At 59.7% G+C, this 115,343-nt stretch carries 106 protein-coding genes and 1 tRNA gene (2 of these 107 cut by a window edge); 46 read left to right on the top strand and 61 right to left on the bottom strand.

Annotated features, from left to right (window positions below; all coding sequences use genetic code 11):
- The 11 genes from murA to NET03_RS00950 form a co-directional block, all read left to right on the top strand.
- Positions 1–701 carry the 3' portion of a UDP-N-acetylglucosamine 1-carboxyvinyltransferase gene (murA, locus tag NET03_RS01000; RefSeq protein ID WP_252127025.1) on the top strand. Its footprint begins 574 nt before the window's first position, so the window shows 701 of its 1,275 coding nt (coding positions 575–1,275); its start codon lies off the left edge, out of view; its stop codon occupies positions 699–701.
- Between the two features lie 117 nt (positions 702–818).
- The gene (locus NET03_RS00995; RefSeq protein WP_252127024.1) at positions 819–1,496 is read left to right on the top strand and encodes a TlpA family protein disulfide reductase; all 678 of its coding nucleotides are present in this window, start codon (positions 819–821) and stop codon (positions 1,494–1,496) included.
- Positions 1,448–1,930: a hypothetical protein gene (locus tag NET03_RS00990; RefSeq protein ID WP_252127023.1), complete on the top strand. Its 483-nt coding sequence runs from the start codon at positions 1,448–1,450 to the stop codon at positions 1,928–1,930. The genes NET03_RS00995 and NET03_RS00990 overlap by 49 nt, the downstream gene beginning before the upstream one ends.
- Positions 1,927–2,406: a cytochrome c maturation protein CcmE gene (locus tag NET03_RS00985; protein WP_252127022.1), complete on the top strand. Its 480-nt coding sequence runs from the start codon at positions 1,927–1,929 to the stop codon at positions 2,404–2,406. The genes NET03_RS00990 and NET03_RS00985 overlap by 4 nt, the downstream gene beginning before the upstream one ends.
- A 15-nt stretch (positions 2,407–2,421) precedes the next feature.
- Positions 2,422–4,407: a heme lyase CcmF/NrfE family subunit gene (locus NET03_RS00980; protein ID WP_252127021.1), complete on the top strand. Its 1,986-nt coding sequence runs from the start codon at positions 2,422–2,424 to the stop codon at positions 4,405–4,407.
- A gap of 1 nt (position 4,408) precedes the next feature.
- Entirely contained in the window at positions 4,409–4,930 is a 522-nt protein-coding gene (locus NET03_RS00975) for a cytochrome c-type biogenesis protein (protein ID WP_252127020.1), read from the top strand.
- Positions 4,930–5,307, top strand: a complete 378-nt coding sequence (locus tag NET03_RS00970) for a hypothetical protein (protein ID WP_252127019.1) — start codon at positions 4,930–4,932, stop codon at positions 5,305–5,307. Before NET03_RS00975 ends, NET03_RS00970 begins: the two co-directional genes overlap by 1 nt.
- Complete coding sequence (gene ccmA / locus NET03_RS00965) at positions 5,304–6,056, top strand: heme ABC exporter ATP-binding protein CcmA (protein WP_252127018.1); 753 nt, start codon at positions 5,304–5,306, stop codon at positions 6,054–6,056. Before NET03_RS00970 ends, ccmA begins: the two co-directional genes overlap by 4 nt.
- Positions 6,053–6,721 (top strand): heme exporter protein CcmB, encoded by a 669-nt coding sequence (locus NET03_RS00960; RefSeq protein ID WP_252127017.1) that lies wholly within the window; start codon positions 6,053–6,055, stop codon positions 6,719–6,721. Before ccmA ends, NET03_RS00960 begins: the two co-directional genes overlap by 4 nt.
- A 28-nt stretch (positions 6,722–6,749) precedes the next feature.
- Positions 6,750–7,463: a heme ABC transporter permease CcmC gene (ccmC, locus tag NET03_RS00955; RefSeq protein ID WP_252127016.1), complete on the top strand. Its 714-nt coding sequence runs from the start codon at positions 6,750–6,752 to the stop codon at positions 7,461–7,463.
- Positions 7,464–7,476: 13 nt separating this feature from the next.
- Entirely contained in the window at positions 7,477–7,668 is a 192-nt protein-coding gene (locus NET03_RS00950) for a CcmD family protein (RefSeq protein ID WP_252127015.1), read from the top strand.
- 54 nt (positions 7,669–7,722) lie between these two features.
- On the opposite strand, the gene NET03_RS00945 is transcribed toward NET03_RS00950, so the two are convergent.
- The 12 genes from NET03_RS00945 to NET03_RS00890 all read right to left on the bottom strand — a co-directional run bounded on the left by NET03_RS00945 (position 7,723) and on the right by NET03_RS00890 (position 20,557).
- Positions 7,723–10,035, bottom strand: coding sequence for a xanthine dehydrogenase family protein molybdopterin-binding subunit (locus tag NET03_RS00945; protein ID WP_252127014.1), 2,313 nt, complete (start codon positions 10,033–10,035; stop codon positions 7,723–7,725).
- Positions 10,036–10,528: 493 nt separating this feature from the next.
- Positions 10,529–11,038: an NUDIX hydrolase gene (locus NET03_RS00940; RefSeq protein ID WP_252127013.1), complete on the bottom strand. Its 510-nt coding sequence runs from the start codon at positions 11,036–11,038 to the stop codon at positions 10,529–10,531.
- Entirely contained in the window at positions 11,035–11,646 is a 612-nt protein-coding gene (locus NET03_RS00935) for a nucleotidyltransferase family protein (RefSeq protein WP_252127012.1), read from the bottom strand. The genes NET03_RS00940 and NET03_RS00935 overlap by 4 nt, the downstream gene beginning before the upstream one ends.
- A 23-nt stretch (positions 11,647–11,669) precedes the next feature.
- A complete protein-coding gene (locus NET03_RS00930) occupies positions 11,670–12,461 on the bottom strand; it encodes an XdhC family protein (RefSeq protein WP_252127011.1) in 792 nt (263 codons plus the stop codon).
- The gene (locus NET03_RS00925; protein ID WP_252127010.1) at positions 12,458–12,778 is read right to left on the bottom strand and encodes an XdhC family protein; all 321 of its coding nucleotides are present in this window, start codon (positions 12,776–12,778) and stop codon (positions 12,458–12,460) included. Before NET03_RS00925 ends, NET03_RS00930 begins: the two co-directional genes overlap by 4 nt.
- Before the next feature lie 18 nt (positions 12,779–12,796).
- Positions 12,797–14,050, bottom strand: a complete 1,254-nt coding sequence (locus NET03_RS00920) for a vWA domain-containing protein (protein ID WP_252127009.1) — start codon at positions 14,048–14,050, stop codon at positions 12,797–12,799.
- A gap of 42 nt (positions 14,051–14,092) precedes the next feature.
- Complete coding sequence (locus NET03_RS00915; RefSeq protein ID WP_252127008.1) at positions 14,093–14,989, bottom strand: AAA family ATPase; 897 nt, start codon at positions 14,987–14,989, stop codon at positions 14,093–14,095.
- 126 nt (positions 14,990–15,115) lie between these two features.
- Positions 15,116–15,982, bottom strand: a complete 867-nt coding sequence (locus NET03_RS00910) for an FAD binding domain-containing protein (protein ID WP_252127007.1) — start codon at positions 15,980–15,982, stop codon at positions 15,116–15,118.
- Positions 15,983–16,039: 57 nt separating this feature from the next.
- Positions 16,040–18,391, bottom strand: a complete 2,352-nt coding sequence (locus tag NET03_RS00905) for a xanthine dehydrogenase family protein molybdopterin-binding subunit (RefSeq protein ID WP_252127006.1) — start codon at positions 18,389–18,391, stop codon at positions 16,040–16,042.
- A gap of 57 nt (positions 18,392–18,448) precedes the next feature.
- Positions 18,449–18,919, bottom strand: a complete 471-nt coding sequence (locus tag NET03_RS00900) for a (2Fe-2S)-binding protein (protein WP_252127005.1) — start codon at positions 18,917–18,919, stop codon at positions 18,449–18,451.
- Between the two features lie 45 nt (positions 18,920–18,964).
- Positions 18,965–19,549: an SRPBCC family protein gene (locus tag NET03_RS00895; RefSeq protein ID WP_252127004.1), complete on the bottom strand. Its 585-nt coding sequence runs from the start codon at positions 19,547–19,549 to the stop codon at positions 18,965–18,967.
- A gap of 249 nt (positions 19,550–19,798) precedes the next feature.
- Entirely contained in the window at positions 19,799–20,557 is a 759-nt protein-coding gene (locus NET03_RS00890; protein WP_252127003.1) for an SCO1664 family protein, read from the bottom strand.
- A gap of 204 nt (positions 20,558–20,761) precedes the next feature.
- Between NET03_RS00890 and tig the strand changes: the two genes are divergently transcribed.
- From tig to clpX, 3 genes are read left to right on the top strand one after another with little or no spacing between them, the layout of a single operon-like run.
- Positions 20,762–22,270 carry a trigger factor gene (gene tig / locus NET03_RS00885; protein WP_252127002.1) on the top strand — a complete coding sequence of 503 codons (1,509 nt, stop codon included), beginning with the start codon at positions 20,762–20,764 and terminating at the stop codon, positions 22,268–22,270.
- A 17-nt stretch (positions 22,271–22,287) separates the two neighbouring features.
- The gene (locus NET03_RS00880) at positions 22,288–22,905 is read left to right on the top strand and encodes an ATP-dependent Clp protease proteolytic subunit (RefSeq protein ID WP_286207012.1); all 618 of its coding nucleotides are present in this window, start codon (positions 22,288–22,290) and stop codon (positions 22,903–22,905) included.
- A gap of 29 nt (positions 22,906–22,934) precedes the next feature.
- Complete coding sequence (gene clpX, locus NET03_RS00875) at positions 22,935–24,206, top strand: ATP-dependent Clp protease ATP-binding subunit ClpX (RefSeq protein WP_252127001.1); 1,272 nt, start codon at positions 22,935–22,937, stop codon at positions 24,204–24,206.
- Positions 24,207–24,292: 86 nt separating this feature from the next.
- Here clpX and NET03_RS00870 read toward each other — a convergent pair whose 3' ends face one another.
- The gene (locus NET03_RS00870) at positions 24,293–24,757 is read right to left on the bottom strand and encodes a DinB family protein (RefSeq protein ID WP_252127000.1); all 465 of its coding nucleotides are present in this window, start codon (positions 24,755–24,757) and stop codon (positions 24,293–24,295) included.
- Between the two features lie 134 nt (positions 24,758–24,891).
- Positions 24,892–25,587 carry a zinc metallopeptidase gene (locus NET03_RS00865; protein WP_252126999.1) on the bottom strand — a complete coding sequence of 232 codons (696 nt, stop codon included), beginning with the start codon at positions 25,585–25,587 and terminating at the stop codon, positions 24,892–24,894.
- A gap of 155 nt (positions 25,588–25,742) precedes the next feature.
- Here NET03_RS00865 and NET03_RS00860 point away from each other — a divergent pair, with 155 nt between their 5' ends.
- The gene (locus tag NET03_RS00860; RefSeq protein ID WP_252126998.1) at positions 25,743–26,777 is read left to right on the top strand and encodes a polyprenyl synthetase family protein; all 1,035 of its coding nucleotides are present in this window, start codon (positions 25,743–25,745) and stop codon (positions 26,775–26,777) included.
- Here the strand turns inward: NET03_RS00860 and NET03_RS00855 are convergent.
- On the bottom strand, positions 26,774–27,862 hold the full coding sequence (locus NET03_RS00855) for a DUF1786 domain-containing protein (RefSeq protein WP_252126997.1): 1,089 nt from the start codon (positions 27,860–27,862) through the stop codon (positions 26,774–26,776). The two genes, NET03_RS00860 and NET03_RS00855, sit on opposite strands and share 4 nt — an antisense overlap.
- Positions 27,863–27,890: 28 nt before the next feature.
- On the bottom strand, positions 27,891–28,823 hold the full coding sequence (locus tag NET03_RS00850; RefSeq protein ID WP_252126996.1) for a metallophosphoesterase: 933 nt from the start codon (positions 28,821–28,823) through the stop codon (positions 27,891–27,893).
- Positions 28,824–28,913: 90 nt separating this feature from the next.
- On the opposite strand from NET03_RS00850, the gene NET03_RS00845 reads away from it, so the two are divergent.
- Both NET03_RS00845 and recJ read left to right on the top strand, forming a co-directional pair.
- Positions 28,914–29,642, top strand: a complete 729-nt coding sequence (locus NET03_RS00845) for a metal-dependent transcriptional regulator (protein WP_252126995.1) — start codon at positions 28,914–28,916, stop codon at positions 29,640–29,642.
- Positions 29,643–29,754: 112 nt separating this feature from the next.
- Positions 29,755–31,440, top strand: coding sequence for a single-stranded-DNA-specific exonuclease RecJ (gene recJ / locus NET03_RS00840; RefSeq protein ID WP_252126994.1), 1,686 nt, complete (start codon positions 29,755–29,757; stop codon positions 31,438–31,440).
- A gap of 150 nt (positions 31,441–31,590) precedes the next feature.
- On the opposite strand, the gene NET03_RS00835 is transcribed toward recJ, so the two are convergent.
- Positions 31,591–32,415, bottom strand: coding sequence for a BtpA/SgcQ family protein (locus NET03_RS00835; RefSeq protein WP_252126993.1), 825 nt, complete (start codon positions 32,413–32,415; stop codon positions 31,591–31,593).
- 77 nt (positions 32,416–32,492) lie between these two features.
- On the opposite strand from NET03_RS00835, the gene NET03_RS00830 reads away from it, so the two are divergent.
- From NET03_RS00830 to NET03_RS00805, 6 genes are all read left to right on the top strand, one after another.
- Positions 32,493–32,906 (top strand): helix-turn-helix domain-containing protein, encoded by a 414-nt coding sequence (locus tag NET03_RS00830; RefSeq protein WP_252126992.1) that lies wholly within the window; start codon positions 32,493–32,495, stop codon positions 32,904–32,906.
- Positions 32,893–33,366, top strand: a complete 474-nt coding sequence (locus NET03_RS00825) for a hypothetical protein (protein ID WP_252126991.1) — start codon at positions 32,893–32,895, stop codon at positions 33,364–33,366. The genes NET03_RS00830 and NET03_RS00825 overlap by 14 nt, the downstream gene beginning before the upstream one ends.
- 13 nt (positions 33,367–33,379) lie before the next feature.
- Entirely contained in the window at positions 33,380–35,089 is a 1,710-nt protein-coding gene (ade, locus tag NET03_RS00820) for an adenine deaminase (RefSeq protein ID WP_252126990.1), read from the top strand.
- A 435-nt stretch (positions 35,090–35,524) separates the two neighbouring features.
- Positions 35,525–35,598: transfer RNA gene (locus tag NET03_RS00815), tRNA-Cys, on the top strand.
- Between the two features lie 519 nt (positions 35,599–36,117).
- Positions 36,118–36,648 (top strand): NUDIX hydrolase, encoded by a 531-nt coding sequence (locus NET03_RS00810; protein WP_252126989.1) that lies wholly within the window; start codon positions 36,118–36,120, stop codon positions 36,646–36,648.
- A 148-nt stretch (positions 36,649–36,796) separates the two neighbouring features.
- Positions 36,797–37,531, top strand: a complete 735-nt coding sequence (locus tag NET03_RS00805) for a response regulator (protein WP_252126988.1) — start codon at positions 36,797–36,799, stop codon at positions 37,529–37,531.
- Here NET03_RS00805 and purD read toward each other — a convergent pair.
- Both purD and guaA read right to left on the bottom strand, forming a co-directional pair.
- Positions 37,494–38,816: a phosphoribosylamine--glycine ligase gene (gene purD, locus NET03_RS00800; protein ID WP_252126987.1), complete on the bottom strand. Its 1,323-nt coding sequence runs from the start codon at positions 38,814–38,816 to the stop codon at positions 37,494–37,496. The genes NET03_RS00805 and purD overlap by 38 nt on opposite strands.
- Before the next feature lie 3 nt (positions 38,817–38,819).
- A complete protein-coding gene (guaA, locus tag NET03_RS00795) occupies positions 38,820–40,406 on the bottom strand; it encodes a glutamine-hydrolyzing GMP synthase (protein ID WP_252126986.1) in 1,587 nt (528 codons plus the stop codon).
- 154 nt (positions 40,407–40,560) lie between these two features.
- Between guaA and purN the strand changes: the two genes are divergently transcribed.
- Positions 40,561–41,211 carry a phosphoribosylglycinamide formyltransferase gene (gene purN / locus NET03_RS00790; protein ID WP_252126985.1) on the top strand — a complete coding sequence of 217 codons (651 nt, stop codon included), beginning with the start codon at positions 40,561–40,563 and terminating at the stop codon, positions 41,209–41,211.
- Positions 41,208–42,320, top strand: a complete 1,113-nt coding sequence (locus tag NET03_RS00785; RefSeq protein ID WP_252126984.1) for an alanine racemase — start codon at positions 41,208–41,210, stop codon at positions 42,318–42,320. The genes purN and NET03_RS00785 overlap by 4 nt, the downstream gene beginning before the upstream one ends.
- Positions 42,321–42,327: 7 nt before the next feature.
- On the opposite strand, the gene NET03_RS00780 is transcribed toward NET03_RS00785, so the two are convergent.
- The 5 genes from NET03_RS00780 to NET03_RS00760 are packed head-to-tail and all read right to left on the bottom strand — an operon-like array spanning position 42,328 to position 45,990.
- A complete protein-coding gene (locus tag NET03_RS00780) occupies positions 42,328–42,543 on the bottom strand; it encodes a hypothetical protein (RefSeq protein ID WP_252126983.1) in 216 nt (71 codons plus the stop codon).
- A 19-nt stretch (positions 42,544–42,562) separates the two neighbouring features.
- Positions 42,563–43,279: a helix-turn-helix domain-containing protein gene (locus tag NET03_RS00775; protein WP_252126982.1), complete on the bottom strand. Its 717-nt coding sequence runs from the start codon at positions 43,277–43,279 to the stop codon at positions 42,563–42,565.
- 45 nt (positions 43,280–43,324) lie between these two features.
- Positions 43,325–43,846 carry a ribonuclease FAU-1 family protein gene (locus NET03_RS00770; RefSeq protein WP_252126981.1) on the bottom strand — a complete coding sequence of 174 codons (522 nt, stop codon included), beginning with the start codon at positions 43,844–43,846 and terminating at the stop codon, positions 43,325–43,327.
- 1 nt (position 43,847) lies between these two features.
- Entirely contained in the window at positions 43,848–45,209 is a 1,362-nt protein-coding gene (glmM, locus tag NET03_RS00765) for a phosphoglucosamine mutase (protein WP_252126980.1), read from the bottom strand.
- 22 nt (positions 45,210–45,231) lie between these two features.
- The gene (locus NET03_RS00760) at positions 45,232–45,990 is read right to left on the bottom strand and encodes a Nif3-like dinuclear metal center hexameric protein (protein WP_252126979.1); all 759 of its coding nucleotides are present in this window, start codon (positions 45,988–45,990) and stop codon (positions 45,232–45,234) included.
- Between the two features lie 79 nt (positions 45,991–46,069).
- On the opposite strand from NET03_RS00760, the gene NET03_RS00755 reads away from it, so the two are divergent.
- Entirely contained in the window at positions 46,070–46,990 is a 921-nt protein-coding gene (locus tag NET03_RS00755) for a PHP domain-containing protein (RefSeq protein WP_252126978.1), read from the top strand.
- Here NET03_RS00755 and NET03_RS00750 read toward each other — a convergent pair.
- From NET03_RS00750 to NET03_RS00720, 7 genes are all read right to left on the bottom strand, one after another.
- Positions 46,953–47,627 carry a hypothetical protein gene (locus NET03_RS00750; protein ID WP_252126977.1) on the bottom strand — a complete coding sequence of 225 codons (675 nt, stop codon included), beginning with the start codon at positions 47,625–47,627 and terminating at the stop codon, positions 46,953–46,955. The two genes, NET03_RS00755 and NET03_RS00750, sit on opposite strands and share 38 nt — an antisense overlap.
- Positions 47,628–47,706: 79 nt before the next feature.
- Complete coding sequence (locus NET03_RS00745) at positions 47,707–49,098, bottom strand: selenium-binding protein SBP56-related protein (RefSeq protein ID WP_252126976.1); 1,392 nt, start codon at positions 49,096–49,098, stop codon at positions 47,707–47,709.
- A 61-nt stretch (positions 49,099–49,159) separates the two neighbouring features.
- On the bottom strand, positions 49,160–49,591 hold the full coding sequence (locus NET03_RS00740; protein WP_252126975.1) for an iron-sulfur cluster assembly scaffold protein: 432 nt from the start codon (positions 49,589–49,591) through the stop codon (positions 49,160–49,162).
- A 561-nt stretch (positions 49,592–50,152) separates the two neighbouring features.
- The gene (locus tag NET03_RS00735; protein WP_252126974.1) at positions 50,153–51,052 is read right to left on the bottom strand and encodes a sulfurtransferase; all 900 of its coding nucleotides are present in this window, start codon (positions 51,050–51,052) and stop codon (positions 50,153–50,155) included.
- Positions 51,053–51,101: 49 nt separating this feature from the next.
- Positions 51,102–51,671: an OsmC family protein gene (locus NET03_RS00730; RefSeq protein WP_252126973.1), complete on the bottom strand. Its 570-nt coding sequence runs from the start codon at positions 51,669–51,671 to the stop codon at positions 51,102–51,104.
- Between the two features lie 755 nt (positions 51,672–52,426).
- On the bottom strand, positions 52,427–54,043 hold the full coding sequence (locus NET03_RS00725; protein WP_252126972.1) for an MDR family MFS transporter: 1,617 nt from the start codon (positions 54,041–54,043) through the stop codon (positions 52,427–52,429).
- Positions 54,044–54,071: 28 nt separating this feature from the next.
- Entirely contained in the window at positions 54,072–54,521 is a 450-nt protein-coding gene (locus NET03_RS00720; RefSeq protein WP_252126971.1) for a MarR family winged helix-turn-helix transcriptional regulator, read from the bottom strand.
- A 325-nt stretch (positions 54,522–54,846) separates the two neighbouring features.
- On the opposite strand from NET03_RS00720, the gene dnaA reads away from it, so the two are divergent.
- Positions 54,847–56,241, top strand: a complete 1,395-nt coding sequence (gene dnaA, locus NET03_RS00715; protein WP_252126970.1) for a chromosomal replication initiator protein DnaA — start codon at positions 54,847–54,849, stop codon at positions 56,239–56,241.
- On the opposite strand, the gene NET03_RS00710 is transcribed toward dnaA, so the two are convergent.
- The 10 genes from NET03_RS00710 to NET03_RS00665 form a co-directional block, all read right to left on the bottom strand.
- Entirely contained in the window at positions 56,238–56,660 is a 423-nt protein-coding gene (locus NET03_RS00710; protein WP_252126969.1) for a hypothetical protein, read from the bottom strand. The genes dnaA and NET03_RS00710 overlap by 4 nt on opposite strands.
- A 23-nt stretch (positions 56,661–56,683) precedes the next feature.
- Positions 56,684–59,590, bottom strand: a complete 2,907-nt coding sequence (locus NET03_RS00705) for an FAD-binding and (Fe-S)-binding domain-containing protein (protein WP_252126968.1) — start codon at positions 59,588–59,590, stop codon at positions 56,684–56,686.
- Between the two features lie 138 nt (positions 59,591–59,728).
- Complete coding sequence (gene ispH / locus NET03_RS00700) at positions 59,729–60,712, bottom strand: 4-hydroxy-3-methylbut-2-enyl diphosphate reductase (RefSeq protein WP_252126967.1); 984 nt, start codon at positions 60,710–60,712, stop codon at positions 59,729–59,731.
- On the bottom strand, positions 60,709–61,269 hold the full coding sequence (locus NET03_RS00695; protein ID WP_252126966.1) for an FAD-dependent oxidoreductase: 561 nt from the start codon (positions 61,267–61,269) through the stop codon (positions 60,709–60,711). Before NET03_RS00695 ends, ispH begins: the two co-directional genes overlap by 4 nt.
- Positions 61,229–62,242 carry a phytoene desaturase family protein gene (gene crtI, locus NET03_RS00690; RefSeq protein WP_252126965.1) on the bottom strand — a complete coding sequence of 338 codons (1,014 nt, stop codon included), beginning with the start codon at positions 62,240–62,242 and terminating at the stop codon, positions 61,229–61,231. Before crtI ends, NET03_RS00695 begins: the two co-directional genes overlap by 41 nt.
- Positions 62,239–63,822, bottom strand: a complete 1,584-nt coding sequence (locus NET03_RS00685; RefSeq protein ID WP_252126964.1) for a carotenoid biosynthesis protein — start codon at positions 63,820–63,822, stop codon at positions 62,239–62,241. The genes crtI and NET03_RS00685 overlap by 4 nt, the downstream gene beginning before the upstream one ends.
- A complete protein-coding gene (locus tag NET03_RS00680; RefSeq protein WP_252126963.1) occupies positions 63,819–64,973 on the bottom strand; it encodes a glycosyltransferase family 2 protein in 1,155 nt (384 codons plus the stop codon). The genes NET03_RS00685 and NET03_RS00680 overlap by 4 nt, the downstream gene beginning before the upstream one ends.
- Positions 64,970–65,845, bottom strand: a complete 876-nt coding sequence (locus NET03_RS00675) for an alpha/beta hydrolase (protein ID WP_353655762.1) — start codon at positions 65,843–65,845, stop codon at positions 64,970–64,972. The genes NET03_RS00680 and NET03_RS00675 overlap by 4 nt, the downstream gene beginning before the upstream one ends.
- Before the next feature lie 173 nt (positions 65,846–66,018).
- Complete coding sequence (locus NET03_RS00670) at positions 66,019–66,732, bottom strand: phytoene/squalene synthase family protein (RefSeq protein ID WP_252126961.1); 714 nt, start codon at positions 66,730–66,732, stop codon at positions 66,019–66,021.
- A gap of 607 nt (positions 66,733–67,339) precedes the next feature.
- Positions 67,340–67,906: a TetR/AcrR family transcriptional regulator gene (locus tag NET03_RS00665; protein ID WP_252127471.1), complete on the bottom strand. Its 567-nt coding sequence runs from the start codon at positions 67,904–67,906 to the stop codon at positions 67,340–67,342.
- 247 nt (positions 67,907–68,153) lie between these two features.
- Between NET03_RS00665 and NET03_RS00660 the strand changes: the two genes are divergently transcribed.
- Positions 68,154–69,377, top strand: coding sequence for an MFS transporter (locus NET03_RS00660; RefSeq protein ID WP_252126960.1), 1,224 nt, complete (start codon positions 68,154–68,156; stop codon positions 69,375–69,377).
- Here NET03_RS00660 and NET03_RS00655 read toward each other — a convergent pair.
- A complete protein-coding gene (locus tag NET03_RS00655) occupies positions 69,374–69,841 on the bottom strand; it encodes a MarR family transcriptional regulator (RefSeq protein ID WP_252126959.1) in 468 nt (155 codons plus the stop codon). The two genes, NET03_RS00660 and NET03_RS00655, sit on opposite strands and share 4 nt — an antisense overlap.
- A 490-nt stretch (positions 69,842–70,331) precedes the next feature.
- Between NET03_RS00655 and NET03_RS00650 the strand changes: the two genes are divergently transcribed.
- Complete coding sequence (locus NET03_RS00650) at positions 70,332–71,033, top strand: 50S ribosomal protein L25 (protein WP_252126958.1); 702 nt, start codon at positions 70,332–70,334, stop codon at positions 71,031–71,033.
- A 37-nt stretch (positions 71,034–71,070) separates the two neighbouring features.
- Here the strand turns inward: NET03_RS00650 and NET03_RS00645 are convergent, their stop codons facing one another.
- A complete protein-coding gene (locus NET03_RS00645; RefSeq protein ID WP_252126957.1) occupies positions 71,071–71,454 on the bottom strand; it encodes a hypothetical protein in 384 nt (127 codons plus the stop codon).
- Positions 71,451–71,927, bottom strand: a complete 477-nt coding sequence (locus NET03_RS00640; protein ID WP_252126956.1) for a CpXC domain-containing protein — start codon at positions 71,925–71,927, stop codon at positions 71,451–71,453. The genes NET03_RS00645 and NET03_RS00640 overlap by 4 nt, the downstream gene beginning before the upstream one ends.
- A gap of 295 nt (positions 71,928–72,222) precedes the next feature.
- Here NET03_RS00640 and NET03_RS00635 point away from each other — a divergent pair, with 295 nt between their 5' ends.
- From NET03_RS00635 to tsaA, 3 genes are read left to right on the top strand one after another with little or no spacing between them, the layout of a single operon-like run.
- Positions 72,223–72,444, top strand: a complete 222-nt coding sequence (locus tag NET03_RS00635) for a hypothetical protein (protein WP_252126955.1) — start codon at positions 72,223–72,225, stop codon at positions 72,442–72,444.
- A gap of 17 nt (positions 72,445–72,461) precedes the next feature.
- Positions 72,462–73,928 carry a molybdopterin-dependent oxidoreductase gene (locus NET03_RS00630; protein ID WP_252126954.1) on the top strand — a complete coding sequence of 489 codons (1,467 nt, stop codon included), beginning with the start codon at positions 72,462–72,464 and terminating at the stop codon, positions 73,926–73,928.
- A 22-nt stretch (positions 73,929–73,950) separates the two neighbouring features.
- On the top strand, positions 73,951–74,766 hold the full coding sequence (gene tsaA / locus NET03_RS00625; protein WP_252126953.1) for a tRNA (N6-threonylcarbamoyladenosine(37)-N6)-methyltransferase TrmO: 816 nt from the start codon (positions 73,951–73,953) through the stop codon (positions 74,764–74,766).
- A gap of 3 nt (positions 74,767–74,769) precedes the next feature.
- Here the strand turns inward: tsaA and NET03_RS00620 are convergent, their stop codons facing one another.
- From NET03_RS00620 to NET03_RS00605, 4 genes are read right to left on the bottom strand one after another with little or no spacing between them, the layout of a single operon-like run.
- A complete protein-coding gene (locus NET03_RS00620; protein ID WP_252126952.1) occupies positions 74,770–75,492 on the bottom strand; it encodes an ABC transporter permease in 723 nt (240 codons plus the stop codon).
- A gap of 6 nt (positions 75,493–75,498) precedes the next feature.
- On the bottom strand, positions 75,499–76,458 hold the full coding sequence (locus tag NET03_RS00615) for an ABC transporter ATP-binding protein (RefSeq protein ID WP_252126951.1): 960 nt from the start codon (positions 76,456–76,458) through the stop codon (positions 75,499–75,501).
- Positions 76,455–77,567: an alkaline phosphatase family protein gene (locus NET03_RS00610; RefSeq protein ID WP_252126950.1), complete on the bottom strand. Its 1,113-nt coding sequence runs from the start codon at positions 77,565–77,567 to the stop codon at positions 76,455–76,457. Before NET03_RS00610 ends, NET03_RS00615 begins: the two co-directional genes overlap by 4 nt.
- A gap of 2 nt (positions 77,568–77,569) precedes the next feature.
- Positions 77,570–77,980: a DUF420 domain-containing protein gene (locus tag NET03_RS00605; protein ID WP_252126949.1), complete on the bottom strand. Its 411-nt coding sequence runs from the start codon at positions 77,978–77,980 to the stop codon at positions 77,570–77,572.
- A gap of 114 nt (positions 77,981–78,094) precedes the next feature.
- Between NET03_RS00605 and NET03_RS00600 the strand changes: the two genes are divergently transcribed.
- Entirely contained in the window at positions 78,095–79,282 is a 1,188-nt protein-coding gene (locus tag NET03_RS00600) for a polyamine ABC transporter substrate-binding protein (RefSeq protein WP_252126948.1), read from the top strand.
- A gap of 12 nt (positions 79,283–79,294) precedes the next feature.
- On the opposite strand, the gene pgl is transcribed toward NET03_RS00600, so the two are convergent.
- The 7 genes from pgl to NET03_RS00565 form a co-directional block, all read right to left on the bottom strand.
- Positions 79,295–80,062, bottom strand: a complete 768-nt coding sequence (gene pgl, locus NET03_RS00595) for a 6-phosphogluconolactonase (RefSeq protein ID WP_252126947.1) — start codon at positions 80,060–80,062, stop codon at positions 79,295–79,297.
- Between the two features lie 4 nt (positions 80,063–80,066).
- Positions 80,067–81,227 (bottom strand): glucose-6-phosphate dehydrogenase assembly protein OpcA, encoded by a 1,161-nt coding sequence (locus NET03_RS00590; RefSeq protein WP_252126946.1) that lies wholly within the window; start codon positions 81,225–81,227, stop codon positions 80,067–80,069.
- 25 nt (positions 81,228–81,252) lie between these two features.
- The gene (zwf, locus tag NET03_RS00585) at positions 81,253–82,797 is read right to left on the bottom strand and encodes a glucose-6-phosphate dehydrogenase (protein WP_252126945.1); all 1,545 of its coding nucleotides are present in this window, start codon (positions 82,795–82,797) and stop codon (positions 81,253–81,255) included.
- Entirely contained in the window at positions 82,794–83,717 is a 924-nt protein-coding gene (gnd, locus tag NET03_RS00580) for a phosphogluconate dehydrogenase (NAD(+)-dependent, decarboxylating) (RefSeq protein WP_252126944.1), read from the bottom strand. Before gnd ends, zwf begins: the two co-directional genes overlap by 4 nt.
- A 20-nt stretch (positions 83,718–83,737) precedes the next feature.
- A complete protein-coding gene (locus NET03_RS00575; protein WP_252126943.1) occupies positions 83,738–86,566 on the bottom strand; it encodes a bifunctional transaldolase/phosoglucose isomerase in 2,829 nt (942 codons plus the stop codon).
- Positions 86,567–86,671: 105 nt separating this feature from the next.
- A complete protein-coding gene (locus tag NET03_RS00570) occupies positions 86,672–87,196 on the bottom strand; it encodes a nitroreductase family deazaflavin-dependent oxidoreductase (protein ID WP_252126942.1) in 525 nt (174 codons plus the stop codon).
- Entirely contained in the window at positions 87,193–89,172 is a 1,980-nt protein-coding gene (locus tag NET03_RS00565) for an AMP-binding protein (RefSeq protein WP_252126941.1), read from the bottom strand. The genes NET03_RS00570 and NET03_RS00565 overlap by 4 nt, the downstream gene beginning before the upstream one ends.
- A 259-nt stretch (positions 89,173–89,431) precedes the next feature.
- Between NET03_RS00565 and NET03_RS00560 the strand changes: the two genes are divergently transcribed.
- From NET03_RS00560 to NET03_RS00545, 4 genes are all read left to right on the top strand, one after another.
- Complete coding sequence (locus tag NET03_RS00560) at positions 89,432–90,880, top strand: ABC transporter substrate-binding protein (protein WP_252126940.1); 1,449 nt, start codon at positions 89,432–89,434, stop codon at positions 90,878–90,880.
- An 80-nt stretch (positions 90,881–90,960) separates the two neighbouring features.
- On the top strand, positions 90,961–91,905 hold the full coding sequence (locus NET03_RS00555) for a carbohydrate ABC transporter permease (protein WP_252126939.1): 945 nt from the start codon (positions 90,961–90,963) through the stop codon (positions 91,903–91,905).
- A gap of 1 nt (position 91,906) precedes the next feature.
- On the top strand, positions 91,907–92,752 hold the full coding sequence (locus NET03_RS00550; RefSeq protein WP_252126938.1) for a carbohydrate ABC transporter permease: 846 nt from the start codon (positions 91,907–91,909) through the stop codon (positions 92,750–92,752).
- A gap of 94 nt (positions 92,753–92,846) precedes the next feature.
- Complete coding sequence (locus NET03_RS00545) at positions 92,847–93,941, top strand: ABC transporter ATP-binding protein (RefSeq protein ID WP_252126937.1); 1,095 nt, start codon at positions 92,847–92,849, stop codon at positions 93,939–93,941.
- A 375-nt stretch (positions 93,942–94,316) separates the two neighbouring features.
- On the opposite strand, the gene NET03_RS00540 is transcribed toward NET03_RS00545, so the two are convergent.
- From NET03_RS00540 to NET03_RS00530, 3 genes are all read right to left on the bottom strand, one after another.
- Positions 94,317–94,781: a DUF421 domain-containing protein gene (locus NET03_RS00540; protein ID WP_252126936.1), complete on the bottom strand. Its 465-nt coding sequence runs from the start codon at positions 94,779–94,781 to the stop codon at positions 94,317–94,319.
- A 444-nt stretch (positions 94,782–95,225) separates the two neighbouring features.
- Positions 95,226–95,972: a YebC/PmpR family DNA-binding transcriptional regulator gene (locus tag NET03_RS00535; protein WP_252126935.1), complete on the bottom strand. Its 747-nt coding sequence runs from the start codon at positions 95,970–95,972 to the stop codon at positions 95,226–95,228.
- Positions 95,973–96,206: 234 nt separating this feature from the next.
- The gene (locus tag NET03_RS00530; protein ID WP_252126934.1) at positions 96,207–97,814 is read right to left on the bottom strand and encodes a DEAD/DEAH box helicase; all 1,608 of its coding nucleotides are present in this window, start codon (positions 97,812–97,814) and stop codon (positions 96,207–96,209) included.
- A 982-nt stretch (positions 97,815–98,796) separates the two neighbouring features.
- Here NET03_RS00530 and NET03_RS00525 point away from each other — a divergent pair.
- The 3 genes from NET03_RS00525 (at position 98,797) to folE (ending at position 101,454) form a co-directional block, all read left to right on the top strand.
- Entirely contained in the window at positions 98,797–99,582 is a 786-nt protein-coding gene (locus tag NET03_RS00525; protein ID WP_252126933.1) for an HpcH/HpaI aldolase family protein, read from the top strand.
- A 22-nt stretch (positions 99,583–99,604) separates the two neighbouring features.
- Positions 99,605–100,444 carry a CDP-alcohol phosphatidyltransferase family protein gene (locus NET03_RS00520; protein WP_252126932.1) on the top strand — a complete coding sequence of 280 codons (840 nt, stop codon included), beginning with the start codon at positions 99,605–99,607 and terminating at the stop codon, positions 100,442–100,444.
- 386 nt (positions 100,445–100,830) lie between these two features.
- Positions 100,831–101,454 carry a GTP cyclohydrolase I FolE gene (gene folE / locus NET03_RS00515; protein WP_252126931.1) on the top strand — a complete coding sequence of 208 codons (624 nt, stop codon included), beginning with the start codon at positions 100,831–100,833 and terminating at the stop codon, positions 101,452–101,454.
- A 21-nt stretch (positions 101,455–101,475) separates the two neighbouring features.
- Here folE and NET03_RS00510 read toward each other — a convergent pair whose 3' ends face one another.
- Complete coding sequence (locus tag NET03_RS00510; protein WP_252126930.1) at positions 101,476–102,645, bottom strand: NAD(P)/FAD-dependent oxidoreductase; 1,170 nt, start codon at positions 102,643–102,645, stop codon at positions 101,476–101,478.
- A gap of 212 nt (positions 102,646–102,857) precedes the next feature.
- Between NET03_RS00510 and hemC the strand changes: the two genes are divergently transcribed.
- The 6 genes from hemC (at position 102,858) to NET03_RS00480 (ending at position 111,618) form a co-directional block, all read left to right on the top strand.
- A complete protein-coding gene (gene hemC / locus NET03_RS13675) occupies positions 102,858–104,549 on the top strand; it encodes a hydroxymethylbilane synthase (protein WP_252126929.1) in 1,692 nt (563 codons plus the stop codon).
- On the top strand, positions 104,546–105,568 hold the full coding sequence (gene hemB / locus NET03_RS00500) for a porphobilinogen synthase (protein WP_252126928.1): 1,023 nt from the start codon (positions 104,546–104,548) through the stop codon (positions 105,566–105,568). The genes hemC and hemB overlap by 4 nt, the downstream gene beginning before the upstream one ends.
- A gap of 16 nt (positions 105,569–105,584) precedes the next feature.
- Positions 105,585–106,871 (top strand): glutamate-1-semialdehyde 2,1-aminomutase, encoded by a 1,287-nt coding sequence (gene hemL / locus NET03_RS00495; RefSeq protein ID WP_252126927.1) that lies wholly within the window; start codon positions 105,585–105,587, stop codon positions 106,869–106,871.
- 2 nt (positions 106,872–106,873) lie between these two features.
- On the top strand, positions 106,874–108,091 hold the full coding sequence (gene hemA / locus NET03_RS00490; protein ID WP_252126926.1) for a glutamyl-tRNA reductase: 1,218 nt from the start codon (positions 106,874–106,876) through the stop codon (positions 108,089–108,091).
- Between the two features lie 163 nt (positions 108,092–108,254).
- Positions 108,255–110,162 (top strand): glycosyltransferase family 2 protein, encoded by a 1,908-nt coding sequence (locus tag NET03_RS00485; protein WP_252126925.1) that lies wholly within the window; start codon positions 108,255–108,257, stop codon positions 110,160–110,162.
- Positions 110,107–111,618, top strand: coding sequence for a hypothetical protein (locus NET03_RS00480; protein WP_252126924.1), 1,512 nt, complete (start codon positions 110,107–110,109; stop codon positions 111,616–111,618). The genes NET03_RS00485 and NET03_RS00480 overlap by 56 nt, the downstream gene beginning before the upstream one ends.
- 49 nt (positions 111,619–111,667) lie before the next feature.
- Here NET03_RS00480 and NET03_RS00475 read toward each other — a convergent pair whose 3' ends face one another.
- Together NET03_RS00475 and NET03_RS00470 are read right to left on the bottom strand one after the other, a co-directional pair.
- Complete coding sequence (locus NET03_RS00475; RefSeq protein WP_252126923.1) at positions 111,668–114,028, bottom strand: penicillin acylase family protein; 2,361 nt, start codon at positions 114,026–114,028, stop codon at positions 111,668–111,670.
- A 555-nt stretch (positions 114,029–114,583) separates the two neighbouring features.
- Positions 114,584–115,343 carry the final stretch of an acetate--CoA ligase gene (locus tag NET03_RS00470; protein ID WP_252126922.1) on the bottom strand. It continues 1,202 nt past the right edge of the window, so 760 of the gene's 1,962 nt are visible here — the last part of the coding sequence; the start codon falls outside the window, past its right edge; it ends in the stop codon at positions 114,584–114,586.

The following is a 115,343-nucleotide window of genomic DNA, read 5'->3' as shown; positions in this document are numbered from 1 at the left end:
ACGCAGCAGCTGAACCAGAGATCGTCCATCTCGGTGAAATCTTGCAAGATATGGGTGCGCGAATCAGCGGCCTAGGAACGTCACGGATTGTTGTGCATGGTCTTGATCGGCTCCGGGGATATCGTGCCTCTGTATTGCCGGATCGCCTCGAGGCGGGAACGCTCGCTATTGCAGCGGCAATAACACATGGGGAAGTAATTTTGGATCATGTACGTGAGCCGGACATGGCACCCTTGACACACAAGCTGCGCGAAGCGGGCGCTGAGGTCTGGTGGAGTGAGTCCTCGATGCTGGTACGAGCTCCCCACCCGCTCTGTGCGACAGAGATTCAAGCACTCCCCTTCCCAGGTTTCCCGACGGATCTGCAAGCGGCATTTGCTGTCTTGATGACTCAAGCTCATGGCCGGAGTCGTATCTTTGAGCGCGTTTTTAACGACCGACTCCGTTACACGAGCGAGCTCCGCAAGATGGGAGCACGGATCGAACTCGTTGATCGTCAGCAGGCATGGATCGACGGCCCGGCTCGTCTGCGGGGGACCGAAGTGCGCGCATTAGATATCCGCAGCGGCGCGTGTTTAGTGCTCGCTGGACTCGTCGCCGAGGGCGAGACGGTCATCCTCGATGCACAGCATCTGCGGCGTGGCTACGAAGACCTCGTCGGGAAGCTCGCCGCATTAGGAGCGAACGTTCGTTATGCGTGACGGGCCAAGTCAGATGTACTTGCGCAGCGAACTCTGTTTCTGGGTACGGGTGACGCGCGGAGCGAGGAGCGACGAGAAGGCAGAATTTCCCGGCTTCGCACAAGGGACGATACCCTGATGGCAACGAGAGAATCCACGTCGACCTTGCGTGTCCGCCTCCCCGCACTGATCGTTGGGATAATCGTCCTCATTTTTATCGGTTTCGTCGCCTATGCGCTGCAACGATCGCAGAGTGCCAGCGAACTCGGTGTGGGCGGTCGAATCAATACGGCTGGCAGTTTGATGCGTTTCACTGATCGGACAGCGACGGATTTTGTCCTTCCAGATCTCCGGGGTGGTCCCGCAATCCGACTCGCCGATCACCGCGGAAAGATCGTCATTTTGAACTTTTGGGCCTCCTGGTGTCCTCCGTGTCGTGAGGAGGCGCCGGTTTTCCGTGAGTTTGCCCGACGATACGAGGAGACTGGGGTCGTCATTATCGGGATCGATATCTGGGAGAAGAACTGGAACGACGGGCGTGCCTTTCTTGACGAATTCGGAGTGCCATATCCGAACGCGTACGATACCGAAGGTCGGGTGACAATCGACTATGGCGTTTCGGGTGTCCCGGAGACATTCTTCGTCAGCCCGGACGGACGACTCCTTGGCAAGTACACCGGGCCGGTCAAGTCTGTGGAACAGCTGGTTGGACTCCTGAACGAGCTTGGGGTCGCTCCGGCAACGCAGTTAGAACCGGCGGAAGGCGGATGGAAGGTACGGACGTCGCAGCGCTCGCACGTATTGTCCTGCGGGTAGCCCATGCCCTGGCTGCAGCTATCTGGTTAGGGAGCGGTACCTATCTCGTTATCGCGCTCCTGCCCCAACGGCGCGTGAGTGCCGCAGCGAGCGAGACGTTGCGAATCGCCCAAGAACGATTCCGCCGTTGGTGGATCGCATCGAGTGCAATCCTGCTTGGCAGCGGTGTGGCCCTCATGTTTGACCGGGTCGCCGATGGTAAGGGGACGGCAACCTATGTCGGGCTACTCGTTATCAAGGTGGTGGCGGGGGTCGTAGCGCTGGGGGCAAGTGGAGGGCTTCTCCCGCGCCCCGTGCAAGCGTCCATGCGTCCAGTACGGAGTTTATGGCGCATACCCGACCGTCTGGTGTTAGTTCTTGGGGCGCTGGCCTACCTGCTCGGTGTACTCTTATCGGTGATCTATCCGCCCGACCCCACGGCGGGTTGGCGGTGAGTGAGCGGCGCGAAGCGAGCGGGGGCGAGATGAGCAGTGCGCTCGTGACACGGACATCAGCGCGTGGGCTGCGTGTCGATGTTCGGCTCTTCGGTATCGCCGTGATCATTGCAGCGGCGGTCGGCTACCTCATGTACACCGGGCTTCAAGGAACGGCTGCATCCTATTTCGTCACGGTCAGTGAACTCCAGGCGAAAGCCACGAGTGTGGATGGTCGACGCGTGCGCGTTGGGGGCGATGTTGTTGCTGGAAGTATCGTCCGGGGTGGACCGGGTGAACCAATTCATTTCCGCATTAGTGATGGAGTAAGTGAACTCGAAGTTGTCTACGCTGGTGTCCTGCCGGACATCTTCGCTGAGGGACGACACGTGATCGTCGAAGGCCTCTACCGGACCGGTCAGCCGATTCAAGCCGATAGCGTTCTTACCCAATGCCCCTCGCGTTTTGAATCTGTGCCGACGACCGCAACGAGCTGAGCGAGGGAGTGCTCCATGGCTCACCTTGGATCTGGCGCGCTGATCCTTGCGCTGATTTTGGCGATTTACGGCATTGTGGCTACCCTTTTTGGAGCGCGGCGGCGAATCCCGGAGCTTCTCCTGAGTGGGTATCGGGCAACATACGCGGTGGCATTCCTCGTTGCGATTGCGCTCATTGCGCTGGTGGTCTCGTTTCTCCGGCACGATTTCCGGCTAGCGTATGTGGCTGGCCGTTCCAGCCGGGACATGCCGCTGCACTACGTGATTGCGGCCTTTTACGGTGGCCAAGAAGGAAGTCTCCTCTACTGGACACTCGTCGCAAGTGGTCTAGGAGCGCTGGCTCTCTACCTCCACCGCCGCTCGGATCGTGCGCTTCTTCCGTACATGAACGCCACGCTCCTTTCGGTCCTCACTTTTCTTCTGCTTGTTCTCACCGTCGTGTCGAGTCCGTTCCGGCTCCTACCGGTCACGCCACCCGATGGAGCAGGACTCAATCCGCTGTTGCGTGATCCGGGGATGATGGCCCACCCGCCGTTTCTCCTCTCGGGATATGCCAGTTTTACCGTTCCTTTTGCCTTTGGGATGGCTGCGCTGATCACCGGCCGGCTGGGCAGCGACTGGTTGCGAGCGATCCGCCGCTGGACACTTCTGGCCTGGGCGCTCCTTGGCCTTGGCCTTCTCATCGGTGCGTGGTGGGCCTATCACGTCCTTGGGTGGGGCGGTTATTGGGGCTGGGATCCAGTTGAGAATCTCGCCCTTCTTCCCTGGTTAACCTCGACGGCGTTTCTTCACTCGGTGATTGTGCAGGAACGCCGCGGAATGTTGAAAGTGTGGAATCTTGCACTCCTTCTCGCCACGTTCGCCTTATGCATCTTCGGTACCTTCATTGTTCGCAGCGGGATGCTTTCGTCGGTTCACGCCTTTGCTGTTTCGGCAATTGGGCATTGGTTCCTTGCGTTTCTCGCGCTTGTGCTCGTGGTAGGCATTGGCCTGTTGATTTATCGCTTGCCAGGTCTTCAGAGTGAGCGGCAGATTGAGTCAGTGAGCTCCCGAGAAGCCGGATTTCTCCTTAACAATCTGCTACTGACAGCGATAGCGTTCGCAGTCTTCTGGGGAACAACCTTCCCGCTGTTCAGCGAGCTGTTCTGGGATACCCGTATTACAGTCGGACCACCGTTTTACAATCGTGTTATAGGACCGCTGTTATTGGTCTTGTTCCTCCTTATGGCGATTGGGCCGCTCCTTGCGTGGCGGCGCACCGATGTGCGGCTTCTCCTGCGGAACGTTGGTTGGCCAGCGGCAGCCGGGATCATCGTCGGGCTGGTTGGTTTAGTCCTGTTGAGCCGACCGTGGGCTGCAATAGCCTATGCGGTCACGGTGTTCGCCGTGGGAGTCACGCTGCAAGAGTTTTGGCGTGGTACAGTCGCTCGTCGACGCAACGCCCGAGAAAATGTGTTGGTGGCAGCATGGGAGTTGCTCCGGCGGAATAACCGACGGTACGGTGGGTACCTCGTCCATCTTGCCATACTTCTCATGGCGGTCGGAATCATTGCCTCAAACGCCTTTCAGCTTGAGCGGCAGTTCGTTTTACGACCCGGTGAGCAGGGAACAATTGGCCCGTACACGGTCATTTACCGTGGACTTGAGGATCGGCGGACGGCAGACGCTGAAATCGTCGCTGCGCAGGTAGACATCTACCGCGGGCAGCGGTATGCAGGTACGGTCGAGAGCTTCCGGTTCTTCTACCGAAACTATGAGGATCAGCCGACCGCCCGAATGGGTATCACACTTGTTGGCATGGACGATGTCTACGTGGTGCTGGACCGGTGGGAAGATGACGGGACAGCGAGTCTGCGCGTGTACGTCAACCCATTAGTGATTTGGATCTGGATCGGTGGTGTCGTGTTCGTGCTTGGGACGGTGACGCTGTTCTGGCCGCAGCCGGTACCAGCCTTGGCGCGTGTCCCACAGAGCGTTGCCGGAGCAACGAGCGAGGCCTGACATGCGGGCGCATCAGTTCGTGAGCCGACAGAGCAGTGCAGGCTTCACAGTGTTCGTCTGGCGAGCATGCCTGTTGCTCGCGATAGTGACGATGATAATCGCTGTGCTCGGGGTATCGGCCGTGCGAGCGGAAGAACCGCTGTCTCCAGAAGCTTTGGACATCGCGAATCAGTTGAACTGCCCCGTTTGCCAAGGGCAGAGCGTGCGCGACTCGAACTCGGAGCTGGCACGCCAGATGCGGCAGCTCATTCAGCAGAAGCTTGATGCAGGCGAGTCACGTGACGAGATCCTCCAATACTTCGTGGAGCGATACGGGGTCGGCGTCTTGCGCGAGCCTCCACGGCAGGGACATCTCTGGCTGCTTTGGTGGGGACCGGTGGCAGGACTTGTGATTGGCATCGTCCTCGTCGCGGTGTACCTGCGACGTCGTGGCGAACCCTCGAGTGATGTGGTACTGCCTGTGAAACTCGAGGATCTCAAGCGGGTCGAACGTCTGCTCGGCGCGGAAGGAGACGCGCGCTAATGCTTGCGGGAATTGTTGTCTTGCTCGTGCTTGCGATCGGCGTCCTGGCATTTGTCTTGTATCCACTCTGGGTGGCGAGTCGACGCTCGGTAAGTCCGTCGCCGTTCCCCCCTCGTCTCCTCGATCTCCTGGCCGAACGCGATGCAATTTTCGCAGCGTTGCGAGATCTCCAATTAGACCATGAGACGGGGAAGGTGGCAGCAGACGAGTATCAGACGTTACGTCTGGCCCTGCTGGCTGAGGCTGCGCGCGTTCTCCGTGCGACCGAGGAGATCGAGCGAGAGCTCGAGTTGAGTATCGAGCAGGAGATCGCGCAGCTGCGTGAATTGGCTCGTCAAGGAGATCGAAATGCATCAACGGCGGGTGTTCCGACATGAATCTCACTGCCACTCCGCCTAACCCGGATACGCTTCTGCCCAGTGAACCAGTCCTCGTCGTGCAGGACCTCACGAAACGGTATGGCTGGAAATCAGCACTTGCGGGAGTGAGTTTTGTCGTCTACCCGAGAGAATGTTTTGTGGTTTTCGGTCCAAATGGGGCCGGCAAGACGACCCTACTCCGGATTCTGGCCGGACTGACCAGACCAAGCAGAGGAACAATCTCATGGTTTGGTTACGCGTTCGCGGCCGGTGCTTCTGCCATTCGTGCTCAGCTTGGCGTGGTCATGCATCGCACGATGCTCGATCCGGAACTCACGGTAGAGGAGAATCTCGACTACTATGCAAAGCTCTATGGGGTCTTGAATCGCCGCGAGCGCATTTACCGCGTCGCTGCTGAGCTCGATCTTGACGATCGCCTAAGGGATCGTGTGCGGCAACTCTCGAGAGGTCTCCAGCAACGAGTAGCTCTGGCGCGGGCCTTGCTCCATGAGCCACCGGTGCTCCTCCTCGATGAACCGGACACCGGGTTGGATCGGGCAAGCCGCGAGCGGTTAATCGGTCTGATCACGGGGCACTGCGCGCAAGGCGGGACCGTGCTGATGACGACACATGCACAGGAGCTCGGTACCCGACTTGCCACTCGAGCGATCTTTCTGGATCGGGGGAGGATCGCTTGGTCAGCATCGAGCTCCGAGGAGATCGAGCGACGTCTCCAGCCGACGACTTACGGACAGGTTCTCGGATGAGTGGGTGGCTCCGGCTCCTGGCAATCATCCAACGAGATCTCCTCGCTGAATGGCGAGCACGCGAGATCGTTGTCGGCATGCTTGTCATGGCGCTCTTGACGCTGCTTGTGTTCAATTTTGCGTTCGACCTGACCGGAGCACAACGGGCAGCAAGCGGAGCAGGGGCTTTTTGGGTAGCGGTCGTCTTCGCGACATTGCTCGGTTTGACTCGTGCTGTTGCTCTGGAACGGCAAGAAGGAGCCTGGGAGGGCTTACTGCTGGCGCCGGTGGATCGCTCTGTTATTTTCCTCGCCAAACTCCTGAGTATGCTGCTCTTCGTCTCGCTGGTTGAACTTGTCGCGCTCCTCGTCATGGCGACACTCTTCACCCTGCCCGTTTTCCGTCCGGGAGTACTGTTGGTCACTTTTCTCGGGACAGTTGGGCTCTGCACCTTGGGAACGTTGTTTGCCGTGATGACGGCGAGCGCACGGGCACGCGAAGTGCTGCTTCCAGCGCTACTGTTCCCGCTGAGTGTACCGGTGGTGATCGGAGGGGTGCGAGCAACAACGCTGGAGCTGAACGGGATTGGGTATGAAGCAGGGCCGTGGAAGAGCCTGCTCGCGGGATTCGCCGTGCTGTTCTTTGGTATTGGCGTGCTGACTTTCGGTGTGACGGTCGAGGAGTGACGACCGGTAAGAGCGGAGGGAGGAACTCGTGGCACAGGGAGATTTTCCGGCGCGAGGTTGGCTGAACTGGCTGTCGCTTCTCTGGGTAGCATCATTTGCCCTTGTGGCGTTTTCGGTGGCCATGATCTTCTTGTACGCGCCGAGTGATGCGACCCAAGGTGAGGTCCAGCGACTCTTCTATCTCCACCTCCCGGCGGCCTGGCTGGCCTATGCCTCATTCTTCATCATCTTTGTAAGCAGCATCCTGTACCTGTTGCGAGGTACCGCGCGGTGGGATCGGCTTGCGCGCTCGGCCGCTGAACTGGGATTTATCTTCACAACCTTGGTACTCCTCACGGGCTCGATCTGGGGTCGACCAATCTGGGGAACTTGGTGGACTTGGGACGCGCGTCTCACCACGACGCTGATCCTGTGGTTCATTTATCTCGGATACTTTTTGCTGCGCGCCTATGTCTCGGATCCCGAACGGGGAGCTCGCTATGCTGCGGTCCTGGGAATTGTCGGCTTCGTCGATATCCCAATTATTCATATGTCTGTGCGCTGGTGGCGAACACTCCACCCGCAACCGATTGTCGTGCGGAGTGAAGGGCCAAACATGCCGCCAGAGATGCTGGCCACGATGCTGGTCACCTTAGTGGCTTTTTGTCTGCTCTACATCTTTCTCCTGATGATCAAGTATCGGATTGAGACGACGCGTGACGAGGTGATGACGCTTCGTACGGCGCTCTATGGTGCGGAGTGAAGGGGACTGAGAGATGGACGCGTTGTGGTACCTTTTCGCAGGCTTCTTCGTAACCTGGTTGATCTTGGGAATCTATCTTTTCTCGCTCCGACGACAGATCGAAGTGCTGCGCAGCGAGCTCGCTGCACTGCGTGGAGAGCGTGGAACTCTCGAAGAGGAACAGATGCCAGAAGCGAAGGCGGTACGGGATACCACCGGTTCCTAAGCATCGGTCAGGAAGCACGACGCGTGGTATCGGGCTCGTGCTGTTGGGTGCGTGTCAGCCACTGGCCTGAGATTGCGCTTCGCGAATTGCGCGCCAGACTCGCTCCGGAGTCAGTGGCATGTCGAGGTGAGTGACCCCAAGAGGGCTGAGCGCATCCAAAACGGCGTTGACGATGGCCGGTGGGGCGGCGGTGGTGCCGGCTTCACCGATCCCTTTGACGCCGAGGGGATTAATAGGGCTTGGTGTTTCTACATGGGCTGCCTCGATCACTGGTACCTGCAGTGCACGAGGCACCACGTAATCGAGGAAGTTCTGGGTCAAAGGCTGACCAGTCTCCGAATAGATGATCGCCTCATAGAGTGCTTGTCCAATACCCTGGGCGACACTGCCGTGAATTTGACCTTCGGCGAGGAGAGGATTGACAATGCGGCCGCTGTCGTCGACTGCGAGATAGCGCAGGATCGTAATGCTCCCGGTCTCAGGATCGACCTCGACCATGGCGATGTGGACGCCGAAAGGAACATTTCGGCGTCCGGGATTGAAGAAGCGCGTCGCTTCCAGCCCTGGCTCGAGGTTCCCCGGCGGACCCTCCATGACATACGCCAGACGTGTCACACGTTCCCAGGGGATCGCGCGGTCCGGTGCACCGCGCACCGCGAACAGGCCATCGCGGTATTCGAGATCCTCAGCTGCGACCTCGAGCGCACTGGCCGCAATGGCTCGCGCCTTCTCAAGAACCTCCTGGGCGGCGAGGAAGGCGGCCGAGCCTCCGAGTGCGGTGCTCCGACTTCCAAATGTCCCGATACCCTGTTGCACAGCTACGGTGTCTCCAGTCACGACGCGAATCCGTTTGAGGGGGAGCTGGAGAACTTCACCAACCACCTGAGCGAGCATCGTTGTGTGCCCCTGTCCGCTCGGGGTAATACCACAGAGGACAGTCACCGTACCATCGGGATGTGCTCGCACCGTGGCTGATTCCCACCCAGGGCCAGAGAGTTCACAAAAGCTTGCGATACCGATTCCGATCATGCGACCCTGGGCTCGCAGACGCGCCTGCTCACGACGAGCGGTCTCATAGTCGAAACGTCGCAACGCTTCGGTGAGCACGGCGGGATAGTTCCCGCTGTCGTAGGGTACTCCGGTTGGCGAACGATACGGGAAATCGTCCGGGCCCAGGAGGTTCCGCTCCCGAATCGCTACAGGATCAAGCCCAAGTTCGCGAGCTGCCTTATCCATGAGACGCTCAAGGAGATAGCTGGCCTCCGGGCGACCAGCACCGCGGTAGGCTGCTTGTGGCGTCGTGTTGGTCACAACACAACGGATTTGCAGACGTAAGGATGGGACACGGTAGGGGCCAGCAATCGCCAGGCCGGTGAGGATGGCCGTGGGGCGCGTCGGTGAGGCATTCCAGGCGCCAAGATTGCTGAGAATTTCGACATCAAGACCGAGGAGCGTACCGTCGCGGCGAAACGCGGCACGGACGTGTTGCCGCTGGTCTCGACCGTGGTTGGTCGCCAGAACGCTTTCCGAACGCGTCTCTACCCACTTCACCGGCCGGCGGAGCTTCCACGCCAGAGCTGCTACCAGAGCGTATTCAGGGTAAAGCCCGCCCTTCGCACCAAACGCGCCGCCTACATCCGGTGCGACGACGCGAATCTGGTATTCGGGCACGCCAAGGACACTCGCGATGCCACTGCGAAGCATGTGTGGAGTCTGGGTCGACGCCCAGACAGTCAATTGCCCGCTCCGCTCGTCATAGGTTGCGGCTGCGGCACGAGGCTCGAGAAATGCCGCATAGACCCGCTGGTTGACAAGTGTGAGCTCGATCACGACATCAGCTGCCCGAAACGCAGAGTCGACATCGTCGTATTGGTGATCCCAGTGAAAGGCAAGATTATCTGGCCAATCGGGATGAACACGTGGAGCCTCTGGTGCGATGGCCTTTTCAGGGTCGATTATCGCGGGAAGCTCCTGGTAATCTACAAGAACTTCGCTGGCGGCGTCAACCGCTGCAACGGCGTTTTCTGCTAGTACAGCGACGACTCCCTCCCCGACAAAGCGCACACGATCAACGGCGAGTGGATAGCGGTGCTGTGCCCGTACTCCCGCTGATTGGGGAGGCGTGGGGAATGGGTTCAGCCAGGTCGCAAGCTCTCTCCCAGTGACTACTGTGACAAAGCCAGGAACAGTCTCGGCCTTTTGTGTATCAATCCTGGCGATAAGCGCGTGTGCATATGGGCTCCGAACAATAGTCAGGGTGAGCGCATCGGCAAGCGACACGTCCTGGGTAAACCTGGCCCATCCGCGGAGAAACTGCTCGTCTTCAATTCGACGAACAGCTCGTCCAATGTAGGAGGGCTCTGCCATCTTCATCCCTCTCTTCCCACAATCTTCATCCCACCATAGTGTAGTGGCTCGAGGAATCTGTCGGTTCTGTATGTCCCGGATAACGAAACAACAACAACAAATCCTTGCGAGTGTCAGGAGGACTTGTAGCCTAATGAGGCGAGTAACTACAGACATAGTGATACAATGATGGTGATATTCTTCAGCTTATGGGAGTTGGTACACATGGCCTATCACTACATGGTGAAGGTCTTACAGGGTACTGGTGTATGAGTTCCGTGAGGATTTGGCTCGTAAGGAGATTGCTGCCAGAGATAACAGGCAAGGCACCTCGTGGGCCGAAGGTGCGGCTCCCCTCAGGATGACTATGAGGCCCTCCAAGCGAGCAGGCAGGTGCCAGGTAACAGGCCAGACGCCATCGAACCTTTCTCGTGCGGCAGTGGCTTCGTGAGAGAGATTTGTCGCTCAATACGTGGAGTCTTGGTGCGCCCCTGCTGACCGCCGACGAGCTCGGTCAGTTCCGTGAGAGTTTTTGCTGCCAGTCGCGGATAATCAGTGAGTCGTGGGGAAACGCAAGAGGTGGTAAGTCATCAAGTGCGAACCAGGCCACAGCACTGCTTTCTTCGCTGGTTCTGAGTTCCCCACGAATAACCCGGGCTTGATAGACGGCCAGAACAACAGGATGTCCATGACGAGAATATAAGCCAACGAGTTGTTCGATTTGGACTTCGAGTCCCGTCTCTTCTCGAACTTCCCGAATTGCCGCTTCTTCAACGGTCTCGCCACGCTCGACAAACCCGGACGGGAAGCTCCAGAGTCCAATACCCGGCTCAATAGCGCGTCTCTGTAAGACGATTTGGCCCTGCTGGTAGACAATGACAGCAACCGCAAGTTTGGGATCGCTGAAAAATGGACGGTCACACACGACGCAGAAAGGACGTTCGCGGCCAGCAATGAAGCGCCGCTCCAACTCGGTGCGACAATATGGACAGTACCGGATATCATCCGAAAGATTGGGTGTCATCTGTGAAGAGCTCGTCCCTGACAACAACGACGAGCGCGTTCCACATCCTCCGGCGTGTCGAGATCAAGCGGGCTAGCAAGCTCCGGGATCTCGCATTCGACGATCTCCTCAGCGTGGGCAGCCAAAACAGGCTTGGCGCCCACGTCGCCGTGGAGGGCGCGGAGTTCGGGGAAAAGCGCGCGGGCGATAAGCACAGGATGACCCGGGCCGTCGACGTACCGGGGGCGAACAATCGGTGCGTGGGTGCGTTCGAAGCAGGTGACCAGTCGATTGATGACTGACGGATCGAGAAATGGTTGGTCACCGAGCAGGAAGACGACCGCATCGACGTCTGGAGGGAGCGCAGCGAGTCCAGCTTTGACTGAGCTACTCTGCCCCTCGTGTGCTCGTTCATTCGTGACGACGGCGAAGCCGGTGGTGTCTAAGCCGGAGCCGGCCACGGCAATCTGCGGGCTGAGAACCACGAGAAGTGGTTCCAACGGTGCCTGACGTGCCGCATCAAGGACGTATTGCAGGGCAGGTTTCCCGCAGAGAGTGACGAGCTGCTTCGGCTGGCCGAGTCGACGCGAGGATCCGGCGGCCAAGACGATTCCGGCGACGCGCGCCATTGCCTCTCATCCTTCGAGCCGCGTCAACCGCCGTCACCCGAAACAGCGGCAGGAGAGGTCTTGGCTGGTCTGAGTGGCTGACCAATGCGTCCCCTCCGTACCGCAATAATCTCTGCTAAGATGCTCACAGCAATTTCGGCGGGCGTCTTGGCTCCAATATCGATCCCGATCGGCGCATGGATGCGAGAGAGCTCCTGCTCGCTGAAGCCAGCACGGCGGAGCCGCTCCAAACGCTGCTCACTTGTCTTGCGGCTGCCGATCGCGCCGATGTAGCCGGCGCGCGAGCGCAGTGCGACATGCAAAGCCGGGTCCTCGAACTTCTCATCGTGCGCCAGGATGACGATATCGGTTTGTGGAGTAATCTTGATCTGGGCCAGCGCTTCATCAGGCCAGGCCACAATGAGCTGGTCAGCATGTGGGAAACGCTCGCGGGTGGCGAAAAACTCGCGGGCATCGATGACTGTCGTGCGATAACCGAGCTCTTTGGCCATGGCAACGAGCGGAATGGCAATGTGGACCGCACCGATAACCACCAAGTGCCGAGGCGGAAGATGCGCCTCGAGGAAGACTTCAACGTTGCGGCCATCGGATAGGTGGTAGCTTCGGATGGCTGCCTCACCGCTCTTCAAGAATGTCTCGGCATCAGCGCGTACGGCAGCATCGAGCTCTGATGAGCCAAGCGATCCCACAGTCCGGCCGTCCTCGAAGACGAGGAACTTGGCACCGAGTAGTTCGCCACTCACTACGGTCGCACTGACAACGGCTTCTTCCTCGTGCAAAGCTTGCCGAAGGGCAGAAAAGATTTCTCCACTCATGCCTTTCTCACCAACGGTTCGACAAAGACATCGATCGTCCCACCACAGCTGAGCCCGACATCCCAGGCCTGCTCGTCACTGATCCCGTACCGGACGAGCCGTGGCTGTCCGGTCTCCAAAACTGCAAGCGCGACCTCGAACACCGCACCCTCTACACAGCCACCGCTCACCGAGCCAGCCATCCGCCCGGAGCGCGTTACGGCCATCTTGGCCCCTACCGGGCGAGGTGACGAGCCGATAGCACGTACCACGGTGGCGAGCGCGATCTCCTCACCCTCGCTGATCCAGCGTTCGATTTCCGGCAGTATATCTCGCATGGTTTGTCTCTCCTCGTTTCACGCAGCGGTCGTCTCGGGCAAGACTGCATGCTGACGCCGGACCGGACGCTTATCGTCGATCTGGCTCAGGTGTTTGGCGAGTGCCTCGAGACTGGCGAAGTTATGGATTGGCATGAAGTCGTCAATGTAGGGCAGTGCTGCTTGCATACCCCGCGTGAGCGGCTCATACCGCGGCGAACCGAGCAGCGGGTTGAGCCAAATGAGTCGATAACAGCTCCGCTGGAGCCGCGCCATCTCTTGGGCGAGGAGCTGCGGATCACCGCGGTCCCAGCCATCGCTGATGATCAGCACAACGGCCCCATTCCGGAGGACGCGGCGCGCCCACTCTTGGTTGAATGTCTGAAGAGATTGCCCGATGCGTGTGCCACCCGACCAATCCTGTACCTCCCGAGCAACCCGTCGCATTGCCTCATCGATGTCTTGGTGTTTGAGGAGCCGGGTGACACGCGTGAGTCGGGTCCCGAAGACGAACGCCTCAACCTTAGCCATTCCGTTCTCGATTGCATAGATGAATTGCAAGAGAATTCGGCTATACCGATCCATTGACCCGCTCACATCGCAGATGACGACGAGCTGGCGTGGCTTCGTCTTCGTCTCCCGGCGCGCGATCGTGAGGGGAACCCCGCCAGTCTGGAGCGATCGTCGCATTGTCCGTCGTGGGTCGATAAAGCGACCCTTCGATGATGCGATCTTGCGGCGGGAGCGCCGGCGGCCGATTTCCCAAGTCAGTTGCTGCATGAAACGACGGATTTGCTGGAGTTCCTCCTCAGTGAAATCCGCGAAGTCCTTCTCGCGAAGGACCTCTGCCGGGCTATAGCTGAAGGTATCAGCGAGCGATTCTTCGTCGCTGGCCTCTCCCGTGTCACCTTCCTCGGCAGCCTCGACAGCTTCGAGGCGCCGACCGCGCGCGCCCGACAGTGTCGTGCCGTCCGCTTCCTCTGTCTCCTCACCCTCTTCGGGCGCGAGCTCGATCACATCGTCTGGCTCTGCCTGCTGGAGCAGACCGTCAGTGTACTCCGGCTTCGCCCGCCAGTACAGGTCGAAGAGGCGATCGAAGACCGGCATATCGTCTTTGTGCGTGACAAGGCAGGCACGAGCTGCCTCGCGCAACTCTTCGCGTCGGCTGATGTCGATGTGCTCGATCGCGCGCACGAAGTCTATGGCCTGTCCGGTGGTCGTCTTGACACCGGCACGCCGCAGAAGGCGGGCAAAGGCGAGTGCGCGCTGAGCGAAATTCATCGTCGCCGTCATTGGTACCGAACCTCGGCAAAGCCCTCACGGGCCGAATGAGCGTTAATCCTGGGTGGCTGTTGAGACCAGTTCCTCCAGTCGCTTCTTTCGGATGTGTTGGAGGTCCTCCTGGTGCTTGAGGATCGCGCCCAACGTGGCAGACGCGATCTCCAGGCTCAGCTGGCTCTGGTTCAGTGCCAAGAGCGCCGCGGCCCAGTCCAGTGTCTCAGCCACCCCTGGGAGCTTGTAGAGATCCTCGCGCCGCAGGGCTTGAATGAATCGAGCAACCTGCAATGCCAGCCGCTCCGGGATACCAGGCAATTTCACACGCAGGATCTCGAATTCCTTCTCGAGCGTTGGGTAGTCGATCCAGTGGTAAAGGCAGCGCCGCTTGAGCGCGTCGTGGAGTTCCCGCGTCCGATTGGACGTAATGATCACGTACGGTGGATGTTCCGCCCGGATCGTCCCGATCTCCGGAATCGTGATCTGGAAATCAGACAAGAGCTCCAGCAAGAAGGCTTCGAACTCCTCATCGGCGCGGTCGATCTCATCGATCAAGAGAACGGGCGGCTTTCCACGATGCCGGATCGCTTTCAGCAGCGGGCGCTCAATCAGGAACTCTTCGCTGAAGATCTCGTGCATCGCGGTATCCCAGCCGACCTGCTGATCCTCCAGCAGGCGGATCGCCAGCATCTGCCGCGGGTAGTTCCACTCGTACACCGCGTGGTTGACGTCAAGCCCCTCGTAGCACTGGAGCCGGATGAGCTCCGTGTCTAGGACCTGCGCCAAAACCTTGGCGACTTCGGTCTTTCCGACACCAGCTTCCCCTTCAAGAAGCAGTGGCTTCGGAAGCTTGAGTGCCAGGAAAATTGCCGTGGCCAAGCTTGTATCGCTGACGTAGCGGTGCGCCGCGAGCGCTCGCTGCACTGCCTCAACCGATGTCAGTTCTGCGACTTTCACGCCTCACCTCGACTCTTCCGATGCGCCGACCCTGTAGTATACCAAAGTACGGTATCGAAGGAACAGGAGAGCGCCCGGGGAGAACCCCCCCCCCCCGGGCGCTGATATGTCGAGCTGTGTCACGACTCAGCCGCGAGCACGCTCAACTGCACGCGTGAGCGCACGCTTGACGAAGACGCGGGTGAGATGGGCCCGGTACTCGTCGCTCGCAAAGATATCACTATTGAACGTCATTCCCTCGCTTGCCAACTGGCTTGCTGCCTCGATCGCGGCCGCGGTCGGCTCTTGACCGACGAGTGCTTGTTCGACGCTCTGGCGTCGCACCGCGTACGGACCAGCGCCGGTCACCCCAACACGCACCGCAGCGACCTTCCCGTCTTCGCCCAACGTGACAACGGCCGCGGCACCAACAACGGCGTAGCCTGATGCCGGATTCGCGAACTTCTGGTAAGATATTCCGGTACGGGCAGGTGGCTTGGGGAAAGAAATCTCCGTAAGAATCTCGTTTGGTTGCAGCGCGGTCGTAAAGAGATCGACAAAGAACTGGTCGGCTGGGATGGTGCGTTCGCCGTCCGGGCCCACGGCCTTGAGTTCCGCGCCGAGAGCGAGGACGACTGCTGGCAGATCGGCGGCAGGGTCAGCGTGTGCGAGGGAGCCACCAATCGTGCCCATATTGCGCACTTGGAGATCGCCGATCACGTCGATCGCCTCGGGCAAGATGGGCAGAACCTGCCGGACAAGCTCGGAGCGCTGGATGTCGTCATAGCGGGTGGTCGCACCGATGACGATACGGTCGCCCGCATCACGAATGCCAGCCAGTTCAGGGACACGGGAAATATCGATCAGTGCGGAAGGGCTGGCTAGGCGCAGCTTCATCGCTGGGATAAGACTATGCCCGCCAGCCAAGAGCTTGGCATCGGGGTTCTCTACCAGGAGCTTGAGTGCTTCTTGTACGGAACCCGCCCGATAGTAGGTGAACGTGCTTGGATACATCGTTCGCTCCCCTTCCGTTTCCCTGCAGGGCCGGACCGACCGGCCCCGTCCCTCGCATCAGCTTGACCGCTCGCGAACAGCTCGCCAGATCCGCTCCGGCGTGAGCGGCATATCGATGTGCTCGATTCCGAACGGTGCAAGTGCATCGATCACCGCGTTCACGACCGCCGGTGTCGAAGCGATTGTCCCGGTCTCACCCGCTCCTTTGACACCCATCGGGTTGACCGGTGTTGGCGTGACTGTCCGGTCCACCGTGAACACGGGCAGCATGCTTGCCTTCGGAATGGCGTAGTCCATTAGTGACGCACTGAGGAGCTGCCCATTCGCATCGTAGGCCGCGTACTCGTAGACGGCCTGGGCCAATCCCTGGGCAATGCCGCCGTGGACCTGCCCGTCCACAATCATTGGATTAATCACGTTCCCAACATCATCGACAGCGACGTACTTCAGGAAATCGACCTTCCCTGTTTCGGGATCAACCTCGACGACGCAGATGTGGCAGCCGAAGGGGAAGGTATTGTTGACCGGATCCCAGAAGTGCGTTGCCTCAAGACCGGGTTCGATGTCACGTGGCAGTTTCCAGGCCAGGTATGCCTGCAAAGCGACTTCCTGGAAGGTCATTCCGCGGTCCGGTGCACCCTTGACAAAGAAGCGACCGTTCTCAAAAGCGAGGTCTTCCGGAGCAACCTCGAGCAAGTGAGCGGCGATGCGCTGCGCCTTCTCCTTCACCTTCCGGCATGCAGCAACGAGGGCAGCGCCACCGACTGCTGTGCTCCGACTCCCGTAGGTGCCCATCCCGAACGGCACCATCTCGGTATCGCCGTGAACAATTTCGACATCCTCAAAGGGGACGCCGAGCTCGTCAGCAACAAGTTGCGCGAAGGTCGTTTCCTCGCCCTGGCCATGGGGATTTGAACCGGTGAAGACGGTGACCTTCCCGGTCGGATGGACGCGCACGGTTGCACTTTCCCACAGTCCACCCTGGAAGCCCATGGCCCCTGCAGCCTGGGAGGGAGCCAATCCGCACACCTCAACATAAGTGGAGAAGCCAATGCCGATATATCGTCCCTGCTGTCGCAGCTCGGCTTGCTGACGGCGCAGGGTGGAGTAATCGACGAGTTCAAGCGCCCGATTCAAGGTGGCCTCGTAGTCACCGCTGTCGTACTGGAGCCCGGTCGGCGTGGTATAGGGGAACCGGTCCTTGGGAATGAAGTTCTTGCGGCGGATCTCTGCGGGATCCATACCCAGTTCCCGGGCCAAGATGTCGATCATCCGCTCGAGCAGGTAGGTGGCCTCAGGTCGACCGGCACCACGATAGGCGTCGGTCGGTGTCGTATTGGTGAGGACACCGTACACGTCGCAGTGGATGACCGGGATCGCATAGGCTCCCTGCAGCATCAGACCAAAAAGCCACGTCGGAACACCCGGGGCAGCCGTCGAGAGATATGCACCCATGTTGGCGTAAGCGCGGACACGGACACCGGTGATGGTGCCGTCGCGGCGTGCAGCAATGTCCACGTACTGGATGTGGTCGCGTCCATGGATTGTTGCCACGCAGTTCTCCTGGCGCGTCTCAATCCACTTAATCGGGCGCCCCAGATCGCGACTAATCGCCGCCGCGATCATCTCACCCGCGTACATTGGAATCTTGCTCCCAAAGCCACCGCCGACGTCGGTCGCAATCACGCGGATCCGTGTCTCCGGCAAGCCAGTGACTGCTGAGAGGAGCAAACGGTGCACATGAGGGTTCTGACTTGTGCACCAGATCGTGAGTTCGCCGCTCCCGGGGTTGTATGCGGCGAGTGCCCCACGTGGCTCCATTGCGGTCGGAATGAGGCGATGGTTAATGAGGCGCCGCGACAGGCGCACCTCGGCTTCGTTCCAGATGGCGTCGAAGTCCCCGATATGCAGCTTCCAATGGAAGGCGAGATTATTGGGAATCTCGTCGTACAGCTGCGGTGCGCCCGATTCCATCGCCTTTTCCTGGTCGACGACCGCTGGCAGCACCTCGTATTCGACATCAATTGCCTCGATGGCATCTTGCGCGACGTACCGGTCTTCCGCTACGACAACCGCGACAGCATCACCGACGTAGCGGACCTTATCGACAGCGACAGCCCGGTATGGAGTGAGCTTTAGATCACTGTCTGGAATCAGCCACGCGCATGGCACGGGTGCCAGCTTGTCAACCAGGTCCTGCCCGGTGTAGACGGCGACCACCCCACGCATGGCTCGCGCCTTGCTCGTGTCGATCCGCACGATCCGGGCGTGGGCATGCGGGCTACGCTTGATCGCCATAACGAGCGTTCCCGGGAGCCTGATGTGATCAGTGAAATTCCCTCGACCCGTGATGAGCCGCGGATCCTCGCGTCGCTTAATGGCTGCTCCGAAAAGCTTGGTGACGGCCATGGCTCCCTCCTTTGCTGCGAGGTGCCCGGATTCCTGCCGGTGAGTCCCAGCCCTAAATCAGCTCCCGCTGCGCATTTTCTCGGCGGCGTACTGGATCGCCCGCACGATGTTCTGATAGCCGGTGCAGCGGCAGAGATTGCCCTCGATCGCGTGGCGGATCTCCTCTTCCGTGGGGTTCGGGTTCCGCTGCAGGAAGTCGACAGCGGTCATAATCATCCCCGGTGTGCAGTAACCGCACTGCAGACCGTGCTTTTCCCAGAAGCCTTCCTGGACCGGATGCAACTGACCGTCACGCGCCAGCCCCTCGATGGTCGTGATCTCAGCACCGTCAGCTTGAACCGCAAAGATTGTGCAGGACTTGACAGCCTTACCGTTCAAAAGCACAGTGCAGGCGCCGCACTGGCTCGTGTCACAACCGATGTGGGTGCCGGTGAGGTTGAGCACGTCGCGGAGGTAATGGACGAGTAAGAGGCGCGGCTCAACGTCATGGGTATAAGTGACGCCATTGACCGTGACCGTGATCTGCATCCGACCGCTCCTTTCCTCGATCGTCCCCAATCCCAATCTCCACAGTCAGGCGCTCGCGCCCATTTGGCGCTCGATGCAAGAGAAAAACTGTTCGATCATCCGCTTGGCAACACCACCGAGCATGCGTTGGGCGACACCCGCAAATGGGCCGCCGAGTTCGACATCTCCTTCGTAGACAATCTCGGTCGTCTGGTCGTCGATTGCGCGAAGCTGCACGCTCCCGTTACCCCGCGCAAAGCCCGGCTTCCCTTGTCCCTCGATTGCCATGCGGTACGACTCGGGTGGATTGATGTCGGCGAGCTGCACCTTGCCGGTGAAGGTACCTTTGACCGGGCCAATCGCAACCGTCATTGCCATCTCATACTGATCAGGTGCGATCTGGTTCAAATTCTCGACACCCGGCAGGCAACTGGCTATTGCCTGCGGATCGGTCAGTCGCCCAAAGACAGTGTCGCGTCTCGCACGGATGGTGTAGGAACCGGAGATTTTCACTGCTGCTCCCTTCCCTGAACCCGGACACAGTGGTGCCGACCCCAGCGCCGTTCCGGCTACTGCTTGCCGCCAACTCTTCGGATCGCGCACCGTTCCAACATCGGCTCGGACGGAACGACTCTGCAGGTTCGCTGGCATCCAACCTCATCATACGGCCGATCTTGATGATGGTCAAGAGGAAACACTCTACGAGACCCGATCTAGTCTGGAGTCTGGCATCGCCATGCGCCGCCTTGCGCGCTTGCTGCCTGCTGCGCCGTGGAGTTTGGCTGATATTGTCGTCGCTCGGTCACCACAGCGCCTGTGCTGGGCTACTCTGCTCAACGCGTCTGGCAAGGGAAAATGCTGCCGCTTGGTAGGCAGGCAGACAGGGATCTGAGCGGATGCTCACCATCCATAGGGGATATTGCGGCGCGGGTTGAGTACAGGATAGATTGGCCGCGCGAGAAGCGTTGCGCATCGCTGCCAAAAAACGGCGAGTTCTTCTGCACTCAGGAACGGTGCTAAGAGGCGTTGCACCTGCCGCCGGTGACGGAGCAACCGGCGGAGATCTGCAACCAGTGTGAGAGGAATCGGCTCGCCGCAAAAGTCCCAGAGAACCGTGCGCAGCTTTGGATCGACATGGAAGGTCAGTCCGTGATCGATTCCCCACACGCGTCGATCAAAACGTCCCTGGAAGAGATGACTCGCCTTGCGGTCGGCATTGTTCGTGAGCAAATCAAAGAGCGCGATCTGCTGAAGCTGAGAGCGAAACGACGACCCCCGCAGCGGTCGGTCCTCCGGTTCAATGAAAAGCTGGACAGTCCCGATGCCATATGGCCCGTTGCGGATCACGGTCGGCGGAATGAACGTCCAGCCCAAGACGCGACTTAAAAGATAACTGGCGTACTCGCGCTTATAGAGCGTGCCAGCTGGAAAGTCCCACAGCGGTACCTCACCGCGTGCCGGCTTGTAAATACCGATCAAGCCTGGAACAATGTCCTGCTCAAGGAGCACGGCGAACGTGTCGTTCGAGCCCCACGGTACAAGCTCCATATGCGCCACAGTTCCGATCGCGAGAGCGTGTCGGAGCTGTCGGACATGGCGTCGTCCCTGCGGGGTGACAAGGTGGTGGCGAGGTCGGCGATCGGCGAGCTCTGACATCATCGTTGCACCCTGGCGCCACATCCCTTGGCGCGCTGCGCGACAACCTTAGCACAGAGGGGGTGCTGGTTACAGGTTACCGTGACCGAGTAGGATTAGCCTTGCACGTCGGCCCTCGGCAACGCTGGAGGCCGCGGCGAGTCCGCGCAGTGCGTGCCTCTGTTGCGGCGGGGAAAGATACAGCAAGACACCGAACGGGCGAGGGCGATGAGAGTGGATCGTGTCGATGGACAGGGAGGGGCGCTGGTGAAGGTCACGGTCGAGCGTCTGCCGCAGAGCACGGTGCGACTTGATATTGCGGCAGATGAGGAGGAGTTCCGCGCGGCACTTGAACGGGCGCTCCGGCGGATCAGCCAACAAGTGCAGGTGCCCGGCTTTCGTCCGGGACGAGCTCCGCGCGCTCTTGTGGAGCGGCGAGTCGGGCGAGAACTGATCGTCGCGGAGGCACAACGGGAGTTGATGGATCGGCTGTATCGCGAGGCGCTCCAACAGCACCAGCTCGTCCCCGTCTCCGATCCGGAAGTCGAGATCTACCAGGATGAGCCGCTTGCGTTCCGGGTCGAAGTCCAGGTCTATCCACAAGCGGAGCTGGACGGGTATCGTGAGATTCGGGTCGATCCTCGAGAAGTGACCGTGACAGATGAAGAGATCGAGCAGGTCATCGAGGGGCTCCGGCGTGGCCAGGCGGTTTGGCGAACGCCGGCCGAGCCTCGGTACCCGCGGGACGGGGATCAAGTTGTTGTGGACATCGAGGCATATGAAGGCGAGCAGCCGTTCCAGGAGCCGCTCCGCAATGCGACCTTCGTGCTTGGCGAAAGCAACCTGTTCGCCGAGATCGACCAGGCGATTCGCTCGCTCCTGCCCGGTGGCCAGACTGAGTTCGATATCGCCTTCGCTGAAGACAACGAGCGCGTCAATCCAGAGCTCCGTGGCAAGACGCTCCACTATCGGGTGGTCTTGCACGAGGTGAAGGAACGCGAACTTCCGGAACTTGATGATGCGTTCGCGCAGTCCTTTGGCGTGCAGTCGCTCGCGGAGCTCCGCGAACGGGTTCGCCGTGATCTCTTGCGCCAGAAGGCCCAGGCGGCGCGAGCGGAGGTGCTTCAAGCCGCGGTGGAGCGGCTCTTGGAGGTCGCAAAGGTCGAGATTCCGCCCGCACTCATTGACCGGCAAGTTGCAGCTGATCTGGAACGATTACGAGAACGGTTGCGGCAGCAAGGGAGCAGTCTCGAGGAATTCTTGCGCTTTCAAGGAAAGACGTTGGAGGAATTCGCGCAGGAGCTCCGACCGGAGGCAGAGCAGCGGTTGCGCCGCTTTGTTGTACTTGAGGCCTTCGCGCAAGCCGAGGGAATCTCGGTCACCGAAGAGGAGCTCGAAGAGGAGATCGAACGGCTGGCGGTGGCGAGTGGCCGTCCGGAGGAGTACCGGGCGGTCTACAATGTGCCGTCGATCCGGAATTATCTGGCCGATGAACTCCATGAACGGAAGGTGAGTGAGCGACTCCTTGAGTTGGTCACCGAGGGTCGCGGGCCGGTGGTTGGTGAAGCCGCGGCTCTCTTGACGGGAGAAGCGGAAGAGCCGGTGACCGAGGGCGAGGGAACCGGTGGCTCCGTCGGTACGCCAGCACGGAGTGAGGAGTCGGTACCCGGGACGGAGACTGCAGTGAATGCCGAGGATACTCAAACTGAGACGACGGAAAGTAGCGAACAAGCCTAAAACGGCGAGGAGGCATCATGGAGCGCGACATCCGACCCGAACTTGTCATTCCCATGGTGATTGAAACGACCAGCCGAGGAGAGCGTGCGTACGACATCTATTCTCGGCTGCTTCGTGACCGCATTATCTTCCTGGGCACGCCAATCGATGATCAAGTGGCGAATGCGGTGATTGCCCAGATGCTCTTCTTGGCGCATGAGAATCCGGAGGCTGATATCAAGCTGTACATCAACAGTCCTGGTGGCCTTGTGTACGCTGGGCTCGCGATCTACGACACGATGCAGATGATTGAGCCGGATGTGGCGACCTACTGCGTTGGACTCGGTGCGAGCATGGCAGCGGTTCTGCTCGCCGCGGGCGCAAAGGGGAAGCGCTTCGCACTGCCGCATTCACGGGTGCTGATCCATCAAGGGACGTCTGGCTTCCGCGGTTCGGTGCCAGATATCGAGATCCAGGCGCGTGAGACACTGAACCTGACAACGATGCTGACCGAACTCCTGGCCTTCCACACCGGTCAGCCATTCGAGCGTGTGAAGCGGGACACCGAGCGGGATTACTTCATGAGCGCATACGAGGCCAAGGAATATGGGATCGTCGATCAGGTGCTTGAGCCAGTAAAGTTGCAGCGGGCCTAGGAGGCGGACACGACGGTGGAGAAGGGGCGATGGGAATGACCACACGTGGGGGACGGGTCTTTTACCGCTGTTCATTCTGTGGCAAGAGCCAAGAGGAGGTTCGGCGACTCATCGCCGGCCCGAACGGTGTCTACATCTGCGATGAGTGCGTCCAGCTCTGCCAGGAGATCATCCAGGAAGAGGCGCCACCGCGGCGTCCTGCCCCCACGTTGACGCAGATCCCGACGCCGAAGCAGCTGTACGAGCAACTCAGCCAGTATGTCATTGGGCAGGAACGTGCCAAAAAGGTTCTCTCGGTCGCTGTCTACAATCACTACAAGCGGATCCTGTTGGGTGACGAGAGCGACGTGGAGCTTCAGAAGAGCAATATTCTTCTGATTGGCCCAACAGGGAGCGGCAAGACGCTGCTGGCGCAGACGCTCGCGAAGTTGCTTGACGTCCCCTTCTCCATCTCGGATGCCACGACGCTCACCGAGGCCGGATACGTTGGGGAGGATGTAGAGAACATCTTGCTCCGGCTGATCCAGGCAGCCGGTGGTGACGTCCAGCGGGCACAGACAGGCATTATCTATATCGATGAGATCGATAAGATCGCGCGGAAGAGCGATAGTCCTTCGATCACGCGCGATGTCTCGGGAGAAGGAGTCCAGCAGGCGCTTCTGAAGATCCTCGAGGGGACGATCGCCAATGTCCCACCACACGGTGGCCGGAAACATCCTCACCAAGAGTACATTCAGATCGATACGCGCAACATCCTCTTCATCTGCGGTGGCGCCTTCGAGGGCTTGGATGAGATCGTCCGGCGTCGTATTGGGAAGGACTCGACGATCGGCTTTGGCAAGCGGGCAAAGCACGATGGCCGTGAGGAGAACGTGCTCCATCAGGTTATCCCAGATGATCTCCTGAAGTTCGGCCTTATCCCCGAATTTATCGGCCGGCTGCCGGTCGTGGCGGCGCTGGACCCGCTCACTCATGACGATCTCGTACGGATCCTGGTAGAGCCGAAGAACGCGATCGTCAAGCAGTACCAAAAGATCTTCGCACTGGACCATGTCGAACTGATTTTCACACCAGAAGCGCTCCACGCCACTGCAGATCTGGCGGAACGGCGAGGGACTGGTGCCCGCGGACTGCGGACTACGCTTGAAGAAGTGCTCCTTGACGTGATGTACGAACTTCCCTCAATGCAGGGTGTCCGCAAGTGTGTCATCACCGCTGATGTCATCTACCGGCGTCGGCCGCCGCTCCTCTTAGCTGCGAATGACGAACCGATTGAATTCCGGTACGAGCAGAGTGCTTGAACGAGGAATGGATATGTGAGGACGGGCCGGGAGACTTACCCGGCCCGTTGGGTTTTGCGAGAGGGTTGGTACCGCTTAAAGCGCGGTTACTCCTTCTTAAGGCGTCGGCTCGGCGAGCGTCGCTTTTCGTACTCCAGAATATCTTGGAGATGCTCCCGGTAATGCTCATACGTGTCGGGAGCAACAAGCTCTCGTGTCAAGACGGGCGTCCGCTCCAAGATCTCGAGTAGCTTCTCGTGCGTTCCCAAGAAGCGATCCCACACCTCACGCAGAGAGAGCTGCTCGTTGCGGCGAATGTCTTCCTCATTGAAGACGTCGATATCTTCTATGGTGGGTGGCTCCCGCCCTTCTTCCAGCGCTTGGATGCGCTGGATCAACACTCGCTCCCACGTTGCAATGTGGGCCATCAAATCTTTGATGGAGTGCGTGCCCCAAGAGCCAGTTTCCACGATCTCGTGTTCGGTGAGACTGCGAATTGCGTTACGGAGCTCTACCCACGCACTTTGGATATCCTGCAGAATCGCTCGCCGCTCCATAATGTCGATTGTCATGACTCCCTCCCTTCAGTTCCGAGATCCCCCGCGGTGACACACCGAGCCTACCATGCCGAGGGCCCGCAAGAGCGCCGTGAAACAGAACGGCGCTCGGGCATACCCGAGCGCCGAACCTCTCGTATGCCTGGGTGTCACTCGCTCCGCCGTTGCATGCCGCTCACGACGCTCACCCAGTACAGCAACTGCATCAGCGCCATCAAGAGGCCAGCGACGTAGGTAAGTGCTGCGGCATTAAGCGTCTCACGGCTTTGAGCGAGTTCCGTGCGATCGACGAGTCCCATCGTCGTCAGCGCTTGTAGTGCTCGGCGGCTTGCATCGAACTCAACCGGCAAGGTGAGTAACGCGAAAAGCGTGCCGGCTGCAAAGAGTGCGACTCCGGCCCATGCAAGACCTGTCAGTCCGATCACGATGCCAGCCAGAATCAAGATCCAGCCAATGTTTGTTCCAAAGGTGACGACCGGGACAATGGCTGTCCGCAGCTGCAAGGGCAGGTATCCGACTTTGTGCTGAATCGCGTGCCCCGTCTCGTGGGCAGCGATCCCTAGCGCCGCGACTGAACGTCCGTAGTAGACTGGCTCAGAGAGCCGAACGACGCGCCGCAGCGGATCATAGTGGTCGGTCAGTTCACCCGGTGTCAGTTCCACGGGCACGTCGTAGAGTCCGTTATTGTCTAAGATGAGCCGCGCCACTTGGGCCCCAGTCAGGCTGCGTCCGTTCGGCACCTGCCCGTACTTGCCAACTGTGGAGCGGACGCGCCATTGTGCATAGAGCATCAGGATCAGCGCGGGAGCGAGGAAGACAAAGTACATTGGATCAATGATAAACATGGTTCACCCTCCACCATTCGACCGTCCCACACCGGAGCTGCCCGTCGAGAGGTTTGGCCAGCTCCGGTGTGTGACGATCACGGTAATCACTATAAAGTATGACCCATGACGTTTGCAAACGTTGGGGCTGAATAATAGGGATGGAGGATCACCGTATGGAGTCGGAGATACAGGTCGTTGAGGACGCGATGCGAGCGATTGTGGAGCGGCAGGCAGCGCGATTTCCTGCTGTCGAAGGGAGTCTCCCGATCTACCGCGTCCTCGCTTATCATCTTGGTTGGCTCGATGAGCGGTTTCAACCGACAGGAGTAAGCTCCGGTAAACGCTTCCGGCCGCTGCTCTGCCTCCGGGCTTGCACCGCTGCTGGCGGTACGCCCCAGCAGGCTGCGTGGATTGCAGCGGCAATCGAACTCCTTCACAACTTCACGCTCATTCATGATGATATCCAAGACCGCAGTCTGACGCGTCGGCACCGACCGACGGTGTGGGCATTGTGGGGTGATGCCCAGGGGATCAATGCCGGTGATGCGCTGTTTGCCCTAAGCCAACTCGCGGCGTTGGAGGCAGCGTCACAGCTCGAAGCAACACGGGGGATGGAACTCCTGTCTCGACTCAACGAGACCACACTCCGGATTGTTGAAGGGCAAGTCTTGGATCTGAGCTTCGAATCGTGCGACGCGGTGACGAAAGACGAGTACTTTCAAATGATCGAGCGCAAAACGGCTGCACTCACCGCCTATGCTGCCTGGGCAGGCGCGATGGTGGCCGGAGCATCCAGCGAGCTCGCCGAACGATTCGCGAACTTTGGTCGCGCGCTTGGACTCGGCTTCCAGGTACAAGACGATTATCTGGGCGTGTGGGGCGATCCGTCGCAGACCGGAAAGGCGCGTGGTGATGATTTGCGACGTCGGAAGAAAAGCCTCCCAATCCTACTCCTCCTCGAGCGAGCGAGTCCGGATGACCGGGCGTGGATTCAGTGCGCATGGCGCCAGGAACAGGACCTCGACCCTGCAACTGTGGAGAGACTGCTGACGCTGCTTACGCAGTATGGTGTTGAAGCGGCGATGCAGGAAACGGTTCGGCGCCTCCACTGTGAAGCGCTGGCTTGTCTCGGCGAACTTGGCTTGCCGGCCGAGCGCACTGCACCGCTGCATGAAATCGTGGAGCGGCTCGCTGTGCGGGAAGCCTAACTGTCGGCCTGTGGCAGCAGGGTTGGCTGTTTCCTGCCAGTCTCCTGCTCGAGCAACCGAAGTGTCGCTTCGACCAATCCGTAGGCACCGGTCACCATCATGTCGCCATAGGGGGCCGCCTCGTACCAGCCGAGGGATCGTGCGAGGGAGCGGTTTGGTCCGGTGATGGCCACGAAGGGGAACGGTGCTGCTCGCCTGTACTCGGCAGTAAGCACCGCGCCATGTCCACCAAGATGGATGACCCGGTCGTGCGTGAGGCGTCCGAACTGGAGCGCATCAACGAGTTCCTGGAGAACCTGCGAAGTGATTCCACCCGTGTGGTGTTCGAATAACCCATAAATTTGGACACCACGAACGGCAACAGCGAAGGTGTGCATGTTTCCGACATTGACGACGACAGCTCCCTCATGTCGAGCGGCACGCCAGACTACTGGATCGCAGAGCGCACCGAGGACAGCAGCGGGCCCTGTATCCATGAGGACGCAACCAGGGACGAGTCGCTGAACTGCTCGCATCCGGAGGAGATACGAAGGAGGCGTGCGGAAGGCAAGGAAACGCACATCGTTCGTTTGGACAAGAAGATCACGCAGGAACTGGTAGCGGTACTCGTGTGCCGCCTCGTGCTCGTCATAGCCGTGATCCTGCACGGCGATTGCCCAAAGTGCTGGTGGTTCGACCTCAAAAAGGCGGAGCGCTGTCGTCAGAGCCACGACGTCCACATCGCCGAGCCAGACGACCTCCGCTCCGAGAGGCGGGACTTCAGTGAGCTCGATACCCAGAGAGCGGACACGCTCGAGATCGTTGTGCAACGTCCGAGCAGCATCAGGATGTGCGCTCACAGGAAGGCCGGCGGCGAGATGGGCCCGGATGGCGTCGCTACTTGCTCCGCCACCCATCACTGTCCCGGCGAGATAGAGTGGGTTTCCTCGGATCGTGATCGCGCGGATTCGTTCCGCGACGATCTGAGTCTGCGACGGCAGGACGAGTTTGACACAGTTTTCGGGGGTCCGGTTCGACTCGTAAAGAACGATGTCCTGTGTTCCGGCGCCGGCATCGATCGCCAAAATCCGAACCGGATTCTCCATCGCTTGCCTCCCCGGGTTCGCCAGGTTACTACGAGTTTGCCACTCGAACGAATCGTCGGGGATCGTCGCATGGCCAGCATGGATCCGTGGCCTCTGCATCGAACTCGAGAAGGAGCACTTCGGGGGGCGCGAAGAGGCGGAATGGCAGTTGTGTCAAGCCGATCCCTGCACTCACGTAGGCGAGCATACCGCGTTCCCAGAACCAGCCGCGTTGCAGTCGTGAGTGCGGCTTCCGTCTCATTCGGTCAAGGTACCAAGCCGCATCGAGGGGTCCGATCTGCCCGGAAGGTGTGAGCCGGATTTGACCCCAGTGGGTGTGACCGAAGAGTGCCAGATCGGCGCACCCAAGAGGGATACGGTCAAGAAGCAGTGGTGCGTGTGCGAGTAGGATACGGGGAACGGCACCGGGTGGATTTGCCAGCAAACTTGGATCATCGAGGCCAGTGTAGGGATCGTCCAGACCGACGAGTTCGACCGTCATGACGCGGTGGTCTCGTTCGACTGTCACATGGAGTCGCTCGTTCTGGAGAACAACGGCGCCCCGGGATGCAAGGAAACGCGCGATTGCGGACGCGTTCTCAGGGCCACGTCGGTGGTCGTGATTCCCAAGAACTGCGTAAACACGGGGAAACAGGGTAAGGGTATCGAATGCGGTCGTCGGGATAATACGTCCCTGGTCGAAGTAGTCGCCGCCCAGGAGGACGATATCGGGCTTCCAAGCACGGAGCTGCTCAAATGCCGCATGCGTGAGGGCAGTACTTGGACCAGGGCCGCCGATATGGAAATCGGTAAGGAAGGCAAGGCGGAGGCTAGTCGGGAGGGCGTCGATCCGCGGAAGACTGATACGGATGATGCGAAACTGTAGTCGTCGCGGCTCAAGACTGGTGCGCGCGAGCATAAGGAGACCGAGCGCACTCACCCACGGAATCACTCGCCTCGGTGGGAGATTCTTTGAGGTCACTGCACTGTCCTTCGAACAAGTGTTCAACGTATACTTGGCTTGACTTGGAGTTCGCGCCCGCATTGGGCGCAGGTCGCAGGGAGTGTACCAGTGCGGCAGCAAAGACGATCCGGGGGCCGGTTGCCGATCACGCATGCCATGGAGGACTACCTGAAGGTCATCTTCGCACTTGAACGCGAGGAGGGACGGGTCACCACGCAGGCGATTGCCGAGCGGCTCGGTGTGCAGAGTCCCTCAGTGACAAATATGCTGAAGCGTCTGGCCGCACTGCATTTGGTCGAGCATCAGCCGTACCGCGGTGTGCGCTTGACAGATCGCGGGCGCGACGTGGCACTGGAAGTAATTCGGCATCATCGTCTCCTCGAGCTCTTTCTGACCGAGCTTCTTGGGTACCCATGGGATGCAGTTCACGAGGAGGCGGATCGGCTCGAGCATGGGCTATCTGAGGAGCTCGAATCCTGGATCGACGCACGACTCGGCTTCCCCACCGCTGATCCCCATGGTCATCCGATCCCTCGTAGTGACGGCTCCTTGCCGGAACGCCCCTGCGTGCGATTAGAGGACGTGTCACCGGGACAGTCAGTTGAGGTGCTTCACGTTGCGGATCACGATCGTGCCCAACTACGCTATCTTGCCGAACTTGGCATCCGACCAGGCATGCGGGTAGAAGTCCTCGAACGTCTACCGTTCGAAGGCCCCTTGCGTATCCGCGTGGGCACCCAGGAGCACTACGTTGGCACGCCCCTGACACGCGCAATCTTTGTGGCCGTCGACAAAGCTCCTGACTCTGATGCACAGCTCGAGCGGAGACGAGTGTGACGCAAGGGGCTGTGATCTCCACGAGGACGAGAGAGGCCACGGTCCTTGTCTACTGGGCGTTCTTCTTGATAGCGCCCGTGGCCCCCGACATTCCGTCGTGAGGACCGGTGCCATGTCTCGTTATCGCTGGCGCGAGCCAGACGCACTTGCCGATGTCGCGTGGTCCCTGACGGAGCATCCATTGCTCAGTGCGGTACTCTATCGCCGTGGCATCCGTGACCGGGATGCGGCGCAACGGTTTCTCTCCCCGCGACATGACGATTTGCCTGATCCAAGGGGGCTGCCGGATTTGCAGCGGGCCGTCCTGCTGATCCAGGCGATCCGCCAATCGTCCCGACCGGTCGTGGTCTTTGGCGATTACGACGTCGATGGGCTGACCGCGACCGCGCTCTTGACGTTCGTTTTCCGGGAACTCGGCCTCGTGGTGAAACCAATTGTCCCCCATCGATTACACGACGGATACGGATTTCATCCTCACCATGTCCCACGCATCGTGGAGCAGAACCCCTCCCTGCTTGTCACTGTCGATTGTGGGACAGGGGACTGGGACGCACTGTGTGCTGTCCAGAAAGCCGGCATTCCGGTCATTGTGCTCGATCACCACGATGTGCATCGTCTGGATTGGCCAGAAGATCTCGTTTTCGTCTCCGTCAAGCGGCCGGATGCGCCCCCTGTGTTTCGAACGTTGGCGGCGGTTGGAGTGGCCTACCAATTCGCGCGTGCGCTCTTGGGCGATCGTGCTGCTGCACGGTATCTTCCGCTTGTCGCGCTTGGGACGGTCGCTGATGTCGTACCGTTGGTTGAGACAAACCGGACGCTGGTCGCCTCCGGCCTCGAGCGGTTCTGGGACTCAGCGCCGATCGGTCTGCGAGTCCTCGCGGCCGTTGCTGGTCTAGGCAGCGACCGCGAGCGTCGCATTACGAGTTGGCACTGCGGATATGTGCTCGGACCACGGCTGAACGCGGCCGGGAGGATGGATGATCCGCAGCTGGCGCTCGACCTGCTCTTAGCAGAGGACGTCGATCATGCTCAGCGACTAGCACGGCGGCTTTCCGAATTGAACGCGGCGCGTCAGCGCGCCATTGAGCAGATGCTCCGCCAGGCAGAACAGCATCTTCGCGTCCGCTCCACGCTCCCTCCTGTCCTCGTGTTGGCCGACGAAGCCTGGCATGTGGGACTTGTTGGGTTGGCAGCGAGTAAGCTTGTCAGTCGATATGCGCGACCTGTTGTCCTCCTTTCTCAGAGTGAAGACGTCAGTCGCGGCTCGGCGCGAAGTGTGGATGGATTCGATATTTCGGCAGCATTGGAGCGCTGCCGGGATCTTTTGCTCGATCATGGTGGACACAGCGCGGCGGCAGGATTGACGCTCCCGACCGAACGGATTGCCGAACTCGAGGCTCGCCTTCTGCAATTGGCTTCGGAGGCATTTGGTGATCGCGAACCAGCGCTGCCGCTCGACCTCGATCTCGAACTCCATCCTTTTCAGATCTCGCTTGATACATGGGAGATGCTCTCCCGCTTGGAACCGTTTGGCCATGGGAATCCGGTACCACGGTGTCTCCTACGCAACGTGTCAGCAGTGGATGTCTGGCGAACTCAGGATGGCCGTCACTTGCGGTTTACGGTTGTGGCGGGGGACGGTACGATACGGCAGGCAGTGTGGTTTGAAGGTGGCGAAGAATACGAGCGGCTGCGTCGCATGGGCCGGATTGACATCGCGTTCACGCTTCGACGGACTTCCTGGAATGGTCAAGACCGAGTGGAATTGGATGTCATTGATATCCGGCCCACACAGTGAGGTGAATCCGAGAAGTTCACTCATTGTGGCACTCCTGGGTTGTGGCACGACGGTAACCGAAGCGGCCACGGCGGATTTCCTCGACGCATGATTTCTCTCTTGTCTCGCAGGGTATGGAGGCCTCGAGCGCACAGGGCATTCGGATTGCCTTCATCCAGCATGGCGGATGGGGACGAGCGTCGCGATCGTTTGGACGAGTTGGCGAACACGATGCTCGTCGACCGGGTTGTGGACTATCCCTTCCACCTTCACCCACGTCCCAACAATGGCCCCATTCGCCACGCGAAGAAACGATGCGACGTTCTGCGGCGTGATACCGCTGCCGAGAAGAAGTGGGACACCTGGAAGCTTCTGCCGAATACTGGTGGCGTGCTCAAGGCGCGGAGGTTGCCCCGTGGATGACCCGGTGACGATGAGCGCGTCGGCAAGTCCACGCTCGACCGTTTCGACCGCCGCTTCCTCGAGTGGCTGTGGAGTGAGAGGGGTACCGTGCTTGACATGAACGTCGGCCCAGATTTGGACAGATGCGCCAAGCAATGTCCGGTAGCGCAGCGTCTCATCGGCCTTCCCCTCGATGATTCCTTGATCAGTCAGCATCGCACCGACGTGGACGTTGACGCGAATGAAGCGGGCTCCTGTGGCCGCGGCGATCCCGAGTGCAGCCAGTGCATCGTTCCGAAGGACATTCACACCGATTGGCAACCCGGTTGCTCGGCGAATGTCCTCGACAATGAGTGCCATTGCAGCGATCACATGGGGTTCGACACGCTCCTTGCGGAAGGGAACATCGCCAAAGTTCTCGATGAGCAGTGCGTGTGCACCACCACGCACGTACGCCTCAGCGTCTCGGAGCGCGCGCTCACGAACGGTCACCAACGAGCCGGTGAAGCGTGGAGTTCCTGGTAGGGGTAAAAGATGGACGACACCGACGAGCAGGAAGGGCGACTGCCAAAAGTCCGTCTTGTGCTTCTCCATCGATACCTTCACCCTTCATGACGATTGTCGGCCTGATAGCGAGCATACTTCATACAGGCAAAGGTGACGGGTGCTTCATGCGAGTGGACGCGAACCAACGAGCGATGAGCATTCAGGAACTCGCTGAGCGCTCTGGCGTGCCGCCACGCCGGATCCGCTACTATGTAGCGCGCGGGTTGCTGCCACCACCTGTGGGGCGCGGACCGACTGCCCGGTATGGTACCGCCCATCTCCAGCGGCTCAAGGTCATCCAACAACTGCGTGCACGCCGACTGGGTTTGGAGGAGATTCGATCCGAGCTGACGCGGGTAAGTGAAAGCCTAGATCTTCAGGCGACGGTCTGGTATCGCTGGGAACTTCGGCCAGGGGTAATACTGATGGCGCAAGCCGATTTGCCTGCCCACGTACGAGAGCAAGTAGAGGCGCTTGCTGAGGTCGCTCGGCGTCTCCTCGCAGATGACAGGGTGAGGGCGGACGATGACGAGGTGTGACACACGAGCTGCCTTAGAACCGGTCGTTCAGGTGCTTCGGGCCGCTGGATTTTGGGCATATCCACTCTATAGTGAAGACGGCCGCTGGCTCGTGGCCTGCGATACCGAGGCTGGAAGAGTTGATGTCCGCATCGGTTCGGACGGGTATCTGGTCGAGGTGTGGGACGTCTCACCTGGTCTCTTCTTCGACGAAGAGGATGAGAGACGACGGATGATCAGAGAGCGTCTGGCACGCATGACGCTCACACGCCTTGTCGAGACGATTCGGAGTGCACCACTTGCCCCTGGCGAAGAGCTACTCTCGGATGCCTGGTGGGACGAACAGGAGCACGGTGTCGGGGTACGCCTGAGTACTGAGATCCCGTTTAGTGCTGGTAGCATGTTGCCCGACGTGGTGTCGTCGCTCTTGGAGCAGTTGGATGAGTTGCTGACGCGGATCGAGGCACGGCTCCTCGACTGAGAGGAGGATCGCCATGGTGAGTCTAGGGATCGAGGGATTGGCACTCGAGCAGTGGCGACGACTGCTTCGCGTGGCGTTGGGAGAGGAGCCGGCAGATCTCGTCCTGCGGCACGCGCGCGTCGTCAACGTGGCGAGCGGAGAGATCGAAGAAGCCGATGTCGCGATCGTCTATGGACGAATTGCGGGTGTCGGAGACTATCCTGCCGGTGAGCGGGAAATCGATCTCGCTGGCGCCTATCTGGCACCGTCCTTTATCGATGGACACGTGCATGTAGAAAGTTCACTTTTGTGGATTGACCAGTTCGCGCGAGCTGTCGTCCCGCATGGTACTGGAGCGGTGGTGACCGATCCGCACGAAATTGCGAACGTGGTCGGTCTACCTGGCATTCGGGCCTTGGCTGAGGCATCCGCGGCGTTTCCGCTAGATGTCTTTTTTACCATTCCCTCCTGTGTGCCAGCGAGCCCGTACGAAAGTGCTGGAGCGGTCATGGACGCAGCGACGATCCGGGAAGGGCTTGCGCTTCCCAATGCCGTCGCGCTTGGTGAGATGATGAACTTCCCCGGTGTCCTTGCGGGAGATACAGAGATCTACGAGAAGTTGAGCTTGCCAGCACGGCGTCGCGATGGGCATGCACCGGGCTTGCGCGGGCATCGTTTGAATGCGTATATCGCTTCGGGTATGGGCTCAGATCATGAGTCAACGCGGCTGGAAGAAGCACGCGAGAAGCTGCGTCGTGGGCTGCGCATCATGATCCGTGAGGGCTCCACGGAGCATAACTTGCTGGAGCTCCTTCCCCTAGTGACCGACGCAACCTACCCACAGTGCTGCTTCGCCAGCGACGATCGCGACTGCGCGACGCTGCTCCATGACGGTCACGTGGATGCGATCGTACGGAAGGCTATCGCGGCTGGACTCGACCCGATTCGAGCGATCCGCCTGGCTACCCTGAATACCGCCGAGTACTGGGGACTCGATGGATATGGCTTAGTGGCGCCGGGGTACTGGGCCAATCTGGTAGTCTTCGAGCGCCTTGACGACATCCGGCCCTCGCTCGTACTGTTCCGTGGCGACGTTGTTGCAGAAGACGGAAAAGCACGCTTCACGGTCGAGCGAGCAATTCCTGCGTGGCTTCTCGACACCGTGCACATCGCGCCGGTCGAGCCGGCGCAGCTGCGTATTCCGGCAGCCACCCGCATGGTCGCCGTGGAGGCGATTCCAGGCCAGATTGTCACGCGGGCCATCGAAGTAGAACCGTCAGTCCGGGATGGAGAGGTGCAAGCGGATCCGGATCGGGATCTTCTGAAACTTGTCGTTGTGGAACGACACCGAGCGACGGGACAGATCGGTGTGGGGCTGGTTCGCGGTTTTGGCTTGAAGCGTGGGGCGATCGGCTCGTCGATTGCCCACGATGCGCACAACATCGTTGTGGTCGGCGTTGATGATGCGGACATCCTGCGGACCATCGAGACGATCGCGGCGATGCGGGGTGGTCTGGCTGCCGTCGTTGCTGGGGAGGTGCGCGCGCAACTGGCCTTACCGGTAGCGGGCATCCTGTCGCCGGAACCCTTGGAGGTGGTGGCTGCGCAATACGAGGCCGTCGAGCAGGTTGCGCGCGAGCTCGGGAGCACGGTACCCGCTCCGTTCGCTCTACTCTCGTTTATGGCCCTTTCAGTGATTCCCGAAGCGCGCGTAACCGATCGAGGGCTGGTTATCCTTCGCTAGCGGAGTTGTGAAAGCGTGTGTGTGCCATGACGAAATTTCGAGTGCTTCCGTCGCGCGCCTGGAAGCGAGGTTGTGCCCACGTGCCGAGCGAAGCCGTAAGGATCACATGCAGGAATGAAAGTGTTCCCGTCTCAGCTCATTTCGACATGTGGGCTTCCCAGGGGTATCGAGACGGAAGTGACGGTGCATTAAGTCGACTCAAAGTGCAGCTTTTCGACGAAATTCAGGGCAATGGATGGAGCAACCGACACGAAGGGGGCTTGCTCTAGAGAAGTGGGGCATCGTGTGGGTCGGACTGGATTGATCCTCACGTGTGCGATTGCAGTGGGTTCAGGTGGGGAGCAGGCGATTCGTGAGCGCCGAGAATGGTCCATACCTCTGTAGGGGCAGCGCTGACAGGTGGGGCAGTGCTATACTATCCACAGGGAAATGAAGGGCGCCGTAGCCAAGCGGCCTAAGGCAGCGGTCTGCAAAACCGCGATTCGGCGGTTCGAATCCGCCCGGCGCCTCCGTTAGCTCTTTGAACCACTCTTACCGGTTTTGTGACCTGGTCCCCCGCGTGATCGGTTACCCCAGTCGGTCACGTTCCCGACACTGCGTGAACCTGTGAGTACGGAATGCCTTACCGGCGGCGTACGAGAATGGTGAACTCCTGCGCTCGTCGCGTAGGGGTTACACTCAGATGACAGTATGCTGTTTTGCTGCTTGGTGTCTTCCGATCCCCCAGGGTACACATCGAGGCAGTAGGTGCGCTGATTCGCGGTCATAGGAAATAGCCCAGGATGGCTTCGTGCACGTGGCACATTGCGTCCCCGGGGCTGTGCAACCGATGATGCCTGTGGTGGAGCCACGCTGAACTCCGGGCCTCTACCCAGCGCTACACGGTGAGGTTCAGCACCTGCGGCGCCACGGCAGACCCTTCCGGCATCCTTCTGAAAGCGAAGAGGCGGAGCGTTCGACCTTGCCAAAGAGTATGGAGAAGCGTGCGGTGTCAACTTGTCGATTGGTCGGAAGAGGAGCAATGTGCCATGCAGGAACAGTTGCTTCATCGGGAAGTTGTCTTTGCGGGCCGGCTGATCACGGTGTACCGTGATGACGTTGTTCTCTCGGATGGACAACGACGGGTCCGTGAGATCGTGCATCACCCTGGGGCAGTCGCGGTCCTTGCGGTGAAGGGTGACGGACGGGTGGTTCTCGTTCGGCAATATCGCCACGCCATTGGACGGATGTCGCTCGAGCTCCCGGCGGGCACCTTGGAACCAGGAGAGTCGCCGGAGGTGTGTGCGCGTCGAGAACTCGAAGAAGAGACCGGGTACCGTGCAGGAGTGTTACGAGAGTTGGTTCGTTTCGCGGTGAGTCCCGGGTGGACCGATGAGGAGCTGGTTGTGTTCGTTGCCGAGGAACTCGAGTTGAGTCAACCGCGCCCAGCAGCGGACGAGCGCCTGAGTGTCGTGGAGCTGACAACAGATGAGGCGCGTCTCGCAATAGCGCGTGGGGAGATCAGCGATGCGAAGAGCCTCATTGGGCTACTTGGGTACTTCGGGTGGCAACTGCGCTGATGTGCCTGCTAGGCATAGTACGTACATGCGGCATCAGTACTCACCATCCTAGGACTGGTGATTCCTAGTGTGTGACCAATTCCGCATCGTCGAATCATCTCCTGTAGTGGAAACTCATAGCGAGGTTTCTAAGAGGGGGTGCGTGGCGATGCGGTGCAACGGTTCTGGCAAGCGGCAGGGGGTCGTGCGGGTACTGGTCGTCGATGATCACCCGTTGTTTCGTTTCGCGCTGCGGCAATTGTTGGATCAGCATGGACGATTCCGGGTGGTAGCAGAAGCAGCTTCTGGGCATGAGGCGGTGCAGCGTGCGGAACTTCATCACCCGGACGTGGCCTTGGTCGATGTGCGTTTGCCCGGGATTAACGGCCTTTATGTCGCACGCTTGTTGAAGCGGCAACTGCCCAAGCTCGCAGTGGTCCTTCTTTCTGCAGATCAGGCGGAACACTGGCTACTCGGTGCGCTCCGGGTTGGCGCAGCCGCGTTTCTTGCCAAGGACAGCGAGCCGCGCGAGATCCTGGCGGTCGTCGAAGCGGTTGCAGCTGGTGAAGACCGCTTGCCACACCAGATTTTGGAAAAGCCGGACCTGGCGCGTCGTGTGCTGGGGGAGTTGCAGCGCTACGTTTCCGGAGAAACAACATCCGAGTCTCCGGAGACTGCGCTATCAGTGCGAGAACTTCAAGTTCTTGACTGTGTCACCCAAGGGATGTCGAACAAGGAGATTGCTGAGGCACTCTTTATCACCGAGCAGACCGTGAAGAACCACATGACGTCGATCTTGCGCAAGCTCGGTGCTCAGGATCGCGTGGATGCGATCCTGGCAGCGGTGCGGCACGGGTGGGTAGCAATCACGCCGTCCCGGTCGTCGGTGGCACTGTCGGCTTGATGGCCGACGCGACTTCTGCCAAGGCAATATCTCGACGGTAAGTCATTCCAGGGAAGCGGATGTGCTCGATCGCTGCGTAGACGCGTTCGCGCGCTGCTGCAAACGTCGGGGCGACTGCGGTGACATTGAGAACTCGCCCCCCCGCAGTCACAATTCGTCCGTTCTCTCGCCGTGTGCCAGCATGGAACACGAGCACTTCAGCGGGGAGCGCATCAAGCCCCTCAATGGGGTACCCCGTAGCATAGGAACCAGGGTAGCCTCCCGAGGCAAGGGCGACTGTAACGCTCACGCCTGGATGCCAGCGTAATGAAGCCACGCTGTGGAGCTCGCCACGCGCAGCGGCGAGGAGCAGGTCGGCCAAACTGCTCTCGAGTAAAGGAAGAATGACCTGGGTCTCCGGGTCACCGAACCGGCAGTTGAACTCCAGTACTGCGGGACCTCGCTCAGTCAGCATGAGACCGGCGTAAAGGACTCCACGGTAGGTTATGCCGCGCCGTGCCAATTCTGTCAGAGTCGGATGGATGATCCTTTCGAGGATCTCACGTTGGAGTTCTGGAGTTACTTCGGGGACTGGAGCATACGCACCCATGCCACCGGTGTTCGGACCGGTATCACCGTCCCCAAGCCGCTTATAGTCGCGAGCGGGTTGGAGTGGCACCACCGTCGTTCCGTCCGTCACGGCGAGGAACGAAACCTCGCGACCTGCTAAGTACTCCTCGAGCAGGACCTGGTCGGCAGCAGGTCCAAGACCGCGTTCGACGAGCATCCAGTGCAGGACGCGTTCTGCCTCGACGCGGTTGTTGACAACGACCGCACCCTTGCCGGCAGCGAGTCCCGAGGCCTTGATGACGAGGGGGAATCGCATCGTATCTAGTACGCTGAGAGCTTCTTCGAGCGCAGTCACGATGGTCGCGTGGGCAGTGGGCACGCCCGCTGCTCGCATGACGTCTTTTGCCCATGCTTTGCTCGCCTCGATCCGCGCCGCCGCCGCTGTTGGACCGAAGACTAGGAGTCCAGCCTCTTGAAAGGCATCCGCGAGGCCACGCGCGAGAGGTTCCTCCGGGCCAACGACCGTCAGATCAACACGATAGTCACGCGCTGTAGCGACCAGCGCTGGAATATCGGTTGCCGGGATAGGTAAGTTCTCCGCGATCGCGGCAGTTCCGCCATTCCCTGGTGCGACGAGTACGCGCTCTACGGACGGGGAGCGCTGTAACGCCCAAACCAGCGCGTGCTCGCGTCCGCCGCTCCCGACGACCAGAACGGTCAAGCCTCGTCGAGCCATACCTTACTCCCATTCGATCGTGGCTGGTGGCTTGGAGGTGACGTCATAGACGACGCGGTTGACACCGGGCACCTCATTGACAATTCGATTCGCCAAGCGCCCAAGAAGGTCATGGGGAAGCCGGGCCCAGTCTGCCGTCATGGCGTCGGAGCTGGTTACCGCGCGAATAGCGACGACATGGGCATAGGTTCGCTGATCACCCATGACGCCGGTAGACTTCACAGGTAAGAGCACAGCAAAGAATTGCCAGAGTGCTCCGCTCAGACCAGCGGCCTCGATCTCTTCTCGGACAATCAGATCCGCACGACGGACGATCGCGATTGCCTCTTCGGTCACCTCGCCGAGAATTCGCACGGCGAGCCCCGGGCCGGGGAAGGGTTGTCGCTGTACGATTTCTTCGGGCAAACCGAGTAACCGGCCGATTGCACGGACTTCGTCCTTGAAGAGATAGCGCAAAGGCTCCAAGAGCTCGAACTGGAGATCCTCGGGTAAACCACCAACATTGTGATGCGTCTTGATTTTGGCAGCTGTTCGCGAGGCGTTGGGAGCAGCACTCTCGATAACGTCTGGATACAACGTTCCCTGAGCGAGGAAGCGAAATGGGCCGTGTTCGCGGGCGACGGTCTCGAACACGCGGATGAACTCTTCGCCGATCCGGCGGCGCTTTTCTTCCGGATCGACCACACCGCGCAGACGGGCAAGAAACCGTTCACGGGCATCGACCGCAACAAGCGGCATACGGAAATGGCGTCCGAAGACCTCACGGATGGTCTCCGCCTCGCCCTCGCGCAGCAAACCGGTATCCACAAAGACGGGTGTCAGCTGATCACCAACTGCGCGATAGATCAAGGCTGCTGTGACGCTCGAATCCACGCCACCGGAGAGCGCGAGCAAGACGCGGTCCTTCCCGACTTGCTCACGAATGTCGCGGACGGCCCGCTCGATGAACGATTCCGGTGTCCAAGTAGGGGCGCAGCCACAGATGTCGTACAGGAAGTTGCGGAGCATTGCGGCCCCAAGCGGCGTATGAGCCACTTCTGGGTGGAACTGCAAGCCGATCAAATTGCCGCGTGCCATGGCAGCAAAGGGAGCATTGGCCGAGCGCGCGAGCGCGATGAAACCGGGTGGTAGGACATCGATGCGATCCCCGTGGCTCATCCAGACGTCAAAGCGCTGTGGCAAGCCTGTGAAGATCGGGTGCTCGGTCACGACCTCGATGAGCGCAGGGCCGTACTCGCGCTGCTGCGCGGGCGCCACCGTGCCACCAAACGCCTGTGCCAGGAGTTGCATCCCGTAACAGATTCCCAGCACAGGAAGGCCGCTTTCCAGAACCCACTGAGGAAGTTGTGGAGCATCCGGTTCATAGACGCTGGCTGGCCCTCCGGACAAGATGACTCCTTTAGGCTGGAGGTGGGCAACCGCGTCCCAACTCACGTCATGTGGCACAAGTTCACAGTACACATTGGCTTCGCGAACCCGGCGGGCAATCAGCTGGGCATACTGTGAACCGAAATCGAGGATGACGACGCTGTCGGTCGGGGGAGTTGTGGTCCTGCCCCTTACGGCGGCTGTATTGCTCGGTTGAGACACGTCTTGTTGCCTCCGCTTGCCACACAATGCCGACCCGCGCTGCGCGTTCGTGCGCGGGTCACGACTCGATTGTACTGAACATCGGAGACGTGACAGGCAGCGAACGACGGCCGATACTTCTCAGGGTGACAAGGAGCGAATGCGAGGAGAACGCGTGCGAGAGTTACGGATTGGCGTACTCATATCCGGAGGCGGGCGGACGCTGGCCAACCTGCTGCAGGTTCAGCGGCGGGGTGAGCTCCCTGGGCGGATCGAGTTAGTCGTCAGCAACCGGGAGAACATTCCGGGGAATAACGTTGCCCGCGCGGCGGGGGTGCCGCTCGTGATCATCCCCTCAAAGGGCGTGCCAGAGCATGTCTTTGCGGAGCGTGTCTACGCCGCGCTCGATGCCTCGGCCATTGATCTGGTGCTGATGGCTGGTTTTCTGCGCCGGTTACCGGTACGCCCGGACTATACCTGGCGCATCATGAATATCCATCCGTCGCTTCTACCACTCTTTGGGGGACGGGGCATGTATGGCGAGCGAGTCCACCGTGCGGTGCTCGCAAGCGGCATGAAAGTCAGCGGGTGTACCGTCCATTTTGTGACGGACGAGCTCGACGGTGGGCCAATCATTTTGCAGGCTTGTGTGCCGGTCGAAGAAGACGATACACCGGAGACATTGGCAGCACGGGTCTTTGTGGAAGAGTGCCGAATCTACCCGGAGGCGGTTCGCCTCTACGCTGCTGGGCGACTGCGTGTCGAAGGTCGGCGCGTTCGCATCTTGCCGCTGAACGCTGTGCTCGAAGAGAGGGAAGGGCAATGAACGGGGCACCCTATCGGCAAGAGCTCGATACGCCTTGCCTGGTCGTGGACCTCGATCGGCTTGAGCAGAACATCGCGGAGATGGCGGAGTACGCGCGGTCGCGCGGGCTCGCGCTCCGACCCCACTTCAAGACACACAAGACGATCGAAATTGCCCAACTCCAACGACAGTATGGGGCCATTGGGTTCACCTGCGCCAAACTCGGCGAAGTGGAGGCGTTGGTTGAGGCGGGGGTGCTGGACGATATTCTCGTGGCGTATCAGATCGTCGGAGAACAGAAGATTGCGCGGTTGCTGCGTCTCCTTGAGCGCGCACCCATCACCGTCGCTGTCGATAGTGTTGCCGTTGCCGAGCCTCTCAGCCGCGCAGTCGCTGCACGAGGAAAACGGCTCGATGTCGTTATTGAGGTTGACACGGGCCTTGGGCGTGCTGGTGTCCAGCCTGGCGAGCCAGTACTACGGCTGGCGCGTGAACTCATGCAGATGCCCGGTCTACGTCTCCGTGGACTGATGACACACGAGGGACATGCCGGACGAGCTCCTACGACCGAAGAGATGGAGCGGCTTGCGCGCGCCGCGGGCGAAGCGCTCGTGTCCTCGGCGGCACTCCTTCGGCGCCATGGCGTTTCAGTCGACATCGTGAGCGTCGGCTCCACACCGGCGGCCTTGGCGACGACACGCGTCGAGGGCCTGACCGAAATGCGACCGGGGACCTATGTTTTTTACGATGCGGCGGCATTCCGGTTTGGACGGATCGGACCCGAGCGTGTTGCGTTACGTGTCCTTACGACCGTGATTAGCCGACCATCACCAGACCGTGCAGTCATTGATGCGGGGAGCAAGACCCTCACGTTCGATCCGCCGCCCCCGGGACGAGCCGGATACGGGTATGTGGTTGACTATCCGATGGCGACGATTGCTCGCTTGAGCGAAGAGCATGGGGTCGTCGAGTTGCCACCGGGGGTAGACGGGCCCATCGTCGGTGAGCGACTCGAAATCATTCCGAATCATGTGTGCCCGGTCGTGAATCTACAGGACGAACTCGTCGCCATACGGAACGGCAAGGTTGTAGCGACGTGGCGGGTTGCGGCGCGTGGGCGCGTGCGTTGACCCGTGCTCAGCCTGGCGGCGGGAGGACGTGATCCCGTCCTCGAAGCTCGCGTAGACACTCGCGGCAAACGAGAACAAACTCGACATCCGTCATGCCAACCTCATCGCCGCGGACTGCTTGTGCCTCATGAATCGGGAGAACGTGCTGGCAAAGCGCACAGGTGAAGAGCTCTTCATCGCCGAGAAGTTCGTGACGCAAAATCAGTTGCTCTTCCTCTTGCATGGGATCCGGTACCTTTCACTCACTGCTGCTGAAGACCAGTCTGGGAGATCTTCTCATTAGATACAGCGCTACTGGAGAGTGCCTGCACTGTCGCGAGCAGAACCTCGTCGAGAACCATCGTGAGTTCGCTGAGAACACGCAAGACGCGACGCGTCGGGATCTCCTCACGTTCGGCGAATTGCGCAATTGCTACATACGTTGGAACGCGGAAGGCAAGGAAGGCTTCAACAGCTTCGGCTGGACTCAGCCCTGCCGCTGCACTCACCTCGCCATATCGTTGACCGATTGCTCGGCCAGCACGGACCAGCGATGCGCGGTCGACGGCGCGGTTTACAATCCGGAAGGTCAAGTCGAGGAGTTGTCGGCCGAGTGTTCGCAGTTCAGCAAGATGTTCCGGCCGATAGTGTGCGTACCACGGCCGAGTGGTGACCTGAGACAGAAGTTGCGACTGGTAAAGGCTGTACGACAGATCGGTGAGCGCCTTGCGGGATAATCGTCGTCGCGGTCGCGTTTCGCTCTTGAGTACGGCGAGCAGATCGGCCTCGCGATAGCGACGATGACCACCAGCCGTACGGTAGACTGGCACGAGACCAGCGTCGCTCCAGCGGCGGAGCGTTGATTGTCCGACACCCAAAAGGCGTGCCGCCTCGTCGATGCTGAGCCAGCGTTCTGTGCGAGGATCGCTTTGCGGCCCGTTCCGCGTTTGGGTCGACTGAGTCAGCAGTGTCTTTCGCACTCGTCCCACCTCACCCTCGTGTCGTCTCGGCACGCCTCATTGTACTCATTCGGCACCACCGGAAAACGCCCTTGGTGACGGATGACGATCGAAGGGATACGTGCGTGTTGCTAGGGCTGCCAGTAAGCGATCGCGGGCTGCGATGATACAGGCGTAGCCTTCCGGATCTCTTTCCTTCAGGCCACTTGCTTCCAACTCCTCCTCATCAAGTACCGTGATGTTTCCGGCTGCGTCAGCAATAACGTCGATATAGAGATCGCGCCACCACAGTTCTCCCTCGACGAAGAGAGCAGGGCAGGAGACGTTGGCATACCAACCTTTGAAGCAACCGTCGGCGGTATAGAGCGCAAACGCGTTGAACAGCTCAAAGACCGAGAAATACTCAAACAATCGGTCTCCGGATTCGAACTGCAGCGGGCCACTGGCGACGGGGCCGGATGTCCACTCCGCCGTGACGGCGATCCAACCCGGAGATGCTGGCACACGGAGGCCGCTGTACCGGGCGACCGCTCGTCCCACAGGATCGAGTTTCACAATAGTGAGTCGCTGGGCGTGCGCTTCTTGCATTTCAGGCCAGGCGTCCCCTTACCTGTTCAATCACGGTGAGCACCTCCTGGGTCTTCTGCTGCAGGAGTTCTGGAGTCGTTGCCTCAACATTGAGACGGAGGAGCGGTTGCGTGTTGGAGGGACGAGCGTTGAACCACCAATCGGCGTACTCAACAGTCAAACCGTCGAGATGGTCAATCTGTCCATCGTGAAAGTGCTCTTGCAGCGCCTGCAACACTGCAGCAAAGTCTTGTGCCTCGACGTTGATCTCACCGGAGCGGAAGTAGCGGTCGATGGGAGCAATTGCTTGCGACACGGTCACACCTTCACGAGAAAGCAGCTCGAGCACAGTGACTGCGGCGATAATCCCGGAGTCAGCGTACCAGTTCTCGCGGAAATAGAAGTGTCCAGAGTGTTCTCCACCGAAAATGGCGTCATGCTCGCGCATCAGTGCCTTGATGAACGAGTGGCCAACGCGCGAGCGGATCGGGATACCGCCGTGTGCGCGGATGACTTCCGGGACAGCGCGAGAGCAAATCAAATTATATACAATCTTGGCACCTGGATATTTTTGGAGAAGTGCCTTGGCAACGAGCGCGGTGATCATATCACCACCAATCAGCCGCCCGTGCTCGTCAAGAATGAACATTCGATCGGCGTCACCATCAAACGCGATGCCGAAATCTGCGTGTTGCTCGACAATCGTGCGTTGGAGATCGCGAACATTCTCGGGTTCGATCGGATTCGGAACGTGGTGAGGGAAACGACCGTCGAGCTCGAAGTAGAGAGGAATGATCCGCAGGGGCAAGCGCCCAAGCACCTTCGGCGCTATCATTCCTCCCATGCCATTGCCAGCATCGATTGCGACGGTGAAGGGCTTGATGACCGTTGGGTCGATGAAGGACAAGACATGGGCAGCGAAGTCGTCCAGAATGTCACGTCGCAGGAGCGTGCCGGTGCGCTCTGGTTCAGGAAATTCGCCTTGAATGACGAGGTCGCGGATTTCACCGATGCCGTGATCGAGGCTTAGTGCTTGTGCCTCTTCCCGGCAGAGCTTGAAGCCATTGTACTCCGGCGGATTGTGCGATGCTGTCACCATAATCCCACCGTCGAACCGGTATTTGCCGACAGCAAAGTAGAGTGCGTCGGTACTGACGAGTCCGACGTCCGTTACATCCACCCCCTGCTCTAGAAGGCCGCGAATCACTGCGTCAGCGAGTGCTGGTGAAGAAACACGCATATCCCGTCCGACAACGACCTGGCGTGGTCGTAAGTAAAGTGCGAAGGCGCGTCCGATCCGATAGGCAAGTTGTTCATCAAGTTCGGTAGGATAGATGCCCCGGACATCGTAGGCCTTGAACACAGTCGCGATGGCGTGTGACATGCTTTTGCTCCTTTCGCTGTGATCAAATGGGGTTCGGGTCGTGCAAGAACGTGGTCTCCAAACCGAATGTCGCGGCGAGATGCCGCGCCAGTGCCTGGACACCAAGTCGCTCGGTCGCCTCGTGTCCAGCTGCAATGACGGTGATACCGAGTTCGCGGGCGAGCGCCATGGTCGTCTCACGCGCTTCACCGGTGAGAAGCACATCGCAGCCACGCTCAGCTGCTTCGCCAAGCGCACTGGCACCTGAGCCAGTGAGAATCGCGACTCGTCGGACCGTCTCCGGACCACCGGGGAGGACCGTGGGAGCGCGATCGGTGTGCTGCTCGATGGCGGCGAGAAGGTCACGAAGGGGCCGCGGTGGTTCAGCGCGCGCGATCCAACCGATGGAGCTTCCTGCGATATCGGCAAATGGTTCAACCGGTTCCAGGCCGAGTGCAAATGCAAGCTGCGCGTTGTTGCCGAGTTCCGGATGTGCGTCCAGTGGCAGGTGATAGGCGAGGAGGCTGACATCGTGCACGAGGAGTGGTCGGAGCCGCTGGCGCAGCACGCGCGTCACAGCACGTGCGCCTTCGCCCCAGAAGAGCCCGTGATGGACCAGCAGTGCATCCGCATCCCAGCGAATCGCTCGCTCGATCGTCGCTCGGTTTGCACTCACTGCGACAGCGAGGCGACGCACAATCGACCGTCCTTCGACCTGGAGCCCGTTCGTCGCAGCATCGCGGAACCGGTTGCACTCGAGGAGACGGTCACAGTACCGCACGAGTTCACCGAGATCAACCATGGTTCGACTCCTCGTTCCGATTCTGCCATGACCGCAGGCCCGCGCGGCGTATACTCGCACGGAAAGGTAGGAACGAACCATGACCTCGATTCTGCCAGGAGAACCGGTCGACCTGCATCTTCACACGCTTGCGAGCGATGGGTTCTGGACGGTCGAGACGTTACTGAACCACCTGAGCGAACGAGGATTTCGCGTTGCGGCAATCTGCGATCACGACACCATGGCGGCGGTTGCCGAGGCTGTTGACCGTGGTGCGCGGCACGGTCTCCTTGTCATCCCGGGAGTGGAGGTGACGACACGTTGGGGTGAGCGACAGTGGCATCTCCTGGTCTACGGTGTGGATCCAGCGTTACCACGGGCACGGCTGTTTCGAGCGGTGCTGGATGAACTTGCCGATCGCATGTGGGCGGAGGCCGTCTCGGCTGTGGTGACCCTGGAGCGCCACGGGTACCGACTCCGTTCGCTCCGCAAGCTGACTGCAGGACGTCCGCTCCGCCCCTATCACGTGTTACTGGCGCTAATCCAGGAGGGATACGCGACGAACCTTGCAACTGCCCACGAGCTCACCAAGCGTCTGGGTGAGCCGATGACGGTAGACCTTCCGTTGGAGCGGGTGGTCGCCGCCGCACACGCCGCTGAGGGGGTCTGTGTTCTCGCGCATCCGGGGCGTGATGACGCGACCGGGAGACTCACGGAGGACAGCTTGGTCCAAATATTGGCAGAGGTACCGATTGACGGGCTGGAAGTCCATTATCGGTCACATAGCCCCGAGCAGACCGCGATGTTTCGGCGATGGTGCGAGCGATATGGCTTGGTGGCCAGTACCGGGTCGGACTCGCATGCGCCCGGTCATCCAGTCGACCCAATCTCATATCCCGCGGAGTGGGCCGCGGAGCTCCTTGGTCGATTTGGTGTGGAAGTGGCTCCGTCCGAGCTGCCGTCAGGTAGCTACCGTGGGGAACTTATGAAAGGAGTCCCCGAAGACCGAGTGCCAGGGTGAGTGCCCCCGTCAGCCCGAGCACCGCGACCCAGAGAAGGTCGACGTTCACCCAGGCGCGCCGGAGAAGCTCGACTCCAAGCTCACGGAAGACGATCACGGCGACGACAGCCATCGTCACGAACATGGAGGCGGTGTGGACGAGAACCGCTGCGAATGCGAGCCAGACCGACTGTGCAAAGGGCTGGAGATGCTCCACGTGATTGGTGGTTGCAACCACCTCGTTCGTGGAGCGAAGCAACACCGCAAGAAGCGGCGCGACCATCAGTCCTGCACCGTGCGCACTGGCCATGAGGAACGACCAAATAGCGAGTTCGCGGCGAGTCGCTCTGAATCGGGTGCGCGGGTGACGAAAGCGTTTCCAGATCCGCCAACCCGTAAAGGCGAGCAGGAGGAATCCGGCGAAAGTCAACAGAATAGCCCCGGGGAGAAGCGCCCCAAGGAGCGCCGTGACCACTGCGACGAGCGCGATGGCGGCGGCGTGCCCCAACGCAATCGGTGGCAGCGCTGCGAGAACGGCAGTGAGGCGCTGCTCCTGCAGACCGAGTGCGACCGCGAAGAGCCATCCCATCGCAGGGTTGAGGCCATGGAAGACCCCTAAGGCAACCAGCGAAAGCCACGCCCAAAGATTACTTGACATTCACCGTCCGATCGTGATCTCACACAGGGAAGGCACCCCCGGATGGGCCGGGGGTGCCAGACACATTGTCAGTGCGGCATCATGGGAAGCAATATGAGTCACTCGATGCATCGCCGCCTTCGAGGCGGATCTGGTGGGCGCGATACTCACCGAAATCGACGAAGAAGTTGGGATCGAAGCGCATTCCTCCTTCGGGATCGACATCCACCTTCACCATCCAACTGCGAATCCCGTCAGGATAGAACTGCTCGTCCCAGGCACGGTACAACGAATTCGTGAAGTAGACACGCCGGCCGTCGCGACTCACCTCGACCATTTGTGGACCTCCGTTCAGTGGGCCGGAGACAGCCGGGTGCCCGGCGCGGCGCACGATGCCGCCGATCTGCAAAACACCGGTGAGCTTTGGTTCGAACGGGTTCGATACATCATATTGCCGAAGTTCACCCGTCCCCCAGCAGGAGACGTAGAGGAAGCGGTCATCAACACTCAGGTCGATGTCTGTGACCAGCGGTGGAACCGCTTTGAACGGCTTCAGAATATCTGGCAGTTGCTCCTCCTCAGCGGGCTCAGCGGGAATCTCGATAATTTTCCGGATCTTCCACTCGCCATTCTGGCGATACCAGACCCAGATGGCCGATGAGAGATCTTTCAGGCTCACGACACTGTTGACAAAGCCGTAGGCCTTGGTGGGGTCATGTGCCGGTCGGAGCTCCAAGAGCATCTGGTGCTCGGCACCGACGTCGAGGACAGCAGTGCGTCGGCGACGGTGCAGATCCCAGAGGTGGATCCTGTGACCGTACTTGCCAGCCAACAGTTCCTCGCCAAGGACCCCGTGTTCGATCATCCGCGGGGTACCCCATTCACTGGTGATCATGGTGTCATAGCCAAGGTGCCACCAGAAGTCATAATGGAGATACTGGTCGCCGCGGTCGATCTCCCAGCGCCCAAGAACCTCGAACGTTTCGTGATCGAGAATGAAGATCCCTCCGGGGCCTTCACCGTCCGGAGTTCCCAGGGCGGAGATATAAATACCGTCTGGACCACAGTGGACCGTGTGAGGCCGCGAATAGAATGCCCGCTCGAACACTTCCTCAGGATCAATCACTTTGACGACCTTCGGTTTCGTCGGGTTCTCCTTCACATCGAAGATGGTAATGTGTGATGAGCGAATATCAGGGACGACGAGATAGCGTCGTTCGATGTGCGGGTGCGGTGCATTGGGACACAGCATTGAGCTGCAGGCGTTCCAGCCATGGTGATGGAGCTCTCCGCCAGTATAGGGGACATCGCTGACGCCAACAATTTTGCTATAGGTGCTCGACGAAGGATCGACATCCACAACACAGAGTGCCTCAGGCTGACCGTTCGGGTGAGCATTCAGTCGTACGACGTACGCCAGCCGCTCCGGAGGGGCCTTTATTGCGAGGCGTGGCGATGGATAAAAGGTTGGATCTGGTCGCCAGGTTGCCATCAGTGCACCTCCCATCCATACCGACGGTTTACGCACACTCCCGCGCTCTGTATGCTTTCCGCTACGTTGTGCTGGTCTCACTCCCGTCGGTCAACGCTGCTCGGCGGCGCTCCCGCTCATACTTCTGCACTGCAGCCTTAAGAACGCTCAGAGCAAGCGAAGCACACTTGGGACGGGCGCGCGCTGCCTCTGTCCCGACGAGTTCCTGAACCAGCGTAAAGTCAGCTGTCGCGACGCGACCAGTGGTCCAGTGCCCCTGGTGCAGGTGCTCCATGAGAAGTGAAGCTGCCGCCTGGCTGACACCGCAGCCAACACCGGTGAAATGAGCGTCTTCAATCGTTTCTCCGTCCGCGCCGATCTTCAGATAGACTGTCACGAGGTCACCGCACTCCGGATTGCCACCTTCGACGACGACGGTGGCGTCTTCAAGTGCGCCGTGGTGCCGGGGGTTCCGAACATGGTCTCGGAGTCGTTCGAATGGACTCTCTCCCATCCCGACCACCTCACTTCCGCGACCATGCCTCAGCCTACTCAGGATCGATGATCGGTATGATCATCATACACCAAACCAACGATGTGGAAATGGGCAAGTGACGAGTAGCGTCGAGTTGTCCTGACCTTGTGCTCCTGGCGCGGCGTGCGATTGGGGACCCGAGACCGATGTCCAGTCAGGGAGTGCGTGTCTGCCTGAAGTACCGCACCACGGGGACGAGATAACGGCCGTGAACCGGAGCTTGCTGAGCACAGTGCGGTGGGGCCTACCTCTCCTGTGCAGCGCTGCGGCGCACTGGGTACCGAGATCGCTTCTGCGCTCGTGCGTTCAGCGGAGCGGTGGGACCGAGCAGGGTTGGGCCTCACAAGCTCCGTGGTCAGTGCGTGTGTCACACAGGCGCGCACGGCGAAGTGACGTTTCGCTGGACGGGGGACGTCATCTCGCGTGGAGGAGAAGACACACTGCTCGTTCTCGGCCAAAAATTCCAGGACGACCGTCATGCGATCGCCCTCCCCTGGTCGCTCTCGAGGGGGCAGGGGGCCGTCCCCTACCCCCTGAAGCTCAACGCTCGATCGGTACTCCGACGACGTTCCCCCACTCTGTCCACGAGCCATCGTAGTTCCGAACCTTGGGGTATCCCAGCAGTTCGTGCAGAACGAACCAGGTATGGGATGATCGTTCCCCGATTCGGCAGTAGACGATGACTTCCTTATCCGGTGTGACGCCCTGACTTTCGTACAGCTGCCGCAGCTGCTCTGGTGACTTGAAGGTACCGTCCTCATTGACGGCCTGAGCCCAGGGAATGTTTGCTGCGCCGGGGATGTGGCCACCCCGCAGAGCTCCTTCTTGTGGGTAGTCCGGCATGTGGAGCAACTCGCCACGGTACTCTCCGGGACTCCGGACGTCGACCAGCGCGCCACGCGGTTCCGCTACCTTCTTGCGATCCCGATAGCCGATGAAGGCGAGAACGTCGTCGCGGAAAGCGCGGAGTTCAGGATTGGGCGTCGGGACCGGGTAGTCAGTGCGCGGATAACTCGGGACTTCCCGCGTCATGGGACGCCCTTCTGCCTCCCACTTCTTGCGTCCGCCATCCATGATAGAGAGCGGCCCATGGCCCATATAGCGGAAGAACCAGTAGGCGTAGGCAGCCCACCAATTGTTCTTGTCACCGTAAAACACGACTCGTGTTTGTGGCGTAATGCCAAGGTGGGAGCAGAGTTCGGCGAACTGCTCCGGACCGATGAAGTCGCGGACCAGTGGGTCCTGGAGGTCGGTGTGCCAGTCGACCTTCACCGCTCCAGGGATGTGTCCCAGTTCGTACAGAAGGACGTCTTCGTCGCTCTCCACGATCCGGATGGTGGGATCGTCTAGATGTTCGGCCACCCACTCAGTGGTGACCAATGCCTCCGGGTGCGCATACCCTCGGGAAAGAATGCGCGGATCGATCTCAAGAGTTGTCATGTTGCACCTCCACGTTGGGAAGTCACCTCTAGATAGAGACATTTTCACATTACGACGCTGCAATTGGGTTGTCAAGGCGTATGGCAGAAGAGCCAGCGTGAGAGACCTCCAGGTTCATCTGGACGGGTACCGGGTTACGGAGCATGTCGGAAACCGGGCACAAGCGCTCAGCAAGCGCGAGGAGTTCCCGGAGGCGTTCCTCGGGCTCCGGGCTAACAATGTGGACGGACACCTCGAGCCGCTGGAATCCTGGCCGCACCTGCGGGTCGATTCCAAGGCAACCGCGCAGATCGAGATCTCCCAGAACTTCGACATCAATCGCGTGGATCTCCAGGCCCAGCTGTTCGGCCAGGACAGCGAGCATGAGTTCCTGGCACGCGCCCAATGCGACGAGCAGGAGTTCCACCGGATTCGGCCCCCGATCGCTCCCACCCAATGCTGGTGGCTCGTCCACGATGATCGGTTCGAACTGACGAACATGACCAATCGCTTGGGTACCACCAGCCCACTCGACTCGGACCATTGTGGTCCCGCTGGCCAAGCGAGGAGTCGCTCGGATAGCCTCAATAAGATTGGTCAATGCTTCTTTGACCAAATGTCCGTTAACACGTACTGCCATGCAGGACGCCTCCCGTCGTGGTCAGAGACTCAACTTAGCGAGCAACGCTTGGAGCGAGACGAGCAACGCAGTTGCGCGCATCGTCAGACGCACCAATCTCGAGCAAGAAAAACGGGGGAATGGATTAGCGGGGGCTACACTCGCAGATGCGAGGCCAGAAGGAATAGACGCCAATCATTGTTGGGCACGGCGGAACGGGCCAGGCCTGGAGCCTCCGTGTGTTGCGCTTCTGAGCTTGTGCGTGCATGGCCCGTGACGCTCCTTCGGCTCAGCGCTCGCATCGCCTCGCGAGACCTGAGTGTACGGCAGTTGTCAGTGTCTCGTCAAGGCAACACCGACCCGTGTCTTTCCCCGCTTCCTCGAACGACCGCTGCGCCATCGCAGTGGAGGCGGACTGTGGTCGGGCAGCTAAGGCGCGCGACATGACGTGTTTAGCGATGTTTCTTCCCTGTCGACAAGAAAGCAAGGCTTTCCTCCTCTCGATTGGGAAGGAGACCACGCTCAACACAGCAGAGATCGGATGCTGACCGCTTGTCATACTCTGTCCCTGAGACGTCATGTGCTTCGATTCGCAATTGGCAGGATGCACAAGTCAGAGGTCTTATCGCTGATGCGACAGTCGTCGTGCTACGATGGCGCACACGGCTCCGCCTGGACCAAGGGGGGGTGAACCGACCTGCGGCGGGCGGTTCCACCGCCGCACCGCACGCCGGAGCGTGGCAACGGCGTCCTCTCCTTGTCCGACGGCCAGTAATTTAGTGCCCAACCGCTGGCGGGCGACCACCACGCCGTTGCAGCGGAATTTCTGGGATGAGGAAAGTGAAGAGCAGAGCCAAAAGCAAGATAATCATCCCGGCAAGGAAGACGTGGTCAATGGCCACAGCGAGCGACTCTCGGATGACCTGAAGGAGCAGCTCCAGCAACTGTTGTCCTTGCGGTCCGAAGGCGGCGGCCTGCTGTCGCATCTGCTGCATCGCCTCCGGGCTCATGAAAATCTGGGGATTCTGCAGCACGGTAAGACGCTCCGCTGGTACAGCTGCGCGTACTTCTGGAGGAATTCGCGCAGCGAGCTCGTTCTGGAACCGATTTGTCATCACTGTGCCGAGAATCGCTGCACCGATCGTTCCCCCAATGGATCGGAAGAAGGTGAGCGCGGAGGTGACTTCACCGAGTCGTTCCAGTGGAAAAGCGTTCTGAATGATGATGGTGAACAGACTCATGGTCGTGCCAATACCGAGGCCAAGGATGATCATGTTGCGGACGACTTCCGTACTCGATGTGTGAATGTCCATCTGGGAGAGGAGGAACATGCCGACCACGGCGACAGCGACGGTACCGATTCCGAGAATCTTGTATCGACCGGTGCGGGCGAGGATTTGCCCGCCGAGGATACTTGAGAACACAAAGCCCAGCATCATGGGTGTGAGGACCGCGCCAGAGTTCGTCGCCGTTCTTCCAAGGACTGCTTGTACAAACAGCGGAAGATAGAGAATGGTCCCGAACATTCCTATGGCGATGAGAAATGCAGCGAGAAGCGTTGGGGTAAAGATTCGGTTCCGAAAGAGCCGGAGGTCGAGAATTGGTTCAGCGGCCCGGAATTCGACCAGGGCAAAGAGAGCAAGGAACACGGCACTGGCAGTAAAGAGTCCAATGATCTGGACCGAGCTCCACGGGTACTCTGTTCCCGCCCAGGAGAAGGCGAGGAGCATAGGAGTCACGCCAGCGATGAGCAGTGCTGCACCGAGGTAGTCGATGCTGTGCTGACGGCCGCTCGCGAGTTTGGGCATGGTGAGGCCAGTGGTCAAGAGTGCGACTACTCCAATCGGCATGTTGACATAGAACACCCAGCGCCAGCCCCAGTGATCCGTAATCCAGCCACCGAGGCTTGGCCCGATAATGGCACTAAATCCGAAGACTGCCGCAAAGAGTCCCTGCCACTTGCCACGTTCCGCAGGTGGGAACAGGTCACCGATGATCGCAATGGCAATCGGGAAGAGTGCTCCGCCCCCGATTCCTTGAATTGCGCGGAAGAGAATGAGCTGAGTCATACTCTGTGCCATACCAGACAGTGCAGAGCCGAGGAGGAAAACGATCATTCCGAAGAGAAAGAATGTACGCCGTCCGTAGATATCCGAGAGCTTCCCGTAGAGCGGAACAGTGACGGTAGATGTGAGCATATAGGCTGTGAATACCCATGCATAGTGCTCAAGACCGTGCAGTTCGGCAATAACGCGGGGCATTGCGGTACCAACGATGGTCTGGTCGAGGGCGGCGAGCAGCATACCCAGCAGCAAGCCGGGCAGGATCAGCGCTAAACGCTGTCGTTGCCGTTGGATGTCCTGCGCTGGTGTGGACACAGTGATGGTTTCCATCTGTCTTCGTCTCCCTTTCTCATTCTGGTCAGTTCGTTATCCGAGCTCGGCGTGCCGCCTCAGCGAGTGCTCGAACACCCTGCAGTAAGGCTCGGAGGTCAACGAAGTCGAGCTGGTTCAAAAGGTCGCGCCAGTATTGCTCGTTGCCCTGACGCAATTGCCGGAGAAAGTCCTCCCCCGAGGCGGTGAGTTCCACGACTGTCCGCCTCCGGTCGCGCTCGTCCTCGCGTCGTCTCACCAGGCCGAGATGGACTAAGCGGTCGATGAGGTGGCTTGCGGTTGGTGAGGTGATCGAGAGCCGCTCGGCTACCTCACTGACCGTGAGAGGACCGCTGCAAGAAAGCGCAAACAGAACCTTCAATTGTGCCATCGAGAGGTCGAACTCACCGAGTCGCGGCGGGCTTCGACGGTGGAGGTAGGCGATCACTTCACGCATTTCGCGAATGACTGTCTCAATGAGGTCGAGTCGGTCATCCATGTCACTCCCCCACAGAAGGTCGCCAGAGTCAACGGGAGGAGTCTACCGGAATCATTCGACAATGTCCAATGATTCGACGTTATCGATAGATTCAAGGGCCATCCATCTGGGGCTGCTTGACGTATAATGAAGGTGGACAGCCGCTGAAGACGACGGATCCTGCAGATTCCGCTCCACCCCTCCCCTTCCCGCGTTCGAGCCGGGCATGTGCCCGGCTCGACGTTGTTCGGGTGCGCTTTGTGCCTGGTCGGCAATGCTTGCCGACCTGACGCGTCCATGCTAGGATGCAGGTGCGTGTGTACGTACACGTTCGTGGGGGACGGCAATGCGACCCAAGCAGCTCTGGCAAGTCGCTCTGGGGGATCTGGCGAAGCGCGTCTCGCGGGCAAATTTCGAGACATGGCTCAAACACACAGAGCTCGTCGGGATCGACGATGACTGTGCAATTGTCGCAGCGCCGTCTACCTTTGCCGCCGAGCAGTTACGAGTGAAGTTCGCGCGTGATATCCAGGAGACGCTGTCGTTGCTCGTGGGTCGACCGATTGCCGTCCAGTTCACCGTGCACGGAATAGATGCAGACAGTGCTTCGATGGGGCGGCGCGGGCCACGTCGTCCCGTCGACACACCAGAGCAGTCGACCAAGCAGTTGGCATTGACTCCGTCGCCAGAGCATGGCCTCAATCCCCGATACACCTTCGAGAAATTTGTGGTCGGGCCGAGCAACCGGTTGGCCCATGCTGCTGCCCTTGCTGTAGCCGACCGTCCCGGAGAAAAGTTCAATCCGCTTTTCATCTATGGTGGTGTGGGCTTGGGAAAGACACATCTCCTGCATGCGATCGGTCACCGAGCGCTGGCGAATCGCCCGGGATTACGGGTCTGTTATGTCTCATCGGAGGCGTTCACCAATGATCTGATCAACGCCATCCGTCATCAACGGACAGACGAGTTTCGGAATCGTTACCGCACGATTGATATCTTGATGATCGATGATATCCAGTTCATCGCTGGAAAAGAGAGTACCCAAGAAGAGTTTTTCCACACCTTCAATGCTCTCTACCAGGCGGGCAAGCAAATTGTGATCTCCAGCGACCGGCCACCGCGGCTCATTCCGGATCTTGCCGACCGTCTTCGGTCCCGGTTCGAAGGGGGGCTCCTAGCGGATATCCAACCACCAGACCTGGAAACGCGACAGGCGATTCTGATTGAGAAGGGGCGCGAACTCGGCATGCACATACCCAATGATGTTGTCGAGTACATCGCCCGTCGCGTGGAAAGCAACATCCGCGAGCTCGAAGGGGCCTTGAACCGGATCGTCGCGCTCGCGCAGCTCACACACCAACCGATCACGCTCGCGCTTGCGGTCGAAGCACTCCAGGAGGGCGATGGACGGTCACGGCGCGAGCAGCTGACACCGGAGCTTGTGCTCCAGGTAGTCTGCAGTCATTTCCGTGTCTCGCTGGCTGAGTTGGTCGGCCCCGGCAGACGGCGAGAGGTTGTTGTCCCACGTCAAGTGGCGATGTACCTCCTGCGCGATGAGCTCGGTCTTTCGCTTGTCGAGATTGGCCAGCGACTCGGTGGGCGTGACCACACGACGGTTCTGCACGGGGTCGAAAAGATTGAACAACAATTGACCCAAGACGAGCAGTTGCGCGGTGAGGTGCTGGCGCTCCGTGCGCGACTCTATCAGGATGCGGCTGCTCCGGCGGTAGCTCGCCGCTAGACGCGCCAGAGAAGTCCACTGATAACGAGGACGACGACGAGACCGATCCACACCACCGCGATTCCCTGAGCGCCTGCCGTGAGACCAGCAGCTGCAGTGAGTGGAATCGCCGCGAGGAGGACGAATGTCAGCGTGAGACCTTTTCCAAGTGCGGCGCGCCGTCGCCGTCGCTCGCGTTCGCGCCAGAGCTCTTCTACCCGTTGCTCGATTGCCTGATCCATCTGCCGCAGAAAGTGATCCACGAGCTCACGGTCATAGTCCGGACCAAGTTCCTTGCGCGACGCCAGGGTGATGCGCAATTCCTCTCTTAAGCCCGGATCGGTGGAAACTGGAGGATGCGGGGGCGGTTGGGTGAGAGCGGTGACGAGCGTCCGGACGACTTCCCAAAGTCGAGGAGGAGATCTGCGATGTGCTGCCATCGTGCACCTCCCGACGGGACAACTCAGGAGACTGCCAGGCGTGCCCGATCGAGTCGTTGCACCAGAACCTCAGCGAAATGCAGCGGACGACGCTGCGTAAAGTGAGCAATTTGCTCGCGGCAGGAGACACCGGCTACCACCACAATTGTCTCCGGCGGCTGCTCGAGCACCTTTGGAAAGAGTCGATCTGCCCCAATCTTCTGCGAAATCTCGTAGTGCTCGGTTTCATAGCCGAATGAGCCAGCCATACCGCAGCATCCTGCGCCGCTCTCTTCCACCTGGCAGCCTGCCGCGCGCAAGAGTGCAAGTGTGTGCTTGACACCTACCAAGGCTTTCTGATGGCAATGCCCGTGGAACAAGAGACGTGGGCCTGGATCGGAACGGAAGGGAAGTGCCAAGCTCTCGCGTTCGACTGCACGTGACAGGAACTCGTCGAGCAGAAAGCTTTGTTCGGCAACGATGGTAACGTCGTCTGATGGAGGCAAGAGGTCGGGATATTCGTCGCGGAACGTTAAGATGCAGCTTGGTTCGGTGCCAACGATGGGGATACCTGCGCGTGCAAAGGGTGCGAGGAGTGCGACGTTCTCGCGCGCAACGCGTTGTGCGTCGCGGAGGAGCCCTTTCGAAATCATCGGGCGGCCACAGCACTGTCGTCGTTCCAGCACCAAGACTTGGTAGCCTGCCGCCTCAAGCAGCATAACTGCTGCGCGCCCGATTTCGGGATAGTTATAGGTGGCAAAGGTGTCGTGGAAGTAGATGACCGGTCCGCGAACCCCGTCGGTGCGAGGGATATGCTGATCGCGGAACCACCGATCAAACGGGACGCGGGCGAAGGAAGGGAGCGAGCGGTTGGGGTGGATGCCCAGAGCCCGCTTTGCGAGCGTGCCGAGCGGAGTTCGTAGCGCGAGGTTACTGAACGGTGCAGTGCGTGAGCCGAACCGGTTCAGCAGATGGATATGCGCGAATGCCCGCGCACGCAGCGGTGTCCCGTGCACGGCATAGTACTGCGCGAGAAACTCCGCTTTGATTCGCGCCATGTCAACGCTCGAGGGACACTCGGTCTTGCACGCCTTGCAGGCGAGACAGAGGTCGAATACCTCATAGGTTCGTGGGTCAGTGAAATGTCTTGGTTCGAGAATACGCCCAGCAAGCGCGTTGCGGAGTGCGTTGGCACGGGCACGTGTGGTGTCACGTTCGTCGCGTGTCGCCATGTAAGAGGGGCACATCGTCCCAACACCGAGCTTCCGACAAACGCCGGCTCCGTTGCACATCTCAATGGCGCGCAGGAAACCGCCATCTTGTCGGAAGGCAAAGAAGGTCTTTGGCTCGACCGGCCGATAGTCCGGCCCGTACCGCAGGTTCTGATCAAGTGGCGGACAATCGACAATCTTCCCCGGATTGAGGAGGCCGAGTGGATCAAAAGCGGCCTTCAGATCTTTCATGCACTGGTAGAGTGTGGGACCGAAGAGAAGGGGATTGAGCTCGCCGCGGGCCAAACCGTCGCCATGCTCGCCGCTCAGCACACCACCGAACCGTTTGGCGAGCTCCAAAGAGCCTTCGGTGAGTGCCCGCATCGTCCGCACGCCATCAGCCGTCTTCAGATTCACAAGGGGGCGGACATGCAGACAGCCGGCGCTGGCGTGCGCGTAGAAAGCAGCTTTTGTCCCGTGCTCAGCGACGAGGCGAAGGATCTCACGCACATAGTCGGCGAGGTGTTCGACTGGTACCGAGACATCTTCAATACAGGCGATGGGCTTGAGATCACCGCGGATACTGTAAAGGAGACCAAGACCGGCTTTGCGTACGGCCCAAACGTCGGCTTGTTGCTGGCGGTCGGTGATCGCGATGGGATCACGCCCGAGCCGGCGCTCTGCGACTACCCGGAGGAGCCGATCCAACTTGCTCTGAAGCTCCTGCTCGCTCTCGGCATAGTATTCGACCATGAGCAGGGCTTCAGGGGCACCGCGTAAAAACGCAATCCGTGGCGCGTAACCGGGTTGTTCTCGGGTAAGCCGTATCAGCAGTCCGTCCATCAGTTCTACGGCCGACGGTTCCGTCTCGAGCAGGGTCGGTACCGCTTCCATCGCTTCGACGAGGTCATCGAATTGGAGAAGGACGAGCCCGGTGAGTCGAGGAAGCGGCACGAGGTTCAACGTGTACTCAAGCCCGACCGCCAAAGTCCCTTCGGAACTTGCCAGAAGTCGCGCCACGTTCAGCTGGGGCTCGAGGAGGACGGGAAGGCCATAACCGCTCGCTCGGCGCCAGTGTTTGGGATACTCACGGGCAATCGCTTCGCCGTATTGCGTGCGGAGGCGCAGGAGTTCGCGGTAGAGTAACCCTTCACGGGAATCGCAGGAAGCGCGGCGTTCGACCTCATCCCACGGAAGCGAGCGAAACGAGAGTTCGCTGCCGTCGGAGAGCAGCGTATGCGCTTCAAGGACGTGATCGGCCGTCATGCCGTAAAGTATCGAGTGGGAGCCGGACGCGTTATTGCCGATCACCCCGCCGATTGTTGCTCGATCTGCACTGGCTGGATCGGGGCCGAACATGAGGCCATAGCGGCGGAGCTTCGCATTGAGCTGGGCCAAGACAATGCCGGGCTGGACGCGAGCTGTACGCGCGCTGGGATCGACGTCGAGGAGCTGGTTCAGGTACTTCGAAAAGTCGATGACAATGGCTCGGCCGACGGCCTGTCCGGCGAGACTGCTGCCACCACCGCGAGGCAAAACTGGTACCCGAAATTGCCGGGCGAGCTCGATCGTCCAACGGACATCGTCGTAGGTGCGGGGAATCACAACGCCGATCGGCTCGATCTGGTAATTCGAGGCGTCAGTGCTGTAGAGCATGCGACTGTAAAGATCGAAGCGGACTTCTCCCTCTAGTCGCCAGCGCAACGCTTGTTCAAGCTCGTGAGTACTCTCCTGAGACATTCTGCTTGGTCCTTGTGTCGAGCGAGCCGATACGGTCGTCACTCTGTATGCCCCCCTTTGATGAGCTGGGCATCAGCCCTGCTCCACGGCACTGTCCAGGAGCAGTCTAGCATTCGCGGGTGCAGTGCGGGTGGGTGCTCATTCGATGAAGTCAATGACCTCGGGATCGTCGGTCTGCCACAGCTGCTTTGGAGCAGGGTATCCCAAGGCACAGAGGCGCTGGATCACTGCGAGGATCACCTCGTCTGGCGTGGATGCTCCTGCGGTAACACCGATTCGCTGAATGCCCTCAACCAGCCGGGGATCTACGTCATCTGGCCGTTCGATTAAGTGACTCGGTATCCCATAGTCTCGACAAAGCTCAACGAGGCGCGCTGAATTCGAACTCTTGCGACCCCCAACGACAAGGACGAGGTCAACACGTTGGGTCAGTCGAGCCAAAGCCTCCTGACGTTCCCAGGTCGGCTGACAGATCGTGTTAACGACGCGCAGTTCTCCTCCATGCGGGAGCACCCAACTTAAGAGGGACTGCGCAAACCGCACGAACTCATCGGTTCGCTTTGTCGTTTGGGAGATGAGCGCCACCTTGCGGGGCGGTGGTGCATCTGTCTCGCTTCCACGTGGACCCGTCCAGGGCAGCTCTGACACGTCACAGACTGCCACAGCACGGCTGGTTGCGGCCCACCCCAAGACTCCCCGGACCTCGGGATGCGAACGGTCTCCATACACGACAATGAAATACCCTTGTTGCGCGAGTCGACGGGCAAGTCGTTGCACCTTGGTAACGAGTGGGCACGTTGTATCGACCACTTCTAAGCCAAGGTCTGCGCACTCCTCATACCGTTGTGGAGGAGCCCCATGTGCAGTGATGGCGACGCGGGTGAAGCCTTGGGCCTTCGCTGATACGGCGTCGACCACGGGAATGACGCCATCTGCATGGAGTTGTTCAACCGCAACGGGGTTGTGAATGATGTCGCCAAGTGCAGCGACTGGTCGCTCGCGAGCAGCGATCCGAACAAGTTCTAAAGCCCTGCGGACACCCCAGCAGAAGCCAAGGACATCGGCAACGATGACTTCGCGCTCGCTGGCTCCGATGGGCTCAGTCTGTCGCGGTGCAGTCACAATTGCCCCCTCTCCACGATCTTCGGGACAATAACCGCTTTTGACGGTGCCTCTGCCGGCATCTCTGAGAGGATGAGGGAACTGGTCACTGCTGCGGAGAGCAGGACCCCGGGAATTCCAGCTCCGGGGTGTGTTCCAGCACCGACGAAGTAGAGTCCGGGAAGACCGGAGCGATTGTGCGGACGGAAATAGGCGGACTGAAACAAAGTTGGTTCGAAGGCGAAGGCTGCCCCGTACATGCTGCGATAGATCCGGTCGAACTCGATCGGAGTCCACTCGGCCCAGGCCTGGAGAGATTCCTGCAGATTGGTGAAGCCGTGGACATATTCCAAGGTGGTGAGAACACGTTGTCGGAATGCTTCACGGGCATCATTACTCCAGTTGCTGAGAGGTCGCCCGAGGTGAGGAACCGGGACCAGGATATACAAACTTTCGTGACCGGGAGGGGCGAAGCTCGAATCGGTCTGGGCCGGGGCATGCAGATAAAACGCGAGCTCGGAGAGGGTCCCTGGACCATCAAAGAGTTCGCGCAACTGCTGTACATAATCGAGCGGCATAATGATCGTGTGATGCGCTAATTGGGAGTACCGACGAGCCACGCCAGCATAGAGCAGGTAACAGCTCATAGAGTAGCGAGCGTGACGGATCCACCGTCGCAAGCCCGTAGTCGTGTCTGGCGGCAAAAGGTCCACGACCGTCCGTGCGATGTCTGCGTTGACGACCACCGCATTCGCGGTGTCGTCCGTCAGCGAGGACGACACCGCGAATGCGTCCCAAGGGGTCGATGCGCAGCTGCTCGACAGGAGTCCCAAGGAGTAACTCGCCACCCAAACGGGTAAGAAGCCGCGTGAGGAGATCGACGAGCGAACGCATTCCGCCACGGGCGAAGTACACGCCCTCCAGACGTTCAAGATAAGGCACAATACTATAGATTGCACTAGCTCGGAGTGGATTTCCCCCAATGAACAGTGGGTGGAAGGAAAAGGCCATACGCAAATGTGATTCACGGAAGTACCGTGAGACGAATTGGTAGACGCTCTCATGGGCTCGTAAATGGATTAACTCAGGAAGAACTCGCAGAAACAGGGGTAAGCGGTCGAAAGGCCGGCGTGCCAGATCGCCAAAGGCACGTTCGTAAATGTGGCGCGTCGTCGCGATAAACGCTCGGTAAGTCCCGACAGCAGTCGGATCGAACCGGGCATTTTCTTCTGCATCGCGTGCTGCATCACCCCAATAATCAAATTGCTTGCCGTCACTGAATAGAATCCGATACGCTGGGCGCAGCGGGATGAGTTCAACTTCGTCCTGGAGCGTGGTCCCGGCGAGACGGCACAGTTCCTCGAAGAGCGAAGGGAGTGTGACCAAGGTCGGTCCGGTGTCAAATCGATACGGGCCGAGCTCCAACCAGCCGGCCCGGCCTCCCGGGCGCTCGAGAGCTTCCACCACGGTCACGTCATAGCCAGCGGCGAGCAGGCGTACCGCTGCGGCAAGGCCGCCGAATCCTGCTCCAACGACAACAATCTTCGTCATTCCATGCCTCCTGCTGACACCGCACGTGCCGTTTCTACGTTCCCCTCTGAGCCAGTTTGCAGCGCTTGGGCAAGTTGGTTGGCGAGTGCGCGGAAAGAATCACGAGGGCCAACGTAGAGGACGGGTTGGATGTCAAGGACAATAACTGAGCCGCTGTACCGGATCCGAATTGGTACGACTGGGATCGGGTGCGTCAACGTGCGCGCTGCACGTCCAGCGAGCCACAGCGCCCCAAGGTGTACCGTTGTGTGGTGTACTCGCCGTCCAGGGAGGTGCGGATCGATGATCGGGTACGCCTCGGGAAAAATGACGAGGGCTTCCCCCCGTAGAAGCCGAGCAAGCGCTTCGCGCAACCCGCGAAACAGGCGCTGCCGACTCTCCGCTGGACTGTACAGCAGACCTGGTCGAGTGATCTCAGCTGGACGGATAATGACCGGCCAACCTGCCAACTGACAGAGCCACTCCATAAGTCTGCGCCAGGAGTGCGTAGGAACCCAGTCAAGCGCCACGATAAACCGCAGTTGTCGGGGGATTCCAGCAAGGAGGACGCGTCCGTCATCAAGGTGATGGATGTGCTGGGGAACGAGAAGGAGAGGGCCAGTTGCTGGAAGATACTCGAGACCGGAAACAACAAGTCTTCGACGAGTGAGCGTCACGCGGGCGAGCAGTCGCAAGGTGAGCCAGGCCATTTTCTCGCTCATCGCTGGATGACGAGGTGTGGAGGCGCGAGCTACTGGGTGGTGCATTCGGTCGTATGGATGTCTCTGCGGAACGACAGCGAGTGAAGCGGGGAGAAGCCCGAGGAGCGTCGCAATAGCGACGGCGCCCCAGAGTCCAACGACGAGACACAGTGCTGCCGCAAAGAACAGGTTTGCGCTGTACACGGCAAACGGCAAGCTCGGTGACACAGTTAGCGGAGGGTCACTGCGCCAGGCGAAGCGGCTCGCCGTCATGAATGCCGCGCTGGTGAGTGCCCAGCCAACAAAGTTGATGACCGGCATCCCATAATAGGACCCGGCCTGGTGCCACACCCAAAAACGAGCTTGCAAGGAGTCGTGTGCCATTGCTGGATCTAAGACCAAATCCCAAACGACCAGAAGCCAGACGCCAAACGGGATGGTGGACAGGGGGCGAGCAGTGCCGAGCCAGCGGGCGCTGACCTGAGTGGCGAGCAACCAGCTGGCGAGACCAACGGTGAACCAAGACAGGGGAATTGTGAAGGGAACGCGGTCCAATACCTTCGGTCCTAGTCCGTAGGTGTAGCTGTAGTTCCCAAACGGCCAGCCGGTACTCGTGCCGATAAGCTCGGCAGCCAGGGAGATGGTAACGCTCAGGCCGAAGAAGGACAGAATCTTCCTGGGCCCCAAGGCTTTCCAGCCATACGCAAAGACGGCAGCAGCACCCAGCACGATATAGAGGACGCCGCCCCAACGCATGTCGAAGGCGTAAACAGTCCGGCCAAGTTCAAGGTGGGCCCAAAGTTCCGGCTGTTGGAGTGCCACGGAAATGCCTGCAATTCCGAAGAGGAGTGCGACCACGTAGGCGATAAAGAGCCACCATTCGAGTCGGAGCACTCTCACGGTTGCCCTCCTTGTCCAATCGTGCGACCACGCCACACGGGTCGTTGCACTGTGGCTGCCTGGATAATTCGAGCAACGACGAGCACATCGGCAGCAGGCGACAGCCAATACCACCACGAATGCCACCGATATGCGCGTCGCATTCCGGCAAGGATACCGAGGCGGACGGCAGCGCTGAGAAAGGCAGGCAGGCGGAGCGTTGGAGAGCGGAGACTTATGAGGCACAATGGCAGCCAGGCTCCCTGCGTACCTGTCAGCAGTGCCAAATCGAGGACCGCGGCGAAGTTGCCCCGGGTTTCCTTTAGGTGGAGCGAACGCGGCCACGAGGTCCAAACTTGACGACCTTCTGGATACATCGTGACGAATGAGTCATCGAGTGCATCCAGGAAGGCAATCGGTTCGCCCATGGCGGACAGCGAGCGAGCAAGGGCGAGATCTTCCGCATTGGCGAATGCCACTCGCCGACCATTGTCCAGAGCCGCCAGAAGATGCCGATGGAGGATCAGCGCTTGCCCGTTGGCAAAGACCTGGTCTGGTGAACGCGCGATTTGCCCTGGTAAGCCAACCCGGTAAACGAGGGAAGTAAGCATCGCGGGATGGAGCAGCCAGCTCAGAGGATCGGTCGCTGGTGCTTGGAGTAGTGCGACCGAGGCGCAGCGTACTCCGAGTTCCTCACACGCTGCAACCAGGCGATCAGGGAATGTTGGACTTGGACGAACGTCAGCGTCGAGCAGAAGGATCCAATTCGATTGAGGGCTTGCCAGCTCAAACCCATGGACGATGCCCCAACTCTTACCATTCCACCCGAGCGGTGGCTCGCCAGCGGAGACAACACGGATCCGTTGATCGCGAACAGCATAACTTTGTGCCAGGGCACGAGTACGATCACTTGATCCGGTATCCACAACGAGAATCTCTTGCACCACGTGAGAGAAACGGAGCACACCCTCAAGACATGGGGCCAAACGCGATTGCTCGTTGTACACCGGGATGATGACCGTCATCACGGTTTGGCGATCCCCAACTGAATGCACCTGCATGTCTCGGGGAATGCGCTGGAATGCTGAGACAAGGAGTCGCCCTACGACCATGAGCTGTGCGAGAGTCAAAACCAGTTTGGCGATCAGCGCAGGCTGAAGAAATCCTCTCATGGCCGATACGCCTCTCCGAGTTCCGTCAACCTCTGCAAGACGAGGGGGAAGCTCGGATGGTCTGGTCGGACCAGTTGGTGGTTCCCAGCGACGCGTTCAAGACGAACGTGTGTGTGAAAGCGGGTGAGTAGGTGTTCGGTGTCTTTGAGGGGGACAGTGTCATCGTCGACGCCGTGGATGATGGTAACCGGGCAACGCACGGCTTCCCCTGCCTTTCTGGCCTCTGAAGCAGTGCGGGCCAGTTGATGAAGGAGATGCCAAGGGAGCCTAACCTCCCGTAGCTGATTCCGGATGGTTGGATTGCGCAGGTCCAGCAGCGGGTTCCAACCACTTAACGCCTGCTGGACTGAGGGATCGTCGAAGTCCGTTCGGGCAAAAGGACGAGGCCCGCCGCCGAGCCGCGCGAGAATGGGCAGAAGGATCCGGTACCCGGCGGGGAGCGCTAAGCGGGAGAACGGTGCCAGGAGGACCACGTGTGACGGCTGAAAATGGGCAGCGAGGATCAGTGCCAAGGCCCCGCCGAGCGAGAAGCCAACCACGATCACCGACTGGAACGAGGTAAGAGTCGCTGCGGCGCGACGCAGGTCGTCCTCCCAGTCCTCCAGACGCACGTGCGGGAGTTCCTCAATGCTTGAGCCGAAACCAGGCAAGAGCGGTGCGAGGACGTGATGTCCGCGTTCGTGGAGAGCCATCGCAATTGGCCTCCACTCAGCTGGCGATCCGAGGAAGCCGTGAATCATCAGAAATGCCGGTGCGGTCCCTTCCGAGGCAAACGGCTGGTACTCCTCTCCAAGGAAGGCTGTGCGGATGGTCATCCACAAGTCGGACATTGTTTCTGTTCCCCTCGCCGCAACTGTCGTTGGAGCCGCCAGGCCCGGAGGAGCGCAAGGAGCTTATCGTCGGCTCCAGCGACTGCGCGGGTGCGAATGGAGTCGTAGTCGTTCCGCTCAATTGCGATCAAGATAGAGGAATAAAGCTCTGCAGCTGCGATGATGCCGAACCGTACATCGCCAGGTAGGCAGGCAAACCCGTCCCTCGCACGTTGCTAGAAGAGCTTTGCCCGGACGCTCTGCAAACGCACGAGCTGGCGCACCGAAGGTGGCGCTGGTGCGTAATTGCGAGCAAGTCGGAAGAGTTCGTGTTCGTCCACTGAGAACCGTCGAAGATCCTGACGGGGAATGTATAACCGATCTCGGCGGAGGTCCTCACCAAGATCCCTCGCGATGTTCGTGAGCTGCATTGCTTGTCCGAGTGTGCACGCTGCTTGTGCACCACGGGCGCAGCGAACTCCGAGGAGTGGGGCAAGGGTCAGGCCCACCGTGCCCCCAACGGAGTAACAGTAATGCAAAAGCTGTTCATAATTTTCGATGCGGCGTGGGCGAAGATCGCCAATGAGACCATCGATTAGATCGAGCGCATAGATGCCGGGGAGACGATAGTGCCGATAAATTGATGCGATCGCGGTGGCGAGTGTAGGATCTAGTGGTGGAGTAGAAGAGAAGTCCGAGGTGAGCCAATCCCGCCAGCTGAGTAACATTGTCCGGGCTTGCTCGGCCGCGACCATCCCTGTGTCGACCAGATCGTCAAGGAGACGGAAGAATGCATAGAGAACGGTCGTTTCTTGGCGCACACGGGGAGGGAGGAACTGACTGGCGAGCCAGAAGCTCCGTCCGTGGCGGGCGAGGATCAATTGCCAGGACGGTTGATGGAGGGCCAGCGCGCTCGTGGTACCAGCGGTCGTGTGATTCAAACTAATCATAGTTCCAATGACCAGCGACGAGTCACACTACTAGTATACGGAGTTCGGCCGCTCTCCCGCAAAGCAGTCATCGGTTCCCTTACCGGGCCTCGAAAAAAACGGATTCTTAGCGCAATCGTCGCAAGCTTAGGAAAGTGTTGTAGTACATCATTCGACGGGAGAATCTTCTCTAACTCCCGTCAGCAAAGATCGTCCAGAAGCGCCCCATTTTTCGCGTCCTCAGTAGGCACGGTGAAGAATGTTCGCATCGCTGAAAGGGGCAGAGACTGCGAGGAGTGTACCCCTTGGGGGCCAGCGGACTGGTAGAAGCGGGGACGTCAATTGCCAGGGGTGTGGTCAGCGTCAACCGTTTTCCCTGGGCCAAGGTTTGTGGTGACCGACCTATGATCCGGGGTATTTTGACACGTTGGTAATCGCTCATTCGTGAGATGCTCAGCAACAGTAGTGCTCGTTCGTGATGTGTGGTTATCGCGGTCTGCGAGGGTATCGGACGGTGACCGCGGCCTGTTGCCGGGACGCCTTTTAGGGAAGTACCCACAGTGATGCGCAGCGTATCGGCGCGCGAAGGCGATCATGTCCCCTCGCGCGCCGGCAGCTAGACGAGAGCTTATCGGCGAAGGCCTGACAGCAGCAAGGGCAGCGCTGAGTTGACGAGTTCAGTGGGCTCCGCGTTGGTCAAGCGAGCTTGCGCGTGCATCGCCTCAGCGGTCGAGAGGATGGCTAGCGCGGCAAAACGGGTATCGACATCGCGCCCTTCGCCACGCTGGCGCGCCGCCTGCAGCATGGATTCGATCGGCCGGACGAGACAATCGAGCGCGAGGTCGGTGAGGCGCTTCCGGTGTTCCTCGGAGATTGCTGGGAAGTCAGCAAGGAGCATTCGGGCAAGGTCGACCGGCGCGTGACCTGCTAACCAGAGCAATACGGCGCGCAGTCCTTCTTCCAGGGAGGCACCTGCGGCGGTAATGGCCTGTTCCAGTCCCTCACGGTGTGCTTGGAGCCCACGTTCAGTAACAGTGACGTAGAGTTCCTCCTTACCACCAGGGAAGTGGTAGTAGAGCGATGCTTGGCGTATCCCTAGTTCTTGGGCGATGTCCCTGAGCGTCACCGCCTTGTAACCGCGCTCAGCAAACAGCCGCTCGGCTGCGGCCTGAACCCGTTCGCGAGCAGCACTCATCGAGCTCACCACAGTACCCTCCTCCGACTTGGGCTTCTACTGAACGACCAGTCACACTATACCAAAACGTTCCATTGTCGTCAAATGACCGGTACAGTCAGGTAAATACCTCCAGAACCCGTCATAACAGGGAAAGTGATGACGCTTCGCGTGCCGTTTCGGTACAAAACCTGCATTTCTGGTCAACCGCAGGATACCCGGGATGTTTGTGATCAAGTATGATCATGCTTGGGAGGAATGGTGGCCGATGGTGAGCACAAGCACCCCACGCCTTGTACGGCGTAATCAGAGCGTTTTGTGGGTTGTCCGTATCCTCGTGTTCGTTGCTTTCTTCGATCTCTTCGTACAATTTCCCATCGCTGCACCGTACGCGGTCGTTCTCGGCGCATCCTCGACACTCGTTGGGCTCGTGGTCGCAGCGTATTCGATGGCTAATTTGCCCGGCAATATACTGGCTGGGGTGCTCCTTGATCGATGGGGACGCACCCGGCTTCTGCTCATCGGCTTAGTCCTGACGGCCGTAGTCGTGGCCGCTTATTCAATCGCCCGTTCGCCCGATCAGCTGATGGTGCTACGGATTCTCCACGGGCTGGTCGTCGCGACGCTTGCGCCAGGCGCATTTGCCCTCGCAGGTGATGTAGCGTCGCCGGGTGACCGGGTGCGTGTCATGGGGGTGAATGGGGCAGTCATCGCGTTGGCGGCAATCGTTGCTCCTGCATTAGCGGGCATTGTGCAAGAATGGTTTGGATTCGGCTGGGTGTTCTTGCTCGATGCAGTGCTTCTTTTGAACGCGGCTGCGCTGCTCTGGTTGTTCCGTCATACGTTGCAGCCACTGGAGTCCCGACGCTCAGTCACCGATAGGGTGGTGACTCGTTGGCCGCTTTTGGTGCGCCAACAAGCTGCACCGTACTGGGTGATTCTGACGTTTGCGATCGCTTTGGGCGTTCTCGTAACACACGTTCCCGAGCGGCTGCAAGCGCTGGGGATCTCGCCTGTGGTTCGTGGTACGGCTTTCAGCCTGTACGGGTTGGTGGCTGCGGCCGTCATGATCAGTCCGTTCGGCGGGCAGGTGCTGCGCCAGCGGTGGGCAGTAAAAGCGGTCGTCGGTGTGTGGCTGGTTGCGCTCGGTTTGCTCGTCGCAAGCGGGTTCGGACTCTCGTCACCTCTCACAATCGAGCGATTGACCCTTCTCGGAGCTGCGGTCTTCGGCTTCGGCTTCGGTCTTCTGTTCCCCACAGTAACAGCGGAAGTCGCCCGGCGCAGTTCCGGTGAGACACGCGGGCGGGCTTTCGGTTTGTTTTATGCACTCTACTCCCTTGGGGTCGTCTTTGGTGCCGTCATGTCCGGTTGGCTGGCGGAGATCGGATCAGTTGGATCAGGTTGGCCGTTCGTTGCTGGTGCACTCTTCGGTGCCGCCGGTTCAATTCTTCCGCTGCTCGAACGGCGTGTGCATGTGGAGGTGCCGGCCTAAGGACGGCATTGTGGAAGACCCCGCAGTAACTCTGTCAGAAGCGCATCGAGGCTGCTCTGCAGAGCGACGACGTGATTGGTGTCAAGACGCAGAAGTGCCTTAGTGAGCACCGCTGCCGGTGCAATGTCTGCGAGTGCGGCAAGACGCCCAGCTGGGGTTGGCGTTATTAGCACGGCGCGTCGATCGCGCGGATCAGACTCGCGATGAGCGAGGCCTGCCCGTTCAAGGCCGTCTACAAGCCGTGTTGCTGCACCGCGTGAGATTCCCAGCATCACCGCAAGCTCACTCGCGCGCAGTGGACCGAGTGTTGTAAGCAATTGTAGTGCTACCATGTCTCGTTTGACTGTGACGCGACGTGTTACGTCTACCAAAATGCCGAGCACCCGTGCTGTCAAAATGACCTGCAGCAGGAGCTCTGTCACCTGAGTGGGGGTGTTCTGTTGTGATAACCGATCTGCAGTCATATCACTGACCGTCCGCGCTCTGCTCGTTTAGCCTAGCGTGTTTTGGAGACTGTTGCGTATCACATTCTCGTAGCCGATCGGTCATGGATGAAGGGGATGAGAGTCCTAGGGCGATCGCGGGCCTGCGGTCTCGTGTGTTGCTCGATACAAGTGCTAAAAGGTTCGAGTAGAGCTACTGTGATTTCTCAAGGAAGCTCCGGTCCCCCGCAGCAGCGTTCGTGCAACGAAAGTCGTCTCTCGTGCGGTGTTACCTGTTCTCACTGTTTGGTTTACTGCTGGACTACTGTTGTTCCTTCGTCCAGGGGCGTTGCACGTCCATGGGCGCTCTCCTGGTGTAGAGGACCTTTTCCGGTGGGGCAACCGCCGTGCCCACGCCCTCTTCAACTGCTAAGCAATTCTTGGGAAAGCTATCGGGGAGGTTGCACCACAGTCGATTTGGCGTGAGACGGTGCTTCGTGTAGGCTAGCGCACGTGGAAAGGCGACGGATTCGTGGAGATCGAGCGAGGGACGGAGCAGGCAACCATGGCGGAATATCCAGTACTACCTTGCGAACAACGCGAGATCATGGGCAAGAAAGTCAAGCAACTTCGGCGTTCCGGCAAGACCCCTGGGGTCATCTCTGGACCAGTTGTGCCGACCCCGGTGCCGGTGAGCTTCAATGAGCGGGACTTCGAGCGTGTTTATCATTGGGCCGGTACAGCTCGACTCGTTGAATTGGTCGTAGATGGGAAGACCTATCCGGTGTTTATCCGTGAGGTCGCGGTCCATCCAGTGAGTCGGCAAATCCTGAACGTCGAGTTCTATGCTCCTGATCTGGCGCGACCGGTCGTCGTGACAGTTCCGGTCGTGGCTGTTGGGGAGGTCGCTCCCGATGTCGCAGGGGTCGTGACGATCCAAACGCCGGAACTGGAAATCCGCGCACTTCCGACTGCTGTACCGGAGCATATCGAGGTCGATCTCAGTGTGCTCTCGAGCGAGCGTACCGCAATCCATGCTGGAGAGATCCCACTCCCGCCGGGTGTCGAACTCGAGACCGATCCGGAGGTCGTCGTTGTCGTCCTCGAAGAAGCGGAGGAAGCCGAGATCGCCGAAGAGGCGGCACACGTGTTGGCTGAAGAGATTGGGGATCGCCCACGCTTGGCGGAACAGGGTGCGACACCTGTCCGAGAGCGCGAGCTACGGGAATCATGAGGGCGCGTGTTTGCGGTGTCACAATCTGCAAGATCCGTTAGCGGCGGATCGTCCGGCCAACGCGGGATACGGCCAGCGCGGCGCCCGCAAGAAGCGAGAGCAACATGACCCAACGCCCCGGATGCCACGAGCGCCGGGGCGTTTCAATTGTCACGTGCTCAAGTTGCCATTCACGAGTGCCATCCGCACGTTTCAGGAGCCGAAGAGACACTGACTCAACAAGGACGATCCCAGGTAGCGCAGGAGGCGCTTCCTCTCGTGGCGATGACAGACGCTGCCGGAGGAATTCCCCGACAACTGGCAGTGCCGTCTCAATTGAACGTGCGAGCAGCCAGCGGAGGGGTGTCGGTGTGCTTGCCGGGAGGGCGAGTTCTGGACGATCGGGCACTTCGGTGAGCGGGACAGGGAGTAGTCGCGTCATGGACTCCTCTCTTTCCGCTGTCGGGTCTCCCACTCCTCACGGGCGCGGCGGACAGCGTCTTCACCACCGAGAAATTTCTCGATGAGCTGATCGAGACCAAATACCACGTCAACCCTGATGTCGACGTCCTGGTATTTGAGTACGAGGTCCTCATAACGCGTCCAATACCAGTCTTCTCCACCACCAGCGTGATATTCCCACTCTGGTCGAACCTGCACGAGCAGTCGTTTGTCTGGATCGAAGTATTCGAAAATCGCATCGATTGGTCGCTGCTGCTTACACACTGGGCAGCGTGTCCAATGGATCGTCTTGAGCAGGATGCCAAGTCGTGCATCCGGGTGGGTACGGACATTAACTCGACGAGCGACAGGCGCTGACCAGACAGCGTTGCACGGTGGACAACGCATCTCAATCTCGGTGAATTCGGTCGGAAGATCAGGAGCTACACTTGCCTGCTCGGTAGTCTCCGCCATTGGTGCTGCCCTTCGTGTGATGGCGTCCTGTGGCTTCCCACTCCCGGATTGTACTGAAAGCCTTCGGAGGTGTGATGACGCACTTCCGATCGCGATCCGCCACGCTTTCTCGAGGGTGAGGTAAGCGCTTATGGCCACGAGGGGCACAAAGGGGATGAAGTCAGCAGGCCTGAGAGACAAATCAACAAGCCGGTGGGAACTCACCCAAGCCATCAAAACGTATACAAGCCTCGTTGTCGGATAGAGAGGGTAGGAAGGTGAAAGAGATAGACTTGCTGTAGCCACGGGGGTTGCGGTGTCCGACCAGGAAGCAGCCGTCGCAGAGCTCGAACGAGTAGGGTTCCGAGTCGTACGACGCACGAGTGCACTCGTGTTTCTTGTGCATCCAGACTATCCCGGCTTGCTGGTGCGAGTAGGAACCGTTTTTGTGGTTGCGGAACGCGACGGTATCGAGCAGGCGCGTCAGCGGCTCGAGACGCTCGACGTAGAGACGCTGCTTGGCCAAGCCGAGGAGTAGTGAACGGAGTCCAGGGAATGGAAAGGCGCAAACTCTTGGCGGCGTTCTGGACCGGAGCCACAATCGGTCTGATTTGGGGTGTCGTACAGCTTGTCCTGGAGGTCATTTTCGGTGTGGGGACGTTTCTGCATGGATTTTTGGAGCTGAGCACGCGCTTGATCCCGGTGGAAACATTTGGATGGATCCTCGGTGTTGCCGAGGCGAGTGCGAAACCGCTTGCTTTGCTTCTTATCCTCGTGGTCTTGGCTCTTACGACTGGTGGTTTCGCCGTTCTCCTTGTTCGCTGGCCGCGGTCGCGTCGCTGGTCTCTCAGTCTCCTCGCGGCGGGCACCGCTCTCGGTACCTTCATTGTGGCGCTTGGCAGGGGCGGTTCTCTTTTCGTGAGTGGGCTCGTTGCGGCAGGGCTCACTTTGGTCTTGGTCGGGGGATTAGCAGCGTTCACCGCTGATAATGACGCTCCGCTGTCGCTGCAGCGTCGGCAACTCCTTCGTGTTCTCGTCGCGGGTGGGCTTTTACTTTCGCTGGGAGCTGCTGGTCGACTGTTGAGTGCATTACAGGTGCGCTCTCGCCCACGGGGGACGGTCGATGCGCGTGGGCTGCCACCTGCTTTGACGCCGGTCGGTGATTTCTATGTTGTGTCGAAGAACCTATCCGATCCCATGGTCGATGGCGGGACGTGGCGTCTGCGCATCCACGGTCGGGTAACACGGGCGCTCGAACTCGATCTGGCGACGATCCGGACTCGACCGAGCACACGGATGATCTCAACGCTGGAGTGCATCAGCAACGACGTGTGGGGACCGTACATCAGTACCGGGGAATGGATCGGCGTGCCGCTCCGCGACCTGTTGCTCGAAGCCGAGCCGCAGCATCCGGTTGTTGAGGTGATCCTGCGGGCCGCTGATGGGTACAGCGACTCGATTCCGTTGTCGTTGGCGCTGCAGCCGTCGGTTCTCTTAGCGTACGGACTGAATGGCCAAACACTTCCTCCTGAGCACGGTTTCCCTCTCCGCTTGGTCGTGCCAGGAATCTATGGCATGAAGAACGTCAAATGGATTACAGAGATCGAGCTTTCCGATACTGACTACTTTGGGTTCTGGCAGCAACGCGGGTGGAGCGATACAGCTGTTGTGCAAATCCATTCACGGATCGACGTGCCACGTGGCGGAAGCGTCCTGCCCATTGGCCAGGATGTGTTCGTTGGAGGCATCGCTTTTGCGGGAGATCGGGGAATCGCCCGCGTCGAACTTTCCACGGACGGTGGGACGACGTGGCAGGACGTCGAGCGTGAGGCCCCACTTTCTCGCTTCAGCTGGGTGCGTTGGTGGACGATGTGGCGCCCGACCGTGCCAGGACGGTATCGGCTGGTGGTGCGCGCCTGGGACGGAACGGGAGCGCTACAAGAAGAGCAGGAGCGACCGCCTTTGCCCGAGGGGGCGACTGGATTCCACCGAATCACCGTCGAAGTCCGAGCAGCCGCATGAGGGAGAAACGGGGGCAGGCGAGGTGAGTCTCGAGACGTTTGAAGTGGTCCCTATCGGGGTCGTGCATTCTCCGGTGGCCGATCGCCGGTTGATGCCGCCCGGTGGGGTTCAAGCGGAGATCGAGGTGTATCCGGAATTTGCTGATGGTCTTTTGCGCATTGAGGAGAACAGCCATATCTGGGTTCTAGGCTGGTTCGTTGATGCTGATCGTGAGCGACTGCAACTGGTGCGCCCCGAGTACGAGCCGCCCCGCCGTCGCCGAGGTGTCTTTGGACTGCGTTCAGTCGCGCGCCCCAACCCGATTGCGCTGACAGCGACCCGCCTGCTGGCGGTTGAAGGGACCCGATTGCGTGTGGCTCCGCTTGACTTCATTGACGGTACGTTGGTTGTCGATCTGAAGCGCTACTCGCCAAGCTGGGACTGCATCTTTTCTGCACGGAGTTCACGCGATCGGTATTTGATTGACCTGGCGAGCGCCGAACGGCTCGCCGAATACGAGCTTGAGGCGATGAACTTTCACGGGGAGCTGTGCCCCTGGGTCGTGACGGGGGCACGTTTGATCCAGTATGTGAGTGTTTCCTGGCAGGTCCGGCCAAAGGACGCCGAACTCGCGGTGACGGTCAGCGTTCGTCCCGAACTCTGCCATCTGGCGGACGTGCTGCAGGCGCTCACCGGAGCGACCTTCGCCAGTGGCCGGTTGCTGGTGAGTGGCGAAGAGGCCATCGCGTTCCATTGGCGAGAACGAACACTGGTCGTGGTTCCCCGCGCCTTACCGAGTACCGAGTTCACAAAACTTCGGACGTTGCCATTGGAGGATCTTTTTGAACTGCTGCAATGATGCTTACTCCCACCGGAATGTTCGCCGGGCCAGGGCGAGAATGAGAAGCGTCCACAGGAGGAGTGCTCCAAGTTGTGCGACCGGCCATCCGGGCGAGGGAGCGAGCGTCTGGCGGAGCGCGCTGGCCAATGCGTTGGACGGAAGCGCGAGGCCAATGATTGCGAGAGGGCCGGGCAACCGTTCTACAGGCCAGGCGATGCCGCCAAGGAGAATGAGGAGGAGATAGAGGCCGTTCGCCAGCGCAAGCGTCGTCTCCGCGCGAAAGGTGCCAGCGATGAAGAGACCGAGACTGGCGAAGGTCGCTGTGCCCATCAGCATGGTGAGAAAGGCGAGGACGATGGATCCGCTTGGTCGCCAGCCGAAGCTCACGCCAACAAGTACGAGAATGAGTGCTTGCACCACTTCGATAGTGAGAACGGCGAGAATCTTGGCCCCGAGCAGGCGACCGCGTCCAAGCGGTGTCGCTCCAAGGCGCTTGAGGACACCGTAGTGCCGTTCGTAGGCCGTACGGATTCCCAGACTGACGAGGCCAATTGACATGACAGCAAGTGCAAGCATACTCGGCAAAAGGAAGTCAATCGGGCGGTCGTAACCGGACGGTGCGATCCTCAGCGCGGCGAAGAATACGAGCAGCGCTGGTGGAATGACCAGTGTGACCAGTAGCCCTTCTCCGCTGCGCAATGTGAGACGCAGTTCCATGCCGGTTTGTGCGATCAATGCACGCATTGGGAGTTACTCCCTGATCTCGTTTCCGGTGAGCCGCAGGAAGACCTCTTCAAGCGACTGGTAGCCAACGCGGAGTTCGGTGAGAAGAATGCCGTGCTCATACGCCCACCGCGTCAGTTCGACCAGGAGTTCCATTGGCCGTCCCGTTTCGAGAGCATAGCGACCCTCACCGAGTGATCGCACGGCCTGGACGCTCGGGAGACGGGTAAGCGCCGTCACGTCGAGATCGCGGATTGCGGTCACTGTCACGTGCTCAGCTTCGTACTGCATGAGTTCTCGCGGAGTCGCAAGGGCGATGAGATGGCCGTGATCGATAATCGCGACACGGTCGGCAAGGCGCTCTGCTTCCTCGAGGAAATGCGTGGTCAACAAGATAGTAATACCGCGCCGTTTGAAGTCCTCGATCAGCGACCAAGTGAGTCGTCGAGCCTGCGGATCCATACCGGTGGTCGGTTCGTCGAGGAAAAGGAGCTCTGGCTTGCCCACGAGCGCGAGCGCGAGTGCGAGACGCCGTTGCTGACCGCCAGAAAGGTACCGGTATCGAATGTGACTTACCTCCTCAAGGCCGACGAGGTGGAGAAGTTCTTGTGGATCCTGCGGATCGGGATAGAAGCTGGCGAAGAGTTGGAGCATTTCGTGCGGGGTTGCTGCTGGATAGATACCGCCGCTTTGCAGCATAACCCCGATCCGTGGCTTCAAGGCATCACTGTTGTGCCAGGGGTCAAGCCCAAGCACGCGGACAGTACCGCTATCCGGCCTCCGATAACCTTCCAGGATTTCAATCGTTGTGGTTTTGCCTGCCCCATTGGGTCCCAGGAGTGCAAAGAGTTCTCCGCGGCGAATGGTGAAGCTCAGTCCGTCGACCACCGGCCGGCCACTGTATCGTTTGACAAGATTCTCGACAACGATCGCATGGTCGACAGGCTCAGGCGCAAGAGCTGTGGGAACGGTGTTCGGGACAGTCACGCTCGTCCCTCCGACGCTAGACCGAGAAGACGTGGAACGTCGATATTCCAAGAAGCAGTCGACACGTCGGTCCCAAGGCCCCAAAGTGGAACAATGGCTTCGTGCCGGCTGCCATGGCTCCGGAGGTCGATTTCAGTCGCGATGGTCGGTAATGTTCCTGAGGGAGCAAAGACAGTGTGCTCGTCGCCGAGCACAAAGAGGTCACCAATATCGCTGATCGGCAGGTGGAACAAGTCAGCAGCCTGTCCAGAGTCGTAAACAGCCTCAATGCCGGGCAGTCCGGCGAGAATGTCGCGTGCTTGTTCAACGGAGCCGCGATGGACGAACACGTACCCCGCACCGCCCATGTTCTGATGATGGACGACATAGCGGTCGCGGATCGGGGGTACAAATGTCGCCTCGATTCCATAGTGCGCCAACGCTGCTGCGAGGTCGATTGCACGCCGTTTGGCACGCATGCCATGATCCGCAGTCACGACAATACGGTGGTCGGGAACACGCTGGAGGAGTTCGCCGATCCTTCGGTCGATCTGGGTCAGGTAATGCCGGGCTTCTGGAGTTCCGGGTGGCCAGCGATGTAGGGCGTAATCGGTTGTGGTGCAGTAAACCAGGTCCGGATGGAAGTGCTCCACGATGTACAGCAGTGCCTGTAATGTCCAATCGTCAACGGTCTCTGAGTAAATCTGTGGTGGAGTTCCAAGTGCCGCTACGAGGTCATCCGGCGGTTGCTCGGCGGTGACTGCCGTGTGCACGCCGCGTCCCAAGAAGTGGAGAAGTTTTCGTTTCGAGGTGATGAGTACAGTCCTTCCGCCAGCCTGGGCTACGCGTTCCAGGATCGTCGGCGCAGCGAGGAACTCCGCTGTCTCGATGAAGGTACCCTGACGGGTTTTGGGATCGAAACGAAAATTGCTGACAATCCTCGTTCGTTCCGGGAAAGAGCCGGTGATGATCGCGGCGTGGTTCACGTTCGTCACAGTGGGAATGACAGCTTGGACCAAGCGGAAGGAGCCGTAGGTGGCGAGCGCCTCCAGGTTCGGCGTCTCCGTGCTCTCGAGGTACATCGGGTCAAGGCCATCCAAAACGATGACGATAGTTGGGCGGAAGGTCATCGTCATAGTCCGTAGAGCATGACGTAGATAATCCAGCCGGTCACAACGACGTAAAACCACACGGGAAGCGTAATCCGGGCAATGGCGCGGTGACGTCGAAACTCCCGGCGAAGCGCTCGCGACAGCGTAATCAGGACGAGTGGTCCAAGCGCAATGGCCAGGATCGTGTGAGAGATAAGCACCGTGAAGTACACGATGCGCACCCAGCCTTCACCTGTATAGAGTTTGGTTCCAAGGAGGAAATACCGAAGGACGTAGACCACGAGGAAGAGCGCGGCGAAGACAGCTGCCGTCAGCATCGCATTGTGATGAAGAGAAATACGCTGCGAACGAACAGCGATGAAACCGATCAGGGCGCTAAGTCCACTCACAGCGATCAACGCGGTATTGACAAAAGGCAGCCATGTTTCCACTGACGAGTTCCCTTCAGTCGAACGCGCCCACTTCTTATACTGCTGGAATGATACCGGCGTGGCTGCTGCTGGTAGGTCGGGAAATCTCTGTTTGGAAACGAACTTGGGGGATATATGGCGGGGCAACGTCGATTCACCCGGCGATCGTGGTTGCGGACGATTCTGGGAACGCCGCTGGTGAGCTCTCTCCTGGCCTGTTCGCGGGCAGGGCAGGAGACAACACCAGGAACCACGGCAACGACGACGTCAGCGAAGCCGGTTGAGACACCAACCGTTGTTTCCAGTGCGCGTCTTCAGTTGCCCGACTATGTCGATCGATCTTCACTGGGGAAAGAACTCTTCGTCTTCAACTGGGGTGACTATATCGACCCCGAAGTGGTTGCAGACTTCGAACGGTTAACTGGTGTTCAGGTCACGATTGACACCTATGAGACAAACGAGCAGGCCATTGCGAAGCTCCAGCAGGGCGGTATGTCGTACGATGTGGTGGTTCCAACCGACTACGCAGTCCAAATCCTGATTGGTCTTGGCCTCCTCGAGCCACTTGACCGATCAGTTGTCCGTGCTCTCGAGCACCTTGATCCGAATAACCTGAATGGGCCATATGATCCTGGTAACCAGTACAGTGTTCCCTATTTTTGGGGTACTTCCGGATACGCATATGATACTGCGGTTCTTGGTGAAGGGCTTGAGAGCTGGGGATCGCTCTTCAATCCACCAGAGGCTGCACGGGGGAAAGTTGTTATGCACGGGTACTATCGCGAGACAATTGCAGCCGCCCTGCTGTGGCTCGGCTACCCGCTGAATGAGACGAGTGATGCAGCGCTGGCTCGTGCGCTTGAGGTCCTGAAAGCCCAAAAACCGTATGTTTTGACCTATACGAGCGAAAACAATGCGCAGCTGCTTGTGGCAGGTGAAGCAGTCATTGCTCACTGTTGGACGGGACAGGCGATCCTGGCCAAACGTGAACGCCCAACAATCCGGTATGTCATTCCTAAAGAAGGGTGTGCCGTTTGGCAGGACAATCTCTGTGTGGTGAAAAATGCACCGAACCGGTATACAGCGATGGTCTTTATCGATTTCCTATGCTGGCCGGAAATTGCTGCACGCAACGCAGCCTATGTGGGCTATGCGAGCCCGAATCGCTCGGCGCGTGAACGTGGTCTCTTGGATCCCGATGTAGTCAACGATCCGTCCATATACCTGGATGGAGAGACCTGGAAGCGACTGCAGTGGTTGCGAGACCTTGGACCAGACTATGTCAAGTATGACCGTCTTTGGACAGAGCTGCGAGCAGGCTAGGACGTCTCTGTCTTACTGGCGCTTTGGGCACGGCCCTGGTTCGACGTGAAGCTGGCTCGCAGCTGCTTGATCGAGAATCCAGGTAACTTCCCCAGGCACCGTCGCCAGGAGGTGTGCGGGGATGTCCACAGGGGCGAGCCGCTCCTCGAGAGCGCGCCGGACCGCTTGGGCCTTCTCCGATCCGGTCACAAGAACCAGCACTGCACGAGCAGCCTGCAGCACCACCGGTGTGATCGTAATGCGCGTCGAGGAGAGTGCCGGCACCGGATTTGCGACAACAAGGCGCCTTGTTTCCTCTAAGGCGGGCGTATGGGGAAAGAGCGAGGCAATATGGCCGTCTTGACCCATACCAAGAAGAATGAGGTCGAAGCGGGGCACCTCATCCTCTGACACGCCAAAGGCGGCGCGCATGGTTGCTTCATAGGCCAACGCAGCCTGTTCTGGTCCCAGTTCTGTTGGAACACGATGAATGCGGTCTGCCGGAATTGCGAGAACTGTGAGGAGAATCTCAGCTGCCATTCGGTAGTTGCTCTCGTCATGGTCGGGGGGAACCATTCGTTCGTCGCCCCAGAACCACTCGATCTGCTCCCAGGCTACTGCGTCGCGAAAGGGAGGTTGTGCCAGGAGTTCGTAGAGCAGTCGGGGGGTACGACCACCAGCGAGCGCGATACTTGCCCACCCTCGCTTTTGGATTGCTGCCGCTAAGGTCTCGGTGAGGATGTGGGCAGCGCGTCCCGCGGCCAGCCGTTCATCGCGGAGAACTTCGAGACGGCAGCTCATATCGTTAGTGCTCCTTCTGCCGTTCCAGCTTGCGATACTCGACTGCGATTGCCGTCGCCTCGTCGAGGGCATGCTCGTACAACCAGTCGGGAGTAACCTCTTGCAGTTCGTTGATGAGGAGACGCTGGAGGTCGAGGAGATGGTGGTGGAAGGCATGTTCCAAGACACAGTGATTCGGGTCGTGAACGCGTAGGCGCAAAGTGGCGCGATCGTGTCCGCTCAGGTCGATGGAGAAGGAGGCAGTCTCGTGGTTATGCTCAGCGACGAAGCTGACATGTACCAGTTGTCCATGAAAGAGTTCCTCGCCTGGCTGGGCTGCGATCGTCCAGCTGAGGCGCCGGTTTCCAGGGGCGGTGAGATCCAGGTGCCAACTGTTGCCATCCACCTCGAAAGACGCAAGACGCCAACCGAGACGGTTCGCCATCCAGCCGAGGTAGAGAAGCGCTTGTGTAGGGTTGGGTGTTAATCGCTGGCGGGCATATCCGTAGCGGAGGTCCACACGCGTGATAGCCTCAAGGGCCCAGCGGCAGTGCGGAATCTCGAACATCCGTGCCGTCGTCTCCTGCCACGGGCCGAGGCGTCCCCAGTTGAGGTCAGAGACCGCCGTGCTGCGTGCCACCTGCTGGACAAGACGCCGCGTTGCGATGACATCAGCGATCGGATGAGAGCTTTCGAGCGAGTCGAAGATGAGGCGATCGACGGCACGTGCGACAGCGACGAAGCGCCGATCATGGCATGGCAAGGGCCCCAACCACCAGAGGAAAGCCGGAAGATCGGGAAGCGCAAGAGGGATCAGGAGACTTGGAAGGAGCTCCATCCCATCACTCGGGAGAGTTATCGTGATCTGCTCGTAACAGGGGGCATACCGCTCAGCGATTCCGAGATTACATTGGATACTAATTTGTGGCTCTTCCAGTGGCTCCTGCCCACTTGCGACAAGAAGCACCACACGGGAAGGATGATGCATGGAGAGCCGACTAATCAGGTCACGGGCGGTGTCAGCCCGAGAAGTGTCCGGCGCATAGACGAACAGCGTGAGCACACTCGTCCGGCTGAGGGCCAGTTCGTTGCGGCGATCGGCCATCGGGGCGGACTGCCAAAGACGCGCGAGCTCGCGTTCGATTGCCTCGATGTCAAAAGGGAGCGCTGGTGGCGTGGAGCGCATGGGATGCCTCCCGTCCGAATCGGGTTCAGGGGCGGCGCCATCGTCGTCCGTCGCGTGCGATGAACTGCTCTGCCTCTGGTGGTCCCCATGTTCCGGCGTCATAGTTCGGAAACTCCGGCGGTGGTGATTCGGCCCAGCCGCGGAGGATCTGGGTTATTGGAACCCACGCCGCTTCCGTTTCATCGCGGCGGGTAAAGAGTGTTGAATCACCAAGCATGCAATCGAGCAGGAGGCGCTCGTAGGCGTCGGGAGACTGTACCAGGAACGAGGTTCCATACAGGAAACCCATTGTCACAGTGCGTAGGCGAATGCGCGGCCCTGGCACCTTTGCAGCGATATTGAGCGAAATGCCTTCATCTGGCTGAATCCGGATGACGAGCCAGTTGGGCTCGACGCCGGCTGTGGCCATCCCCTTGAAGAGTGGGTGCGGGACCCGCTTGAACTGGATGGCGATCTCGGTAACGCGCCGCGGAAGACGCTTACCGGTCCGCAGGTAGAAGGGCACATCAGCCCAACGCCAGTTGTCGATGAAGAGTTTCAATGCGACATACGTCTCGGTAAGGGAGTTCGGAGCGACGCGTGGTTCCTCGCGGTACCCGGGAACTGGTCGGCCGCCGATAAAGCCTGGGCCGTACTGCCCGCGAACGGTGAGCTCGTTGACATCCTCGGGACGGAGCGGTCGGAGAGCGCGTAGTGCCTTCACTTTCTCGTCACGCACAGGATCGGCCTCAAAGGCAATTGGGGGTTCCATCGCGATCACACTCAGAAGTTGGAGCATATGGTTCTGGACCATGTCGCGCAGCGCCCCGGCGCGGTCGTAGTAGCCGCCGCGTCCTTCGATGCCGATCGTCTCTGCAACCGTGATCTGGACATGGTCAATGTAATTGCGATTCCAGATCGGCTCAAAGATGCCGTTGGCGAAGCGGAGTGCGAGGATATTTTGGACGGTTTCCTTGCCCAAATAATGGTCAATCCGGTAAATCTGCTCCTCGCGGAAGTACCGGAGAAGATGGTTATTGAGCGTGATAGCGCTCTCGAGGTCATGTCCGAAGGGCTTTTCGACGATCAACCGAACCCAGCTCCCTGGCTGGGTTGGTTGAGCCAACCCGCTTTCCCCAAGAAATTGGGTGATTGTCTCATAGGCATCGGGTGGTGTTGCCAGATAGAAAATGCGGTTCCCGGCAGTCGCACGCTCCCGATCGATCCGCTCGAGCACCTCTCCCAATTTCGGGTAGACCGAGGCGTCAGTGAAATCGGCCGCGAAATAGAACAGGCCTTGGGCAAACGTCTCCCAAACATCCGGATCAATCGGTTGTCGACGAGAGAACCGCTCAACCGCCGCGCGCATTTCCTGTCGAAACTCGTCGTCGGTGAGCGGTCGACGGGCATAACCGACAATGCTGAACCCCGGAGGGAGGAGGCCATCATAAGCCAGATTGTAGAGTGCCGGGATCAATTTCCGACGAGTAAGGTCACCTGAGGCACCGAAGATGACCATGACGCACGGGTCGGGCAGTCGTTCGAAACGAAGTCCCTCACGGAGCGGATTTTGCAGCGTCGTCACAGTCATGGGCTCGCTCCAGTCGTTTCTTGCTCAGCGGTCTTGACAGCGTGCCCTCCGAATTCGCGGCGGAGTGCCGCGACGACTTTGGCAGCGAACGAATCTTCTTGGCGTGATCGGAAGCGCATCTGTAGTGAGAGAGTGATCACTGGTGCCGGTACGTCTTCCTCAATGGCAGTCAAAACCGTCCAGCGACCCTCGCCGGAATCTTCGACGTACCCGCGGATTGCGGAGAGCCGCGGGTCATTCCGGAACGCGCGCTCGGCCAACTCCAGGAGCCAAGAGCGAATGACGCTTCCCCGATTCCAGAGGGCAGCGAGGTCGGCCAAGTCATAGCGGTACGGCGAACGCTCGAGAATCTCAAATCCCTCGGCATAGGCTTGCATGAGTCCGTACTCGATACCATTATGGACCATCTTGGCGAAGTGCCCGGCGCCAGCGGGCCCCAGGTACCGGTAACCGTTCTCCGGAGCGAGCGTCGCCAGCGCCGGCTCAAGGTGGCGAAAGGCTGACTCGTCTCCGCCAACCATCAGGCAATAGCCGTACTCCAGGCCCCAAATGCCTCCACTCGTTCCCACGTCAAGGAAGCGGATACCACGATCTTGGAGAAACTGCGCTCGCCGGACAGAGTCTTTCCAATACGCATTTCCACCGTCGACAAGAATGTCGCTCGGTTCCAAGAGTTCGGCGAAATGCTGGAGCATCCGCTCCGTTACCTCTCCGGCGGGAAGCATGAGCCAGATAACACGCGGGGGAGTGAGGGTCCGAAGCGTGTCCTCCGGCGAGTAGGCGCCAACAGCTCCTTCACGCTCGAGTATCTGGATCGGTTCCGGGCTGCGGTTGTGGACGACGACACGATGGCCCCCACGCAGCAAGCGTCGGGCCATGTTGCTGCCCATTCGACCCAGGCCAACAATTGCGAGTTCCATCGTGCGCTCCTCCGTTTTCACTAGTGCGGAGCAGTGACGACAAGTTCCTGTTCGAGTCGCTCCAGGGCTGCCACGGTCTCTCCGCGCAGCGTGATCTGGAGCACGGGACGCCGACGCGCCAGCAATGCCTCGAAGTCGCCGTCGGCTTGCGCCAAGAAGAGCGTGCGGAAACTGTACGGCTGGCCCGGAATCGGCACGTCAGTGGCTGGTTCCGCAACCAGCTGCAAGAAGATGCCTGTCTCCGGTCCGCCCTTGTACAGTTGGCCGATCGAATGCAAGTAGCGTGGGCCAATACCAAGCGTCGTGGCGACCCGGAATCGTTCGGCCAAAAGCTGCCGAATGGCGTGCAAGCGCTCGAGAACGTCCGGTGTCGGGTCGACGAAGGCAAGCACTGCGAGATAGCTCGAGCTCGTGATGTGGGTGCAAAGCCCGACGAGTGCGGCGCGGAGATCGGAGGCACTGGTGCCAGCGACAGCAAGAGGCCCATCGACAAGCGAAACCGGTGGCCGAACGAGCTCACCTGTGCGGCGATATCCGTCTAGGAGCGCGGCCGTGCGGTCCTTACTGGCGCGAACATCTGGTTCGTCGAAGGGGTCGATCCCGAGTGCTCGACCCGCGATTGCCGTCGCGAATTCCCAGCGCAGCATTTCTGCGCCGAGTTCCCAGAGGTTCCAGAGTTGTGTTCGCAAGACGGGATGGCCAAGGGTTTCAGTAGCCTTGAGCAGCGCCTCAATCGGCTGGTATGGCTGAAGAGCAAGATCGATCCCGATGAATACACGATCAGTGCCATAGTGTTCGGGAGCCAGGTGCGGCTCATGCACGATCGGGACAAGTCCGGTTCCCTGCTTGCCAGTGCTCTCGGCCAGAAGCTGTTCGAGCCAGTCGCCGAAAGGCGCGACGGCGGGCTCAAGCAGGAACGTCACCTTGTCCCGCCCGAGCTGGGCCAGCGTCGCAAGTGCGGCGCCGAGCCACAAGCCGGGATTCTCGACGTTTGAGCGTTTCAGGCGCTCGGCCATCGGTGGCAGACGGTCCAACAGTGCCTCGATGGGAAGGCCGATGACCGCTGCGGGAACGAGCCCGAAGAAGGACAGTGCGCTATAACGGCCACCAATGTTTGGAGGGTTCAAGAAGATCCGACAGACATTGTGGCTACGCCCCCAGGCCTCGAGCGGCGTGCCAGGGTCGGTGATGACGATGACATGTTGCCCAGCGCGGTCACCGAGTTCCTGTTCGAGTTCACTGAACCAGTACGCTGCCAAACTACTTGTCTCGATCGTGGTGCCGGACTTCGAACTCACGATGATAAGAGTGCGAGCCAGATCGAGCTGGGTACGATAACGCTTGATCGTGTCCGGATTGGTTGTGTCGAAAACAAGCAGTTCGGGATGCTCCATGTCGTTGCCGAGCACCCGTTGGAAGACCTCTGGCGCAAGACTGCTCCCACCCATGCCGAGTAGGAGTGCGTGCGAGAACTTGCGCGCACGCACTTCTTCGCGCAGGGCAATGAGGTCTGGAAGATGTTCACGCATTTGTTCGTGGACTGTCAGCCAGCCGAGTCGCTGCTCGATCGCCCGTTGTCGATCAGGATCGTCAGTCCACAGTCGCGCGTCGCGTCGCCAGACGCGCTCGACCGCGTCAGCGGCGAGGAGTTGGGCGATGGTCCGGTCGATATCTGGGGCGTAGACGCCGACCGAACTTCCGCGGCGCTCGCTCAACGCAATCAGACTGCGTCGCCGATCAGCGATGCGGCGTAGCACGCTGTCGTAGGATTCTTGGAAGAGGCGCACCCCTTCGCGCTGGAGTTGGGTTGTCACTTCTTCATAGGAAATACCGAGTTCGGCAAGTTGCTGCAAGACGCGTTCGGCCTCGTGGATGCCTTCTTCCACTGTGTTCGGGCGAGGCTGGCCATGGTCGCGATAGGCCTCCACCGTGACTGGAGCCATTGTCTGCACGGTATAGGGGCCGATGAGGTGTTCAACGTACATGACGTCGCTATAGGCAGGGTTCTTCGTGCTTGTGCTTGCCCAGAGCGGACGCTGAATTCGCGCACCCTGGTGGCGTAGTTGAGCGAACCGTTCGCCCTCGAGAAAGATTCGCTTGAAGCGCTGGTAGGCAAGCTTGGCGTTGGCAATGGCGGCCTTCCCTTTGAGGGACTCAATAAGGGCGCGCTGCGCTGCGTCCTCCGTGCGAGCAAGAAGCGCGTCGAGACGCCGGTCGATCTCAGTGTCGACACGGGAGACGAAGAAACTCGCCACAGAAGCGATACGGTTAACGGTGAGACCTGCGGCGATCCGGCGCTCGATACCGCGGAGATATGCTTCCATCACCTGCTCATAGTTCTGTAGTGAGAAGAGGAGGGTGACGTTCACGTTAACGCCGTCAGCGATCAGTTGCTCGATCGCCGGGATTCCAGCCGGTGTACCCGGCACCTTGATCATAGCGTTGGGACGATCAATCTTCGCGAAGAGTCGCCGTGCTTCAGCAATCGTGCGTTCGGTATCGTCAGCGAGTGCAGGGGAAAGTTCGAGCGAGACGAAGCCGTCTTGTCCCTCGGATGCCTCGTAGATGAGGAAGAGCAGATCACAGGCCTTCTGGACATCGTGGACGGCGAGTTCCTCGAAGATCGTTTCGTCGGAGAGCCCGCGCGCAGCCAGCTCCGCAATCTCCTCATCGTATTCATCGGTGCTGCTGATCCCCTTGTCGAAGATAGTAGGGTTTGAGGTCACGCCGCGAAGACCATCATCTTCAATGAGACGTGCGAGTTCCCCTGAGGTGATCAAAGGACGGCTCAGAAAGTCGAGCCAGAAGCTCTGTCCATATGCTGCGAGTTGGCGGAGCGGATTGGTCATCTCGATACCCTCCGGAAGCGGGTCATCCCGAACGGATGAGCCGGTCGGCCAAGACGGAACCGGCTCTCAATCTTATCGCACCGGGCTCGGTGACCTCCGTCGGCATCAACAGCGAGGAAGAGCGGTGTGCGGGACAATCTCAATGACAGGGAGTTCTTCGGCATGCGCGAGCGCGAAGGCGATCTCAGCGTCATAGTCAAAGATCCGAAGAAGCCGTAGAAGCGGTCGGGTGGGGCGGGGTGGGCCGCAGCGGCGAGAGTAGGTCGCCATCCGCTCCATAAGAGCGCGGCGTTGCGCTGGATCTAGGACGACTTGGGCTCGTGCGCGCCAGCAGCGGTGCCCATGGCGCACGATGACCTCCGGGTTCGCAAGGATGTTGCGATACCAGTCTGCGCGAATGCCCGCGAGGCCCGCGAAGACGACGAACCGGTCATCCACTCTCATGGCGCTCAGTGCAGTACGCCGAGGGAGATTTGTCTTCCGGCCAATCGTTGTGAGCAGGACAACGCAGCGCCAGGCAAGGAGAGAGGCAAGCGGGCCTCGGTAGAGGTACACAGGGAGCTTGAGAAGCAGCCGTTGGAATCCTTTCGGACGAATGCGCACGAGCGTTGGAGGGTGCTCAGTCGTCATTGAGTACTCCTTTCGTTACTCTCAGAAGTCTTCGTCTGGGCACGCACGGCTGATCCAAGTGCAAGCAGCTCTTCTACTGCGGCAGGATTCTCAAGAGCCGAAAGGTCGCCAGGATCCAGGCCAAGGTAAGCCGCGCGGACAACGCGGCGCATGATCTTGGCGTTTCGGGTGCGAGGGAGATCGCTCACAAAATGGACGCGCTGCGGTCGCAGCGGCTTCCCAAGTTCGCGCGCGATGAGGTCCTGTATTTCCTGAGCCAGCTGTTCGCTCGGCTCGGAGCCACGCCGGAGAATACAGAAGACGACGAGCGTCTCACCCTTGACAGGGTCCGGGATGCCGATTACAGCGGCCTCTTGGACGGCCGGATGTGCGACCGCTACGGATTCCACCTCGGCTGGGCCCATTCGTTTGCCTGCGATCTTGAGTGTGTCGTCGGATCGGCCGAGGATATACCAGAAGCCGCTATCGTCAACGAGGGCCCAATCGCCGTGCACCCAAAGGTGCGGCCAGCGCGACCAGTAGGTGGCTAAATACCGGTCTGGATCACGCCAGAAACCCGCGGTCATGCCGACCCAGGGTTGACGAACAACAAGTTCACCTACTCGACCGCGGACTGATCGACCGGTCTCATCGACCACGTCGGCAGCCATACCAGGCACTGGACCAGTGAACGCACAGGGAGCCTGCGGCTCGATCGTTGTACAACCGACGATTCCACCTCCGATCTCGGTGCCGCCGGAGTAGTTGATGATGGGGCGCAGTCGGGCACCAACGGCTTCGAACAGCCACCACCACGGGGTTGGGTTCCACGGCTCGCCGGTCGAGCCGAAGGCGCGGAGGCTGCTCAGGTCGTGCCGCTCCTGGGGTGCTGCATTGCGGGCCATGAGCGCGCGCACGACCGTCGGCGTGAGGCCGAGCACGGTGATCCGGTGCCGCGCCACCAGTTGCCAGAGGCGGTCCGCTGTTGGCCAGTCGGGGGTTCCCTCGTAGAGCACAGCAGTTGCCCCAAGGAGCAGCGTGCCTTGGATGAGCCAAGGACCCATCATCCAGCCGAGATCGGTGAGCCAAAGAACCCGATCGTCGGTCTGAACGTCAAAGCAATACGCGAGGTCATGTGCCGCCTTGATTGGGAAGCCGGCTTGAACATGGACGGTTCCCTTCGGACGGCCGGTCGTTCCTGAGGTGTAGATGAGCATGTACGGACTTGTCGCATCGGTCAGTGTTGCCGATGGCGGAGCGCTCACCGCGGCGAGCCGTTCGTGCCACCAGTGATCACGGTTGGACGTCCAGGGGATGTCGGTGCCACTGCGCCGTACCACCAGGACGCGACGCACGGTAGGACAGTGGGCCAGAGCGCGGTCAGCAATCTCCTTGAGTCGAACGAGTTGCCCCCGGCGTGAGAATGCGTCCGCGGTGACCAAGAGCGTGGCCTCAGCGTCTTGCAGGCGAGCAGCGACAGCCTCTGGACCGAAGCCGGAGAAGATGGGGACAGCGATCGCGCCAAGCCAGCCGAGTGCGAGCGTCACCAGGGCTGTCTCTGGGAGCATCGGCAGAAAGATGCCGACCCGGTCACCGGCTGTGACGCCGAGTTCGGCCAAGGCTCCTGCGACGCGCGGGACGAGAGATGAGAGATCGCGATAGGTGAGGACAGCTGTTGCACCATCGTCTCCCTCCCAAAGGAGGGCGGGGCGATCGGATGTGCCCCAACGGGCGAGCAGATCGGCGACGTGGTTGTACTGTGCGTCTGGGAAAAAGGACGCCCAGGGCAAACCACGCGAGAGCTCGAGCACTGTGCTCGGCGGCCGCTGCCAGGCGATACCGAGATCGCTCACCGCGGCCTTCCAATACCATGCTGGGTCTTGGGCTGCACGTGCGCGGAGCTCGGCAAGAGTTTGACAACTAGTGCGCTCCAGGAAGCGGCGAAGACGGCTTCGCTCGAACGCCGAGGTGCTCGGTGACCATACAGGCTGTGTCATCGATCATCCTCCGATCGGATCGATTAGGCATTGTCATAGTAGGATCTCCTACCCAATGTGACTAGTCTTCTGATCGTCGGGTGCCCTCTTGACAGACGGGACGGCGATACCGTAGCCTGACGGCAGAGTCGCTTCTGGTGAGATGGGTGTACACGTTATTCCGAAGATTGTCCGGTATTTCGGGCGCGGAGGGATACGAGGGCATCCGTCACCAGGACTCGAGGCCAGATGGACGTGGTACGAGGAGGAGGTCGGAACAATGACCAACAGTGCAGAGGGTCGGTGGCTGGGTGGAAAACTCTCGCGACGGGCGCTTGTGCGAGGGATCGCGCTCGGCATGGCGACACCGATCGTCGGTGGGCTCCTTGCAGCCTGCGGCCAGCAAGCGACGCCGACACCGGCACCGCAGCCGACGCCGACTGCTGCTCCGGCGCAGCAGCCAACACCGACAGCGGCAGCAGCGGCGACACCGGCACCGGCAGCCACGCCGACGGCGACGCCGGTGGTGCTCAAGGGGACCAAGCTCAATATCCTCTTTGGGACGTTCTTCGTACCCGAGACACAGGATCTGATGAAGCAGCAGCTCCAGGAGTTCGGCAAGGAGACCGGGGTCGAGGCGACGATCGACTTCATTAACTGGCCGGACTTGCAGCCAAAGATTAGCGCAGCAGTGCAGGCCGGGGCTGGGCCGGACATCGTCGGCATGTGGGATACCTGGCCCTCCTTGTACAAGGAAGCGCTGGTCGACGTGCAGGATATCGTTGAGCAGCGGATGAAGGGAGAGGGAGACTACTTCGACTGGGTAAAGAAGACGGTTCTCGTGGGTGACCAGTGGCTGAGCATTCCCATTGGTGCGCCGACCAGTGCACAGGTCTTCCGGAAGAGTGCGCTGCAGCAGGCTGGGTGGCCGGATCCGAATAATCCCCCGGATACATGGGAAGATCTTTTCAAGATTGGCGTGGAGATGAAGAAGAACGGAATGCCACTCGGCCAGGCATTCGGGCACTCGACCGGTGACCCGCCATCGTTCTGCTATGCCTTCATGTGGGCGCACGGGGCGATGGAAGTCGAGGCCGATGGCAAGACCGTCGCCTTCAATAAGCCGCAGTTCGTGGAAGGGATGAAGCTCTTCCTGAGTTACTGGAAGCAGGCGTTCGACGAGACTGGACTGTCTTGGGACGATGCGACGAACAATCGTGCGTTCCTAGCCGGACAGATTGGGTGGACCTTTAACGGGAGCAGCATTTACATCGCGGCAAAGAAGCAGGCTCCGGACATCGCCGAAGATATCGTCCACCACATCTATCCAAAGGGGCCAGCTGGACGCTTCAACAACCTGGGAAGCTGGTCGGTGGGTATCCTGAAGTATTCAAAGAATATTGCCGGTGCGAAGGCGTTCCTTGAATGGTGGACGGCCCCAGAACAGTTTCGGAAGTGGTTGGAGATTCAGCAGGGATATCAGGTGGCGCCAACGGCATACTATTTGAATGACCCGTATTACAAGTCGGATCCGAAGCTCGTGCCGTACGTCGAGGCAGCCAAGTACGGGCGCAACAAGGGGTACGCCGGACTCGGGAACGAGAAGGCGGCTGAGGCGTTCGCCCGCTACATTGTGGTCGACACCTTCGCGCGTGCCATTCAGTCAGGGAACGCTGAAGAGGCGATTCAGTGGGGTGCCAGCGAGCTCCAAAAGATCTACGGGGCGTGAGCGCGAGGCGGGAGGAGTGGCACAGGACCACTCCTCCCGCCTTCTGGGCTTAACAGCCGTGTAAGTGTCGAGGTGCCACGATGACGACTGCTCCGGCCGGTACGGTCACCCAGGCAGTGCCGCTTCGCCTACGCGAGCGAGTGCGGCATTGGCTCGACAGCGAGCCGGTCCTCGCCTACCTTTTCATGTCACCCGGTTGGTTGATTCTTTTGTTGTTCATGAGTTATCCGTTTTTCTTGGGTATTTGGATTTCCCTCACCGACCGGACGGTTGGGCTCCCAAGCGGCGAGTTTGTTGGCTTTCGGAATTATGCGGAACTGCTGCGAGATCGGACTTTCCACCTGACGGTCATGAACACCTTTATCTATGGATTTGTGACGGTGCCGTTTAAGCTCGTGCTGGGCTTGCTCCTTGCGCTTTTACTCAATCAAGCTTTCCCAATGAGGAACGTCTTGCGGGCGGCATTGTTGCTTCCCTGGATCGTACCGACGGCACTTTCGAGTCTGGCGTGGCTCATGCTCTACGATGCGGTCCTGAGCCCGTTCTCCTGGTTGTTGAAAAACTGGGGGCTCATTGAGTCGAACATCGCCTTCCTTGGCACGCGCACGAATGCCATCATTTCGCTCTGTATCGCCAATATCTGGCGAGGAACCCCGTTCTTCGCAGTCGCGATCTTGGCAGGCTTGCAAGCGGTCCCACAGGAACTCCACGAGGCTGCGGCAATTGAGGGTGCCAACCGCGTGCAGCGGTTCCTTGCGGTGACGCTGCCAGTGATTAAGGGAATTCTCGTCATCACCACGCTCTTCTCAATCATTTGGACCTTCGCGGACTTCCAGCTGGTCTACGTGTTGACGAAGGGTGGACCGGCAAACTCCACGCACATCTTCGGTACCTATGCTTGGCAGATCGGGATTGGCGGAGCTGGAAAGCTCGGGATCGGTGCGGCGATCTCTCTGTACATGTTCCCCGTCCTAGCGGTTCTCTCGGCAATCTTGTTGCGCTACGTGCGTTCCCAGGAGGCATGAGGTGGTCGGCAGCAATCGGTTGAGCAGTCGGCTCTTCCTCCTTTACCTGCCATTAGCATTCTTTACTGTATTTCTGCTGTTTCCGTTCTATTGGATGCTTATCATCTCGCTGAAGCCGAATAGTCTGCTCCTTAACATGAAAATCAATCCATTATATCTCACTCAGTTTACGTTGGAGCATTACCGATATCTGCTGACCAACACCGATTTTCCGCGCTGGGCACTCAATACGGCGGTGGTCACTTTTGGGGCCACGTTTCTGTCATTGACGAGCAGTATCCTAATGGGATACGCGTTAGGACGATTTCGTTTCCGGGGCGGGAACTTGGCGGGTACGGCAATCTTCCTGGCGTATCTCATTCCGCCGACCCTGCTGTTCATTCCGCTCAGCCAGGTAGTCGCTCGCTTTGGGCTCTATAACTCCTATTGGGCGCTGATCTTAACGTATCCGACGTTCTTGATCCCGTTCGCGTCCTGGCTCCTGATGGGCTACTTTCGGACTATTCCGCGCGAGCTGGAAGAATGCGCGATGATCGACGGAGCGAGCCGGTTCCAAGCCATGTGGCGGATCATCTTGCCCCTGGCCCTCCCCGGCGTGCTTTCGGCCGGAATCTTCTCCTTCACGCTTTCGTGGAACGAGTTCCTGTATGCGCTCGTCTTCATGGGTTCCGGTGAAATGAAGACGATCCCCGTTGGGACAGTGAGCGATCTGATCCGAGCCGACGTCTTCCAGTGGGGGCCGCTCATGGCAGCGGCGATGCTTGGTTCAGTGCCTGTGGCGATCGCGTACATGTTCTTTGTTGATCAATATGTCTCCGGCCTCACTGCGGGAGCCGTCAAAGGCTAGGCTGGTCACTACCCAGGAAGCGGAACTTCCGTATACTAGTGCCGGGGCGATCTTCAGTGACGGAAACGCGAGATGTGCACGACGGAGGGTGCGCATGGCCCAGGTGATCTACGATCATGTGACCAAGCGATTCGATGGTGTGATCGCGGTCAATGATCTGACCCTCGAAGTCAAGGACGGTGAGTTCCTTGTTCTCGTCGGTCCATCCGGTTGTGGGAAGACCACTGCGTTGCGCTGTCTGGCGGGTCTCGAGGAAGTCACCAGTGGCGACATTATCATCGGTGACCGCGTGGTGACACACATCCCGCCGAAAGATCGCGACATCGCGATGGTGTTCCAGAATTACGCGCTGTATCCCCATATGACTGTTTATGAGAATATGGCATTCGGTTTGAAGCTCCGAAAGATGCCCAAGCAGGAGATTGATCGGCGCGTCAAAGAGGTCGCCGAGATGCTGGGCATCCAGGATCTCCTGAATCGGAAGCCACGCCAGCTCTCCGGTGGTCAACGGCAACGTGTTGCGCTTGGTCGTGCGATTGTGCGAGAGCCGCAAGTCTTCCTTATGGACGAGCCGTTGTCGAACCTCGACGCCAAGCTCCGCGTGCAGACCCGCGGTGAGCTGATTAAGCTGCAGCGTCGCCTGGGCGTGACGACGATCTACGTCACGCACGACCAGGTCGAGGCGATGACGATGGGGCATCGGATTGCTGTTATGAATCAGGGAGTGCTCCAGCAGCTCGATACCCCAGAGAATCTGTATGACCATCCAGCGAATCTCTTCGTCGCGACCTTTATTGGTAGCCCAGCCATGAATATCTTCCCCGCCCGTGTGGTCGCTGGAGATGGGACAGTACGGCTGGTCGCTGGTGACGTCACGCTCGAAGCGCCGGCGGAGCAGCGTGGTCGACTGGCTGAATATGCGAACCGCGAGGTGCTCGTAGGGATCCGACCAGAGGACTTGATCGTCCAGCCAGGTCAAGTCAGTGAAGACCGGCAATTGCGTTTGCCGGTGGAAATCGTTGAGCCGCTTGGTTCAGAGACCTTGGTTCACCTGCGTGGCCCTGCAGGTGCCCTGATCGCGAAGGCCGATCCACACCTGCACTTCTCTCCAGGGGAACTCGCCTCCGTCCGTGTCAAGATTGAGCACATGCATGCATTCGATCCACAGACAGAGCTCGCGCTCTTCTGATCTTGTGCCGCTCGCTCACGGTGGGGACCGCTCGGGCGTTGGGCGGTCCCCGTTCCTCTAAGGAAAGGGCCCGCGGTTGTGCAGTCCGTGAGACGGTTCGAGCGGCTTGCTGATGCGCTGTGAAACAGGTTCATTGATCCGTTCGGTATCCGACTCGAAATGACCGGCTCTGAACATCTCGACCGTTGCAGACGCCAAGCGATAGTGTGATGGTGGGCCTACCGATCCCTCGCCACCGTCACTGGAGCTCTTTAGCAGCGTGTCCGGAATAAGACTCAAGGAGAGGGTGAAACAGCGGCGGCTGTCAGTGCTGGAAAAATTCTATCGTTCATGTTCTCGGTATTATTGCGACACGTCTGCTGCTCTACAAGCCTTTCAGCGTTTCGGCACAACGGAGATTGTCCCGTCCGATTCTAAGACGACAAGGCGAGCTTCCTGTACCTCTTGTAGACCTGCTCGCCGAAGAGCTGCTTGTGCTTCTTCCAGACTGATCATCTCACGACGGAGTGCACGCCGATCCCAGCGTCCGTCACGTGCAAGAACTGTCGGCGGAGGCTCAAGCAGTCGCTGAATCGCTGCAACACGCAGCGCAAGCCAGCTCACACTTCGGTCTGCGACAAAGAAGGTCGTGGCGAGGAGGAGTCCGCCGGTCAAGGAGGTGTCAACACCAGTCATTGCGGGTTGCACTGCGTTCGCACTCAGGAGGATAAGAACGAGGTCAAAGATTGTCAGCTGGCCAAGTTGTCTTTTGCCAAAAAGACGTAATAGGATGATGAAGATTAAGTACATAACGAATCCTCTAACCACGAGTTCCCACGCTGGGGTTTGAAGTACGAGCATCGTATCACCCCCTGTACATGCAGAACTATAGGTGCATGCCTTATGATGTTGCGGAGAGAGGACGGTTGGGAGAACTGCGTTGACAAGTCGTCGGAAGGATCCCGATCTACTCAGTAGAACACAAGGAGATGCAGATCGACAGACGTACCGCTGTGCTCTAGAGATATCGGACAGGCCCTCCGTGGGCATCAGTTCAGAGTAGGAGGCGCCTACTTGGTGAGGAGCTGGGACGGGTCTTCTTCCTGGCGGTACGTCAATGAAAACAAGTGCCGCCGTCTGAAAACGGGGCACGCTCGGGAGACCACAGCCAAGGACAGCGATACCCGGCGCTGTGCTTCCCTTGGAGCATTACAAGTCGGCGCAGCTTCTCCGCAGAGACAGGCCCCAGAACGAAAAGTCCGGTGACAAGGATGCCACCGGGTCTTGTGCAGTCCAGACGATCGGTCAGACTGCCCCGCGGACCTCAGCCGGGAAGCTCGCGTTCGTGTAGACCTCTTGCACGTCGTCGAGGTCTTCCAGTGCCTCCAGTAGCTTCAAGGCACTCTGTGCTTGGCTGCCTTCCAGCTCGACCGTCGCCGTCGGGACACGCTGGATATCGGCCTGTCGGATCTGATAGCCCGCCTGCTGAAGCTTTTCGGCAACGTTGCTCAACTGGTCGGGCTCCGTAGTGATAATCACTGTATCGTCCTCGACCTCAAAGTCACGCGCACCAGCGTCGATCGCAGCGAGCGCGATCTCTTCGGCGTCGTGGCCATTGGTCGCAACAACGATCTGACCAAGCGTTTCGAACTGCCAAGCCACCGAACCGGTCTCACCGAGTGAGCCGCCGTACTTCGTGAATGTATGTCGGACGAGGGATGCGGTCCGATTCCGATTGTCAGTCAGTGCGATCGCCATTATGGCGATACCACCAGGACCGTAGCCCTCATAGACGATGGTCTCATATTCCTGTGCGCCACTAGCAGCACCACTCGCCTTGGCGATCGCGTTCTCGATCGTCTCCTTTGGCATCCCCTCGCGCTTGGCGCGTTCAATCGCCATGCGAAGGCGCACATTCGTCTCCGGATTTGGACCACCCTCACGGACGGCGACATGGATCTCGCGGGCCAGCTTACTAAAGATTTGACCCCTGCGGAAATCGGCTGCTTGCTTCTGCCGCTTGATTTGGGCCCACTTGGAGTGCCCTGCCATATTCTCACCTTCCCCTCATCAGGTCGAGGTAATCGACCGCCCACAGCACGGCAATAACCGGCACGGCGTCCCGTGTGTCGAGGAACTCGCATCTTGGTGTCTGAGATTGCGTCGGGGCTCCGCGCCGTTCGTGTGCACGACAGCCGACCGGTTCAATACTCCGGTACGACCGCCCGTGGGGCGTCGACTCTCACACAAAGTCTGCCAGATACGCACCGAACCGGGCAAGTCCGGTCACTGTTCGATGGCATCGACCCTGCGAACGGTGATCGTGCGACCACGCAAGCGAGTGCCAGCTAGAGCGGCGATGACGCGTTCTGCCGCTGCGACCGGAACTTCAACGAGTGTAAACCGGTCCGAGATTTCGATTTGCCCGATCTCCCGCCCCGGCAATCTCGCCTCGTTGGCGATTGCGCCAACGATGTCGCTGGGACGCACGCCGTCTCGCCGACCCAGTTCCAGGCGGAGCCGAACCATCCCCTTCTCCGGCCGATCACCACCCCAGAGTTCACGAAGCCGCTCAGGGTCGATGGCACGTTCTTCCAGGAGCAGAGTGATCGCTGCAGCGGCGATATCACTCGCGTCGTGGTATAGCAGCAGTTGATCAACGAGGAGGCGTCCTGCCGTGAGATCGCGCTGCTCGATGAGTTCGACCAGGGAGGCGCCGAGCAACTCACGCTGGCGTCGCACAATTTCTTCACGGGTCGGAATGCGACGTACCACGAGACGTTTCCCGATGGCGCGTTCGATGGTACGGAGCAACCAGCGCTCTCGTGGCTCGACGAGCGTGATTGCGGTTCCGGGTGCTCCTGCACGAGCAGTGCGGCCGATGCGATGGACATATGCGTCCGGATCCCCGGGGATATCAAAGTTGATTACGTGGCTCACGCTTGGGATATCGAGGCCACGCGCAGCGACGTCGGTGGCGATAAGCAGATCGACCTGTCCTGAGCGGAACCGTTGCATGGCCCGATCGCGCATCGCCTGACTGAGGTCGCCGTGAATCGCTTCGGCAGCATAACCGAGTGACTGTAGCCGGTGAGCCAGTTCGTCCGCACCGCTCTTGGTTCGGACAAAGACGATGGCAGAGGTTGGTGCTTCGAAGTCGAGAATGCGCGCGAGTGCATCGACCTTCGCGTGCGCGGTAACCTCATAAACAAACTGTTGGATTTGCGGTACCGTCACGCGCTCGGGATGAACTGCGATGGTCACCGGATGACGAAGAAAGCGCCGAGTCAAGTGCCGGATTCGTGGCGGGATCGTCGCGGAAAACAGCGCAGTCTGGCGTTCGCTCGGCACACGTTCGAGAATCCATTCAACGTCCTCAATGAATCCCATATCGAGCATCTCGTCGGCCTCATCGAGGACAACAATCCGCACTTGTTCCAGGTGAAGCGTCTCCCGCCGGATATGGTCCATGACGCGCCCCGGAGTGCCGACGACGACGTCAACAGGATGGCGAAGAGCCCGAAGCTGACGTTCGATCGGTTGACCACCGTAGAGGGCAAGGACTCGGACATCGAGATACCGGCCGAAACGATGGATAGCCTCCGCAACTTGCATCGCGAGTTCACGGGTTGGAGTGAGGACCAGTGCCTGTGGACCAGGACCATTCGGTTCAAGGCGCTGCAAGATGGGTAAGCCAAAAGCTGCCGTCTTGCCGGTACCGGTATGGGCCTGTACGATCACGTCTCGCCCTGCAAGTAGGACAGGAATTGCTTCCGCTTGAACCGGCATTGGCTGTTCAAAGCCGACGTCGCGCAGTGCCTCCAGCAAGGGTTGACTCAATCCGAGCGCAGCGAACGCGCTCGGCTGAGCAGGTCGGGTGAGGGTGAGATTCACGTAGTTCTCCTCAATACAGTATTGTTCGTCGGTTGTGCAGCTCCACTTCGAGTGCACAACCACCTCAGTATACCAAAATGCTCTCACTCGTTGATCGGCGTGATGACCTGTACTGCCGTGCCTCCTGCACTCACGGATCAGTCGATTCAATTCGTTGTCATAACGCGGAATTGGAGACAGGCGCCACCGCTGCGCCGAACCGGAGAATTGCCCCAGGGGTCTCACTGTTCTTTCGTTGGTCAATCGAGTATCGTGTTGCACGTTGTCGTCAAGACCACAAGTGCAGCGCCCTTCTCTCACAGCAAGAGGTGCCATTGTGAAATTCGGCACCCTCTGTGGTCGACTTCGTACGAATGCCTAAGGTGAGGCGGCGAATGCCGACGCCGACAAGGAGGTGACGGCAACGCCTGAACGGTGTGATGCCGTCTTGACGCAATGTCGTCAGGAGCGGCCAACTGTTGGTTCAATGAGTTCTGTGCGGATACTGATCTTACCGGCAGCTCGCCGATGCCGCGTGGCAACCACAGGGGACCTCGCCATCGTGGGATGCTGGAATGCCGCTACGTGAGGAGTGTAGTAAATCGCGTCCGGTTGCTGGAAAAGCGAGGATTTGCTGCAGAAGGATGGCGGAGTTTGAGCGGCTTTTCGCTTGGTTGGCGCAGCAGGAGCACTCTTGGTGAGTGACACGCTCACCTATCCTTTGTCTATGGGAGGTCTTGGGCAACTTCCTGCCGAAGCACCGCACCTCGAGGGAGGCTCTTGGTAAGGGGATTGTCGCTTGCCTGAATTGTGGCCTGATCGCTGGTGGTGTCTGAACCGCGACGCGAAGGTCGCCAGCCAGCGTCATGGCTGGGTGGTCGTCGGTGTGACACGTGCGCTGCGGTGCGCATCGTACTCGCATTGGCGTAAGCACTTCACGTCCCTGCTGGGATCGGGTAGTGTTAGCGCAGAGGGGCCAGGCTGCTGCAGACCGGAGGGGTTGATGCGACAGAACATCGCAAAGCGAAAGATGCTGGCCGGACAACCGGCGTTCGGGTACACACTGCAGCTTGGTGCACCGCTGGTGGCGGAAGCACTTGCCAATTGCGGGATCGATTTCATCCTGATTGATACGCAGCATGGGACATTCGGATCCGACACTCTCATTGCGACGCTGATGGCGCTCTCCTGCGGTCGGGCAGTTCCCATGGCACGTGTCGCCCGCAATGATTACACGTTGATCGGTCGGCTGCTCGATGACGGCGTGCTGGGAATCGTCGTCCCACTGATCCACACGCAGGAGGATGCGCAAGCGGTAGCGGAGGCGTGTCGCTTTCCACCTCGTGGCAAACGGTCATGGGGCTGGGGCCGAGCGCGTGTCTATGGATCGGACTATCCGGAGTGGATCGACGAGGAACTCTTTGTCGCTGTGCAGATCGAAAGTGCGCAAGCGGTCGAGAACGCTGAGGCAATCCTTTCTGTACCTGGGATCGATGGCTGTTGGATTGGCCCCGGGGATCTTGCGCTTTCACTTGGTATCGATCCGCGGCGTGCGGCAGAAGATGAGCGGCAAGAGCGGGCCATCGAGCGTGTTCTCGAGGCGTGCCGGAAGACGGGGAAAATCGCCGGCTATGCGGCGTATAGCGTCGACGACGCGTTGCGACGGGCGGCCCAAGGTTTCCACTTCGTAACTGCCGGAAGTGATATTGGGTTCCTGGTCCAAGGAGCCTTGACTGGTGTGGAGCGACTTGGACTGGCGGCTCAGGTAGGGCGAGGATACGGCGAGTAAGTGGTCAGACGAGCGCTCTTTCATGCGAACATGGTTGACAGAGTTCCGTCGTAGTCTGAAGATGCGACCGGCCCCGGAGCTGGTCAACTTCGCGCTGTTTCGCCCGCTCGGTTTTCTTGTTGCGCGCAGTGTCTTGCGTGCGCCTGTACGACCGACTGACCTTGTTCTTGTACACACCGTGCTTGGCCTGTGTGCTGCAAGTTTGATTGCACGTGGTGCTGATCGGCTGGCTGCGTTGCTCCTCCAAGCTGTTACTGTTTTGGACAATGCGGATGGCCAGCTGGCGCGACTCCGAGGAGAGGAAACTGAACTGGGCCGGTATCTGGATACCGAGCTCGATGGAGCTGTCAATCTGGCACTCTTTGCTGCGGTGGCCGCTCGAACAGGGCAACGTTGCCGATCACTCGCTGCCTTCACGGTGCTGACGCTGCTGCTCAGCTGGGACTTCAATGTGGAGTACTGCTACCGCTCAGCACGAGGAGAGGTGTTTCGTCCTGAGGTGCGGGATCGGGACGGTTGGGGACTAGCCTTGGCTCGCTGGATCTACCGGATTGTTTACACGCCACAGGATCAGGCAATCAGATGGTTGGAGATGAAGCTCCTTGCGCTCGTTGCGCGCAGCGATCCGAATCGAGCGGAGGTTGCTCAGCGCTGGTGGGATCGCTGGGTAACCTTTGCAGGAGCGAACCTGGGGCTTTCGACGCAATATGCTTGGCTTAGTGTCTTCTTATGGCGGCAGCGCCTGACACAGTATCCGAGTTTCGTCCTCAGTCAACTCCTTGTTCCAGTGGTCGTGACCATCGGTCGCTGGGTTTTGGTCCGGAGAGAACTCGGCGGTCGGCTTCTGGGGAGCAGTTCCTGAACAGAGAATGTCTGATGCCGTTCGAGGAGACGTCGAGTGTCAACTGCGACAGCCGACGTGGCCTTGGAAGGGCTCCAGCTGGGAGTGGGCGGGAGCAGAAGACCGTTTGTGTCCTATCGGTGAAGTTCTTCTTGTGATCGCAGGTTCTTGTTGATATCGCGCAATTTACAGTGGCCACGGCAAATGGTTGCGTCGTTTCGGGAAGGGTCGTGTTGAGGAAGCTCCGGAGTGGCGAGGTGGTGGTCCACTGCGACAGGCAACACAAAATTGCTCACCATGTGGTGCCCGTGTATGCTCATGCCAAGCCGGGCGCACAGTGTGACCCACCAGTTGGCGTCTGTGCGTCTGGCTGGTGACGATTCTGAAGGAAATGCGGAGCGCTTTTCATGACACACCCCGAACGAGTAATCGAGGCTGAAGACACTGGTCTGCGTTTTACGACGTCGGTGAATCTGACGCGGCTCCAAGAATTGGTCGCCGAATGGCTCGAGTTGATCGGCGAGGATCCAGAGCGGGAAGGACTGGAGCGAACACCGCAACGTGTCGCTGAGGCGTGGGCATTCCTCACCCGAGGGTATCGCCAGAATTTGCAAGAGATTGTGAATGGAGCGATCTTTCATGTGGAAGAAAACACAATGGTAGTCGTGAAGGGAATAGAGTTCTATTCGATGTGTGAGCACCATCTTCTGCCATTTTTTGGCCATATTCATATTGGATATCTACCGCAAGGAAAGATCCTCGGTTTGAGCAAGTTCGCGCGGATCGTCGACCTCTATGCTCGTCGGCTTCAGGTGCAGGAGCGTCTGACCCAGCAAGTCGCGCAGGCAATTCAGGATCTCTTGGCACCACAAGGTGTTGCGGTGGTTGCGGACGGTATTCATCTCTGCATGATGATGCGAGGCGTGGAGAAGCAACACGCTCGGACGACCACAAGTGCTATGCTGGGCATCTTTCGTGAGTCGCCCGAGGCGCGTGACGAGTTCTACCGTTTGCTCTCGACCACAACGTAAAAACGGCGGTAACGCAAGAGCTTAGCGACCGGGATCCTGAGCCAGCCAGTTTGCGAGTTCCCCTTCCATCTGCGTGAACCCTTCCGGTGAGGGTGAAGAGAGTGTCACTGCTGGACGAGGCTCGGCGAGAAAATCGCCTTCGATCGCGCCAGCCACGCCACGGCCGGTGAGGAACCAGCAGCGACCGTATGCTCGCACCTCGGGTTCGGGAGCATCGTAGCCCAACCAGCGAGCAATGTCGCGTGCGGCAACTTCCGCTTGCTGTTGAGCAAAAACTGCTGCCTTGGGTACGAGCAGGTTTTCGCGGATACGTACGGCTGCAACATCCCCGATAGCCCAGATCCCCTCGACACTCGTGCGCATCGTTTCTAACGAGGCCGGAACCCAATCGCCGTCTGCCAGGCCTGCGTCGCGAACCAGTGCGGGCGCGCGGTGCGGTGGCACAACGATCAAGAGATCAAAGAGTTCTCGGCTGCCAGAGGCGAAAACGACCTCACGGTGTCGTGAATCGACTGAACTGAGTTGCTCACCGGTGCGCACGCTCACGCCACGGGCTTCAAGCAGGCGGGTCAGCTGCTCGCCAATCGCGGGGCCAGCGACGGCCAGCGGGCTCGGCTCGGGTGTCACGACGGTCACTTCAATCGACTGGTCGATTCCTCGCTCCTGGGCGAGATCACGAACCAACAAGGCGACCTCGTAGGGCGCTGGCGGGCACTTGTACGGCAGGCGGGCAACAACGATCAAGACGCGTCCCCCAGGGAAACACTGGAGACGCTCACGCAACTGGAGCGCAGCAGGAAGGGTCCAGCAGTGGCCGGCGACGCCGTTCTCAAGCGCGCTCGCTAATCCGGGGATCACTTCTGGGACGACCTCTGCACCGCTGGCCAAGACGAGTGCGTCGTAGGTGATGGATCCGACACTCGTCTCGACACGTCGCGCGGCTGGGTCGATTTGCAACGCTTCGGCGACAAGCAATTCGGCCGTGCCAGCGAGCACGCGCGATGGCCGGATCATGACTTCCTCGGGTTCGCGCCAGCCGCGCATGATCAAGAGGAGCGTTACTCCAAGGCGCTGTTCGTCGTGCCGATCGATGACAACAATACGATCGTTGGGATCGAGATATGCGCGCAGTGCCCGAGCAGCTGCGAGGCCACCTGGTCCTGCACCAATGATGAGGACGTTGCGCGCCATTGCTTGCCCCCTTCGGCTTCCATCACGCGACCACGTGGGGATTGTACCCAGTCAGCGAAGCGAGTGATCGAGAACGCGATCTTGGTTGTCGAGGGGCAAGACATGGCGTAGAATCCCGGGACAAGGAAATGGTGAACAGATTCGAGCAGATTTGACAACATCGAGCAGAAACTGGAGACGAGAAATCTACGGGGAAGGATGCAGAGGCGACCGTGGCGACGGAGCTTCGCGTCGGAACGAGAGGTAGCGCGCTCGCTCTCGCCCAAGCGCAACAGGCCGTGGCCGCGCTTCTGCGCGTCGCTCCTGATCAACAGTGGACCATCGTTCCTATTGTCACGACTGGCGATCGAGATCGAGCGACGTCGCTCACGGTCCTTGGTGGGAGCGGCGTCTTTGTCAAGGAGCTCCATGAGGCGCTCCTCGCGGGAGGAATCGACCTTGCAGTGCACAGTGCCAAGGACCTTCCCACACAACTTCCCCGTGGCTTGGAGCTGGTGGCCGTCCTTGGTCGGGAAGATGTACGGGACGTTGTGGTGAGCCGATCCGGCGCGACGCTTGCAACTCTTCCACCCGGAGCGCGAATTGGGACCAGTTCCCGTCGTCGTCGCGCCTTGGTCGCAGCGCTCCGACCAGATGTCGAACTCGCCGATGTGCGGGGAAATGTTGACACCCGACTCCGCAAGCTTTGGGATGGAGCATTTGATGCGCTCATCCTTGCGGCGGCTGGTCTTGCGCGACTGGGGCGACTGGATGTCGTCACCGAATATCTTGGTTCTGACATCTTCGTCCCGGCTCCAGGTCAAGGAGCGCTGGCGCTCGTTTGCCGGGTTGACGATCCGGTAGGGGCGATCGTCGCCCAGGTCGATGAGCCAGATCTGCATCTTGCAGTGGCTGTCGAACGGTCTTTCCTCGCGGCATTCGGTAGTGGATGTTCCTTGCCGCTCGGTGCCTATGCCACCGTAGCGCATGGGATGGTGACGCTTCGCGTGGCGGTGGCAGGAAGCGAGCGGGGTCCCCTCCTGCGTCGTCAGGTGTCGTGGCCGACCTCGGACGCGATCCGAGCTGCGGCCGAGTTAGCACGGGAGATCCAGGCTGAACTGGCAGGACGTGGATCGTGGCAGCCAGAGAGGAGTGCTCCTCTAGCCGGACGGCGTGTCCTGGTTTTGCGACCGCTTGGGCAAGAGCGTGATCTTGTTGAGCGCTTGCGTGCACTCCAGGCCGTACCCGTTGTCGCTCCTGCCATCCGCATTGTGCCACCAGATGACTGGGAGCCACTGGATCGCGCCCTCGCAGAACTAGAACGGTTTGACTGGGTGGTGTTCACCAGCGTCAACGGCGTACGGGTCGTGATCGACCGGCTAGGCATGCTTGGCCGATTTGTCGATGTGTTGCGTGCAGTGAAGGTGGCTGCAATTGGTCCAGGGACAGCTCGGGAGCTCGCTGCACACGGGGTCACACCGAGCCTCGTTCCGCGGAACTACGTTGCCGAAGCGGTGGCTAAGGAACTCATCGCCCAAGGCGTGGGTAATGCACGAATCTTGCTTCCTCGAGCCGCCGAGGCGCGCGATGTCCTGCCGCGCGCTCTCGCTGAGGCTGGTGCCAACGTGGTCGTTGTGCCCGCGTATCGCACCCAGTCTCTTCCCTTGCCAGAAAATGTTCGGCATGACCTCATTGATGGTCGGATTGATTGGGTGCTCCTGACATCGAGTTCAACCGTGCGGAGTCTCGTCGCGGCGGTCGGTGACTTTGCCAACGTGCCCAGCCAGGTGCGGGTGGCAGCGATCGGGCCCGTGACGGCAGCCACCGCGCGCGAGCTGCAGGTGCGGGTGGACGTCGTTGCAGAGCGACATACGATCGATGGCCTCATCGAGGCGATTGTACGAGCCGAAGGGAGTTCGCGGTGAGTGCTGAGGCACTGCAGTTCCGTCGTTTTCGGCGTCTGCGACGGAGTGAGAATCTGCGGCGTCTTATCCGAGAGACGAGACTCAGCATCGAAGACTTCATTTATCCGCTGTTCGTTGTGCATGGCCACGGCGTTCGGCGAGAGGTGAACTCGATGCCTGGTGTCTACCAGCTGAGCGTAGATCAGTTGGGGCGCGAGGCCGAGGAACTTCTGGAACTTGGGATCGTTGCCGTTCTTCTCTTCGGTATCCCAGCTCGCAAGGACGAACTCGCGAGCGAGGCATACGATCCGGATGGCATTGTGCAGCGGGCGGTCCGGGAGTTGAAGCGGGTCGCGCCGGAGTTGGTTGTCATCACAGACGTCTGCAACTGCGAATATACGTCCCATGGGCACTGCGGGATCGTTCGCGATGGGCACATTCTCAACGATGCTACGCTCGAGCTTTTGGCACGGACCGCTGTTTCGCATGCCGAGGCTGGTGCTGACATGGTTGCGCCGTCCGATATGATGGACGGTCGCGTACGCGCGATCCGGCGTGCACTCGACCAGGCTGGGTTTTCGGAAATCCCGATTCTTTCCTACGCTGCCAAATACGCGTCGGCGTTCTACGGGCCGTTCCGAGAAGCGGCCGAATCTGCACCGGCGTTTGGTGACCGCCGATCGCATCAGATGGATCCGGGGAACCGGCGCGAAGCGCTGCGCGAGATTGCAACGGATCTCGAGGAAGGCGCGGATGCAATCATCGTGAAGCCGGCGCTTGCCTACCTTGATGTCGTTTCTGCAGCGCGAGAGCGCTTTGACGTGCCAATTGCGGCCTATAACGTGAGTGGTGAGTATGCGATGGTCAAGGCGGCGGCGCGCAATGGCTGGATCGATGAGCAGCGTGTCGTCGTCGAGATTTTGACCGGCATTCGCCGCGCTGGCGCGCAGATGATCATCACCTATCACGCGAAGGACGTTGCACGCTGGCTCCGCGAAGGGCAGATCAGTATGGCGCCTGCACGTGCTCTTGCTGAGTGATCGAGAGGGGAAGCCGATGACGCGATCAAGCATCCTCTGGGAGACGGCGCAGCGATATCTTCCTGGGGGTGTGAACAGTCCCGTGCGTGCCTTTCGGGCTGTCGCAGACGATCCACTCTTCATCGTCCGTGGAGAGGGGGCATACCTTATCGACGCTGATGGACAACGGTACCTCGATTTCATCTGTTCGTGGGGAGCGCTCTTTGCAGGGCATGCGCATCCCCATGTTGTCGCGCGAATTACGGAAGCGGCGCAGAATGGCACGAGCTTTGGCTTGCCGACTCCGCAGGAGGTTGAACTGGCTCGCACGATCGTCGAGGCGGTGCCGTCAGTGGAGCTCGTTCGCTTCGTCAACTCGGGGACCGAAGCGACCATGAGTGCCATTCGCTTGGCGCGAGCAGTCACTGGCCGGTCGTTGATTCTCAAGTTTGCCGGCTGCTATCACGGCCATGTCGATGCACTCTTGGTTGCTGCTGGCTCGGGAATCCTGACATTTGGTATTCCCGGTACTCCCGGTGTGACCAGTGGAACAGCACGCGAGACGCTGGTCCTGCCGTACAACGATGTCGCAGCGGCCGAGGAAGCGTTCGCGCGGTACGGTGAGCAGATTGCCGCGGTCATCGTTGAGCCGGTCGCTGGGAACATGGGCGTGGTACCACCGGTTCCCGGATTCTTGCAGCGCTTGCGCGACTTGACCAAAGGAAGCGGCGCTCTCCTTATTTTTGATGAAGTCATCACAGGCTTTCGGATTGGATGGAACGGCGCGCAAGGCAAGTACGGCGTTGAACCGGATCTCACCTGCTTTGGCAAGGTGATTGGGGGTGGACTACCCGTTGGGGCGTATGGTGGGCGACGCGATCTGATGGCGCAAGTTGCACCAAGTGGACCGGTGTATCAGGCGGGCACCTTATCCGGAAATCCGCTCACGATGGCGGCCGGGCTGGCGACGTTGGAGCTCGCGCGTCAGCCGGGAGCTTACGAGCGGCTCGAGGAGCTTGGTGCACGCCTGGAGCGTGGCTTGCGTGAGGCTGTGCGTCTGGCCGGTGTGCCCGCTGTGGTGCAACGAGTCGGGTCGATGCTCACGTTGTTTTTCACTGAAGCGCCGGTCACTAACGCGCGGCAGGCCGAGGCAGCGGACACAGCGCGTTTCGCGGCTTTCCACCGAGCGATGCGGAAGCGGGGCATCTTGTTGCCGCCGTCGCAGTTCGAAGCATGGTTCCTCTCGCTTGCGCACGAGGAGGCTGACGTGGACCGGACGGTTGCAGCAGCAGGAGAGGCGCTCCGAGAGGTCGTGCGGGGGTGAGCATGTCACTTGCGGTCGTGGCGATCACACATCGAACGGCACCGTTGACGATCCGAGAACGACTCGGCTTTTCGCCGGACGATCAGGTCGCGTGGCTCCGCGAGTGGAAAAGCCTGGCGAACGAGCTCGTGCTGCTGGTGACGTGCCACCGTACGGAGCTCTACTGGATCGCTGACGAGCCGGGAACTGGGCGTGGTCTCGAGTGGCTCGCGGCTGCGGCTGGGCTACCGGTGGAGGTTCTTGCCCCCGTGGCGCTGAGAGCTGGAGGCGAGCAGGCGGTTCGCCACTTGATGCGGGTAGCAGCCGGGTTGGACTCACGTGTTGTCGGGGAGACGCAGATTCTCGGGCAGGTCCGTCGGGCAAGGGAGTTCGCGCGCACCGCGGGAACCCTCGGTCCCGTTCTTGAACGGCTCTTTTCGTTGAGTCTGGCAGCTGGACGCACCGCTCGCGCACGTTCCGGTCTGAGTGCGGGTGGGCGGTCGCTCGCACGGCTGGCGGTCGGCGCAGTCAGCCGTTCGCTCGGTGGACTCGGCGGACGAGCCGTACTGGTGCTCGGGGCTGGGGAGATGGGGCGGCTCGTTGTCACAGAATTGCGACGTGAACAGCCCGCTGTACTCTGGGTCAGCAATCGAACAGCCGGGCGACTCCAAGCACTTGCTGGTGATGGCGATGTCCGAGGGGTGGAATGGGCGCGGTGGCCCGAGTTGGTGGTTGAAGTCGATGCGATCTTCGTGGCGACAGCTGCTCCGGAACCGATCCTCTGTGCGAGGCATTTCGATTCACGTGCTCGTTCTGGTGTTGTGGTTGATCTTGCAGTTCCTCGGAATGTCGAGCCTTCCGTTGCACACGTCCCTGGAATTCGACTCATTACGGTCGACGATTTGCAGGATGAACCAGGGAGTTCACGAACACAGCCACCGTACCAGTGTGCCGAGGAGATTGTGGATCACTACGTGCGACGATACCTGCGGTGGTGGCAGGCACGGCAACTCGCTGAGGAGATCCGATTGGCCCAGGAAGTTCTCGAGCAGTTATGCCATCGCGAGCTCCGACGTGCCTTCCAGCTGATCGCCCGCAGTCCCGAGAAGGCAAGTGAGATTGAGCGTGAGGCAGCGGCAAGCGTTGCCCGGAAAGTCCTTGCTCCAGTCTTCCAGTCACTGCATCCGGAAGCGGATGGGGCAGCCACCGTCTTCCGTCTCCTGGCAGGCGTTCAGCGGTAGCTCTTCTTTCCCTCGTCTGGCGGGACGTTCGTTCGTCGTGAGTCCTGACTGCTGGTCCTCCACCTGCCAACGAGCGGCAGCCGAAACTTCCCCACGGATAAACGGTAACCTTAGGTTTTTTCAATGTACGATTCGGAGAGCTGAGGAGCGAAGGGACAGAAGTTTGTTCATTCGCGGTCGGCCAGCAAGTTCACCAGTTGCAACGCGGCATCGAGAACGGCTCGGCGAAGCGTTGGTCGCTCGCGGGCTCTTGACGCAGCAAGAGCTCGACCGGGCACTCGAGTACCAGCGGCGGACGGGTGACCGGATTGGTCGCATCCTGATTGCGCTCGGGCTCATTCGGCGTCGGCAGCTCTACCATGTTCTGGCTGAACTCTGGGGTTATCCCTTCGTCGATCTCTTGCAGGAGCCTCTCGACTCGCGTCTTGCACGACTCTTTGATCCTGCGGAGCTTGTCCAGCGACGATGCTTTCCTGTGCGTCGGCATGGTCCGGACATTTTTGTGGCGACAGCCGAGCAACCAAGTGCCGAACTGGAGGAGTTTATCCGCGGAGTGCTGGGACCGGTGACCGTGCGCCCACTCGTGACGACCGAGTGGGATATTGATTACGCCATCCGCACCGTTTTCCGTGACGTTGTTCTTGATCGGGCGGCGCTCGGACTCTACTTCCGGAATCCGGATGAGAGTGCTCGCCGGGTTCTGATTGGCTGGCAGAAGGTTTTGCTCGCGCTCATGGTAATTGGAGTCGTCCTGGGCTTGCTGTTCGCTCCACGCACCACCGCGGTGGTGCTCTCAGCACTCATCAACGGTGCATTGTTCCTCTTCGTCGCCTTCCATTTCGTCGTTGCCATGGCCGGAGCTCGCCACGAGCACGAGCAGGCAATCAGCGAGGAGGAGGTGAAGGCGCTCCGCGACGACGAACTTCCAATGTACACCGTATTGGTACCGGTGTATCGAGAAGCAAACGTCGTCCAACACTTGGTGGAAAATCTTCGGCGACTGGACTATCCACCGAGCAAGTTAGAAATTCTTCTGCTTATTGAGGAAGACGACGAGGAGACGCTGGCAGCTGCGAAGGCAGCGCGACCACCAGAGACGGTCACGTTCATCGTCGTGCCCAACGGTATGCCGAAGACGAAGCCGAAGGCTTGTAATGTGGGGCTGCTGTTCGCACGCGGCGAATACTTGACGATCTATGACGCAGAAGATCGTCCCGAGCCAGACCAACTCAAGAAGGCAGTCGTCGCTTTCCGGAAGGGGCCACCGGAACTGGTCTGTGTCCAAGCAGCGTTGAACTACTACAACGCGACAGAGAACCTCCTAACGCGCATGTTTACGCTTGAGTATTCGTACTGGTTCGACTACGTGCTCACCGGACTTGACCGGCTCGGATTGCCGATCCCGCTCGGCGGCACGAGTAATCATTTTCGCATCGACCGGCTCCGGGAGCTCGGTGGGTGGGATCCGTTCAACGTCACCGAGGATGCGGATTTGGGCATTCGCGCGGCGGCGCATGGTTACCGTGTTGGTGTCATCAACTCCACAACCTGGGAGGAAGCAAATAATCACGTCGGTAATTGGATTCGCCAGCGGTCTCGTTGGATCAAGGGATACATCCAGACCGTGCTCGTTCACACCCGGCACCCGGTGCAGCTGTTGAAGAGCGTTGGGCTAAAGAACGTTTTCGGTTTTATCCTTCTCATTGGCGGTGCTCCCTTTGCGTTCCTCTCATTGATCCCACTCTGGTCGATTACGCTGATCTGGCTGGTGACACGGACCCATCTCTTTGATGTGCTCTTTCCTCCAGCAGTTTTATACATGAGCTTGTTCAATCTTCTGATTGGCAACGGGGTGATGATCTACCTTGGTATGTTGGCTGGCTTTAAGCGACGTCGCTACCTGTTGATCCCCTTTGCCCTCCTCAATCCGTTCTACTGGGTACTTCATTCTCTGGCGTCTTATAAGGCTGTCTGGCAGCTGGTCACGAAGCCATTTTACTGGGAGAAGACGCGCCATGGCCTCACCCGTTATCTCGACCCCAGTACGCCCCTCGCGGCCGCAGGCGACTGAGGGCTTGCGTCTCGTCGATTTGACGTGGCGCGATCACCTCGTGCGGGTACTGCTCTTCAGCCTTCCTTTTCTAGGAGTTGCCCTCCTCGTGCACCGCCTCGCCTTCCTCAGTAACATGCATGCCCATATCGTCGAAAAGGCGCTCTTGGCAGCCGACCGCCTCCGGCTCGAAGTAATCGGCTTCCTCTATCCGCCACTCCCCTTCCTCAGCGTGCTTGTCTTCCCCCGCACCTGGATGCCGTCCGTCCTGGCGAGTATCGCTGCAGGAGGGATTGCCTGGCTCCTTTGGTACGACCTCGAACGCACCGGGCTGCCACGTTTGTGGCGTATGCTCTTGACGGTTTCGGTGGTTGCAACGCCGACAGCTCTGTACCTTGCGACACAGGCGTATCCGGAGGTACTTGCGCTCCATTTGGTGGTCGTGGCGTGGCACTATTACTGGAATTTTGTGCGATACGGACATACCTTTAGCGGGTTTGTCGCAGGGTTAGTTCTCGGTTTGGCCTTCTATGCGAACTTCTACGCGTTCCTGTACGCGATCGCCCTTGCCGGGCTTGTTCCGCTGTTCCGTCGCTCTGCAGATGACTCACGGCAAACGCGTGAGCACTGGGCGACGCTCAGTCAGATGCTGGTCACCGTGTTTCCGGCACTCTGGACCGCAGCAAGCTGGACGTACATCAATTGGGTCTTCACGGGAAATCCCTTTACCTATCTTGCCGGACCAGTGGCGGCAGCCATCGATTCGGTCCACTGGAGAGCGCCTCTCCCAGAACGAGTCGAGTGGTTACGCGAGTTCGCTCTGGAACTCCTCGCTCAGCCGTTGCTCTTGGCGGTCCTCGCGTTAAACGCGTGGCGCTACCCGAGACGGGTTGTTCCCCTTACCTTGTTGGCCACTTTACCGTCGCTCATCCGTCTCGCTGGCCTCGCCTACGGTTTGCCCCTGGCACTCGGAACCTATACCCTACTTGCTCTCCTCGCCCTGCCAGAGCGACTCCCGAGATGGGTCGGTCCGCTCCTCGTTCTCTTCGCTCTGCTGCAAGGGATTTCCGGCACGGCGCTTGTGCTGCGTGAGGGAGAGGTGCGGCAGTGGGAGCATGTACTGACCACCGGACAAGCACGAACGAGTGATCTTGACGAGCGTGCACTGGCAGCGGCGCTGCGCCAAGCCCCACCCCGGTCGATCCTCGCCGATGATCGAGGTGCTTATCGGCTCATCGCCCGTACGGAGTCGGCGCGACCTTTCTTGCTCCCTGCTGATGCCGACTTTCCATTGGCGCTGGGTTCGCCCAAAGACCGAGTCCAGTACATCCTCGTGAGTCCATCGGCTCCGGAGGATGATGTGGTAAGCGCGCAATTTCGGCTCGGGCCTCCACCTGGCTTCGTGGTGGATGGTTTCCGTGCGGACTGGATTGTGTACCGACGGAGCGATGCCCCAAGTCTCCTCGTTACGCCGTGAGGATCTGATGAGCGCGGAGGTTCTGAGCCAGGATTCGACTTAGGGGAAGCTATCCTCGACCTGGTCGTAGTTCGAGAACCGAGTGCGCCACACGCTGCACTGCGACCGAACTCCAGGCCAGCGGAACTGACTTTCCGCGAAGCCAGAGGCCAAGAAGGTCATCATAGTGGGGCGAAAGTGGGTGCCCAGACTGTCCGCCTGGCAGGACGACCTGCGCTTCGTCCCAGGCACCGAGTTCTACAACAAAGCGTAGCGAGGCGATAAACTGTACCGGGCCAAGTGGATCATGCGCCGAGACCCCGGCGGGATTAACCGTGTTGGCATCACCCCCGATCGGAAACGGTCCGCGATCGAAAAGCCAGCGAGGTGACGGTGACGCACCGAGGGGGTGCCTCAACGTAAGCGGGCGAATCGAACCCCATGCCCAGCACGCAGGGTCGCTCCCGTAGCGGTCGTGCAGTTCCTGGATCACCTCCCCAAGGGTTTCAAGGAGGACCTCTTCCCAGTCAGACTGAAACCAACCTGACGGTGGTGCTTCAAGAAGGCGAACAAGATGCGCGATCCGGCGGACACCCCAACTGGTCCCACCTGCCAAATCGTGGAAACCTGCTCCCACTACCCACCGCCAGCTTTGCGGTGCTCGTGCCTGGGCAACTCGCGCAGCAAGGCGATGAAGGAGAAGTTCAAAGACGCTTGCAGCAGCGCTCTCGGCTGACACGTTGCCGTCCCAGTCACGCAAGAGAGCGAGTGCCTGCTCGACAAGGGAAGTTTGGGCTGGGAGATCACGGAAGAAGTGTTTGATCTGCATCCACGGAAGCGAGTATGTATCGAGCTGCAATGTGAGCACCGCGTCACGATTCCAATCAAATCGATCCGCGAGCACCGATGCGATGCGCTCGACGCGATAGGGATCGAGATAATCAGCGCCGAGAGGCAAGGCTTCGTGGCGCTGTAGCGGCCGATTGTTCGCCGTAGCAATAAACTTTTCGGGTGGATTCACCAAACGTGGCAATCGTTCAGCAGGGACGTATCCAAGCCACGGGTCAGGGTTCTCCCAACCAGATACCGGCAGCAGACCGCTTGACGACCGGCGCTGGGGTACTGTGCCAGCGAGGAGCCAGCCGATTGTGCCGCATGAGTCCGCATAGACAAGGTTGAGCGGGAGATGTGGCCAGTCCACAAAGGCCTGCTCCAAGGCCTCAAACGAGCGGACCCGATGCATCTCCAGGAGTCCACGAATGGGTAGTGGATCGAGCCAAACAGCCCGCAGAGAGACGGCCCAGGGAACGCCACGGAGAGCCTGACTGACGATCGGTCCGCGACGTGTTTCCAAGACAAGGTCAGTGACGGCACCATGACCACGCACGCGAATCGTCTCCTGGTGAACCGTGCAGGGGACGAAACGGTCACCTTCGCGTACTGTCTTTCCGTCAGGACCGAACGCTTCAAGAACCACGTCTGTGTTGTCACTCAGTCCTGCGGTGACTCCCCACGCTGCAAAGCCGTTGTGGCCGGCGATGAATGCTGGGGTACCGATGAGGGTTGCACCTGCGATAGCCCAGGCTGGTGAGATGAGGTGCGCGAGGTACCAGAAGCAGGGAAGGATCGGACTCCAATGGGGGTCATTCGCCAGAATCGGTTTGCCACTCTGCGTCCGATCACCGGCAATAACCCAATTGTTGGAGGCTGCGGAGCCAGCAAGTCTACGAAGTTGATCCAGTTCACGCGAAAACTGCTCTAGCCAGGAGGGGGTAATTGGTGCCCGTGCCTCGTAGGTCTCACTGCTGGTGGGCAGAGCAGGATCCAAGTCGCGTAACGCCTCGGGACCATCCGTGAGCAGGACGTGCAGTCGAATGAGTTCTGAGGTCCAGTTTGAGGCCAAGGCGAAGGAGAGGAATTTCACCAGACCAAGCACATCGGCAGCGTCCCACGGCTGGGGTTCGGTTCGCAAGAGGAGGAACTCAATCGGACGAGCGGCGAGACCCCGTTCAAGCCCAGCGCGTATCCCGGCCAGGAACGCTTCGACCTGAGCGTGGATGTCATCGGAGAGGTGCGGGAGTTGTCGCAGCGATGCACGACGGAAGCCAATACGGCGGGCGAGACGATCAAAGGCCAGGCCGGGCGGACCAACGACCTCGGCGAGTTCGCCCCGGATCAAACGCCGCAGAAATTCAAGTTGAAAAGTTCGATCTTGTGCTTGACAGAATCCGAGGGCGAACCAGGCGTCGTGCTCGGTTTGGGCTTTGATATGGGGGATACCCCACAAATCACGGATGATGGTGACGACTGTATCGAGGCCCCGTACTTCAATACTGCCGGACGTGATCGGTAGGCGATGCCGCAAAACTCTTTGCCCAAAGCGACGGGTAAGGGACAACAACCACAGATGACTTGGGCGAGATGACGGCATGCAGTGACTCCTGTCCCTTCTGCTTTGGCAGACAGTGCGCGGTCCAGTGCTCCGTACACGATGATGCACGTCGAGTCGGTTCCGGTCAACTGCAGAATTCGCCGCAATGAAGGATGTTATGCAATGCGCCGAGGGAGAGGAGCTCGAAGGCCGCCATGCAAGGTCACCGTGTGAAAACGTGCGGATGTGGTGTCGGTGCGCTCATGATTTCTGACGTACACCCCCCTCGATGAACCCTACCATACACAAGGTGCGGTGAAGTCAAGTGAAGCATTCTTCAGAGTCGATCGGCAGTGGTGAGCCAGATCGGTTCCGTTTTGAGGAGAGACGAAATCCCGGAGAAGGACAGGAAACCGGCGTTCAGGGCTTGCGGCGAGAGATAATCGGAGAGTCCGTTGACGACCAGCCACACCTCCTGGCCATCTGGTGGTTCGAGCTGTTCTGGGCATTCTCCAAAGTGGTGCTGGTGCAAAGAGGCAGAGCGGGGCCAGAGACTTTGTGCCCCGCTCCCGTGACAGACCAAGGCCCGTAAGCCACAAACGTTGAAAGCGCAGCTCAGCTTCCGTCAGATCCCTCGACGCCAGTCGGTTGCGGCTGTTCAAGGTAGACGCCGACGCGGAGCATCTCCTTGAGTTGCAGCCACGCTGCTCGGGCTTCCTCGACACTGCCCTCTTCTTCAATCGTCGAAATGTCACCCGGATCACGGTCGAGGATGACGGCCTTGAGGACCCGCCGCATGATCTTCCCGCTCCGTGTCTTGGGAAGCGCACGGACGAAGTTGAGTTCGCCAATCACTGCGACTGGCCCGAGTTCCCGGCGAACCGTCTCAATGAGTTCGCGCTCGAGCTCTGGCGACGGCTCGTAACCCTGCTTGAGGGTGATGAACGCGCTAATCACCTCGCCCCGTAACGGGTCAGGCCGGCCAGTGACGCCCGCTTCGGCAACTGCGGGGTGCCGGAGGAAGGCACTCTCGACTTCGATGGTGCCGATGCGGTGATCTGCGATCTTGATGATCTCGTCGGCACGGCCTGCGAACCAGAAGTAGCCGTCTTCGTCGACAGAAGCAGCATCGCCAGTGAAATAGACGCCAGGAATACGCTGCCAATAGTCGCGCGCATAGCGTTCCGGCTCACCCCAGAGGCCAGCAGTCAGTCCCGGGAAAGGACGGCGGATGACGACAACGCCACGCTCACCGGGGCGGCAGGGTGTGCCGTCCTCTGGACGGACGACTGCAACGTCCATCCCGGGAAGCGGAAGACTTGCCGACCCCGGCTTGATGGGGAGCAATGCGATACCGTAGGGATTGCCGATGACG

This window comes from Thermomicrobium sp. CFH 73360, assembly GCF_023806465.1.
GTDB lineage: Bacteria > Chloroflexota > Chloroflexia > Thermomicrobiales > Thermomicrobiaceae > Thermomicrobium.
This window is presented reverse-complemented; position numbering and strand designations above follow the sequence as displayed.

Bases quoted from the DNA above. Each gene is read 5' to 3' on its own strand.
- NET03_RS00645 (WP_252126957.1), bottom strand. From the start codon at position 71,454: ATGACGCGACTACTCCCTGTCCCGCTCACCGAAGTGCCCGATCGTCCA.
- NET03_RS00560 (WP_252126940.1), top strand. From the start codon at position 89,432: ATGACCAACAGTGCAGAGGGTCGGTGGCTGGGTGGAAAACTCTCGCGA.
- NET03_RS00900 (WP_252127005.1), bottom strand. From the start codon at position 18,919: ATGCAGATCACGGTCACGGTCAATGGCGTCACTTATACCCATGACGTT.
- NET03_RS00590 (WP_252126946.1), bottom strand. From the start codon at position 81,227: ATGCGCTCCACGCCACCAGCGCTCCCTTTTGACATCGAGGCAATCGAA.
- NET03_RS00610 (WP_252126950.1), bottom strand. From the start codon at position 77,567: ATGACCTTCCGCCCAACTATCGTCATCGTTTTGGATGGCCTTGACCCG.
- NET03_RS00735 (WP_252126974.1), bottom strand. From the start codon at position 51,052: ATGACAACTCTTGAGATCGATCCGCGCATTCTTTCCCGAGGGTATGCG.
- pgl (WP_252126947.1), bottom strand. From the start codon at position 80,062: ATGAGCTGCCGTCTCGAAGTTCTCCGCGATGAACGGCTGGCCGCGGGA.
- NET03_RS00910 (WP_252127007.1), bottom strand. From the start codon at position 15,982: ATGTATCCAAGCACGTTCACCTACTATCGGGCGGGTTCCGTACAAGAA.
- NET03_RS00525 (WP_252126933.1), top strand. From the start codon at position 98,797: ATGCGACAGAACATCGCAAAGCGAAAGATGCTGGCCGGACAACCGGCG.
- NET03_RS00760 (WP_252126979.1), bottom strand. From the start codon at position 45,990: ATGGTTGATCTCGGTGAACTCGTGCGGTACTGTGACCGTCTCCTCGAG.
- NET03_RS00855 (WP_252126997.1), bottom strand. From the start codon at position 27,862: ATGGAGAATCCGGTTCGGATTTTGGCGATCGATGCCGGCGCCGGAACA.
- NET03_RS00945 (WP_252127014.1), bottom strand. From the start codon at position 10,035: ATGGCAGAGCCCTCCTACATTGGACGAGCTGTTCGTCGAATTGAAGAC.
- NET03_RS00535 (WP_252126935.1), bottom strand. From the start codon at position 95,972: ATGGCAGGGCACTCCAAGTGGGCCCAAATCAAGCGGCAGAAGCAAGCA.
- NET03_RS00480 (WP_252126924.1), top strand. From the start codon at position 110,107: ATGGCCTCACCCGTTATCTCGACCCCAGTACGCCCCTCGCGGCCGCAG.
- hemA (WP_252126926.1), top strand. From the start codon at position 106,874: ATGTCACTTGCGGTCGTGGCGATCACACATCGAACGGCACCGTTGACG.
- NET03_RS00725 (WP_252126972.1), bottom strand. From the start codon at position 54,043: ATGGAAACCATCACTGTGTCCACACCAGCGCAGGACATCCAACGGCAA.
- NET03_RS00940 (WP_252127013.1), bottom strand. From the start codon at position 11,038: ATGACACCCAATCTTTCGGATGATATCCGGTACTGTCCATATTGTCGC.
- ade (WP_252126990.1), top strand. From the start codon at position 33,380: ATGGTGAGTCTAGGGATCGAGGGATTGGCACTCGAGCAGTGGCGACGA.
- NET03_RS00995 (WP_252127024.1), top strand. From the start codon at position 819: ATGGCAACGAGAGAATCCACGTCGACCTTGCGTGTCCGCCTCCCCGCA.
- NET03_RS00980 (WP_252127021.1), top strand. From the start codon at position 2,422: ATGGCTCACCTTGGATCTGGCGCGCTGATCCTTGCGCTGATTTTGGCG.
- NET03_RS00705 (WP_252126968.1), bottom strand. From the start codon at position 59,590: ATGTCTCAGGAGAGTACTCACGAGCTTGAACAAGCGTTGCGCTGGCGA.
- NET03_RS00930 (WP_252127011.1), bottom strand. From the start codon at position 12,461: ATGAGTGGAGAAATCTTTTCTGCCCTTCGGCAAGCTTTGCACGAGGAA.
- hemL (WP_252126927.1), top strand. From the start codon at position 105,585: ATGACGCGATCAAGCATCCTCTGGGAGACGGCGCAGCGATATCTTCCT.
- folE (WP_252126931.1), top strand. From the start codon at position 100,831: ATGACACACCCCGAACGAGTAATCGAGGCTGAAGACACTGGTCTGCGT.
- ccmA (WP_252127018.1), top strand. From the start codon at position 5,304: ATGAATCTCACTGCCACTCCGCCTAACCCGGATACGCTTCTGCCCAGT.
- recJ (WP_252126994.1), top strand. From the start codon at position 29,755: ATGTCTCGTTATCGCTGGCGCGAGCCAGACGCACTTGCCGATGTCGCG.
- NET03_RS00640 (WP_252126956.1), bottom strand. From the start codon at position 71,927: ATGGCGGAGACTACCGAGCAGGCAAGTGTAGCTCCTGATCTTCCGACC.
- glmM (WP_252126980.1), bottom strand. From the start codon at position 45,209: ATGTCACACGCCATCGCGACTGTGTTCAAGGCCTACGATGTCCGGGGC.
- NET03_RS00975 (WP_252127020.1), top strand. From the start codon at position 4,409: ATGCGGGCGCATCAGTTCGTGAGCCGACAGAGCAGTGCAGGCTTCACA.
- NET03_RS00620 (WP_252126952.1), bottom strand. From the start codon at position 75,492: ATGCGTGCATTGATCGCACAAACCGGCATGGAACTGCGTCTCACATTG.
- NET03_RS00695 (WP_252126966.1), bottom strand. From the start codon at position 61,269: ATGCCGCTCGATTATGTACAGCAGTTGCGCGAACTCTTTGATGGTCCA.
- NET03_RS00600 (WP_252126948.1), top strand. From the start codon at position 78,095: ATGGCGGGGCAACGTCGATTCACCCGGCGATCGTGGTTGCGGACGATT.
- NET03_RS00655 (WP_252126959.1), bottom strand. From the start codon at position 69,841: ATGACTGCAGATCGGTTATCACAACAGAACACCCCCACTCAGGTGACA.
- NET03_RS00810 (WP_252126989.1), top strand. From the start codon at position 36,118: ATGCAGGAACAGTTGCTTCATCGGGAAGTTGTCTTTGCGGGCCGGCTG.
- NET03_RS00905 (WP_252127006.1), bottom strand. From the start codon at position 18,391: ATGGCCGTCACCAAGCTTTTCGGAGCAGCCATTAAGCGACGCGAGGAT.
- NET03_RS00660 (WP_252126960.1), top strand. From the start codon at position 68,154: ATGGTGAGCACAAGCACCCCACGCCTTGTACGGCGTAATCAGAGCGTT.
- purD (WP_252126987.1), bottom strand. From the start codon at position 38,816: ATGGCTCGACGAGGCTTGACCGTTCTGGTCGTCGGGAGCGGCGGACGC.
- NET03_RS00880 (WP_286207012.1), top strand. From the start codon at position 22,288: ATGGAGCGCGACATCCGACCCGAACTTGTCATTCCCATGGTGATTGAA.
- NET03_RS00950 (WP_252127015.1), top strand. From the start codon at position 7,477: ATGGACGCGTTGTGGTACCTTTTCGCAGGCTTCTTCGTAACCTGGTTG.
- NET03_RS00720 (WP_252126971.1), bottom strand. From the start codon at position 54,521: ATGGATGACCGACTCGACCTCATTGAGACAGTCATTCGCGAAATGCGT.
- NET03_RS00475 (WP_252126923.1), bottom strand. From the start codon at position 114,028: ATGCCGTCATCTCGCCCAAGTCATCTGTGGTTGTTGTCCCTTACCCGT.
- NET03_RS00990 (WP_252127023.1), top strand. From the start codon at position 1,448: ATGGAAGGTACGGACGTCGCAGCGCTCGCACGTATTGTCCTGCGGGTA.
- NET03_RS00895 (WP_252127004.1), bottom strand. From the start codon at position 19,549: ATGCCAGCGAACCTGCAGAGTCGTTCCGTCCGAGCCGATGTTGGAACG.
- NET03_RS00780 (WP_252126983.1), bottom strand. From the start codon at position 42,543: ATGCAAGAGGAAGAGCAACTGATTTTGCGTCACGAACTTCTCGGCGAT.
- NET03_RS00805 (WP_252126988.1), top strand. From the start codon at position 36,797: ATGCGGTGCAACGGTTCTGGCAAGCGGCAGGGGGTCGTGCGGGTACTG.
- NET03_RS00680 (WP_252126963.1), bottom strand. From the start codon at position 64,973: ATGAGAGGATTTCTTCAGCCTGCGCTGATCGCCAAACTGGTTTTGACT.
- NET03_RS00830 (WP_252126992.1), top strand. From the start codon at position 32,493: ATGCGAGTGGACGCGAACCAACGAGCGATGAGCATTCAGGAACTCGCT.
- crtI (WP_252126965.1), bottom strand. From the start codon at position 62,242: ATGACGAAGATTGTTGTCGTTGGAGCAGGATTCGGCGGCCTTGCCGCA.
- NET03_RS00890 (WP_252127003.1), bottom strand. From the start codon at position 20,557: ATGATGTCAGAGCTCGCCGATCGCCGACCTCGCCACCACCTTGTCACC.
- NET03_RS00555 (WP_252126939.1), top strand. From the start codon at position 90,961: ATGACGACTGCTCCGGCCGGTACGGTCACCCAGGCAGTGCCGCTTCGC.
- NET03_RS00540 (WP_252126936.1), bottom strand. From the start codon at position 94,781: ATGCTCGTACTTCAAACCCCAGCGTGGGAACTCGTGGTTAGAGGATTC.
- tig (WP_252127002.1), top strand. From the start codon at position 20,762: ATGAGAGTGGATCGTGTCGATGGACAGGGAGGGGCGCTGGTGAAGGTC.
- NET03_RS00520 (WP_252126932.1), top strand. From the start codon at position 99,605: ATGCGAACATGGTTGACAGAGTTCCGTCGTAGTCTGAAGATGCGACCG.
- NET03_RS00710 (WP_252126969.1), bottom strand. From the start codon at position 56,660: ATGGCAGCACATCGCAGATCTCCTCCTCGACTTTGGGAAGTCGTCCGG.
- NET03_RS00750 (WP_252126977.1), bottom strand. From the start codon at position 47,627: ATGTCAAGTAATCTTTGGGCGTGGCTTTCGCTGGTTGCCTTAGGGGTC.
- clpX (WP_252127001.1), top strand. From the start codon at position 22,935: ATGGGAATGACCACACGTGGGGGACGGGTCTTTTACCGCTGTTCATTC.
- NET03_RS00835 (WP_252126993.1), bottom strand. From the start codon at position 32,415: ATGGAGAAGCACAAGACGGACTTTTGGCAGTCGCCCTTCCTGCTCGTC.
- NET03_RS00510 (WP_252126930.1), bottom strand. From the start codon at position 102,645: ATGGCGCGCAACGTCCTCATCATTGGTGCAGGACCAGGTGGCCTCGCA.
- gnd (WP_252126944.1), bottom strand. From the start codon at position 83,717: ATGGAACTCGCAATTGTTGGCCTGGGTCGAATGGGCAGCAACATGGCC.
- NET03_RS00745 (WP_252126976.1), bottom strand. From the start codon at position 49,098: ATGGCAACCTGGCGACCAGATCCAACCTTTTATCCATCGCCACGCCTC.
- NET03_RS00770 (WP_252126981.1), bottom strand. From the start codon at position 43,846: ATGCAAGAAGCGCACGCCCAGCGACTCACTATTGTGAAACTCGATCCT.
- NET03_RS00565 (WP_252126941.1), bottom strand. From the start codon at position 89,172: ATGACACAGCCTGTATGGTCACCGAGCACCTCGGCGTTCGAGCGAAGC.
- NET03_RS00785 (WP_252126984.1), top strand. From the start codon at position 41,208: ATGAACGGGGCACCCTATCGGCAAGAGCTCGATACGCCTTGCCTGGTC.
- NET03_RS00935 (WP_252127012.1), bottom strand. From the start codon at position 11,646: ATGGCGCGCGTCGCCGGAATCGTCTTGGCCGCCGGATCCTCGCGTCGA.
- NET03_RS00755 (WP_252126978.1), top strand. From the start codon at position 46,070: ATGACCTCGATTCTGCCAGGAGAACCGGTCGACCTGCATCTTCACACG.
- NET03_RS00960 (WP_252127017.1), top strand. From the start codon at position 6,053: ATGAGTGGGTGGCTCCGGCTCCTGGCAATCATCCAACGAGATCTCCTC.
- NET03_RS00575 (WP_252126943.1), bottom strand. From the start codon at position 86,566: ATGACCAATCCGCTCCGCCAACTCGCAGCATATGGACAGAGCTTCTGG.
- dnaA (WP_252126970.1), top strand. From the start codon at position 54,847: ATGCGACCCAAGCAGCTCTGGCAAGTCGCTCTGGGGGATCTGGCGAAG.
- NET03_RS00545 (WP_252126937.1), top strand. From the start codon at position 92,847: ATGGCCCAGGTGATCTACGATCATGTGACCAAGCGATTCGATGGTGTG.
- NET03_RS00670 (WP_252126961.1), bottom strand. From the start codon at position 66,732: ATGATTAGTTTGAATCACACGACCGCTGGTACCACGAGCGCGCTGGCC.
- NET03_RS00870 (WP_252127000.1), bottom strand. From the start codon at position 24,757: ATGACAATCGACATTATGGAGCGGCGAGCGATTCTGCAGGATATCCAA.
- NET03_RS00920 (WP_252127009.1), bottom strand. From the start codon at position 14,050: ATGACGGCGACGATGAATTTCGCTCAGCGCGCACTCGCCTTTGCCCGC.
- NET03_RS00825 (WP_252126991.1), top strand. From the start codon at position 32,893: ATGACGAGGTGTGACACACGAGCTGCCTTAGAACCGGTCGTTCAGGTG.
- NET03_RS00740 (WP_252126975.1), bottom strand. From the start codon at position 49,591: ATGGGAGAGAGTCCATTCGAACGACTCCGAGACCATGTTCGGAACCCC.
- NET03_RS00860 (WP_252126998.1), top strand. From the start codon at position 25,743: ATGGAGTCGGAGATACAGGTCGTTGAGGACGCGATGCGAGCGATTGTG.
- NET03_RS00570 (WP_252126942.1), bottom strand. From the start codon at position 87,196: ATGACGACTGAGCACCCTCCAACGCTCGTGCGCATTCGTCCGAAAGGA.
- NET03_RS00925 (WP_252127010.1), bottom strand. From the start codon at position 12,778: ATGCGAGATATACTGCCGGAAATCGAACGCTGGATCAGCGAGGGTGAG.
- NET03_RS00630 (WP_252126954.1), top strand. From the start codon at position 72,462: ATGGAAAGGCGCAAACTCTTGGCGGCGTTCTGGACCGGAGCCACAATC.
- NET03_RS00865 (WP_252126999.1), bottom strand. From the start codon at position 25,587: ATGTTTATCATTGATCCAATGTACTTTGTCTTCCTCGCTCCCGCGCTG.
- NET03_RS00665 (WP_252127471.1), bottom strand. From the start codon at position 67,906: ATGAGTGCTGCTCGCGAACGGGTTCAGGCCGCAGCCGAGCGGCTGTTT.
- NET03_RS00970 (WP_252127019.1), top strand. From the start codon at position 4,930: ATGCTTGCGGGAATTGTTGTCTTGCTCGTGCTTGCGATCGGCGTCCTG.
- zwf (WP_252126945.1), bottom strand. From the start codon at position 82,797: ATGACTGTGACGACGCTGCAAAATCCGCTCCGTGAGGGACTTCGTTTC.
- NET03_RS00730 (WP_252126973.1), bottom strand. From the start codon at position 51,671: ATGGCAGTACGTGTTAACGGACATTTGGTCAAAGAAGCATTGACCAAT.